Here is a 114,810-nt window from a genome sequence, read left to right on the forward strand (position 1 = left end):
CCAGAGGATCCGCCGTTTATGGAGGAGCTTCTGCATTACGAATGGGTGGAACTGGCGTTGCAGATCGCGTCCAACCCGGAACCTCGCACCGATCTTGTCAAGGATCCCATGGCGGGCCATCCGGTGCTCTCGCCGTTGGCGTTGTCATTGGAGTATCGTTTTCCGGTGCATCGCATTGGCCCTGACTACCAGCCTCAGGAAGCTCCGGAGCATCCCACCTGGTTGCTGGTGTATCGCAGTCGTGATCGCCGGGTTTCTTTTATGGCCTTGAATGCGTTCACTGCCCGGCTGCTGGCGCTGATCGAGCAGTGTCCGGATTGCAGTTCACGAGAACTGCTGGAGCAGATTGGTGAAGAGTCCCCCTCCGTAGACCCGGAGGCGCTGATGACCGGCGGCGAACTCATGCTCCAGGAGTTTTATGACCTCGGTATTCTTCGAGGCGCCAAGCCGCTCACCCAAGCCACCTAACGGCTCAGTGAGGGCGGCGAGGAGTGAGGCTTTTCAGCCAGCGGCGCACTTTTTGCGCGCGGGCCAGTAGCAGGCCGAGAGCCAGGGCGAGATAAATGGCCGGTTCTATCCAGCCGCTTTTAACAGACCACCAAAAATGCAGACAGCCGAGCAGCACGGCGGGGTAAATTAAACCGTGGAGTTGCTTCCAGCGTTTGCCCATCGCCCGCATCAGCGCCGGTAGGGAAGTGACGGCCAGCGCGGCCAGAATCAGCCACACCAGCATACCCACCAGGATATAAGTGCGCTTGACGATTTCCTCACCAATCAACGTCCAGGTCAGGCCCAGATCCAGTGTCGCCCAGACTGTCAGGTGCAAGGTAGCCCAGGCGAAGCACCACAGCCCCAATGGGCGTCGTAACAGATTGAGTTGCGGAAATGACAGATAACGCGTCAGTGGTGCGATCAGTAGAGTGAGCAGAAGCAATCGCAAGGTGCCAATGCCCAGGTAATGAATCAATTCTTTGACGGGATCGCCACCCAACCCGCCCTGAGGAATCAGCACGAACAGCCAGAGCAGGGGTAATAGCGCCCCGATATGCACACCCACATGCAGGCTTCTTCCCAGCCAGCGTCGTGCGATGTGAGATGGCCCGGAGCGCGGAGCTCGGTTGGGTGGCGTTTGGTCGGCAGCGTCAGTCATCAGTAGTACTTGCGCAGGTCCATGTTCCGATACAGCGAAGCCACCTCGTCGCCGTAACCGTTAAACGGCAGTGTCGGCTGCCGGGTCACATCAAAAAAGCCGCCGGGCCCAATAAACCGCTCGGAGGCCTGGGACCACCGGGGGTGGTCTACCTCGGGATTGACGTTGGCGTAAAAGCCGTACTCCTGAGCGGCGAGCCGGTTCCAACTGGTCGGGGGCATTTCCTCTACCAGCCGGATGCGCACAATGGATTTGATCCCCTTGAACCCGTACTTCCAGGGCACTACCAGCCGAATCGGTGCCCCGTTTTGCGGTGGTAGCGTCTTGCCGTAGATACCCACTGAAAGCAGCGTCAACGGATGCATGGCCTCGTCCATGCGCAATCCCTCCACGTAAGGATAATCGATGCCGCCGCCCACGAAGCGGTTGCGCTGCCCCGGCATTTGATCCGGGTCGTACAGCGTCTCGAAGGCCACGTACCTGGCCCGGCTGGTTGGCGCAAAACGCTTGAGGAAGCTGCCCAGCTCCAGGCCAACCCAGGGGATCACCATCGACCATGCTTCTACGCAACGCATGCGGTAGATCCGTTCCTCCAACTGGGCGCTGTTCATCAACTCCCATACGTCGACCTTGCCTGGCTTCTCCACTTCCCCCTCAACGCTCAGCGTCCAGGGTTCGATGTCCAGCTGCTGGCTGTTGTTCATGGGATCCGTTTTATCGGTGCCGAACTCATAAAAGTTGTTGTAACTGGTCGCCTTGCTTTCCGGGGTAAGCGTCAGGCCCTCCGGCGTTTGGGTGGACCGGAAGTCGAGTGGCTTGCGCTCGGAGGGTTTTGCGGCTGGTTCATCGCTGTCCCCTGAAAGGAAGTCAAACAGGCCGGCGTGGGCAGAACTTGCCGCCAGCCCGGTGCCCAGAGCTGATATCTGCAAAAAGCGACGACGGTTCAGGTAGACATCTTCCGGGGTGACTCGGGCTTCGGAGGGCTCGCTGGCGAACCGCTTCTTGATCAGCATGGCATTAATACCTCTTGATTCACGTTACCACTGGATACGTTGCCGGGCCGTTGGTGGACGTTGCGTGATAGTAGAGCGGTATTCTTCACTATAGGAGGCTGTAGTCATTACGACGAGTTTTGGCATCAAAAGTTTCGGAAACAGGCCAGGAAGTCACGAATGCTGATTGGCCGGGGCGCTTGTTGTCTCGAAGCGTTGTAATGCTTGGGGTAAACTGAGCCACACGTTGGTTGAATTAGAGACTGTGATGACCGTAACTCCCTCCTCCACAACCTCTTCCCGGTCAGTTCGACTGAATTGCGACATGGGCGAGAGCCTGGGGCCTTGGCGCATGGGGTGTGATGAAGACGTGATGCCACTGGTGGATATGGCCAATATCGCCTGTGGTTTTCACGCTTCAGACCCGGTGACCATGGATCGCACCCTGAGGCTGGCAAGGCGGCACTCGGTGGTGATCGGGGCGCACCCGGCCTATCCCGACTTGACCGGTTTTGGGCGCCGCAGTATGCGCTGTAGCCGGGAAGAAATCGTGGCGATGATTCGCTACCAGGTGGGAGCGCTGTCCGGTCTGGCCGAAGCGCAGAGCCTGAGTGTGAACTATGTGAAACCGCACGGGGCACTGTATAACGATATGATGCGCGACCCCGATATATTGCGGGCCGTATTGGATGCGGTGGCGGGTTGTAAGCCCTCGTTGGCGCTGATGGTGCTGGCGACGCCCGATCAGGAGCCCATTCGTCGGCTCGCGGAGGCGGTCAATGTGCCGCTGTTATTTGAAGCCTTCGCTGATCGGGCCTATGACGAACGAGGGTTTCTGGTATCGCGCCAGGAGCCGAACGCGGTCTATCAGGACCCGCAGCGCATTCTGGAGCAGGCGCTGCGTTTGGCGGAAGACGGTGTCGTGGTGACCCGCTCTGGTGATCCGTTGCGGCTCTCGCCAGACACACTGTGTGTGCATGGCGATAACGCGGAATCGGTCAACGCGGTACGGGCTATCCGCGAAGCGTTGGGCTCCCGGCAGAGCGTGGCGCCGCCGCCAGCATGAACGTGATGGCGGTGGACCTGATTGCCGTGGACACGTTGCTGGTACGGTTTGGTGACACGGTGGATGAGAGTCTGGTGCCCCGAATCCGGGCCGCCTGTGATCGGCTGGCTGAGGCACTGGCTGGACAGGTGCGGGACTTGGTGCCTGCCTATGCCACGCTGATGATTGTGGTGGATACCCGACGTGCCGATCCGCTGGCTCTGATCGAGGAGGTTCGGGGGCTGCTGGCGGATTTGCCGCCTTCTGTCGAGTCCGCTCAGCGCATTGTGGAAATTCCCGTTTGGTACGATCCGTCCGTCGGGCCCGATCTGGAGCGAGTGGCCCGCTATCATGACGCCACAGTGGAGGACATTGTTCGCCGGCATGCCGGCGACACCTACCGGGTGTTCGCTTTCGGGTTCGCACCGGGTTTTGCTTACCTTGGGCCGGTATCCGATGCTTTGGTGACACCGCGACTCGATACTCCGCGCGCCCATGTACCCCTTGGCTCTGTGGCGTTGGCGGAGCGGCAGACGGCGGTCTACCCAGTGGCGACACCGGGCGGCTGGAACCTGCTCGGGCGCACGCCCCTACGAATGTTTGATCGTCAAACTCCCAATCTCTGTCCGGTCAAGACCGGTGACCGGGTACGTTTCGTGTCGATTGACCGGGCGGAGTTTCACCGCCTGGGAGGAGAAAGGGCATGACGGGCTTGCGCGTTGTGAAGCCAGGCGCTTTAACACTGATTCAGGATCTCGGCCGCTTCGGTTACCAACACCTCGGCGTGTCCCCCGGCGGGGCGATGGATGAGCACGCGTATCTGTGGGCCAACCGGTTACTGGGTAACCGTTCCGACAGCCCCGCGCTGGAGATCAGTTTGGGTGGCCTGCAGCTTGAGGTGCATACGGACATTGTGATCGCCATCACGGGTGCCGATCTGCAGGCCCGGTGCAACGGCGAACCGCTGGCCTGCTGGCAAACCCATACGGTGCGACGGGGAGATGCCCTCACGTTTGGTTTTCCCGTTCGTGGTGTGCGCAGTTATCTGGCCGTGGCGGGAGGATTTCTGGTTGAGCCTGTGTTTGGCTCGGTGTCCACCGTCGTTCGCGAGGGGATTGGCGGACTTGACGGCATGGGGCAGCCATTGCGTGCGGGAGACTGGCTGCCGGTGGCGGAGGAAAGCGCCTCCAACTCTCTTGAGGGGTATCTTCAAGGCCATTGTCATCGGCGTGTACCGCCCCGCTTTATTCCGGATTACGGGCAGGCTGTGATGTTGCGGGTGCTGGAAGGACAGCAGTGCAGCGAGTTTGCTCGCGCCGAAGTGCAGCGCTTCTATGAACACCCCTACACTGTCTCAAGACGGGGGGATCGCATGGGGGTGACACTGGACGGTCTTGCGTTGCGTGGCCCTGCGCAGGGGATGACTTCCGAGGGCATTCCCTTTGGTGCCATTCAGGTGCCACCCGATGGCCAGCCGATTGTGCTGTTGAAGGATCGCCAGACGATGGGGGGTTACCCGAAAATTGGTACCGTACATCCCCTGGATGCGTTTTCCCTCGCTCAGTGCCCACCGGGTACAGCCGTTCAGTTTACGCCTGTGGATGCTCAGGCGTATTTTCAGGCATGGCGGGTGTTTTCCCGTTTTTTTAATGTGAACGGTTGAACGTGGCGGGCCAGCTGTCCGGTACCACGAAGTGGCGGCTTTCTTCCTCCCACAGCGCGCGTTCGGAATTGTAATGCAGTTGCGCAAATAACTGCGCGAAGCCTTGTGAACAAACGCGGGTTAATGCCTGTTCGGTGATCGTCCAATCCGGCGCTTGGGGTTGGCTCCACGGCCCCAGCCAATGGGGTTTTTGCAGCGGTGCCCAGGTGGCGATCCCGGGGTGGTTCTTTGCGGCGCTGTGGAAATGCCACTGGCCGCGCAAGTGCGTCGGGGGAGCTCCGCTGTCGGGAAGCGGGGTGCGCGTGACAGAGTGCCGGTTCAGGTGCTGCTCGGTGGCGGCCCCCGGATAAAACAGATAGCCCGGCATGATCAACCGCCGTTTCAACGAGTGGGTGACTCCCAGTGCGGACAGGGCGGCTTTCGCTATTGGATGTTCACTTAAAGGCAATTGGTGTGTTTCGAGGCGATGTATTTTCAGATCCAGTCGGTCGTTCGCGTTGGGGCCATACCAGCCCGGTGCCCGATCGGCTGTGCCGGGCACGCCCAGATAAAATTTCACCGCCAGTTCATGATGCTCTGCTTGCCGGGTGTCGGGGTGACGAACCAGCAGGTCCAGTTCTCCCAGGGTTCGACCTTCGTGGCGCAACGGAAGGTTGTGAGCGATCAGTTCCCAGCCGAGCAGATCGGTCAACAGGCAACGGTACAGTTGCTCGAAATAAAGTCCCAGTTTGCGCGGCGGTGTCTTGGTAAGAAACGCGGGGCCACTCTCTGGTGCTCGATCCCAGCGCGTGAGTGTCGCCAGAGCCCGTTGATCCAGTGCGGTCGTGACGGGTTCTGACCGTGTGGTCAGGGGCGGGGCCTCGCTTAACCAGGCAAGGTGACGTGTGGCGAAGTGCTGCAAGCGAAGCGGCTGAGTGGGCGTTATCATCATGGAAGTGTACGTCATAGTACACATTTCGTCGTCATAAGCGGCATCTTCGCCGATAGAGTTGACACCGCCATCGCGGACGTTAAAGTGAGGGGGCGGAATCCGTTCCATGCGTGTTTAAGCACGCAGACCCATGAGGCTCCATCATGCCACGCGTTGCTAAATATAATCGTAATGAGGCCTTGGCGAAAGCCGTGTCTTTGTTCTGGGCAAACGGTTATCACGGCACGTCACTCAAGCAGCTTGAGCAGGCGCTCGATATGCGACCCGGCAGTCTCTACGCGGCATTTGGTAATAAACAGTCGCTGTTTCTCGAAGCGTTGAATGCGTATGCCGATGAACTGGTATCCCAACTGGAGGGTTGCCTTGCGGATGAACCGTCGTCGTTGTCGGCGCTTAAAGCGTTTATTCGGCAGCTGATTCTGTGTAATGCCGACAGCATGGAACCTCCTGCACGCGCCTGCATGATTGTTAAAACCCTGCTGGAAGTGCGCGATGAAGATGAGCCGCTTGGCAGCCGCGTGAATGAATTGCTCGCCGATGTGGAAGAGTTGTTTGAAGATTTGTTGCGCCGTGCCCAGCGCGAAGGTGAATTGCGCGCAGATGTCCAGTGTGATCGGCTGGCTCGCTTACTGCAGGTGCAAGTCATGGGTGCTCGCACGTTCGCGCAACGCCGGGTTTCCAATCAGTCCGTCGAGTCAGTCGTGGAAGACATTGAGGCGATGATCGACAGCTATCGCGTGCGGCATTGATCCTGCACTGCCGCACGCTTTAACCGCTTCGGAAAGCGACCCGGATTTAGAGTTCTCCGTCGGCCGCCATTTGCGTAAAGTGATTGTTGAAGCGCATTTTCACGTTGTTTTTGTTTCCCCAGATTTCTCCATCGGGCAGTTCAATGCCGATGGCATCCGGTGCCGGGGCGCCTTCACCGAGTAACCCGTGGCGGAAAGAGAACTCGGTGACGAACGACATGGTTTTCTCCGCTTGCTCGCTGGTGAGGAAATCCAGTTTCTGTTGCGGGGTGTAAAACAGCTCTGTGGCATCAAGCTGAACCTGATAACCGTCCAGGTCAGTACCCGCCGCAGCGGCCATCATTTGCTTGGCGGCTTTCGCCTCGGCGTCGTCGGCATTCATGATGGACATGGCTTCAAACCACGCGCCAGTGAGCGCTTTACCCAGTTCCGGGTTTGCTTCCAGCGTCTCTGTTTTCACCGCCAGGATGTCCAGAATTTCGCCGGGAATTTCGGTGGAGTCGAAGACTTTGACGGCATCCGGATGTTTCAAGACCTCTTCCAGTTGTGGATTCCACAAGGTGCTGGCCTGTACAGCCGGGTCGTTAAAGGCGCTGGCAATGTCCGCATCCGATGTGTTGACCACCGTGATATCACGCTCGGTCATTCCGGCGGACTCCAGAGCGCGCGCGAGCGTGTAGTGTGAAACGGATAACTCCAGCAGGTACACATCCCGGCCTTTGATGTCTTCCATGGAGTCGCCGTTTTTCAGCACCACGGCGTCGTTGCCGTTGGAGTAATCGCCAGTGATGAGGGCCGTGGTGTCAACGCCGGAGGCAGCGGGAATAGTCAGCAGATCCATGTTGGTCATAGTGGCGGCGTCGAAACGACCGGCGGTGTACATATTGATGGCTTCAATGTAATCGTTGATCTGCACCAGCTCCACGTCAATACCGTACTTCTTGGCCCACTTATCCATCAGGCCGGTTTCCTCAATGTAATACCAGGGCATCCAGCCGACATAGATGGACCAGGCGACTGTGAACTTTTTCGGTTCTTCCTGAGCGTGTGCGAACACGGCGGACAAACTTAAGGCGGCAGCGAGAGTGAGTGATTGCAGTAGGCGAAAAATCATAGTGTGTCTCCAAAAGTTATAGAAACCAGCGACGGGATTGGTGATTCAAAACAAGTGTCGGGTATAACGGGTGAGTGTTGCGGCTTCCTGCTCGAACCAGCGGTTCGACTCAGGGGTGGAAGGCGTGCTCAGCTTAAAGGGGTAGTGAGGCTCCAGACTATCGACTTCGAAGCGGCGCTCGTAATGGTGGTCGCCTTGGTGCCAGCGTTGCCGGACCTGTTGCTGGTCGGGCAGCCACTCGAAATCACTCTCTGGCCACAGCGGGTTACCACACCGCTCGGGCCGGGTGCTGTGCTGCACAGTAAAACCTTGAGTTAGCGAGCCTTCGGCGATTGAGGTTTCAAAATCGAACAGCGGCGCTGGCGAGGCCGATTTATCCAGCTGCACGTTTACCTGTTCGGTCAGTGTCGAATGTGAGTCGGGCAAAGGCTGAGTTCGTCCCAGTACGAGGCCGGCGTAGCGACCGGCAATAATCAGTGCGCCGTCGCGGGGGATTCGTTCTCCGGTATCGAGCCGGGTTTCCTCGCGCAGTCGCAACCCAATCAACGGGCCCGGCTCGCTGGGCTGGAGACGCCAGTCTTCCACGTAAGCACCGCTCGGTGCGAACTCAATCATGCAGTTGCCAACGCGTCGCAAACAAGCGGGCTCGGGCCAGCGGTTGTGGTTTTGCAAAGCGGTGGTCTCGCTCCAGCTCAACTGCTGGCCATCCCAGTGAGCGAGTGCTGACCAGCCTTCATATTGCGAGAGAGCTTTCCAGTCCGATGTCGAGCGATCCAGCAATGTGGAAGTGACGCGCTGGTCAAAGCGCGGCAAACGCAGGTCGACCGTGAGGTGACGACTTTGCAGCCAGTACACGGTGGTTTGATGATCGGATTCCCCATTGGCGAAACTGATGCATTGGCGGCGGAAGCAGCCCAGCATCCATTCGGGGACGCCGGAGGTGCTATGCCTGGGGTATCGCTCCAGAATGGTCTGCAAACTCATACGTTTGAACCCCCATGGCCAAACGACGATAGCTCGCGGGCGCCGTCAGGCAGTTGTATGTCGCCCTCGGCAATGCGCTTTTTGAGATACTCGAAGGTTTGCAGGGTTTGCGCGTACAGGTGTTCGCCGGCGATCAGTGGCGGGTAGCGCGGCGGGTTCTTATCGTTGGTCAATGCCGCCAGCGGTTCAATGCGGGTGTCGTAATCCAGGCTGCAAAATAACGGGAAAGAGTAGCGCTCCTGAGCGACCTTGCGCACTCGGTGCGAGGTGGCCACGTAGTAACCATTGCTCAACGCCTCCATCATATCGCCGATGTTGATCACAAACGTGTCGTCGATCAAAGGAACGTCAATCCACTCCCCGGCGCCATTCATTACTTCCAGGCCGGGCGCAGTGGGCAACAGAATGGTGAAGCATTCGTAGTCGGTATGGGCACCAATGCCTGGCCGGTCCGGCGGCATGTCCTGGTTGAAGGGGTAGTGTATCAACCGCAACTGGCTCGGCGGGCGGGTCAGGTGTTGGGTAAAGGTGTCTTCTTCGAGCCCCAGCGCAAGGGCGAACCCTTGAAACAGGTGACGGCCCAGGTCGAGTGCGGCCCGGTAATAGGCTTCAATGTCCTCGCGAAACCCCGGCATTTCCGGCCACTGGTTTGGGCCGAGCATGGGGCGACGCCACTGGTGGTCCGGCATATCGAAGCCCAGGTCGTAGGTTTCTTTTTTGTCCACCGTGGCACTGCCGTAAAACTGCTCTTCGCCTTCGGGCACATAGCCACTGTGGTTCACTGAATGGCCGATGTAATTGCGCATTTTTTCCGCAAATGGCAGCGAGAAATAAGCGTGGGTGCGCTGGAGCAGTGTGTCGATGAGTCCGGGGTCGATACCGTGTCCGGTGATATAAAGAAACCCCGCATCCCGGGCTGCCCGGCCCAAAGCGTCGGCGGTGGTTTTGCGCGTGTCGGGATCACTCGAGCGCAGGCCTGAAATATCCACCAGCGGGAGTTGCTGGAAGGCGGTATGGGGTGTGTCGGGGACCGCTGATGTCATGCCGATTACCTCTCTGGTTGCGTTGCTTCTAGATTATCCGGGCCCACGGTTTGTCCGGGCCAAAGATTATCTGGTCGTCCAGATGGTAAAGCGGTCTCCTAGACCGTCCGGGTCGTCCCGGAGGTCGGTGCCTCAGTCATTGACGCACCTTGCGGTGGGCGATGTTTGGGTGTCGCGCTGTAGGAATAAGGCAGTTTTCATGCCATTTGATTAAAAAACCGCCGATTACCCGATAGAGCAAGGTGGTTGGCCGGGAGGAGTGGGTAAGGGCGACAAGGCGCTGTGCACTGCAATGGCTCAATGTGGAGGGCGGGTGTGCTATTTCGGGGCGCTTCCCGCCGCGAGGGTGCGGAGCGGGAAGCATTGCGCGTTACTGCTGCTCAATTGGCTCCAGGTGTTCCGTGGTATCCAGTGTCGGCGTCGAGAGCGGGTCACTGGGAGTCAGCAGGTCGGCCAGCACGGGTAGCGACGATGGCCACTCAGTGCCAGCGGTGTCATTAGCCGCGGTGAGGGCATTGTTGATGGGTTGCCAGGCTTGCTGCCAGGCATCTTGGTCGGCTGGCGATAAGAGCTGGCTCAGCAGTGTCGGGTTGCCGGTGCTCAGTAATTGGTCGGTGCCGCTTAGCGCGGCGAGCACGGGCTGCTCGTTGCGGCCGGCAAAGCGGTTGTGGGCCTGCTCCGACGTCTCTTGCTGGGCCAGGGCGTCGGGCAAACGGTTTCCCAGAAGCATAATCAATGCCTCACGCAATAGCGGCAGGCGGCTCGCTGGATGCAAGTGGTGATAGGTGGCAGTGGGGCGCAGGTTGGTGGCCTGCCAGCGCTGCTCCAGAGCGTTTAAGTCATCCTGTAGCAACTGGCTGATCAGCCGGGTTAGTTCGCGGCGGCGATTGCGGGGAAGTTGGGCCTCGGACAACTCGGCCTCGCGTTGCTCATCCTGAACCTCTCGCTGATAGATAAAGTCGTCGGCTGTCCGGGTGCCGGTTTCCCCCCACAGCAAGAACTCCAGGGCATGCAGCCCCAGTACGACGTCGGCGTCATCAGTCAGACCATGTTGCTCCCTGAGCGTGGCGGCGTTGATAGGCAAAGTAATGTCGTTGACGATGCCGCTGTAGGGGTATTGCTCGAGGCCATCGAGGTAGCCGGGTTGTAACGGATGAGCGTCGATCAGGAAGCGTATCTGATTGAGGTCAGCAAACAAACCGGGGTTGCTTTCTCCCAGTGTCAGCAGAGGCGTCAGTCGGTGCCAGCGGTTGTGGCATTGATGCCAGTGGGAGCGAGCATCGGTCAGGCGCTGTTCGTCGGGCGCTTCCAGCAGTGTTTGCAGCACGGAGTGAAAGGCATCGCATAAAGTGTTCGTATCACGGAGCCATGTCTCTCCGAGCGCCCAGGCGGCTGTGGTGGCCTGTTCCAATGCGGGATCGGGTGGCCCCAGCGTCGTCTTTGGTTCGGGGGAGGCAAGTTCGGGTGGGGGTGGGGCGGAGGATTCTCCGCCTCGATCACAACCGACAAGAATCAGGCTCAGCAGCACAGGCCAGCAACGATGGACAAGCGGGGGCACGAATCAGTCCCTCAGTGAGAGTATGGGCCACTGCCGTTCCCGCGCGATGCGCTCCAGACGGGCATCGGGGTCTACGGCCGTGGGGTGGCCAACGGCTTCCAGCAGCGGCAGATCATTGGCGGAGTCGCTGTAAAAGTAAGCGTCCTCCAGCGGGTGAGGATTCTTTTCGAGCCACTGTTCCAGGCGAATAACTTTGCCGTGCTGAAAGGTCGGGGTTCCGGTGGGGCGCCCGGTAAAGCCATTCGGGCCCCGTTCGGCCTCGCTGGCAAGAAGGGCGGGAATGCCCAGCCGCTCGGCAATAGGGGCGGTAACGACATTGTTGGTGGCGGTGATAATGAGTAACTGGTGATTCTGGCGGCGGTGTTGATCGATTAGCTCGCCCGCTTTTTTGAGCATCAGTGGCTCCACCCAATCGAGCATGAATTCGCGTTGCAATTCGAGAATGTCTGCATCACTCAGGGTGCCGAAAGGGGCCAGTGAGAAGTGGAGGTACTCGTCAATGTCCAGAGTGCCGTCTTGATAGGCGCGGTAAAAAGCGTCGTTTTTCTCCCGGTAGAGGTCGGCGTCCACCAGCGCTTTGTGAATCATGAATTCGCCCCAGCGGTGGTCGCTGTCACCGGCAATCAGCGTGTTGTCGAGGTCAAAAATCGCGAGGGTCACGGGTCGGCGGTCCTGGTTGGTTGGCGGCCGCCTAGCATAGCGGCTCGGCATCGGGGGCTCAACCGTGATAATTGCTGAGCGCGTTCGGTTTGTGGAACAATAGGCTGATCTGCGCGCTGTTCGCGCCCTCTTTCAATAATGACCGATAAGGATCGCAAGCCCCCGTGATTGATGCCGAAGGTTTTCGCCCCAACGTGGGTATCGTTCTTACCAGTGATCAGGGCCAATTGCTCTGGGCACGGCGCGTGGGGGGGCAGGATGCGTGGCAGTTTCCGCAGGGTGGCATCCACGAGGGTGAATCACCGGAGCAGGCGTTGTATCGCGAGCTTCAGGAAGAAATCGGATTGACGGAGAAAGATGTGTCGGTTGTGGCCTGTACCCGGGGATGGCTGCGTTATCGCTTGCCGAACCGCCTGGTTCGTCACAATTCTCAGCCGCTGTGCCTGGGCCAAAAGCAAAAGTGGTTTTTGTTGCGTCTGGTCTCGTCGGACAGTGAGATTACGTTGAATAATGGCGGGCGAGCGGAATTTGATGACTGGCGCTGGGTCAGTTACTGGTATCCGCTGGGTAAAGTGGTTGCTTTCAAGCGCGAAGTTTATCGCCGCGCCCTTAAAGAATTGGCACCCTGGCACAGTCAACTCGAAGCCGCGGTGCCTGCTTCGGTAAAAACAACATGCTGAATTCGCTGCGCTCCATCGTTCAGGAGGTCAATGCCGCGCGGGACTTGAAGACCGCGCTGGCGATTATTGTCTCCCGCGTCAAAACCGCGATGCACACTGAGGTGTGCTCAGTATACCTGCGCGGTCTCGATGGCGATTATGTGTTAATGGCCACCGATGGCCTCAATGCCGACTCGGTGGGGCGTGTGCGTTTGAAAGCTGACGAAGGGCTGGTCGGCCGGGTCGTGACCCGGGAGGAGCCGATTAACCTGGAACATGCCGAGACGCACCCCAGCTACCAATACTTTCCCGAGACGGGTGAGGAACGTTACAGCTCGTTTCTGGGTGTGCCGATCATTCACCACCGTAAAGTCCTGGGTGTGCTGGTTGTCCAGCAAGTAGAGCGGCGCCGCTTCGACGAGGGCGATGAAGCGTTTCTGGTTACCATGTCCGCACAGTTGGCGGGAGTGATTGCTCACGCCGAAGCTACGGGCGTGATGGTGGCCATTGGCGAAAAGGCGGCGCAGGCGCGGTTTGTCGGTGTCTCCGGAGCGACAGGTATCGCGATGGGGGAGGCCGTCGTCATCACCCCGCCCGCCGATCTGCACTCCGTTCCCCACAAGCACTGCGACAATGTGGAGACGGAATTGGCGTTCTTCCAGGAATGCCTGGAAGCCGTGCGGGAAGATATCAAAGGGCTGGGGGAGCAGCTCAAATCCCGGTTGAACCGGGAGGAGCAGGCGTTGTTCGATGCCTACCTGGCCATGCTCAATGACGCTTCGTTGGGCAAAGAGGTGACAGAGCGCATTCGCCAGGGTACGGCGGCACCTTCGGCCTGGGCCGAAGTGATTCTGGAGCATGAACGCACCTTCAACAGCATGAACGACGCCTATCTGCGCGAGCGGGCCACGGATCTTCGGGATCTGGGTCGGCGAGTACTCGCTTACCTGCAGGAGTCGAATCAGAAGTGCCGGATTTATCCCGATCAGACCATTTTGGTCGGCGAAGAACTGACGGCGTCCATGCTCGGCGAGATTCCCAAAGAAAAGCTGGCGGGCCTGGTGTCCGTTCAGGGGTCCAGTAACTCCCACGTAGCCATTTTGGCGCGGGCGATGGATATCCCGACGGTCATGGCGGCGGTTGATCTTCCCTACACTCGCCTCGATGGTCGCCCGGTCATCGTGGATGGTTATAAAGGAACGGTGTACACCGATCCCGGCCCGGAGCTGCGCAAGCATTACAAGGCGATTTATCTGGAAGAGCAGGAACTGGTCAAGGGCCTGGAGGCCCTGAAAGACCTGCCCTGCGAAACGACCGACCACTACCGCCTGCCGTTGTGGGTGAACACCGGCCTGATGACTGACGTGGTGCGCTCGTTGGAGCGTGGCGCTGAGGGCGTGGGCCTGTACCGGACGGAAGTGCCTTTTCTGTTGCGTGATCGTTTCCCCAGTGAAGAGGAGCAGCGGGCCATCTATCAGGAGCAACTGGCCGCCTTTGCCCCTCATACCGTGACCATGCGGACGCTCGATATCGGGGGCGATAAGGCGCTGCCCTATTTCCCGATAGAGGAGGCCAACCCGTTTCTGGGGTGGCGCGGCATTCGAGTGACGCTGGATCACCCCGAGATCTTTTTGGCGCAGATACGCGCCATGATCAAGGCCAGCGAAGGGTTGGATAATCTGCGCATCCTGCTACCGATGATTACCAGTGTGCCCGAGCTGGAAGCGGCTAAAGTGCTGATTTATCGCGCCTTCAACGAGCTGTTGGAGGAAGGGCACTCAGTCAAGCTGCCGCCCATCGGCGTTATGATCGAGGTGCCTTCGGCGGTCTATCAGGCCAGAGAACTGTCGGCCCGGGTGGACTTTCTGTCGGTGGGTAGCAACGACTTAACCCAGTACCTGTTAGCGGTGGATCGCAATAACGCCCGGGTGGCTGATGTCTACCAGGCGTATCACCCCGCCGTCCTTCATGCGCTGCGCAGTGTGGTGGATGACGGCCACGCGGAGGGCGTCAGTGTGGGTATTTGCGGTGAGCTGGCGGGTGACCCCGGGGCGGCTATTCTGCTGATGGCGATGGGCTACGATGTGTTGTCGATGAACGCGACCAACCTCCCGAAGGTGAAATCCGTTATTCGCAGCATCAGCCTCGAACAGTCCCGGGCATTGCTATCGGAAGTGATGACGTTGCCGGACGCTGAACAAATACGGGTGCGTGTCGACGAAAACCTGCGTGCACTGGGTGCGACTCGTCTGATTCGGCCGGCCAGTTCGGACGATTGATACTGTTTTCGGGGCAGCTCTGAATGCCGAAGCTGTGCCGGTCCTGCAACAATGGTAGTATGCCCGGGCGCCGTAAGGCCGCCTCCGTCCATTGATCATGAATAAGGCCTATGAAGTATCCTGAACTCGATCCGATCGCCCTGAGCATTGGCCCTTTTGAATTTGGCGGCCAGTCCTACGGCCCTCTGGATATCCACTGGTACGGCCTCATGTACCTGTTCGGCATTGCCGGCGCCTGGCTGTTGGCACTGCGCCGGGCCGGCTTTCCCTATACGGTGGTCCAGCGCTCCCAGGTGGAGAATCTGGTGACGTATGTGGCCTTCGGGGTCATCCTCGGTGGGCGTGTGGGGTATGTCTTTTTCTACCACATCGATTACTGGTTGAGTGATCCGCTGTGGCTGTTCCGTGTGTGGGAGGGGGGAATGTCCTTCCACGGAGGGCTGCTCGGTGTGATTTTGGCCATGGCATTGTTTTCCTGGCGCAATAAGCTGTCGTTTATCGCTCTGTCGGATTTCGTAGCGCCTCTGGTGCCGATTGGGTTGGGTTTCGGCCGCCTGGGCAATTTTATCGGCCAGGAGTTGTGGGGACGGTCCTCGGATGTGCCTTGGGCCATGGTGTTTCCCAACGATCCGGAGGGGCTTGCCAGACATCCTTCACAGCTCTATCAGGCGACTCTGGAAGGGCTTGTGTTATTTGCAGTGCTCTACTGGTATTCCGCCAAACCGCGGCCTCGCGGGTCCGTGGCCGGGTTGTTCCTGGTGTTGTACTCTTGCTTCCGGATTTTCGCCGAATTCTTCCGCCAGCCGGACGAGCACATCAATTTTGACCTGTTCGGCTGGGTTACTCGGGGGCAGTTGCTGTCGCTGCCGATGTTGCTGGTGGGTATCGGTCTTCTCATCTGGAGCTGGCGGCGCCAGCAGCGACGGGCGCGGGCCCTCTAAACAATCATTGCCGTCGGGTTCGAGGGGTAGCTTGAGTTATGCAGCAATATTTGGCGTTGATGCGCGATGTGGTAGACAACGGTGTGGATCGAGGCGATCGCACGGGGACGGGCACGCGCTCGGTGTTTGGTCGCCAGCTGCGATTTGATCTGTCACAGGGGTTTCCCCTGGTGACCACCAAAACGGTGCACCTGAAAAGCGTAATTGTGGAGCTGTTGTGGTTTTTGCAAGGACGCACAGATGTGACCTGGCTGCAGGAGCGTGGCTGTCGTATCTGGAATGAGTGGGCCACCGCAAACGGTGATCTTGGGCCGGTGTACGGTAAACAGTGGCGTAGCTGGGCCTGTCCCGATGGCAGCACGATTGATCAGATCAGTGACGTTGTGGAACAAATCCGCCGCAAGCCCTCATCGAGACGATTGATCGTCAGTGCCTGGAACCCGGCGGATTTGCCGGATGAGTCGGTCAGTCCGCAACAGAACGCTGAGCAGGGCCGTATGGCGTTGGCCGCCTGCCACACGCTGTTCCAGTTTTATGTCGCCGAAGGCAAATTGTCGTGCCAGCTCTACCAACGCAGTGCGGACCTGTTCCTGGGCGTCCCTTTTAATATTGCCAGCTACGCGTTGCTGACGCATATGATCGCCCAGCAGTGTGATTTGCAGGTGGGTGACTTTGTGCACACCTTTGGGGACTGCCACCTCTACCACAATCACCTGACCGAGGACATTGTCTTCGAGCAACTGCGTCGGGAGCCACGAGCGCTGCCGAGCCTGGTGATTGATCGCTGCCCATCCAGCCTGTTCGACTATGAAGTAGAAGATTTTCGGTTCGAGGGATACAGCCCTCATCCGCGAATTCGCGCACCGATAGCCGTCTAGAGTTGTCGGGGGCGGATGAGCTCGGGAACCTAACCAAAAATTTATGGCCTTATCATGAACGTAGCGTTGATAGTGGCGGCCGCCAGTAACGGAGTGATTGGCCGCAATAACCAGCTTCCCTGGCGCCTTCCGGGGGATATGAAGTATTTTAAAGAAGTCACCATGGGTAAGCCGGTCATCATGGGGCGCAAGACCCATGAATCCATCGGAAAGCCGTTGCCGGGGAGGCTGAACATTGTTGTCAGCCGCTCGCTTCATCGCTCTCAGGACTCCAATCTGCGTTGGGTGACCAGTGTGGAAGAGGCGCTGGCACTGGCGCGACGCGAGGAGCCGCTGGCGATCGAAATCATGGTGATGGGCGGTGAACAGATCTACCGCCAAAGTTTGCCTCTGGCTGATCGGGTGTACCTCACCCGCATCAACCTGGAGGTGGAGGGAGACGCCTGGTTTCCGGAGCTTGATCCGGACCAGTGGCGCCTTGAGAGTGAGCACCCCGGGGAAGCTTCCGCGGCAGTCGCACACACTTTTCAGCGCTTTGAGCGCATTACAACTTGATGACACTGCGAGAGACTGGTTGTTTTTTGAGCGGGTGTTACTTGAATCAGACAGTCTTTGGGACAATTTGTTACCTGAGTGATACCAATCTACTCACTTGAGAAACGCTTTACCCAAAGCATTGAATGTGAAGTAAGCCTCTTATTACAATGCGGCGTTCTTAGCTGCCTCCTTGAGGCGATGTGGATAACGTGTTGTGTGGCAGCTGCCTGTCGCAACTCATCTGATGCAAGCACCCGACGTTGGGGGAAATATGAAAAAGCAGCGATTGAAAGCCGTGGCTCTGACCACCGCGCTTTCTGCCGGCGCGCTAATGGGTAGTGTTGCCGTGGCAGATGAAACCCTGGACCAGATTATCCAGGTCGGTGAAGCCAAAACCGCAATGGCCCAGGAATCCCAGAAGCGGATTGACCGCCTGGCTCAGGAAACCGACGATCTGCTGCAGCAGTTCAAGGTGGTCAACAAGGAGATCGAAGGTCTGCGGACCTACAATCGCCAGTTGGAGCGTCAGATTGAAGCCCAGCAGCGTGTGCTGAGCGACTTGGATCAATCCATCGAGCAGGTCACTGTTATCGAGCGTCAAATTCAGCCGCTGGTGATGAGCATGCTGGATGCGCTGGATCAATTCGTCGAGCTGGATATGCCCTTCCATCTGGAAGAGCGTCGCGCTCGCGTCCAGATGCTGCGTGACAACCAGGACCGTGCGGATATTTCCGTTGCTGAAAAATTCCGTCAGGTGCTGGAAGCCTACCGCATTGAGTCAGAATACGGTCGTTTCCTCGATACCTACCGCGACACTCTGGAAGTGGATGGTCAGGAGCGCGAAGTGAACGTTTTGCGCGTTGGTCGCATCTCGTTGATGTATCAAACCACCGATACCGAACAACAAGGCGCCTGGGACAAAGAGCAGCAGGCGTGGGTCCCACTGGATGATTCCTACCGGAACCCGATTCTCAAGGGCCTGCGCATTGCCCGTGACCAGGCAAGCCAGGACATCATGATGTTACCCGTTCAGGCTCCGGAGGCAGCACAATGAAGATGAAGTTTTTGAAGGGCTCTCTGGTCGCCCTGACCGCTGGCCTGCTGACCGCCAACGTTTCTCTGGCGCAAGACGCGGACAGAGCTGGTTCAATGGAAGAGTTGCTGGAGATGGTGCGCGAGTCCCGCGTCAATGAATCCCAGGAGCACCGTGAGCGTGAAGCCCGTTTCCGTCAGGAGCGTGGTCAGCAGCAGCAGCTGTTGGGCGAAGCTCGCAACACTCGTACTCAGGAAGAAGAGCGTTCCACGACGCTGGAAGCTAGCTACGATGAGCAAGAGCTGGAAGTCGATGCCAAGCGTAACCAGCTGAACGAGCGTCTGGGTTCACTGCGTGAATTGTTTGGTCATCTGACCTCTACGGCGGGTGACCTGCGCTCCAACATCCGCACGTCCATCATCAGTGCTCAGTACCCCGATCGCGGCGAGTTCTTGAGCGGCCTGATCGACAAAATGAACAGTAATACCCGTCTGCCCAGCATCGACGAAATCGAGCGCCTGTGGTACGAAGTTCAGCGCCAGATGGTGGAAAGTGGCAAGGTCGTCAAGTTTAACGCCGAAGTCATCAAGCCCAACGGCGATAAGGCTGAGCAGGAAGTAGTCCGCATCGGTGCCTACAACCTGGTTTCCGAAGGCAAATACCTGGCCTTTATTCCTGACGGTGCAAAAATGGAAGAGCTGGCTCGTCAGCCCGCTGGCAACATCCAGAGCTCTGCTTCTGACCTGCAAGGTGCTGACTCCGGTCTGGTGCGCGTAGGTATCGACCCCACTGGTCCTACCGGTGGCTCTCTGCTGACCGCTCTGATTGACAGCCCAACCTGGGCAGAGCGTTGGCACCAGGGCGGTGGCGTTGGTTATGTGATCACCGCTGTCGGTATCTTCGGCTTCCTGCTGGGCCTGTGGCGCATTATTGTGCTGTCCCTGATGAGCGCCAAAGTTAGCTCTCAGTTGAAATCCAGCACTCCGAGCAACAACAACCCGCTGGGTCGTGTGCTGCAAGTGGCTGAGGACAACAAAGGTGTTGATCCTGAGACTCTGGAACTGAAACTGGAAGAAGCGGTGCTCAAAGAGCGTCCGAGAATCGAATCCGGCCTGTCCTTGCTGAAGATCATCGCCGCTGTTGCGCCGCTGATGGGTCTGCTGGGTACCGTAGTCGGTATGATTCTGACCTTCCAGGCCATCACCATCTTTGGTGCGGGCGATCCGAAAAACATGGCCGGTGGTATCTCCTCTGCCTTGATCACCACGGTATTGGGCCTGGTAGTGGCAATCCCGACGGTTCTGCTGCATACCATCGTCAACGGCCGCGCGAAGCGTATCATCCACATCCTGGATGAGCAGACCACCGGCATTGTCGCCGAGAACGCTGAGCGTAAGTAGGAGATAGACCATGACGGCAATAATGGAAGCAATCGCAGCCATTAAAGCCTTTTTGGATCAAGGGGGCGGTGTGCTTGTGCTCATCGCCATCCTCACCTTCTTGATGTGGACCCTCATCTTCGAGCGGTTCTGGTACTTCAAGGGGGGTCTGAAAAGTGATGTCCAGTCGGCTCTGGACCAGTGGGAAAGTCGCAGTGAGCGCAAATCGTGGAACGCTCGCCAGATTCGTGAGGCGATGGTTTCCCGCATCTCCGAGAAGATCAACACCAACATGGACATGATTGCCACAATGGTAAGTCTCTGTCCTCTGCTGGGTTTGCTGGGAACGGTCACCGGTATGATCGAGGTGTTTAACGTTCTGGCGATGACTGGCGGTGGTGATGCCAAGCAGATGGCCGGTGGTGTATCGCGTGCGACCATCCCGACCATGGCCGGTATGGTGGCCGCTCTTTCCGGGCTGTTTGCACATACCTATCTTGAGCGGATCGCGGAGCGGGAAAATCACCTGTTTGCTGACCACCTGACGGCGGATCACTGAGGCGAACTCCAAGTTAAACACCGGTATTAAGAGATATCCCATGAGCAGGAACAATCAGAAAGCCGAAGAAGAAGCTCAGGCCATTGACTTGACGCCCATGCTCGATGTGGTGTTCATCATGCTGATCTTCTTCATCGTGACTGCTACATTTATTAAAGAGACGGGGATTGAGGTCAATCGTCCTGAGGCCACGACTGCTGATTCGAAAGATGACGCTGCGATTCTGATTGCCGTGAGTGAAAATAACGAAATCTGGATCGACAAGAATCAGGTAGACAAACGTGGTGTTCGGGCTCAGATTGAGCGGTTGCACGCCGAAAACCCGAATGGGACAGTCGTTATCCAGGCGGATCAGGGCGCGGATATGGAGTTTGTCATTTCCATTACCGAGTCGGCTCGTGAACTGGGGATTACCAACGTCGCTGTCTCCACTGAAGAGAACTAGGCTGCTATGAATTTTGCAAGAGTAGGTATTGCAGGGGCGTTGTCAGTCGTCGTTACGGTTGCCCTGCTGTTTTTGATGCAATCGCTGATCAACTCTGACATGCAGAACGACGAGCGTCCAGAAGACCGGAAGATCGCCGATATTCGCATGCCGGATACAGAGATCGAAACCCAGTACGAAGCGGCGAAGCCCGCCAAGCCTGATGATCCGGCGGAGCCTCCGCCGGATATTCCGGAGCCCGAATTCGATTCTCCGGACGTCGATGCTGGCGCCCTCAACATGGCCGCGCCGAGCATGGGGCTGGAGATTGGTATGGGTACGGGTTCCAACTTCTCTGGTGACGGCGAGTACATGCCCATTGTTGCTGTCGCGCCAGAATATCCGCGTCGAGCGGCTCAACGTGGTACTGAAGGCTTTGTGACGGTGCAGTTTACCGTGACCACCAATGGATCTACCCGCGATGTTGTCGTGGTAGATGCCGTGGACACTGAAGGTCGCGAAACCAGTATCTTCAACCGGGCTGCCATTCGCGCTGCCGAGCGCTTCAAGTTTCGTCCGCGTGTCGTAGACGGTGAGCCGGTGGAAGTGGCCGGCGTGAGCTATCGTTTTGTCTTCGAGCTGCAGGACGATTAAGGGTTGGGGGTGATGACAGTGACTAAATTTCAATCATTGATGGTCGGCACATTGGGCCGTGGCCTCTTGGTCGCCTCGTTGGCAGCGGCCCCGGCTGTGTCAACAGTATTGGTGAAAGAGGTATTTCCACAAGCGACCTTTGCAATGGGAAGCGTGCAGGCGCAGGAACTGATACAGCCGGCCAGTCAGCCGCCTGAACCTCGTCGGGTTCCGGGGATCAGCCAGCGACTGAACGAAGAGCTTTCGGAAGTTCAGCAGTTTATTGATCCTGAGGAAGATTCCGGACAAGAGCCTGATCTGAACGAAGCGTTGCGCCTGTTGCAGCGAATGGAAAATAAGATCAGTGAGTACAATGCGTACGAACAAGCACAGATCTATAACTTCCTGGCCAATGTGCATTTCCAAATGGACAATATGAGCGAGACGCTCAGCGCCTTTGGAAATGTGGTTGAGCGTTCGCCGCAAATCCCAACCGGGCTGGAAACCTCTACGTGGCAGGTGCTGGGTAAGCTGCACATGCAAGAGGAAAACTTCGACGAAGCACTCGAGGCGTTTGAGAACTGGACGAATCTGGTAACCAGCATTAACGCAGAGCAGTACTATGTGTTTTCATTGTTGTTCTACCAGATGAATCAGCCTGAGCGTGCGTTGGTGCATGTTAACCAGGCGGTCAGTATGACTGAGGCTGAAGGGAAGGTGCCTGATGAAAACTGGTTCGCTATGCAGCGCTTGCTGTACTTCGAGCAAGAAGACTACCAGAGCACGGCCGATGTTCTGGTGAAGATGGTTCGCCACTATCCGAAGGTATCGACCTGGCGTCAGCTGTCCGACATGTACAGCCTGTTGGAGAACTTCGATGACCGTCTGCACACGCTGGAAGTGGTTTATTTGCTAGGTGGTCTGGATCGGGAAAATATTCTCGTTTCCATGGCCTCTATGTATCTCGACCGCGAAGTGCCTTACAAAGCCGCTAAAGTGCTGGAAAAAGGCATCTACGAAGACGAAATCATCGAACCGACCGCTCGCAACCTGGAGCTGCTCGCCAACTCCTGGAGTCTGGCTCAGGAAACTGAGAAGTCGATGGTGGAGATGGAGAAGGCGGCAGAAAAGTCTGACGAAGGCGATCTGTTTGCCCGCTTGTCTGCCATCTACATGCTGAATGACCGTTACGAAGCTTCGATTGAAGCGGGGCGGGAAGCGCTGGATAAAGGCGTTGAGCGCGCGGATCAGGTTTATCTCCGTATCGGCACCGCCTACGTGAATCTTGAGCAGTATGACGACGCGATTGACGTGTTGGAAGAAGCGGCCAAAGATAAGCGTAGTGAAGAAGCGGCCCAGCAGTGGATCAAGTTCGCCAAAGGCGAGAAAGAGCGTGAAGAAAAAACACGCCGTGAAGAAGAGCGTTATCAGGAGCAAAAACGCAGATGGGAAGAGGAAGATGGGCTGGTGTTGCCTGGAGCCTGATCCCCTTCGTTGATTGCTCGAAAAAAACCGGCGGTTACTCGCCGGTTTTTTTATGTCTGTCTGTTTTGAAAGCTGAGCTGTGCTGCTCCTGATTCAGACACGCAGACCTCTCTTGTGGGAGACGCCTGCCCCGACACCTCCGTCGGGGTGTAGCGGTCGCCTCAATCCAGTTGCTCGAGGTCTCTTACCGCTCCTTTATCGGCACTGGTGGCGAGTTTTGCATAGGCCTTCAATGCTGTGCTGACCCGGCGTTTGCGCGGCTCGCTTGGTTTCCAGGCGGTATCGCCTTGGGTTTCCATTCCGTGCCGTCGTTGTTGCAATTCGTCTTCACTGAGCAACACATCAATGGAGCGGTTGGGGATATCGATGCGGATAGCATCCCCATTTTGCACCAGACCGATAGCCCCTCCCGCTGCCGCTTCCGGGGACACATGCCCGATGGACAAGCCGGAAGTGCCACCTGAGAAACGACCATCGGTCAGGAGCGCACAGGACTTGCCTAGCCCCTTGGACTTCAGATAACTGGTTGGATACAGCATTTCCTGCATGCCGGGGCCGCCGCGTGGGCCTTCGTAACGTACGACAATGACCTCGCCTGCCTTGACAATACCGCCTAAAATGGCGTCGACAGCCTCGTCCTGACTTTCCACGACTCGAGCGGGTCCTTCGAATACCCAGCAGCTTTCATCAACGCCCGAGGTTTTCACAACACAACCGTCTTCTGCAATATTGCCCCTTAGTACAGCCAGTCCGCCTTCACGGGTAAAGGCGTTCTCGAGGGAACGAATGCAACCATTGGCACGATCAACATCCAGAGTGGGCCAGCGAGTAGCCTGACTGAAAGCCTCCTGCGTCGGAATGCCCGCCGGGCCCGCCTTATAGAATGTCTGTACGCTGACATCGTCATTGCCAACCAGGTCCCATTTGTCCAGTGCGGCCTGCACGGTTTCGCTGTGTACTGTGGGCAAGTCGCTGTGTAGCAGTCCGGCGCGATTCAGCTCGGCCAGAATGGACATCACGCCACCGGCGCGGTGGACATCTTCAATATGGTATTGCTGTGTGTTGGGGGCGACTTTACACAGTTGGGGTACTTTCCTCGACAAACGGTCGATGTCGAACATGGTGAAGTCGATTTCACCTTCTTGCGCCGCCGCGAGCAAATGGAGAATCGTATTGGTAGAACCCCCCATCGCGATATCGAGCGCCATGGCGTTTTCAAACGCTTTGAAGTTGGCAATGGAGCGCGGCAACATGCGGTCGTCGTCCTGCTCATAATAGCGTTTGGTGATATCCACGATTCGACGTGCCGCTTCCAGAAACAGTTCTTTCCGGTCGGCATGAGTCGCCAGCAGCGTACCATTGCCCGGCAGGGAAAGGCCCAGTGCTTCGGTCAGACAGTTCATGGAATTGGCGGTGAACATACCGGAGCAGGAACCGCAGGTGGGACAGGCTGAGCGCTCATACTCCGCCACAGTCTCGTCATCCACCGAGTCATCGGCGGCAATCACCATGGCATCAATCAGATCCAGGTTGTGCTTGGCGAGCTTGGTTTTCCCGGCCTCCATCGGGCCGCCGGAGACAAAAATGACGGGGATGTTCAGGCGCATGGCCGCCATCAACATCCCGGGAGTGATTTTGTCACAGTTGGAAATGCACACCAGAGCGTCGGCGCAGTGAGCGTTCACCATGTATTCGACAGAGTCGGCGATAATATCCCGGGAAGGCAGACTGTAGAGCATGCCGTCGTGTCCCATGGCAATGCCATCATCGACGGCGATGGTGTTGAATTCCTTGGCGACGCCACCGACTTTTTCAATCTCCCTGGCCACCAACTGGCCCATGTCTTTCAGGTGTACGTGGCCGGGAACGAACTGGGTAAAGGAGTTGGCCACAGCAATGATGGGCTTGTGGAAGTCCTCGTCTTTCATCCCGGTGGCGCGCCACAGCGCGCGAGCCCCGGCCATGTTCCGGCCGGCGGTGGTGGTTTTGGAGCGATAAACAGGCATGGTCTTTCTCTATTTGGCGGCGTTCGAAAAGCCGCCAATAATAGCAGAAAACCTTCTGGGGAGCGTCTTGGCTGACCTAGTGGTTGAATGACGCTCGGCCCTTGGCGGTGTCTGTCCTTTCAAGACACGCCGTAAATACGTCCCTGTAGGCTCGCATCGCGGGTCCCCCGCTCCACGGTCTTGAAAGGACAGACACCGCCAAGGGCCTTAGTGCCACAACTATGCTTATGATGGTTGGTGTGTGCTCAGCTTACCTCTATGGTTGCGAGGTTTTAAAAAGGTTGCTTTAGCACATAGGTCTGCGGAGGGGGTGCCTTGTTCCCGGACCGTGGAGCCGGGGACCGGCGATGCGAGCCTACAGGGATGTATTCACGGCGTGTCCGGGAACAAGGCACCCCCTTCGCAGACCGGAGGTGACGCAACGCATACCCAAGAACCTAAAGGTTCTTAATAAAGATCTTAGAGTTGCGCTGGTAGTTATACAGCCGTTGCTTCGATACCGGTAAATCGCTGATCTGCGCCTGCACAAAGCCCTGCTCAATGAACCAGTGAGCCGTTTGTGTGGTGAGCAGAAACAAGCGCTTAACACCCTGCCGGCGTGCGATTTTCTCCATCTGATCCAGCAGCGCAGCCGCACGGCCGCTTTTGCGGTACTCTGGATGAGTCACCACGCAGGCCAGCTCCGCGCTGTCCTCAAACGAATAAAGCGCCGCGCAGGCGATGATGGTACCGTCCTTTTCCAATACGTGAAAACGGTCGATCTCCGTTTCCAGCAGCTCGCGAGAGCGGCGCACCAGAATGCCCTCGTTTTCCATAGGCGATATCAGTTCAAGAATGCCCCCCACATCATCAATGGTGGCACGGCGCAGTTGTTCGTAGCTGTCCGAGTGCACCATCGTGCCCAGGCCGTCCCGGGTAAACAGCTCGCCCACCAGGGCGCCATCGGTGGCGTAGCTGATCAGCTGTGCGCGTGGCACGCCCTGCATACAGGACAGATAGCAGGCGTTGAGTGCCTGGCTCAGATCACTGCCCATGCGCTCTCCGTCGCTGTGCAGAAAGTCGCGGCATTCCTGAAGCGCCAGTTGACGAACCAGCTCTCCCTGGCTGTCACGCACGCCGTCGGCTTCGATAAAGGCCAGCAGCTTGTCTGCCTTCAGCGCCGTGGCTACATGAGTGGCAACGTCACTGTAGGAGAGATTGAAAGCCTCCCCGGTGGTGGAGTAGCCGAGCGGTGAAAGCAGGGCAATGGCGCCCGAATCCAGAGCGGTATTCAGTGAGCGGGCATTTACTCGGCGGACTTTGCCGGTGTGTTGCAGGTCCACTCCGTCGAGTACGCCATAAGGCATTGCGACCACGAAATTGCCGCTGATGACCTGCATGCGGGCACCGTGCATGGGGGAGTTTGGCACCCCGGTGGACAACGCCGCTTCCATCTGAATGCGTGCCTGGCCAATGGCCTGCGTGACGCGCTCCAGACTCTGCGCGTCGGTGATACGCAAGTGGCGGTGAAACTGGCTCTGGGTGCCCGCTTCGCTCAGGCGTGCGTCAATATGTGGGCGCGCGCCATGTACCAGCACCAAGCGTACCCCCAGGCTGCTCAGCAGCGCAATGTCGTAGATGATATTGCTGAAATTGTCATGCACCAGCGCCTCGCCGGGCAACATGAGCACGAAGGTTTTCCCCCGGTGCGCATTGATGTAGGGCGAGGAGTGCCGGAACCACTTAACGTAGTCTTGGGTGGGGCCTGTGGTCAAAGTCTTATCCTTTCGGGGGTGCGTCTACACAGAAACGTTGAATCAAACCTGTGAGTATATCCACTGATGGGGCCAGTTGCCCAATGTCGATGAATTCATCTGGCTGGTGAGCTTGATTGATGGAGCCGGGGCCGAGCACCAGCGTCTCCATGCCAAGGGATTTCAGGAAGGGTGCTTCGGTGGCAAACGCCACGGCCTCGGCGGTGTGCCCTGTCAGTTGCTCGCAGGCGCGCACCAGTTCGCTGTTGGCGGGCTGCTCAAAGGGTTCGACGCCCTCGAACAGCTCAGATAGTACGATGTCGGTGCCGCTGCGCTCCGCCAGGGGGGAGAGACGCTGCCGCAAATGGTGTCGCAACGCCTCGTTATCCATGCCGGGTAGGGCGCGCAGGTCAAAATGCAGTTCGCATTCGGCGCAAATACGGTTGGGATTGTCCCCCCCGTGGATACAGCCCAGGTTCAGCGTGGGGACATCCACCGAAAACCCCGGGTTCCGGTAACGGGTTTGCAGTTCCTCGCGAAATGCCAGCAGCTCATTCAGTACCGTGTGCATGGTTTCCAGCGCGTTTTTTCCCAGTGCCGGATTAGAGGAGTGGCCGCTGGCGCCTCGCACGCGCAAGGATTCCATCATAATCCCCTTGTGCATACGTACCGGACGAAGCTCGGTGGGTTCCCCGATCACGGCGTAGCGTGCCTTCGGGCGTCCCATATCCGCCAGAGCCCTCGCACCGCTCATGCTGCTTTCCTCGTCAGCGGTGGCCAGTACGATCAGGGGCTGGTTCAGCGCTTGTGTTCCCAGTCGGTCGATGGCGGCCAGCACGGCGGGAAAGAAACCTTTCATGTCCGTGGCACCGAGGCCATACAGTTTGCCGTCCCGTTCGGTGAGCGTGAAGGGGTCACTCTGCCAGCGGTTGTCGTCGTAGGGCACTGTGTCGCTGTGGCCGGACAGCACCAGGCCGCCCGAGCCAGTGCCGCGCGTGGCGATCAGGTTGTACTTGCCGGACCGATGGGTCGTGTCGTCGCGTCCGGGAACGGGCAGGAGTTCGACGGAAAAGCCCCGGGCTTCCAGCCAGGTGGCCAGCAGGTCCAGCACCGCTTTGTTGCCCATGTCCCACTGCGGATCCGAGCAGCTGACCGATGGTTGGGCCACCAGTTGGCCAAGTTGATCAATGTAGCGTTTGAGGTCGAAAGTCATACACGGCCGATACCAGAGAAGTGTACCGGCAGTGTAATACAGGAGGGTCAGGCGGGCCTAGCGGGAAAGCCAGGCCCGGAAAGGCCGATCAGCCGAACAGCCCTTTGAAGAAGAAGAAAAACAGAATGGCGAGGCCGGCACCGGCGGGCAGCGTGATGATCCACGACATGAAAATGGTACCAATCACTCGGAGGTTCAGAGCGCCAATGCCGCGCGCCAGTCCGACGCCCAAAACCGCGCCCACCAGGGTTTGTGTGGTGGAGACCGGAAGCCCGGTGCCGGAGGCCAAAACGACAGTACCTGCAGCACCCAACTCGGCGGCGAAGCCGCGGCTTGGCGTCAGCTCGGTAATCTTCCGGCCGATGGTCGCGATCACTTTCCAGCCATAGGTGGCCAAACCGACCACGATCCCCGCCGCGCCGATTAACAATACCCAGGCTGGCACGGAAGCGCTTGAGGTGACGGACTGTGTCTGGATGACGCTCACAATGGCCGCGAGTGGCCCTACGGCGTTGGCCACGTCATTCGAGCCGTGGGCGAATGCCATGGCGCAGGCGGTGAAGATCATCAGAATACCAAACACGCGCTCCACACTGGTAAAGCGGTGCAGGGAGTCGGCTTCGTTGTCTTTTTTGACACGGCGCATCATCCAGATACCCAGCAGGGCCACCAGTACACCGATGACGACGGATATTAAAGCGCTTTGCAGAAAGTCCGGGTGAAAGGTGGCGTCTTTCAATACGTGTTTCAGTCCCTTGAGCAGGGTAACCATGGAAATCAGAAAGCCCACGGCAAACATGTAGAGGGGGATATAGCGCTTGGCGTTGGAGAAGGGGTCTTCGGTGTTGAGAATAAGGTGCTGGACGGAGCGGAACAGCCAGAAGGAGATGGCCCCTGCCAGCAGTGGTGAAACCACCCAACTGGCCACGATAGTGCCCACCTTATCCCAAGACACCGCGTCCACGGAGATGCCCACGGCCGCAAAGCCGATGATGGCGCCGACAATGGAATGTGTCGTGGAGACTGGCCAGCCGAGGATACTGGCAATCAACAGCCAGGTGCCTGCGGCCAGGAGGGCGGAGAGCATCCCGAAGACCAATAGCTCCGGCTCTTCACTCATCAGGGCCGGGTCGACAATGCCGCTGCGTACAGTGGCGGTGACGGACCCCCCGGCCAGGTAAGCGCCCAGGAACTCGAACACCATGGCGACGAGGATCGCCTGCTTGATGGTCAGGGCGCGGGACCCCACCGATGTGCCCATGGCATTGGCCACATCGTTGGCGCCAACGCCCCAGGCCATGAAAACGCCAAACACACAGGCGAGAATCAGAAGGATATGGCCGTATTCGGCGATCACGGTCATGCAGTTTCCCCAATCGTTATCAGTTTTAGCGCGCGAGCAGCAGTTCCAGACGGCCGCCGACATCCTGAGCGCGGTTGGCGAGGTCACCGATCCAATCGATCACCTTGTACAGAAACATCACATCCACGGGTGGCAGATCCGCTTCCAGGCTGAACAGTGTGGCGCGCATGGTCACTTCCAGTCGATCCGTCTTGCGCTCAAGGGCATCCAGCTCCTGAATCATGGTTTCCACAATGCCTAGCTCACGGCCACTGAAACCGGTCTCCAGAAGCTCATCCAGCTCATTGATCGCTTTGAGTGCCTGTTCGGCCGCTTTCACCGCCGCGTCCACGTATTCAAGGGTCATTTGCTGCATGCTGGTCGGAATGGTCATTTTGCGACCGAGCATGATGCCGGCAATGTCCTTGGCGCGGTTGGCGATCCGGTCCTGCATGGCGAGCAGCTCAAGCAGATCGGTGCGCGGAACCGGCAGGAAAAGGCTTTTGGGAAGATGCAGGCGAAGTTGCTTTTTAAGTGCGTCCGCCTCGTTTTCCAGGTCGGTGATTCGCCGCTGCACGGCTTCCACCTGCTCCCAGTCATCGGCGATCACGCACTCGAAGAAGCGCTGAAGCTCGCCAGTGGCGCGAATCGCGACCGCCATATGCTCTTGCATCGGCTTGATTGGCGAGCGGCCGAAGAGGTTCGAGAAAGGGTTGTTGATGGGCATGTGGTAATGTCCCCCTTGCGAAAGTGCGGGCAGTATAAAAACTTATACCGGACAGGTCACCCTTGATTTTGACATTTTTACACCTCGTTTGCCCGGCGAGACCCCCGAGGGGGCTCGAAGCATCGGGGTGAATCTGCCCGGGCCGTGCGCCCGGCGGTGTTGTTGGTCTTCCGGACAGGCTACAATCGGGGGCAAAATTTGCGTCTGACTGACAGGAAGCCCTTCATGGCCGTAACCGCCACTGCTGAGTATCGACTTGACTTGCGCCGTCTCGTGGACGACCTGGTGGCCGATTCCCGACTGGATCGCGAGGATGCCAACCGGCTGTTGGGGGCGGTGCGCACCCGGGAGCAGGCCATGATGCACCCGTTGGCTTACGTGGGGGGGCAAGGGCTCGAGGATCGCGCCTCACCGGGCAGGCCGCTCGATACCGAAGCGTTGACGGCCTGGATGGCGGAGCGCGCCGAACTGCCCGTTTTTCATATTGATCCGCTGAAAATCGACGTGCCTCGGGTGACGGACATCATGTCCTATGCCTTCGCCAAACGGCATGGGATTCTCTGCGTTGAAGTGACCCCGGATGAGGTGGTGGTCGCCTGCACACAGCCGTTTGTGACCGGCTGGGAGCCGCAACTGGAGCATGTGGCCCGCCGCCGTGTACGCCGGGTGGTGGCCAATCCGGCGGAAATCGACCGCCATCTGGTGGAGTTCTACACACTCGCCCGCTCTGTCAATCGCGCGAGTGGCGGACCGGGTGCCAGTGGTGTGGGTAATTTCGAACAACTGGTCGACCTGGGAAGCTTCAGCGAAGACCCGGAAGCCAATGACCAGCATGTGGTCAAAATTGTCGACTGGCTCCTGCAATACGCCTACGACCAGCGCGCCAGCGATATCCATATTGAGCCTCGCCGTCAGGTGGGGCGTATCCGTTTTCGCATTGACGGGGTACTTCACCCGGTCTACGAATTGCCATCCAACGTTACCAATGCCGTGACCAGTCGGTTCAAAGTGCTCGCACGGATGAATATTGCCGAGAAACGCAAACCCCAGGATGGCCGAATCAAGACGCGCCGCAATGATGACAGCGAGGTGGAGCTGCGGTTGTCCACCTTGCCCACCGCGTTTGGCGAGAAGCTGGTATTGCGCATCTTTGACCCCGATGTCCTGCTGCGCAGCTTCGCGGATCTCGGGCTGGTGGGGGATGACTTCGACCGCTGGAATGCCATGCTCAAGCGCCCCAACGGTATTGTATTAGTCACGGGCCCGACCGGGTCCGGTAAAACCACGACCTTGTATTCCTCGCTTCGTCAACTGGCGACAGAGGAAGTCAATGTGAGCACGATTGAAGACCCGATCGAGATGGTCGAAGAGCACTTCAACCAGACCCAGGTGCACCATAAAATCGGGCTGGATTTTGCGGCGGGCATCCGCACGCTGATGCGGCAGGACCCGGACATCATTATGGTGGGGGAGATCCGCGATCTGGAAACCGCGCAGATGGCGGTGCAGGCGGCCCTGACAGGCCATCTGGTCCTGTCGACGGTACACACCAACGATGCGCCGGCTACCGTGGCGCGGCTGTTGGATCTGGGCATTCCCTCCTACCTGATCAATGCCACCTTGCTGGGAGTGATGGCGCAGCGACTGGTTCGCACCTTGTGTCCTCACTGCAAGGAAGAGGGGACGATTAGCCCGGAGGACTGGCAGCAGCTGGTGACGCCCTGGAAAGTGGCCGTGCCGAAAACGGTGTACCGTCCGGTGGGTTGTCTGGAATGCCGCAACACGGGTTATCTCGGGCGGCAGGGGCTGTATGAAATTCTTATGCTGTCGGAATCGGTGAAAGCTCAGATTGGCCCGGAAGCGGGTATGCAGGCGTTGCGCAAGCAGGCGATGCGCGAGGGGATGCGCACGCTGCGTTTATCCGGGGCCCAGAAGGTTGCTGCGGGGCTTACGACGGTGGAGGAAGTGATGAGGGTGGCGCCGCCGCCTGAGAAAGAGCATTAGTGTCCGGCCTGTTGAGTGTGTAATTTACCGCCAGGGCTGGGAAGGGCTCACCGTTTGGAAACCCGCCGTGAACCCATGACGTGAAGGGATTCACTAATGCCGCGGTGGCATGGATGCCAAAGAGCGGTCCGTGGGGGCTTCTCTTCGGCATCCATGCCTCAGAGAGTTTCCAAACGGTGAGCCCTCCCCAGCCCTTCCGTGCCATCGTTAACTTTACAACGCATTCACTGAAAGAGAGTCTTAATGTTCGAGCAAACGCGAATTCCCGCCCCGCTTCAGGAAGCGACCCGCAAGCGCTTTGAAGACTTTGAGCAGAGTCTGGAGCAGCGCCAGTTGGATTCCCCTGAATCTGTGCTGCCGGGCGCTGTGTCCAAAGAGGATTTTCTGCAGCAGATTCACCGCGCTTTCGCCGCGAGTGAATTTGTGGCGAAAACCTGCACGACCCGCCCCGAAATGTTGCTGGACTGGGTGCGCTCCGGCGAATTGTTTGAACCGTTGGGTGAGTCGGGAATGAGCGGTTTTGCCGAAGCGCTGTCGGACTGTGAGGATGATGAGACCTTTGACCGAGTGTTACGACAACAGCGCAACCGGGCCATGGTGCGGATTATCTGGCGCGACCTGAACCGGTTGGCTTCAATGCGGGAGATTACCGATGAGCTGTCGCGCTTTGCCGAAGCCGCGATTCAGTGCGCGATGGATTTCCATTTCGAGCGCATGAAACCCCGCTGGGGCGTGCCGATGGGCAAGCACAGCGGTGAAGCGCAGCCGCTTGTGGTGTTGGGTATGGGCAAGCTGGGCGCGCGCGAACTGAACGTCTCCTCCGATATCGATTTGATTTTCGCTTTTCCTGAGGCCGGTAAAACCGAGGGTGGCGAGCGCTCGCTGGACAACCAGGAGTTTTTCACTCGCCTGGGGCAGAAATTGATAAAAAGCCTGGATGCGCTCAGCGCCGAAGGCTTTGTATTCCGGGTGGATATGCGGTTACGCCCCTACGGCCAGAGCGGCGCGCTGGTGTCTAACTACGATGCGATGGAGGAGTACTACCAAAGCCAGGGCCGTGACTGGGAGCGCTATGCCATGATCAAGGCACGCCCGGTGGCGGCCAGTGGCCACAAGGCGCAACAAGCGGCGGATGAGCTGATGGCGCTGTTGCAGCCATTCACCTATCGCCAATATATCGATTTCAGTGTGATTGAATCCCTGCGTGACATGAAAGGGCTGATCAGCCGTCAGGTGCAGCGCCGCGGTATGAGCGAGGATGTCAAACTCGGTGAAGGCGGCATTCGTGAAATCGAATTTGTGGTGCAGGTCTTTCAACTGATTCGCGGCGGGCGCGATCCGCGTTTGCGTGAGCGGCAGGTGTGTGAGTTGTTGCCGCTGCTGGAAACCGAAGGTTACTTGCCCGAAGGCAAAGGCAAGGTGCTGCTCGATGCCTACGAATTCCTGCGCAATACCGAACACGCCATTCAAGGCTATCAGGATCGCCAAACCCAGGCGTTGCCCGACACGGAGGACGGGCGAGTGCGCCTGGCCTGGGTGATGGGCTATGACGACTGGCCGGCCTTCGATCAAGCGTTGTCCGCCGTGCGTGAAGCGGTGAATCGCGAGTTTCAGGAGGTGATTGCCGATCCGGACGCGGAGCGGGGCGACGACCGTCAAACCCTGCAACCCTGGGTGGCCCTCTGGGAGGGAAGTCTCGAGGGCGAGGAAGCCGAGGAATGGCTGGCCGGGCAGGGTGTGGATCAACCGCATCGGATACTGGCAGTGTTGAAGGATCTGCGTGAACATCGTCAGGTGATGGCCATGCAGGCCAGCAGTCGCGACCGCCTCGACGCCTTCGTGCCGCGCTTGCTGGCGATGCTGGCCGAGGGCGAGGCCGCTGATGAGACGCTGCACCGCATTCAGCCTCTGATTGTATCGGTGGTGCGCCGCAGCGCTTATCTAGTGTTGCTGGTGGAAAACCCGGTGGCGTTGCAGCAGTTGGTGAAACTGTGTGCCGCCAGCCCCTGGATCGCCAATGAACTGTCTCGATTCCCCGCCCTGTTGGACGAACTGCTCACCCCGGAAAGCCTCTATTCGCCGCCGGGAAAGGAGGAGTTAAGGGATGAGTTGCGCCGGGAGTCTCTGCGCTTGTCGTGGGACGACCTGGAAGGCCACATGGACACGCTTCGCTATTTTCGCTCGGCCCATGCACTGCGGGTGGCCGCCAGTGAAGTGACCGGTGCCCTGCCGCTGATGAAAGTCAGCGATTACCTCACCGATCTGGCAGAGGTGATTCTCGAGCACGTCTTGCAGCTCGCCTGGGAGCAATTGTTACCGCGCTACGGTCGCCCCGCCGGTCGCGATGGTGAACCGGAGCAGGCACCAAACTTCGTGATCGTGGGTTACGGAAAACTCGGGGGAATTGAACTGTCTCATGGGTCAGATCTGGATCTGGTGTTCATTCACGACAGTGACCCGGATGGCCAGAGCGATGGTGAGAAACCTCTGGACAATAACCTGTTCTACACCCGGCTGGGGCAGCGTGTTATCCACATTTTGAACACCCGCATGCCCTCGGGCACGTTGTACGAAGTCGATATGCGGTTGCGCCCCAATGGGGATGCCGGAATGTTGGTGACCACGTTGCGGGCCTTTGAGAAATACCAGCACAACGAGGCCTGGACCTGGGAGCATCAGGCGCTGGTTCGCGCTCGGGTGGTGGCCGGTCACGAAGCGCTCGCCACCGACTTTGCCCGCGTGCGGCAAGAGGTGCTGTGCGCCCACCGTGACTTGAATGTGCTGCGCGAGGATGTTCTCAAAATGCGCGAGAAGATGCGCGATCACCTGGGCAGTCGACCTTCCGCCGATGGCGATGCCAGGCCATTCCATCTCAAACAGGATGCCGGAGGTATCGTCGATATTGAATTTATGGTTCAATATGCGGTTTTAGCCTGGGCCGAGAATGAGCCCGCGCTCACCGAGTATACAGACAACATCCGCATTCTCGGTGCTCTGGAACAGTCCGACCGGTTGGGCGCAGAAGCCGTCGCCCAGTTGATCGAAGCCTACAAGGCCTATCGGTCCACCGGTCACCGCCTCGCGTTACAGCGCCAGGAGGCAGTCTTGGAAGACGGCGAGCCCTTTGCTGAGGAGCGACGCCAAGTAACTGGCCTGTGGCGGCAACTGCTGGAATCCCATCACTGATCGGACCCCTCACGCTGGCCGCGGCCTTTTTGATGTCAGTTTTTTAGGAGTTGGTTATGTCATTTGCCGATCGCGACGGCGTTATTTGGCTGGATGGCGAACTGGTGCCCTGGCGGGATGCCCGGGTCCACGTACTGACCCACACCCTGCATTACGGCATGGGTGTGTTTGAAGGCGTTCGCGCCTACGAGAGCAGTGACCGCGGCACCTGTATTTTTCGCCTGAAAGAACACACCGACCGGCTGTTCCGGTCCGCCCACATCATGCGTATGGATATGCCGTTCAGCAAAGATGAGCTGAACGCCGCCCAGAAACGGGTGGTGCGGGAAAATGGCCTGCAAGAGAGCTACCTGCGCCCCATGGCCTTCCTCGGTTCCGAGGGCATGGGACTGCGTGCCGATAATCTGAAGGTCCACGTCATGGTGGCCGCCTGGCATTGGCCGTCCTACATGTCGCCTGAAGCGCGTGACCTTGGAATCAAGGTGCGCACCTCCAGCTACACGCGCCACCATGTAAACATTTCCATGTGCAAGGCCAAGGCCAACGGCCATTACATCAACTCCATGCTGGCGTTGCGTGAAGCGCTGGACAGTGGCTGTGAAGAAGCCTTGCTGCTGGATAACGAAGGCTATGTGGCCGAGGGCAGTGGCGAGAACGTGTTTATCGTCCGCGATGGTGTCATTCTGACGCCGGAGCTGACTTCCTGCCTGGACGGCATCACCCGCAATACGATTTTTCAGTTGGCGGATGAGTGCGGCTATACGGTACGTGAGAAACGCATTACTCGCGACGAAGTCTATATTGCCGACGAAGCGTTCTTCACGGGTACCGCCGCTGAAGTGTTGCCGATTCGTGAGCTGGATGGCCGGGTGATTGGCGAAGGTCGGCGCGGTCCGGTGACCACCCGCTTGCAGTCCCTGTACTTTGATGCTGTTAAGGGCAAGCTGCCCAACCATGGCGAGTGGCTGGCCCCGGTGGTCGATTGATCGTCCCGTTTGACCCACAGGGCACCGCCGGATGGCGGTGCCACTTGGAGGATTGCGTATACCATGAGCGATAGAGGCACGCCGCCCGTCACCAGTGAAACCTTGCGGCAGACCGATACCGCTTCTCTGAAGGTCTACCTGCGTCTGCTCGCCTATATCAAACCCTACTGGGCACTGTTTGCCCTGAGTGTATTCGGGTTTGTGATTTATTCAGCCTCCCAGCCGGCCATGGCGCAGTTCATGGAATACCTCCTGGATTTTATCGGCGATGAAAACCGGGGCGCAGCGCTGACGCCCGCGCTCATTATTATGCTTATTGTGCTGGTGCGAAGTATCGGCGCTTTCCTGGGCAACTACTTTATTTCCCTTGTGTCGTTTCGCATCGTGCACGCCTTGCGGCTGGACTTGTTCAACCACATGGTGCACTTGCCCGGAGAGTATTTTGATCGGCACAGTTCCGGTCACCTGATGTCGGTGATTACCTATAACGTCAACGGTGTCACCACGGCCGCCACCGACGCGTTGAAAACGCTGATTCGGGAGGGGGCGACGGTGGTGGCCCTGCTCGGCTACCTGTTTTACAAAGACTGGCTGCTCACCTTGTTACTTATGGGGGTAGCCCCGATCATTGCCGCACTGGTGGGTTATGTCGGCAAGCGCCTGCGTCGCCTGAGTGCCCAGGTGCAGCACAGTATGGGGGACATCACGCAAGTGTCCTCCGAAATGATCCACGGCTATCGTGTAATGCGCAGCTTCGGCGGGGAAGAATACGAAAAGCGCCGCTTCAATCAGGCGAGCTGGCGCAACTACCTGCAGAACATGAAAATTGTGCTCACCGCCTCACTCAATACGCCCATTCTGCAAATGTTGATCGCCCTGGCCATGGGGTTATTGCTGTTTGTCGCGCTGTCAGTGATGGAGCTGAGCGACCCGGGTGCCTTTGTAGCCTACTTCATCGCTGCCGGCATGGTATTGAAGCCCCTGCGTCAGTTGAGTGAAGTGGTGCCCACCATTCAGAAAGGCGTCGCGGCCGCTGACAGTATTTTCCAGTTGATCGATGAGCCGGCGGAAACCGACGCGGGGACACATCAAGTCCCTCGTGCGGAAGGGGCGGTGCGTCTGGAGGACGTTTGCTTTAGCTACGATCAGAACGACAGCTGGGTGCTGGACCATATCAACCTCGATGTTCGCCCCGGCGAAGTCATCGCTCTGGTGGGCCGCTCCGGGAGTGGGAAGTCCACGCTGGTCAGCCTGCTTACCCGTTTCTATGATCCCGGTCAGGGTCGAATTTTGCTGGATGGTCGGCCCCTGTCCGACTACCGGCTGGATAATTTGCGCGAGCAAGTGGCGCTGGTCAATCAGAATGTGGTGCTGTTCAATGATTCTGTGGCGGGCAACATCGCCTACGGCGCTCTGGCGACCACCGACATTGAACGGGTGCGTGAGGCGGCGGAAGCGGCTCATGCCCATGAGTTTATCGAGCAGCTGCCGCAGGGGTATGAAACGCTGATTGGCGAGAGTGGTACACGTCTCTCGGGAGGCCAGCGCCAGCGCCTGGCGATTGCCCGGGCCATTCTGAAAAATGCTCCGATCCTGATCCTGGACGAAGCCACCTCGGCGCTGGACACCGAGTCAGAGCGTCATATTCAGGCGGCGCTTGAACAGGTGATGAAAGGGCGTACCACGTTTGTGGTGGCCCACCGTCTCTCCACCATTGAGCGGGCTGACCGGATTGTCGTGATGGGTGAAGGGAAAATCCTGGAAGTGGGCACTCATCGTGAATTGCTGGACGCCGGTGGCCAGTATTCGCGCCTGCATTCCATGCAATTCCGGGATGAAGTTTAATCAGGGCGTCGGTTGACGCCCCTCGGCAAGTACGGGGACTTACTCTGGGGGATATTGCGCCAACAACTTCGCCACCAGATTTTTGAGCTGGTCCTCCCGGGACAGTTCAAACTGCTTTAGATCAATGCCCGCCGCGCTGCCGCGCCACACCAGCTCATCGGTTTGGGCATCGATAAAGTCCATTACAATCACACCTTCCTGATTCGTGTTGTCCAGGCTTTTGCTGCCGCCGAGGCCGACGCCAGCGTTGCCGCCAATGGGTAGCCCAATAGAAAGCCCCAGAGTTTTGCCGCCCCCGCGCGCCGCCCGTGTTGCCCCGTTGAGGCTGACATAAAACTGCGGGTTATCGCTGTCGAGCCGGTATCCCTTTTCAGTCATGGCTTCCTGAGCCACCCGTTTCAATCGGCTGTGTTCCACGCCCGGGATCTGGGATTGCCCGCCGCGCCACTCGTAACGGCCCCACCCACGGTCAAACTGAGTGCCGGGATTATAATCCTGTTCAAACTTCGGCCCGGCACAAGCGGTGACGAGCACCGCCAGTGCGAGGGCAATCAGAACTTTGATAGACGTTTTCATGGCATCGCCTCGTGTCATTTACGGTTTCGGGTGCGAGTAACAGTGACTCTAGAGGGTTCGCGGTGATGTGGTTGACGGGTCGGAGACCCGCCGTAAACCCATCCATGGGGGCTTCATGTCGGCATCCATGCCTCCAAGAGTCTCCGACCCGTCAACCACATCACCTTTCCTTATCTCTGAGTGCGCGGTTTGCCACCGAAAGTTCAGTATGGGTTACAGTAATCGCACAATCTGGGTGTCTGGCTCGCGGGCTTTTCCAGACTGGTGCAGCGCTTCCAGATAGGCCTGCCAGTGTGTCTCTTCGTTGACGCACAAATCGTGCAGATACTCCCAAGTGTAGATGCCCGAATCGTGCCCGTCATCAAAGATGACTTTCAGGGCGTAGTTTCCGGCGGCTTCGATGTGCTCTATGGCGACATCGCGCTTTCCGAAGGGGAGGGTGCCGCCACTGGCTCCGTGGCCGCGCACTTCGGCGCTGGGGGAGTGGACGCGCAGGTATTCGGCGTCAAGGCGGTAGGTGTGGTCGCTAAAGGCCAGTTCCAGTTGGCGGGATTTTTTGTGCAGCAGGATTTTGTCGGGAGTCATTGATCGTCTCCAGCGGGTGCCTCTAGCGCCGCCCCGGCAAGGGGTCCGCTGCCGCAAGACACGCGGTAAATACGTCCCTGTACGCTCGAAAGCGCGAGTCCCTCGGCTTACGGTCTTGCGGCAGCGGACCCCTTACCGGGGCTGTTCAGGTGTCAGCTTCCAGTTTGCAGGGCGCCCTTAGGGGGTCCTGTGGGCGTCGAGCCTAGTATTAGCTTACAAAATATATCGGCTCAAATCCTCATCTTTGGCCAGTTCCCCCAGGTGCTTCTGCACGTAAGTCGCGTCGATTTCGACGGCGGTGCTCTGGTTGCCGGCGTCGAAGGAGACGTCTTCCAGCAAACGTTCCAGTAGGGTGTGCAGGCGGCGTGCACCGATGTTTTCGGTGTTTTCGTTGACCTCGAAGGCGGTTTCAGCCAGGCGGCGGATTCCGTCGGGTTTGAAGGTGAGTTCCACGCCTTCGGTTTTTAGCAGGGCTTGATGTTGTTCGGTCAATGAGGCACTCGGTTCGGTGAGAATGCGCTCGAAGTCGTCCGGGGTCAGCGCACTCAGCTCTACGCGGATAGGAAGTCGGCCCTGCAACTCGGGAATCAGGTCCGAGGGTTTGCTCAAATGGAAGGCGCCGGAGGAGATGAACAGGATGTGATCGGTTTTGATCATCCCGTGCTTGGTACTCACCGTGCAGCCTTCAATCAGCGGCAGCAGGTCGCGTTGAACCCCTTCGCGGGACACGTCAGCGCCGCTGGTCTCGCCACGCTTGGCCACTTTGTCGATTTCGTCGATGAAGACAATGCCGTTTTGTTCGGCGGCTTTAATCGCATCGGCTTTGACTTCCTCTTCGTTGATCATGCGGGCGGCCTCTTCGTCCTGAAGTTGCTTGAAGGCCTGCTTGACGGTCATCTTGGCGGTTTTCTTCTTGTCTTTGGACAGTGAGGAAAACATATTCTGCAACTGGCTGGTCATATCTTCCATGCCCGGGGGCGCCATGATTTCCACGCCCATGGGGGTGTTGGCCACTTCGATTTCGATTTCCTTGTCGTCGAGATCGCCTTCACGCAGTTTTTTGCGGAAGATTTGCCGAGTCCCGGATTCGTTGGTGTTCTCGGTGTCTCCGCCTCGGGCGGGAGGTAAAAGCACGTCCAGAATGCGTTCTTCTGCCGCTTCGGCGGCGCGGTGCTGCACGGTTTTCATGGCTTGTTCGCGATGCATTTTGATGGAAATATCCACCAGGTCGCGAATAATGGATTCCACGTCGCGGCCCACGTAGCCCACTTCGGTAAACTTGGTGGCCTCCACTTTGATAAACGGCGCTCGGGCCAGCTTGGCCAGGCGGCGGGCGATTTCGGTTTTACCGACGCCGGTGGGGCCGATCATTAGAATGTTCTTGGGGGTGATTTCCGGGCGCAGGTTTTCGTCGACCTGCATACGCCGCCAGCGGTTGCGCAGCGCAATGGCAACGGCCCGTTTGGCATTGGCCTGGCCGATGATGTATTTGTCCAGTTCGTGGACAATTTCCCGGGGGGTCATGTCAGACATAGCAAACTCGTCGTTTCGTCAGACTTGAGGGGCGACTTTAGTAGTCGAGCGTCTCAATGGTCTGATGGTGGTTGGTATAGATACAAATATCACCGGCGATGGTGAGTCCTTTTTCTACGATGGACTTGGCATCGAGCTCAGTGTTGTCGAGCAGGGCACGCGCCGCCGATTGAGCGAAGGCGCCACCGGAGCCGATGGCAATCAGGTCGTCTTCGGGCTGGATAACGTCACCGTTGCCGGTGATGATCAGCGAGGCTTCGGCGTTGGCCACGGCCAGCAGGGCTTCCAGGCGGCGCAACGCACGGTCGGTGCGCCAGTCTTTGGCCAACTCTACCGCAGCGCGGGTAAGTTGCCCGTTGTGGGCTTCCAGTTTCGCCTCGAAGCGTTCAAACAGCGTGAAGGCATCAGCGGTGCCTCCGGCAAAGCCGGCGATGACCTGGTCTTTGTAAAGGCGGCGGACCTTGCGGGCGTTGCCTTTCATGATGGTGTTGCCCAGTGACACTTGGCCGTCGCCGCCAATGGCGACCTGCCCATTGCGGCGCACGGAGAGAATGGTGGTACCTCGATACTGTTCCACAAGCCGTCCTTTCGTTCAGTTCAGTCGTTCGATTCAGTCTTGATCGGCGAACTGGAAAGGTTGGGGCTTGCCCGAGTGATTTCAAGCAAGAACGCTTTTCGGGCAAGGATGGTCAGGTTTAGTCTTTTTTGCGCTTGAGCACCAGCGCGTGGTACTCATTGGAGACCAGTGTGGAGCGAGCGCTGGCCAGACGGGACTGGTTGTTGAACGGGCCGACCAGGACTCGGTGCCACACCTCATTGCTGTTGAGTGTTACCTGCTCGGTATAAGCGTCGAGGTTTAGCAGCAACAACTGGGCACGCAGACTGTCGGCCTCGGAGGCTTTGCGGAAGGAGCCGACCTGAAGAATAAACTCATCCTTGCTGGCCGGGGGTGTCTGACTTCCGCCCTGTGCCTGTTGTTCGCTTGGCTCCGTGGCGGGCACGATTTCCTCGCTTTCGCGCAGCAGTTTATAGAAATCGAAGCGGGGCTTGGGATTGCTGGCCTCCGGCGCCTCCGGCTCGACGTTCTGGGTGGCGACGGGTTTGCTCGGCGCCGGTTGGCTGCGCTCGGGCAGTTCAACATTGGTCAGTCGGGTGAGAAACACGATAAAGCCTCCGAGTACCACACCGGTAAACAGCCATACCCAGCCGGGCACCTGGCTTTTCGGGCGCTGGCGACGGCGTTGGGGAGGACGGTTTTTCTTGGCGTAGTCTCGGGTCATAGGGTTCTGGTCGAGGTTGGAAGCTAAAGCGGAAATTTCCCGGCAGATGCCGCGCGCCAATTGTACCCGTGACCGCCCCCTCCGGCCAGTGGTGAACGCCGCTGTAGAGATGAGGCTCGCCGTGGGGTGGATCGGGTGTAGACTCTTGGAGGCATGGATGCCGACATGAAGCCCCCAGGGACGGGTTTACGGCGCGTCTACACCCGATCCACCCCAGGGCGAGCCGAACGTGACGTCTTATGTCGAACCCGTTGTTTAGCTCATATCCTGCGGATCTACATCAATCGACCAGCGCGTGCGCTTCGCCAGTGGGTGCTGCTCCAGCTCCGGAGCGAGGCGACTGAGCAAGCCGTGCAGGGTTTTGCGTTGCGCCGCATTCACCTGAAGCTGATAGCGAAACCGGTCCCCGCGTTTTTCCAGCATGGCCGGCAGCGGCCCGAGGTAGCCCAGTTCATGATTCGCGGGATGATACTGCTCCGCCAACTGCCGCACGTGGCGCAAAAAGGCCACCGCATTTTCCGGACGCTTGGACTCCGCCCGGATTAACGCCATTTGTCGAAAGGGCGGCAACTGCGTAAGGCGGCGTTCACTCAGAATCATCTCGGCAAAGGGGTGATAACCTCGCTCCATCAGCGTGCGCACCAATGGGTGATCCCGATGGTGGGTTTGCAGAATCACCTCTCCCGGTTTCTCCGCCCGGCCCGCCCGGCCCGCTACCTGCAACAGCAGCTGCCCCATTTTTTCTGGACCCCGGAAATCGGTGCTGAATAATCCGGCGTCCGCATCCAGAATCACCACGAGAGTGACATCCGGGAAATGATGCCCCTTGGCCAACATCTGTGTGCCCACCAGAATGCACGGCTCGCCGCTGTGGATTTCCGTCAGCAGTTCATGAAAGGCGTGCTTTTGGCGGGTGGAGTCGCGATCAACCCGTAACACACGGGTGCCCGGGAAGTGACGGGTCAGCGCCTCTTCGCTGCGCTCTGTACCCTGACCCACTGGCTGTAGCCGGGTGCTGTGGCAGGACGGGCAGTAGCGCGGTACAGCTCGCTGGTGATCGCAGTGGTGACAATGCAAGTGCCTGGGGCTTTGATGCAGTGTCATACGGGTATCGCAGTGGTGGCACTCCGCCAGCCAACCGCACTCCGTACACTCCAGAGTGGGCGCGTAACCGCGCCGGTTCAAAAACACCAGCACCTGGTTGCCACGGTCCAGCGTGCGACGAATTCGACCAATAGTCTCCTCGCTGAACCCGCTGTCCAGTGGCTGTCGACGAATGTCCTGCAAGTGTACGGTCGGCGCCTGTGCCTGACCGGCGCGGTGAGCCAGCCGCAGGTACTGGTAACGACCAGTGCGTGCATTGTGCAGGCTCTCCAGTGCCGGTGTGGCACTGCCTAAAATCAGGGGAATATTCAGCCGTCTCGCCCTCAGGGCGGCAAGATCCCGGGCGGAGTAACGAAAGCCGTCTTGCTGCTTAAAAGAGCTGTCGTGCTCTTCGTCAACAATTAAGATCCCGGGGTTGGCCAGCGGGGTGAAAATGGCAGAGCGGGTGCCGATGATAATGCGAGCCCGGCCATCCCGGGCCTGTACCCAGGCGTCCAGCCGCTCCCGGTCATTCATGCCGGAGTGCAGCGCCACCACCGTGCAGCGGAAGCGGCGCTGAAAGCGGGAAAGCGTCTGGGGTGTAAGGCCAATTTCCGGCACCAGCACCAGGGCCTGCTGGCCTCGCGCCAATACGCGGGCAATGGCCTGTAAATAGACCTCGGTTTTGCCGCTGCCGGTGGCGCCGTCCAGCAGGCTGATATGGAAGCCGCCGATGGGAATCTGGTTCAGCGCAGTCTGCTGCTCCGCATTGAGTGGCAGCGGCGACTCACCCAGGATTTCAGGCGATTCCTCCGGAGTGAACACTTGCTCTGTGCTTTCGATCAGTTGTTTGTCGGCCAGCGCCTTGACGGCCGGACTGCCAATGCCCAGCAGTGTCAAATCGGCGCGGTTCAACTGGCCCCGCTGCTGTAAAGCTGCCAGCAGTTCCGCCTGGCGCGGAGCGCGTTTCAGTGCGCCCTCAGGAAGCCCCTTGCCCTCAGTGGTCAGCCGCCAGTATTTCTCGCCTTTCTCGCGCGCGGCCTCCCCCTGACGCAACAGCGCGGGCAGGGCGGTATGCAAGGCATCGCCGATGGGATGCTGGTAGTAATCGGCGGCCCAAAGGCACAGTTGCCAGACGTCTTCCGGCATCAGCGGCTCGGCGTCCAGTAGGGCCTCAGCCGCGCGCAGCTGCGAAAGAGGGATATCCGAGGTGGCTTTTACCCTCAGTATCAACCCGACCAGCCGTTGTGGGCCAAAGGGGACGCGCACGCGCTGCCCGGGCTGTAATTGTTCTGGCACCGTATCCGCCGGGGGCAGGTAATCGAACCGGCGTCGCAGAGGGGTGGGCAGGGCGATTTCCAGTACAGTAAGGGCTGTCATGAACTCCGAGGTCGGTGCCAGTGTCAAAAGGCACTCAGGATAGCGCATGAGTACGGCCCGGGGAATGCGCACACGCGTGTTTGATGCCCGCTTTGAGGCGGATGCCACTTGAGTTTGCTTTGTGTGTACTTTCTGGTAGTATTCGCGCCTTCCTGAAAGCCGTACCCATTAACCGTTGTGCGGTGCCCGGCAAAATCCTCTTTTGGTCCCTTTTGTTTATCGAAAGTGACCAGGGGTCGACCGGGTGGCGGCACAAAGATGAGGCGAACACCATGCAAGCTGATCTGCACCCCAAATACGAAGATGTCACTGCGACCTGTAGCTGTGGCAACACCATCAAGACTCGCTCTACGCTGGGCCAGGATTTTACCGTGGACGTGTGCTCTGAATGTCACCCGTTCTACACCGGTAAGCAGAAAATCGTTGACACCGGTGGCCGTATCGACCGCTTCAAGAAGCGTTTCGGCAGCCGCATCGCCTCCAAATAATCGGATGAACGTGGCCGTTTCGGCCCGTTGCGCGAATGCATCGAAAACGCCGGGGGCGAAGGCCTCCGGCGTTTTTGTTGCGGTTCTCATTTCCCTTTCTGCCCTTCTGTCATCCTTTATCCTTCTGGCCGCGCAGACTGCCGCCTGCCCCGTTCCCGACGCCTTGCCCTCAGAGCGGGTGCAGGTAGTGGCCGTCCATGACGGAGATAGCGTCCGGCTCGCCGATGGTCGCCGGGTGCGGCTGATTGGTATCAATGCCCCGGAGCTGGCCCGGGACGGAAGAGCCGCAGAAGCTCTGGCGCTCGACGCGGGCCATGCGCTGCGCCAGGCGGTGTCGGGTAAGGAGGTGCGCCTTTTCTATGACCGGGACCGAAAGGATCACTACGGACGAACGCTGGCGTATCTCTATTTGCCGGACGGCCAAAGTCTGGAGGCGGAACTGTTGCGTCAAGGGTTGGCCTTTCATATCGGTGTGGCACCCAATTTGGCGCTGGCGAACTGTCTGGCAGCGTCGGAATCCGAAGCCCGTCGCGCAGAGCGCGGAGTCTGGGGGCACAGTGGTTGGGCGCCAAAGCCCGCCTCGACCTTGGCGACGAATGATACAGGGTATCAGAGGGTTTCGGGACGCATCGTGGATGTAAGTCAGGCGGGAAGCGCCGTCTGGCTGGAACTCGATGGCCCGCTCGTAGTCCGCGTGCCGATCGCCGCCTGGAGCGCTTTAGAGAAAAGTGATCTGAAACCGGGCGCTGAGGTGGAGGTGCGTGGCTGGGTAGTCGATCGCTCTGGGACCCGTGCTGCCCGACGTGGTTTCAAGCCACTGGTGATCAACCTCCAGAGCCATATAGGACTGGAGCGCCGCGCCCCGCCGCTGTAGGCGACGAGGCGCTGGGCTACGTGTTTAGAACAGTTCTTCTGGCAGTTGGTGATCCCGGGTGTTGCCATTGCCGCCATTGTCATCGTAAGGCGGTACATCCTCCGCTCGGAAAATCTCGAACACCGCATCGGGGTCACCCGGACGAGCGCGACGGCCGTTCTCCGGGTCGATGCGCACGGTGACGATTCCCTCTGGCTGAGGCGCAGGGTGATCGGGACGGCCAGCCAGCGCGACGCGCATGTAATCGATCCAGATAGGCAGCGCCGCGGTGCCCCCGTATTCTCCGCGCCCCAGCGGAGTATTGTTGTCAAAGCCGAGCCAGGCGACCGTCACAACCTCTGGGTTGTAACCGGCGAACCAGGCATCTCTGGGGCCGTTGGTGGTGCCCGTTTTACCGGCGATGTCGGCGCGATCGAGTACGCGGGCGCGTCGGCCTGTGCCTCGGGCAATCACGTCTCTCAACATGGAATCAATGATAAAGGCCGTTTGCTCGTCCAGCACGCGTGGCGCAATGGGCGGCGGTTCCACCACGGCTTCCCGCCCCTCTTCGACATCCAGCAGGGACAGTTGAGCGGGCTGCTCTGGAGCCAGGCGGGCGGGCTCATTGGCCTCAGCGGGCTGTTCTGGCTCGTTGGCGTAAACATCCGCGATGAGGCTGACCGGTTCTTCCTCGTTCTCGTTGACGGGTTCACAATCCCGGCAAACGGTGGCGGGACGAGCCTGATGAACGAGGTTGCCCTCGTCATCTTCAATGCGCTGCACCATATAAGGGGCTACCCGGAAGCCGCCATTGGCAAGTACGGTGTATCCGCGGGCCAGATTCATAGGCGTCAGGGCGTGGCTGCCGAGGGCAAGAGACAGGTTGCGTGGCAGTTCGTCCCGGTCAAAACCGAACTGATCCAGCGTATCGAGCAGCGACGGCAGCCCGATGCTGCGGAGCACCCGAATGGAAACCAGGTTCCGGGACCGATACAGCGCTTCTCGTAGACGGGTGGGGCCGAGAAAAGTGCCGCCGTCGTTTTCGGGCCGCCAGGCACCTTCCAGGCTCGCGTCTTCAATAACGACAGGGGAGTCGTTAACGATGGTGGCGGGGGTGAAGCCGTTCTTGAGCGCTGCGGTGTACACAAAGGGCTTGAAGCTGGAGCCCGGTTGGCGTGCGGCCTGCAGCGCCCGGTTGAAATTGCTCATCCGAAAGTCGAAACCGCCGACCAGCGCTAGAACGCCGCCGTTCTCAGGGTCGAGGCTCACCAGGGTGGCTTGGGCCGCTGGTAACTGACGTAATTGCCACTGCTCTCCATTTCGTCGCAGGCGAATGACATCACCCACACTCAGCACGTCGCCGGCACTGTCTGGCGAACCCGTCCGGGCGTTTTCGTTCAGGTAGCGGCGGGCGCTGGACAGGCCTTGCTCCCACTCCAGGGTGGCCGTTTCCCCGCTGCCCAGCAAGACCTCGGCGGAGCGCTCCTCTAGCGACAGCACGACAGCGGGCTGGAGGTCACCCAATACGTTGATATCCTGTAGCGCGTCAATCCATTCATCCCGGTCTTCCGGCGGCTCACCCCACTGGGCTTCAGGACCCCGGTAACCGTGGCGCCAATCGTAAGTGATCAGACCGTCCACGACCGCTTTCTGGGCGGCTGCTTGATATTCACTGTTGATGGTGGTGTAGACCTTGTAGCCAGCGGTATAGGCCTCGGCCCCAAAGCGATCAATGGCTTCGCGGCGTGCCAGTTCGGCCACGTATGGCGCGTAGAGGTCAAGTGTAGCGCCATGGTAGCTGGCATTGTCCGGTGTGTTGACGGCCACTTCATAGGCGGCCTGATCGATATAGCCTAACTCGAGCATGCGGCCGAGAATCCAATTGCGGCGGATGGTGGCGCGTTCGATGTTGGCCAGCGGGTTATAGGCCGAGGGCGCCTTCAGTACGCCGACGATCATGGCCCACTGTTGAATCTCCAGTTCGTCAATGTCCTTGCCATAGTAGATCTGGGCGGCCGCGTGAATGCCGTAGGCACGGTTGCCAAAGAACATTTTATTGCTGAACAGCGCGAGAATCTCTTCTTTGGAAAGTTCATTCTCTATTTGCAATGCCAGCAGGATCTCGTTGAATTTACGGGAAAATACCTGATCGCGGGACAGGAAAAAATCCCGTGCTAACTGCATGGTGAGGGTGCTGCCCCCCGACTGAATCCCGCCTGTTTTCAATAATTGTGACGCGGCTCGCAAAAGTCCCTTAATAGATACGCCGGAGTGGTCGTAAAATTCAGCATCTTCGGCCGATAATAGAGCCTGGATGTAAAGCTTGGGGATATCATCGAATGAGACGGGTGTGCGACGCTGTTCGCCAAACTCGCCAATCAGCTTGCCATCACTGGAGTAGACCCGTAACGGTGTTTGCAGCTGTACCTGTCTGAGACTGTCGACTGGCGGCAGTTTGGGGCTCAGATAGAGGTATAACCCCGCCAAAGCGACCAGGCCAGAGCCCGCACCAGCGATGCACAGCCAAAAAAGCAGGCTCAAGTAAGACTTTTTAATAGGCATTTTTTCTATGAGAATTAATAAGTTAGCGAAAATGGCAGCGAATCGCCGCATTATACGGGCTTTTTGCCTGTTTACATAAGTGCGGTCTTGTTGCAGGCTTAACTTAAAGTCTTATAACATAAACTTCACATAAGTTACGGATATAGATAGAAAAATGGGCATTTTAAGCTTCCTTGAGAAAAGGGCGAAGCCGGTCTTGGGGTTGGACATCAGTTCAACATCGGTCAAGCTTCTAGAGCTCAGTCGCCACGGTGATAGCTACCGCGTTGAGACCTATGCGGTTCGCCCATTGCCGCCGGGCGCCGTAGTCGAAAAAAACATCAACGATCCCGAGGCTGTCGCCGAGGTGGTTCGTGCTGTCATCAAGCAGTCCCGTACCAAGCTCAAGCATGCCGCCGTGGCGGTGGCGGGCTCTGCTGTCATTACCAAAATGATTGATATGCCCTCCGGCCTCAATGACGACGCGATGGAAACTCAGATTTCTATAGAGGCCGATCAGTACATTCCGTTCCCTCTTGAAGAAGTGTCCATTGATTTTGAAATCCAGGGCGAGTCGCCCCGCAACCCCGAGCAGGTGGAAGTGTTGCTGGCGGCGTGTCGTCGCGAGAATATTGATTTGCGGGTCAACGTGCTGCAACTGGCCGAATTGCAGGAAGAGGTCGTGGATGTGGAGGCCTACTGCACTGAGCGCGCGTTTGGGCTGATCTCGGAACAGTTGGAGGATCAGGAAGGGCAGGTGGTGGCCATTGTGGATATTGGTGCCACCATGGCCACCTTAAGTGTCTTGGTTGATGGCCGCACGGTGTACACGCGGGAACAACTGTTTGGTGGCAAGCAGCTGACTGAGGAAATTCAGCGCCGTTATGGGCTATCCATGGAGGAGGCAGGGCTGGCCAAGAAGCAGGGCGGCCTGCCGGATGATTATGAATCTGAAGTGTTGGACCCGTTTAAGGAAGCCGTGGTTCAGCAGGTAACCCGCTCCCTCCAGTTCTTTTTCTCCGCCAGCCAATACAACGATGTCGACTACATCGTACTGGCCGGCGGGGTGGCATCCATGGAGGGGCTGGTTGGTCTTATTGAAGAGAAGCTGGGGACCCAGACGCTGGTTGCCAACCCGTTTGCCAATATGTCGGTCTCCTCGCGCGTGAATGCCGCGGCGCTGGCCAACGATGCGCCCTCATTGATGATCGCGGCCGGTCTGGCGCTGAGGAGTTTCGACTGATGGCAAAGATTAACTTACTTCCCTGGCGGGAAGCCTACCGGCAGGAAAAGAAAAAAGAGTTTATTGGCATCATCGTGGTTGTGGTGATCGTCGCGGGCTTATTGGCGTACCTGTGGAGTGCTGGCGTGCAGTCCTCCATCGCCGATCAAAACGCCCGTAACCGGGTGCTGAAAACCGAAATTGCCGCACTAGATGAGGCGGTGAAAGAAATTCGCGAATTGCGCGAAAAACGTGAAGAGTTACTGGCGCGGATGCGGGTGATTCAGGATCTTGAAGGCACTCGCCCGGTGATTGTGCGCTACTTCGACGATATGGTGAGAGCGATTCCCGATGGTGTTTTCCTCACCAGGATGCAGCGTCAGGGGCAGGTTATTCAATTGGAGGGCATCGCCGAGTCCAACAACCGGGTCTCCAGCTTTATGCGGAATCTGGATGAGTCCGACTGGTTCAAAGCGCCGAACCTCAGTTCGGTGACCGCATCCCCAGCGTACGGTGAGCAGGCCAACGCGTTCCGTATGTCCGTCAGGACCTCGGTACCGGAAGGTCATGTCAGTGAAGAACAGCAGGAGGAGAACTGATCATGGCGCTTTCGGATACGATGGAGCAAATCAGGAATTTCGACGTTAATGATATCGACTTTGACCGCATGGGCGTCTGGCCAGTGGCGGGAAAAGTGTTCGTTTGCGCTCTTCTGGCTACCGTTATTCTCGTCGGGTGGTACTTCTACAAGATCAAAGACCTCAATCATCAGTTGGATCGTGTGGTGGCGGAAGAATCCAGCCTGCGTCAGAACTTTGAGACGAAAAGCTTCCAGGCGGCCAATCTGCAGGAATATCGGGATCAGATGACGGAAATGGAAAAATCATTTGGGGCGCTGTTGGCTCGCTTGCCCAGCGATACCGAAGTGCCTGGCCTGCTGGAAGATATCGATGCCCGTGCGTCGGAGAGCGGTCTGGACATCAACAGCATTCGGCTGGAGTCTGAACAGCAATCGGAGTACTACGTTGAGTTGCCCATCAGTATCGATGTCGATGGCAGCTATCATGATATGGGAACCTTCGTCAGCGGTGTTGCTGGCATGCCGCGTATTGTGACCCTGCATGACTTTACCATCGCGCGAAAGGCCAATGGAGGCACGCTGGGTATGCAGATCGTTGCCAAAACCTATCGCTACAAGTCACAGGGTGAGCAGTGATGACGCGCTTTCTGATCACATCCGGTTTTCTATTGTCCGCTGTGTTGCTCGGTGCCTGTAGCGACTCGGCTAACCACGGCGATTTGCAGGCGTACATAGAGCGTACCAAGGCTCGTCCGTCCGGCCAGATAGAGCCGTTGCCAGCCTTCCAGCCTTACCAGCCCTATGCCTACAGCGCCATGACGCTGCGCAGTCCATTCGACCCGCCTGCCGATGAAGCCGAGAGGCGCGAGCGTGTCAGCGGCAAACAAGTTGAGCCGGACTTCAATCGCGAAAAGGAGTACCTGGAAGGCTTTAGTGTGGCCAATCTGTCCATGGTAGGAACCTTATTCAAACAGGGACAACTTTGGGTACTGATTGACGATGGGCAGGGAGGTGTTCACGCGGTCAAAGAGGGGAATTATCTCGGGAAGAATCACGGGCGTATTGTGTCCGCCTCGCGGAGCCAGCTTCAACTGCTGGAAATCGTCGCCGATGGCGCCAGCGGTTGGGTTGAACGCCCCAGAATTATTGAATTAAAAGAAAAGGAATAGGCCATCATGCGAGCACTGTGCTTATTGGGGTTAACCATGCGAAAACTAGCTTTTTGTCTGATGTGTCTGGCACCCTCGGTGGTGTGGGCCAAGTCACTCAACAACATTCAATTCTCCGAACTGCCCGGTGAGCGTTTTGAAGTGCGAATGACGTTCGACGGTACGCCGCCGCAACCCGAGGGCTATACCATCGAGCAGCCCGCGCGTATTGTGTTGGACTTCCCCGAAGCGACAAGCGCACTGGAACAGCGCCGTTATCCGCTGTCGTTCGAGAATGGCTCCAGTGCTTTGGTGTTGAGTTCGCAAGGGCGTACCCGCCTGATTCTCAATCTGTCGGAATTGACGACCTATCAGTCTCGCGTGGACGGCAACCATTACATTCTGGAAGTGGGTGCCGCCCAGGCCGGGTATGCCGCCGCCCCGACTCGCGCCCCCAGCGTGGTGGACAGTCAGCGTCAACGCGAACGTGAACCCGCTGCGCAGGGGCCTCGCGTCACCAATATCGATTTCCGTCGTGGTGAAGAGGGCGAGGGGCGAGTGATTATCAACCTGTCCGATGATCATTTAACCGCGGATGTGACAGAAACCGGTCGTGGCATTGAACTGGAGCTGGGCGGAGTTGCATTGCCCGACTCGCTACGCCGTCGTCTGGACGTTGTGGATTTCGCCACGCCAGTGACCATGGTGAGCGCCAAGGAAAGCCGTCGGGGCACGGTGCTTAGCATCGATGCCAAAGGCGAGTACGACTACATGGCCTATCAGGCGGACAATGAGTATGTGGTCAGTGTAAAACCGTTGACCCAGCGCGAAGTAGAAGCCCGCGATCAGGAGTTCAGTTATACCGGAGAGAAGCTCTCTCTGAACTTCCAGGACATTGAAGTGCGCAGTGTTCTGCAAATTATTGCCGATTTCACCGACCTGAACCTGGTGGCGAGTGATACGGTTCAGGGGCGCATCACCCTGCGACTGGACAGTGTGCCCTGGGATCAGGCGCTCGATTTGGTGCTAAAAACCAAAGGTTTGGACAAGCGCTTGAATGGCAATGTGTTGATGGTCGCTCCAGCGGCGGAAATTGCCGAGCGGGAGCGCCAGGAACTTGCGGCACGCAAGCAGCTTGAAGAACTGGCCCCGCTGCGTACCGAATACATTCGGGTGCGCTACGCCAATGCCCGGGAAATGTTCGAATTGTTCCGTGGTGAAGAAGGGTCGGGTGGCAGTCGCAGTGGTGGCAGTTCTGGTCAGGGCGGCAATCGCGCGACCGGCAGCGTTCTCTCGGAACGGGGTGATGCCATCGTGGATGAGCGTACCAACTCCATTATCATTACCGATACGGCCGAACGTATTGAGGCCTTCAAGCGTCTGGTGGATCAAATCGATATTCCGATTCGTCAGGTAATGATCGAGGCCCGCCTGGTGATTGCCAACACGGATTTTCGGCGCGAAATGGGTGTGCGATGGGGCGGGGTTGGCTTCAACGCTTCCTCGGATGCGCTGGTAGAGATAGGCGGCTCCACCGCTGGACTGGATTCCTCGCCCGCCTCCCCGGCTGAGTGGCTGTCAGGGTCGGGCACCCTCGATCTGGAAGAAAATATGATGGTCGACCTCGGTGTCGCCAACCCGGCGGGCAGCTTTGCGTTCAGTGTGCTAACCGATAGCGCGTTTATCGATCTTGAGTTGTCCGCATTGGAAAATACCGGACAGGCCGAAATCGTTTCCCAGCCGAAAGTGATTACTGGCGATAAACAGCAGGCGACCATTATGTCCGGTACGGAAATTCCGTATCAGGAAGCTTCCGCCAGCGGTGCGACCACGACTTCCTTCAAAGAAGCGGTGCTCAAGCTCGACGTGACTCCCCAGATTACGCCGGATAACCGCATTATCATGGACTTGGTTATCAATCAGGATTCCGTGGGCGCGCTCAATCAGATCTCCGGTATCCCGAGCATTGATGTGACTGAAGTCATGACCAAGGTATTGGTGCAAAACGGTCAGACCGTGGTTCTGGGGGGCATCTTCCAGGTAGAGCAGATTGAAGGGGTCGACAAAGTGCCTCTGTTAGGGGATATTCCGGTGCTTGGTCGGCTGTTCAAGCGCGAAGTCCGCTCTCAGGAGAAGCGCGAACTGCTGGTGTTTATTACCCCCAAAATTATGGCAGATGCCCTGACAGACTGAGTAATTGATGCCCAATAACGTATTTCTGGTCGGCCCCATGGGGGCCGGCAAGTCAACCATCGGCCGCCTTCTGGCGGCCGAGTTGAAAGTGCCCTTCTATGACAGTGATCGTGCGATTGAAGAGCGTACTGGCGCCGATATCCCCTGGATTTTCGATGTAGAAGGGGAGGCCGGGTTTCGCGATCGGGAATCCGCCGTCCTGGCGGAACTGGCCGAGGAGCCGGGAGCCGTGATCGCGACCGGCGGTGGCATTGTGTTACGCCCCGCTAATGGCGAAGTGATGAAGCAGGCTGGCCGGGTGTGTTACCTGACCGCCTCAGTGGAGCACTTGGTCGAGCGTACGGCCAAAGATAAGAAGCGCCCCCTGCTTCAGGTAGATAATCCACGTCAGAAAATCGTAGACCTGCTCAACGAGCGCGACCCTCTGTACCGTGAGCTGGCGGATTGGGTGGTCAACACGGATCGCCGGTCCCCCAAAACAGTGGCGCGGGAAATAGCAGACCGGGTGCGAGACTAAGCTGGTGGTTCGGAGGGTGTGCTAAGATGTGGCTCCCTTCGAACTCTGTGACGTTGTACCTGATATGCAAACTCTGAACGTTGATCTTGCTGATCGCAGCTACCCCATCTACATCGGTGAACGTTTACTGGATAACACCGGCTTATTGCGTCGCCACCTGCGTGCCAAGCAGGTTTATGTGGTGACCAATGAAACCCTGGCCCCACTGTATCTGCCGAAACTGATCGAGCAGCTCGATGGTCTGCAGGTCAACTCAACGGTACTGCCGGACGGCGAAGCGTTCAAAAATCTCGAAACGCTCAATCGTATTTTTGACGGCTTGTTGGAGTCTCGTCACAACCGCACGACCACGGTACTGGCTTTAGGCGGCGGCGTAGTCGGTGACATGGCGGGCTTCGCGGCGGCTTGTTACCAGCGAGGCGTCGACTTCATCCAGTTGCCCACCACTCTCCTGTCCATGGTGGACTCGTCTGTCGGCGGTAAAACCGGAGTGAACCACCGTCTCGGCAAAAACATGATTGGCGCTTTTTACCAGCCCCAGGCCGTGATCGCGGACATGAGTGTGCTGGAAACACTGCCCGACCGTGAGCTGTCGGCGGGTATTGCCGAAGTCATCAAGTACGGTTTGATCGCAGATGGGGAATTTTTCGAGTGGCTGGAGTCCAATGTGCCGGACCTGATGGCTCGCGATCCGAAGGCTCTGGCCTACGCCGTCAAACGTTCCTGTGAAAACAAGGCCAAGGTGGTGGCTCAGGACGAGCGAGAGGGCGGCCTGCGCGCGATTCTGAACCTCGGGCACACCTTTGGGCACGCCATTGAAACCGCGCAAGGTTACGGCGTCTGGCTGCATGGAGAGGCGGTGGCCGCAGGCATGGTAATGGCCGCGGACCTTTCCTGGCGCCGGGGCGCGATTTCCGAAGAAGAATTGCAGCGTATTGTGCGTTTGATTGAGCGGGCACACTTGCCCATTAAAGCGCCGGCCGACATGACGCCCGATGATTTCCTGAGCCTGATGGGAGTCGACAAAAAGGTGCTTGACGGTCGCCTGCGGCTGGTACTGCTGAGCCGCCTGGGAGAAGCGTTGATTACCAGTGAGATCGAGGATAACTTGCTGCAAGAGACATTTGCAGCGTGCCGTGGAGACGAATCGATGGCACCGCCCGGCGCCCGCTGAGCACGGCGCGCCGGTACGGGGCCAATAGCTGAGAGAATACCCTTATGCAGAGCGCGACGCCGGATGACCGGGATGCACCACTGGCGGATTACCGCCAGTATTATGGCCTGTCGGACGACCCTTTTCGGGATGATCCGGACTTCCCGTTTTTTGGCGGTGGTGGCCGTCGCGCTCTGCTGGAACAGCTTCAGCACCTGTGTCAGTTCAGCGCTAGCTTACTGGCGGTGCTTGGCAAACCGGAAGTCGGTAAAAGTCGTGTCGCGCTGGAGCTGGCCAACGGCTTTGGCGCCAGCGATGAAATTTGCCTGCTGAATGCCGAACCCGGGGCCGGAGCGGCCGACATTTTGTCGCACATGGCCCGGCATTTCGCGCTTCCAGTGGAAGATAACGCCTCGGTAGGGCGCTTGCTGGCTGCGTTGCGCCACTTTGCCCAAGTCACGGATGAAGAGGATTGCCTGGCGCTCACAATCATTGATGATGCCCATCACCTCGATGAGCAAACGCTGGGAGCCCTGATCAGTTTGCTGCAAGGCCAGGAGGCCAGCAGTCGTCGCCTGCACATTGTGCTGTTCGCCGAGCCCGATATGGTGACAAGGCTCGATCAGTTCAACATGCACGACGTGTTGATTCACGATTTTGACCTCCCCCCTTTTACCGTGGAAGAAGCGGCTGACTACCTGAATTTCCGTATGGAAATGTCGGACTACATGGGGCCGGAAGTGTTCAACGAAGCCAAGGTGGAGCCTTGGTGGCGCGAAGCCGGGGGGCGGCTCAGGACGCTGCATGAACGCGCGCGCCAGGCCCTGCTTGAATCCGTCACGCCCGATGCTCCCGAACGGGAATCCCGGGGCGGCTCGCCGCTGCCGCTGGTGCATATTGTGGTGGTGGCCGTTTTGCTCGGTGTGTTGCTAATGGTATTTCTCTACAGCGGAAGCGAGGACTCGGACGACGAAGAGGTAGCTCGTCTGACCGAAGACCGGGATACCCAGACTCTGACCTTGCCTTCCCGGAACAGTGAAGAGGCTTCCGGGACGTCTGGTGAGGCTCTGCCCCTGGCGGAGCAGGCCACCGATCCCGCTGACGACCGGGACACGCTCTCGCCTTCACCTTTGCAGTCTGATGCGGCTGAAGCTTCGGCTCCGGATACTGTGGAGGATTCGTCTCAGAATCGTACAACCCCGAACCGCGCAACCCCGGATCGCTCATCCCAGGAGAAAGCGGCTTCATCCCAGCCCGAACCCCAGGGGGAAGTTGAGTCTCAACCGGAGCCAGAACCAGAGCCGGAGCACGCCTCGGTGCCCAATATTCCCGAAGACGAGCAAGTGCTGCTCTCCTGGCGGGCGAGTGAGTACACACTGCAGCTGCTCGGCACTGGCACTCGAGCCTCCGTTGAGCGTTATGTCAGTGAACAGTCCAACCGCCAACAGCTACTCATCTTTGAGAGCCGCCGACAGGGCAAGCCGTGGTTTGTGGTGGTCACCGGTCGTTACAGCAGCACGTCACAAGCACGAGCGGCCATTAGCGGTCTGCCGGCCGGGCAGCGCGAAGGCGGCCCCTGGCCGCGCGCGGTGGGTGACATTCAGGACGAAATCGAGAGCCAGCGCGGGCTGTAAACGTTCACTATGCAGGATTCGCTGTTTTCCGACGAGTCATTGCCCCGCGCTTCGGCGGTGCGTCCTGTGCCGCCAGACCCGGCCCTGGCCTCTCTCGCCAAAAAACTGCCTGATACGCTCAGGCTCGGCACCTCATCCTGGCATTACCCTGGTTGGGCCGGTCTGGTATGGGACAAGATATATACCGAAACCCAATTGTCCCAGCACGGCCTGCCCTCCTACACCGAGCACCCGCTGTTTCGAACAGTGGGGGTGGACCGCGGTTTTTATCGCCCGCTGCCCGAGAGCGTTTGGGCCGAGTATGCGGCACAGACCCCCGCAGACTTTCGCTTCGTGATCAAGGCGCCAGCGCTGGTGGCGGATGCCATGGTGCGCGCTCCGGACGGCCAGGGGAAGGATGTTAACCCGAGGTTCCTCAGCCCCGGCGATGCGGTTGAGCAGTTCGCCGCACCGGCACTTCAGGGGCTGGGGCACAAGCTCGGTGCTCTGGTCTTTCAGCTCAGTCCGCTACCCACGGCCTGGCTGGAACACATGCCTCGCCTGATTAGCCAGCTTCACCGCATGCTCGCCGCATTGCCCGATATGAGCACACAGGCTCCAGACGCCGTAGTCGCCGTCGAGGTGCGCGACCCCCAGTGGCTGACCCCGGCCTTCGTGGCAGCGCTGCGTGATACCCGCGCCACATACTGCCTGGGCCTCCATGCCAAGATGCCCACCATCGCCGAACAGCTGCCGATTCTAAGAGCCCTGTGGCCCGGGCCGCTGGTCTGTCGCTGGAACCTGAACCCGCGCCACGGCGCCTACGGCTACGAAACCGCACGGGATCTCTACGCGCCTTTCGACAAACTCGTGGACGAAGATACAGAGACCCGGCAGACGCTGGCGAAAGTCATCGCCGGCACCGCCAGGGCGGGTTACCCCGCTTACGTCACGCTCAGCAACAAAGCCGAGGGATGCTCACCAAAGTCCGTCATCAAACTGGCCGAAGCGGTATTGGCGCAATGAAAAACGGGGCCGATTAGCCCCGTTTTTTCGACCAAAAGTGATTCGTTTGGAAGGCTTATGGCGATGTTATATCAATCGGTCCAAACGTCGATTCGCTACCTTCGTATATCAGGCTGAAAAAGAATGCTCCGCTGGCGGGTTCGGTGTCATCAGCTTTTAATTGGAGAGAAATTCTGGTGGGTTCTGTAGACGCGCCAATCGTGTCACTGCTTAGAGTGAAGGTGACGTTTTCCACCAAATCCTCATTGATTTCGATTTGTGTGCCTGCCGGCATCCCATTACCGTTTTCATCGGCAATTAACAGATTGTAAAGAGCGGTTTCTCCGAGGCTTAACTCAACAGAGGAGGGGAGGCCTGGAATGCTGTTGTAGCTGTAGGGGCTTGCCATAACCAGCATGGTACTTTTCCTAATAGTGATTGGATCCCGGCTGCAAACTCCGGCAGCATCATCTTCGGATCGACAGAGAATCCCGTTGTAAAGATTATTTCTTTCCTTGGGGTCTCTCACAATTTCGTCGTTGTCTTTAATTCCGTTAAAATTGGTGTCCAGGTATGTGGGGCCCAAATCGTCGCAGGCTTCGTCGATAGGTGCCGGGGGAATGTAAGATACCGGTACGCTGGGTGAGCAGTTGCCTTCTGTGGCAAAGAGGTCTGTGTCCGGATCGAATACCCCATTGCTATTAATGTCAATGAACGACTCATTTCCTTCTGTGGTAGCCAGTACGTACACCCTTCCTGCACGGCACTCGTTACCGTCCGGGCAGGTCACATAAGGAGTGTTTTCTTGGAGTGTCACGCCTCCCGCGCCAAGGGGTCGCTGCCCCTGGCTGGTCCAGGTGACGCTGCATGAGCTGTTTTCGGCAGTCAGACATTCCCCTTCGATAACGCCAGCGCTTGCCGTGAAATAGACTGCGGTGCCAGCCGGGATGTGGTTATTATTTTGATCCCCGAGCCTAATAGTCATCGTGGTTTCAATGCCGTCGGTTCTCCATGCTACGGGTTGGAAGTTTGTGGTAGACAGGCTTGAATGCCGCTGAGTCGGTATGGTCGTGGTTATAACGAGTTGTCGTGAAAGAGTGCTCACATTATTAGCGGTTGCCATAACATTGACTATGCCGGCACCGCTACCGGATCTGACTCTTGCAGTGACGTAGCCCTCCGCATTGCTAGTGGCTGAGTCACTCGCTAAAGAGGTACCTGCCGGAGCATTTTTGCTGAGCGCAAAAGTCACAGGAATCTCTCGCATGGGGCTGCCGTTTGCACCAACAACTCTGAAGCGAACTTCTGAACTTGTTACCTCTGCGCCCATGCCCCGAATTCCGATGGAGGTCGGTGTGGCGTCGACAAATTGAATTTGATCGAGTGTGTCTTGCGCTACATTCAGGGTGACTTCTGCGCTATTGATTTCAGCCCCCTCTTCGGTGCTGGCTTCGGCAACAACCTTGTCTTCTCCAACACAGCCGGTCGCTTGATAAGTCACTGATACGCTGCCGGTGGTGCTGAGTGCCTGATCCGAGTCCTCAGGGAGCCCGACTAAACGTGCCCCTCCCGTTGACAGACAGCTTGAGTTAAATGTAACGAAGACTGTTTGATTGACTAAGTCGCCGGAGTCGTCTACTAGAGTGAGGTAAAGATTTGTGCTGCCGCCAGCGGAGAGTGAAGCGCCTGATTGAACATCAGTGGCGATTTCTCCCGGAGTGAAGCTACTGCCACTGCCGCTCCCCATCTGGATTTGAGTATCGGTTTCCTCCCCATCTTCCTCTTCTCCGCTTGGAGTTTCTGTATCAATGGGTGGTTCAAAATTATCCAGTCGTGATTCTCCGTCGCTACCGCCGCAGGCGGCCAGGGTTAAGCTGAGGAAAAGCGCGTTGGCTCCGGTTTGCGGGCCTTCCAGCGGATTATAGGTATTTTGTGGGATTTGTGGTACGTTGTCAGCGAGGTCTGCATGAGAGCAAAAAGACCTGTTGGTTCGGGCGGTCGCCCGGCCAGTCTTGTTGATGCCCTGGATTCGGAAGCTTCGGTTTTTGTGTTTATGGGTGGAGATCCCGGCATTTGGCTGCCAATTCGCCGACAATAGCCCTATAGTTCGGTTTGTCGCCCCCCGTTTGTCTTGCCTTTAAGGTGACATGCGGGTAATATGCTGCGCCCATTTGCCCGGCCCCTTTTGAGTAGGGGCTTTTTTGTCTGGAGTGTGAGCTGTGTCACACTCCGGGTTCTATCGGTATCGAGAGAGACAGCGTATGACCACGGGCCTCTACAGGTTAGATGAGTTTAAAGACAACTGCGGTTTCGGTTTGGTTGCCCATATGAAGGGTAAGACCAGCCATCGTTTGTTGGAAACGGCCATCGAATCCCTGACCTGCATGACGCACCGCGGCGGGATTGCCGCCGATGGCAAGACGGGTGACGGATGCGGTTTGCTGCTGCAGAAGCCGGACAGCTTCCTGCGCGCTGTAGCCCAAGAAAGCTGTGGCACCGAGTTGACCGACGTGTACGGTGTCGGCTCCATCATGCTGAGCACCGATCCGGCTCAGGCGCAAAAAGCCCGCGAGGCGGTAGAAGCCGAGCTGCGTGCGCAGGAGCTGACGCCAGCCGGCTGGCGTGAAGTGCCCGTTGACAGCAGCTGCCTGGGCCCGATTGCCCTGGAGTCCCTGCCGGTTTTCAATCATCTGTTCATCAATAATGACGGTGATCTGAGCAAAGAGCAGTTCAATGCTCGCCTGTTTCTGGCCCGGCGTCAGGCGGAAATGCGCCTGGCGGAAGACAAGTCCTTTTACATCGCCAGCTTCAGCTCCAGCGTTATTTCCTATAAAGGTCTGATGATGCCGGTGGATTTGCCGCGCTTCTTTGCGGACCTGGCGGACGAGCGTCTGGAAACCGCGATCTGCGTTTTTCACCAGCGTTTTTCCACCAATACCTTGCCGCAGTGGCCGCTGGCTCAGCCGTTCCGGATGTTGGCGCACAACGGTGAAATCAACACCGTAATGGGTAACCGCAACTGGGCGCAGGCCCGGACCTCCAAGTTCAGCACCCCCTTGCTGCCCGAGTTGGAGCGCGTTGCGCCGCTGGTAAACCGCGAAGGTTCAGACTCTTCCAGTCTGGACAATATGCTGGATGTGTTGATTACCGGTGGTATGGAATTGCACCGTGCCGTCCGTATGCTGGTGCCACCGGCCTGGCAGAATGTTGAGCATATGGACCCGCAGTTGCGCGCCTTCTACGAGTACAACTCAATGCACGTGGAGCCGTGGGATGGTCCCGCTGGGCTGGTGATCACCGATGGCCGCTATGCCGTTTGTACGCTGGACCGCAACGGTTTGCGTCCTTCCCGCTGGGTGATTACTAAAGACGATGTGATCACCGTGGCCTCGGAAGTCGGTGTGTACACATATAAGCCCGAAGACGTGGTGGCCAAGGGCCGTTTGGGTCCGGGTCAGATGCTGTCGGTGGATACCGAGACTGGCAAGCTGTATCACACCAAGGATATCGATGAGCAACTGAAGTCCCGCCAGCCTTATCAGCAGTGGCTGAAGGACAAAGCGTTACGCATTGAGTCCACGCTGGAAGAAGACGTGGCAGAGAACGGCCTGAGCGAAGCCGAGCTCAAGGCGTTTATGAAAATGTACCAGGTCACCTTTGAAGAGCGGGACCAGGTGGTGCGCCCGCTGGCCGAAGGTGGTCAGGAAGCGGTGGGCTCCATGGGTGACGATACGCCGATGGCGGTACTGTCCACCAAGCAGCGCCCGCTGTACGACTATTTCCGCCAGCAGTTTGCCCAGGTAACCAACCCGGCCATTGACCCGCTGCGGGAAGCCATTGTGATGTCGCTGGAGACCTGCCTGGGGCGCGAACTGTCGGTGTATGAAGAAACCGCCGAACACGCCGACCGGGTTATTTTGCGCTCTCCAGTGCTGTCACCCGCGAAATTCCGGGCCCTGCAAGACATTTCCCGCCCCGGGTACGAGGCGGCTGTTCTGTCGCTGAACTACGATCCGGAGCAGATTGGGCTGCAGGACGCGCTGAAAAAGCTTTGTGACGAGGCGGCGCAGAGTGTCAAAAGCGGCAAGGTGTTGTTGATCCTAAGCGATAACCACCTGGAAAAAGGCCAGGTGCCGATCCATGCGCTGCTGGCGACCGGTGCCGTGCACCACTCGCTGACCCGCGCGGGTTTACGCTGTGATGCCAACCTGATTATTGAGACCGGCACTGCGCGTGATTCCCACCAGATTGCAGCCCTCATCGGTTACGGTGCTACGGCGGTGTACCCGTACCTGAGTTACTACATCCTCAACAACCTGATGGACACGGGCGAGCTGCAACTCGACACCGACAAGGCGTACAAAAACTACCGCAAGGGTGTCGACAAAGGCCTGTTAAAAATCCTCTCCAAAATGGGGATTTCCACGATCACGTCTTACCGGGGCGCCCAGTTGTTTGAAGCGGTTGGCCTGGCCGATGAGGTGGTGGATACCTGTTTTGTCGGGACGCCGTCCCGCATTCAGGGGGCGACCTTCGAGGATTTGGAAAACGATCAAAAAGCCCTGGGCAAAACCGCCTGGCTGGCGCGCAAACCTCTGGTACAGGGCGGTTTGCTGAAGTACGTACACGGGCAGGAGTATCACGCTTTTAATCCGGACGTGATCCAAACCTTGCAGCGTGCGGTTCAGACCGGTGAATACAGCCTGTGGCGCGATTACGCTACGCTGGTGAACGAGCGGCCTGTGGCAACCTTGCGTGACCTGTTGAAAGTCAAAGAAGATGGTGCCCAACCGATCGCGTTGGATGACGTTGAGCCGATTGGGGACATTATCAAGCGCTTTGATTCGGCGGGTATGTCTCTGGGGGCGCTGTCTCCCGAGGCACACGAGTGTCTGGCTGAAGCGATGAACCGTCTCGGTGGCCGCTCCAACAGCGGTGAAGGCGGTGAAGACCCGGCCCGCTATGGCACCAATCGTGTGTCCAAAATCAAACAGATTGCGTCCGGCCGTTTTGGTGTTACGCCTCACTACCTGGTAAATGCGGAAGTGCTGCAGATCAAGGTCGCGCAGGGTGCCAAGCCGGGTGAAGGCGGCCAGTTGCCGGGCGGCAAAGTCAATGAATTGATCGCGCGGTTGCGTTATTCCGTGCCGGGTGTGACGCTGATTTCTCCGCCGCCACACCATGATATTTACTCCATTGAGGACTTGGCGCAGCTGATCTTTGACCTCAAGCAAGTCAATCCGGATGCCCAGGTATCGGTCAAGCTGGTGTCTCGCCCAGGGGTTGGTACGATTGCCGCCGGTGTGGCGAAAGCGTACGCCGATCTGATTACGATTTCCGGTTACGATGGCGGCACAGCGGCCAGTCCGTTGACCTCCATTCGCTATGCGGGCTCCCCCTGGGAATTGGGGCTGTCGGAAACGCATCAGACGCTGCGGGCTAATGACCTGCGCGATAAGGTCCGGGTACAAACCGACGGCGGCCTGAAAACCGGTCTGGATGTGGTCAAGGCGGCCATGCTGGGAGCCGAGAGCTTTGGTTTTGGCACCGGCCCGATGGTGGCCATGGGCTGTAAGTACCTGCGTATCTGCCACCTGAACAACTGCGCGACCGGTGTGGCCACCCAGCGCGATGATCTGCGTCAGGACCACTACATTGGTACGGTGGACATGGCCATGAACTTCTTCAAGTTCGTTGCCGAGGAAACCCGTGAATGGCTGGCGCGCCTGGGTGTGCGCAGTCTGGCCGATCTGGTGGGCCGCGTGGATCTGCTGGAGGCCATTGAAGGAAAGACGGACAAACAGCAGCGTCTCGACCTGAGCCGGATTACCCATACGGACGACTTCCTGGAAACCAAGCCCCAGATGTGTGCGGTCAGCCGCAACGAGCCTTTCGATAAAGGCGAACTCGCTGAAGCCATGGTGAAGGAAGTGCTGCCGGCCATCGAGGGTAAAACGGGGGGCGAGTATCATTTCACCGTGACCAACTGTGATCGCTCCATCGGCGCGCGGATCAGTGGCGAAATCGCCAAGCGCCACGGCAATCAGGGCATGGCCGAAGCGCCGATTACCCTGCAATTGACCGGTGTGGCGGGTCAGAGCTTCGGTGTGTGGAACGCCGGTGGCCTGCATATGTATCTGGAAGGCGATGCCAATGATTACGTTGGCAAGGGCATGGCCGGAGGCAAGCTGGTATTGCGTCCACCGCGCAACTCCGGGTTCAAGTCTCAGGACACCAGCATTATGGGCAACACCTGCCTGTATGGCGCGACGGGCGGTAAGCTGTTCGCTGCCGGTCAGGCCGGTGAACGCTGCGGTGTGCGTAACTCCGGCGCCCACGTTGTGGTGGAAGGTGCGGGGGATCACTGCTGCGAGTACATGACCGGCGGTATGGTCGCAGTGCTGGGCCGCACGGGTGTCAACTTCGGTGCGGGTATGACCGGCGGGTTTGCCTACGTGCTGGATGAAGACAACAGCTTTGTTGATCGTTACAACCACGAGCTGGTGGATATTCATCGCGTGGATGGCGAATCCGTCGAAGCACACCGCAACCATTTACGCGGTGTGATTGCCGAGTTTACCCAGGAAACGCAGAGCGAGTGGGGACAGCACCTGCTCGATAACTTCGATGACTACGTGGGTAAATTCTGGTTGGTGAAACCCAAGGCTGCGAGCCTGTCCAGCTTGCTCAACGACATGAAAAAGCGCGGCGAGTAAGTGGAAAGTGCGCGCTTGCGCGCGCGGGAATAACAGAACGATAGCGAGCCCGCTGCCTTTGGCAAGGCGGGTTCCAACCGATTAGCTGAGGCAGTGACTATGGCCGGACGTTTAAACAACAATTTCCAGTTTATTGATGTGGGCCGCCAAGACCCGGCAAAAAAGGATATGGCGGTGCGCAAACACGAGTTCGTGGAAATCTACGAACCCTTCGATGAGAAGCAGGCAGCCAGCCAGTCTCATCGTTGCCTGGCGTGCGGCAACCCCTACTGCGAATGGAAATGTCCGGTACATAACTTTATTCCGAACTGGCTCAAGCTCATTTCCGAAGGGAATGTGTTTGAGGCGGCTGAGCTGAGCCATCAAACCAACTCACTGCCGGAAGTGTGTGGCCGCGTTTGTCCGCAGGACCGTCTGTGTGAAGGGGCTTGTACCTTGAACGACGGTTTTGGAGCGGTGACCATCGGCAACGCCGAGAAATACATTACCGATACCGCGTTTGCCATGGGCTGGAAACCGGATATGTCCAAAGTGACATGGACGGACAAGAAAGTGGCCGTCATTGGCGCTGGCCCGGCAGGTCTGGGCTGTGCGGATGTGCTCGTGCGCAATGGCGTGAAGCCGGTGGTTTTTGATCGCTATCCAGAAATTGGCGGGTTGCTGACGTTCGGCATTCCCGAGTTCAAACTGGAAAAAAGTGTTATGACCCGTCGCCGTGAAATCTTCACGGAAATGGGCATGGAGTTCCGGCTGAATACCGAGGTGGGCAAAGACATCACCATGGATGAACTGATGAATGAGTTCGATGCCGTATTCATGGGTATGGGGACTTACACCTATATGAAAGGGGGTTTCCCGGGCGAAGACCTGCCGGGTGTACACGATGCGCTGCCCTTCCTGGTGGCCAACGTGAACCGCAATCTCGGTTTCGAAAAAGACCCCAAAGACTTCGTCAGCGTGAAAGGCAAACGGGTCGTTGTACTCGGTGGTGGTGACACCGCGATGGACTGCAACCGCACCTCCATTCGCCAGGGCGCTGACCGTGTGGTCTGCGCCTATCGTCGCGATGAAGAAAACATGCCGGGCTCGCGCCGCGAAGTGGCCAACGCCAAAGAAGAGGGCGTGGAATTTCTGTTCAACCGTCAGCCAGTGGCCATTGTCGGTGAAGACAAAGTCGAAGGCGTGAAGGTGGTGACCACCAAACTGGGTGACCCCGATGAAAACGGGCGTCGTCGGCCAGAGCCAGTTCCCGGTAGTGAAGAAGTGCTGCCAGCGGACGTGGTGCTGATCGCCTTTGGCTTCCGCCCCAGCCCCGCTCCGTGGTTTGACGAGCACGGTATCAACGTCAGTGACTGGGGCGGTGTTGAAGCACCAGAGACGCAAGCGTTCAAATTTCAGACCTCCAACCCGAAAGTCTTTGCCGGTGGGGATATGGTGCGCGGCTCCGACCTGGTGGTGACCGCCATCTGGGAAGGTCGCGAAGCCGCCGAAGGCATCATGGATTATCTGGACGTGTAATCACCGGCATTTAACCGGACGCTATTATGACCGAACTGAAAAACGACCGTATTCTGCGCGCGTTGGCTCGTGAGCCCGTCGATGTCACCCCGGTATGGATGATGCGGCAGGCCGGGCGTTATCTGCCTGAATATCGGGCCAGCCGTGAACGGGCGGGTAACTTCATGGGCCTGTGCGGGAATCCGGACATGGCCTGTGAAGTGACACTCCAGCCACTCGAGCGCTATCCGCTGGATGCGGCTATTCTGTTTTCGGACATTCTTACGATCCCCGACGCGATGGGGCTTGGTCTGTATTTCGAACCGGGCGAAGGCCCGAAGTTTAAAAAGACCCTGCGCACCGAGAGTGATATCAATGCCTTGCAGGTGATTGATCCGGAGTCGGATTTGCCTTACGTGCTCAATGCGGTCAAAACCATACGGCGCGAACTGAATGGTCGCGTACCCCTGATTGGTTTTTCCGGAAGCCCATGGACGCTGGCCACCTACATGATTGAAGGCGGCTCCAGCCGGGATTTTCGACGCGCCAAACAAATGCTGTACAACCAGCCGGCATTGATGCATCAACTGCTGGATACGCTGGCGCAGTCTGTGGTGCATTATCTCAATGGTCAGATTCTTGCCGGTGCTCAAATCGTGCAGATTTTTGATACCTGGGGTGGTGCCCTGTCTCATAATGCCTATCAGGAATTTTCGCTGCGCTATCTCAAACAGATTGTGGACGGCCTGCTCCGCGAAAATGAAGGGCGCAAAGTGCCGGTGATTTTATTCACCAAAGGTGGCGGTCAGTGGCTGGAGTCCATGGCTGACACGGGCGCGGATGCGTTGGGGCTGGACTGGACCACCGATATTGGTGTGGCGCGTCAGCGAGTGGGCGACCAGGTAGCGCTGCAAGGTAATATGGACCCGACTATCCTGTACGCCAGCCCCGACAAAATTCGGGACGAAGTGTCTGAAATTCTCGGCCGCTTTGGCCATGGCAACGGCCATGTTTTTAATCTGGGCCACGGCATTACCCCGGAAGTGGACCCGGAGCATGCGGGAGCGTTCATTCGAGCGGTACACGAACTCTCAGCCGAGTATCACGCCGGCATCGACAAGCATAAGTAAGCCGGTTATTTATACGGTTTCAGCCGATTGAGCCGTTAAAACTGCATGATTTTCCGACATACGTCACAACCTCTGTCAGACTTCCCGACAGGGGGTTGACTCTCTTTTAATAACTGTTCCAATATCTCGCTGTTCGTCATACTTTTGTCCTTCCCTGCGCTGGCGTCCGTGGCTGTCTCTGGCGTCATCGCACCGTGGAGAGCGAGTCCAGTGGGCATTAAACAAGTTAAAGTCGATGTCAACGAGATTACCGTTGGCATGTTCGTCTCTGGGCTGGATCGCCCTTGGACGCAGACGCCTTTTCCACTTCAGGGCTTCTACGTTCGGGATCTTGATGAAATCAAACAACTTAAGTCGTTGTGCCGTCACGTATACATTGACTCGGTGAAGGGCAGGGCACCCGTTGCAACGGACTTGAAAACCCTGTCCAGGGAAAGTCCTCGAAGTCGGATTACCACCCGGGAAAAATCTGGCGCTGCCGCGGCGGTGAACGTCTCTCCTTTGCGCATTATGCGCAATCAGTACCCACCGGTTCAGCCATTGAAAAAAGAAATAAAAAAAGCCCGGCAGCTCCACCAGACGGTTTATCGGACCGTGGGCGAAGTGCTGGATTACCTGGGCAAAAACGAATTGCACCGTGTCCCCATGGCGGAAACCAAACGCCTGGCCGGGGATATGGTCGACAGCGTGCTGCGTAACCCGGATGCGTTTACCTGGCTGGCCCGTATGCAGCAAAAAGATGAGCACACATACAGCCACGCCATCCGGTGTTCTGTGTGGGCGATTCTGTTTGGTCGACATATTGGATTACCCAAACGTGACCTGGATGTGTTGGCGATGGGCGTCCTGCTCAAGGACGTGGGTAAGGTCCGGTTGAATCAGAGCCTGCTCGCCAATACCCGGCGAACGGAAGAGGAGGAGCGCGAGTACGAAACGTTTGTCGAGAAAGGGGTGGAAATACTGCGCAAAACGCCGGGTGTGGAACCCCGGGTGATCAGCGTGGTGAAAACGCACTGCGAACGTCTCAACGGGAGCGGCTTTCCCCTGCACCTACGTGGCGACAAGATTCCACTGCTTGGCAAAGTGGCCGGCATCGTTACCTTTTACGATAACACGACCAACCCGCGCGGCGCGCTGCAACCCATCGCGCCTTCCAAGGCGGTGAGTCGGTTGTATGAGCTGCGTAATATCCAGTTTCAGGAAGAGTTGGTCGTTGAGTTCATTCGCGCCATTGGCCTGTACCCGACGGGAACCCTGGTGGAGCTGAATTCCGGCGAGGTAGGCGTGGTGGTAGAGCAGAATTTTGAACGTCGGCTCAAACCCAAAGTGATGCTCGTGCTCGACTCAGTAAAAGCCACGCTGCCGTCGCCACGACTGGTGGATCTCGCCGAAGATGATCGACGCAAGCAGGCGTTGATCGATTCCGGGAAGAAGGCGGCCAATAAAGTGGAGAAGCTCGAAATCGCCCGGGATCTCGAGCCGGGTACCTTCAATGTCGATGTGGCGAAGGTTCGCGACAGTTACATTATGAAGAAAGAAAAAAGCGGGTTGATGTCGCTGCTAAAGCGTCTGCAATCCTAGCGGGACACCTCTCGGTGCGAGCCGAGACGCTCACCCATTTGCGTGGGTGAATTCGCGCTGAACTTTTCCTCCCAATTAACCTTGTTTTTGCCGAACAGAACAATCGCTGTGGAGCCCAGGCGGAAACGCCCCATTTCTTCACCTTTGGCCAGGTCGACTGGTGCCGTTGGGCGAAAATCCAGTGTCTGTACCTTGCGGCGAATAGGCGCGACCTCGCCTCCCCAGACGGTTTCGATACCCGCCACAATCATGGCGCCCACCAGAACGACGGCCATGGGACCGAGGTCCGTATCAAAAATAGCCACCAGACGTTCATTGCGCGCAAACAGGCGCGGTACTTCGCGAGCGGTGGCGTTATTGACCGAAAACAGGTCGCCCGGTATGGCCACGGTGGTGCGAAGACGACCGCTGTAGGGCATGTGGACCCGATGGTAGTCGCGGGGGGATAAGTAGATCGTGGCGAACTGCCCCTGCTCAAACTCATTCGCCAGAGCTTCGCTGCCGCCAAGCAGCTCACGCGTGGTGTACAGTTGGCCTTTGGCTTGAAAGATTCGTCCCTCTTCAATTTTTCCCAACTGGCTGATGGCTCCGTCGGCGGGGCAGACCACAGAGTCCGGTGCGGTATCAACGGGGCGGGCCTCCGCCTTGAGCGCCCGGGTGAAAAACTCATTGAACGAGGCATAGGCGAGGAGATCTTCCTCCAGAGCCTGGCTCATATCCACGTCATATCGTTTGGCGAACCACTGAATAAAACGGTCCTTGATCCAGGGGGTGCGCTGATTGGCCAGCCAGCCAGCGGCCCGCGATAGCGTGTGTTGGGGGGTGATATACTGGAGGGCAGCAAAGAGTTTGTCGTTCATGGTGTCTCGCGGTCGCGGATGTTGGCGGTCAGGGCGCCATGGTACCAAATTCTCATCGGGTCGCGGCATTGGCCGTGGTCTTTCAATGTTTCCCGGCCGAATCATGCCGACTCTTGCCGAGGCCCCTATGGCGTCTTCTTCCCAGTTTTCCCTGTCCTCTGTGCAACCCTCTGACTTGGAAGCGCTGGTGGCCTTGGAGAAACGTTGCTTCAAGAGTGATCGCCTCAGCCGACGGAGCTTTCGTCGCTGGCTGGATGGCGATCACTGTGTGTTTCTGGTGGCGCGAGAAGGCGAGCAGTTCGCGGGCTATATTCTGGTACTGTTCCACCGCGGGACCCGCCTGGCCCGTATGTACTCTCTGGCCGTTGATCCGGCGTACCGGGGGCGAGGCTTGGCACGCGAGTTGATCGCGGCGGCAGAAGAGGGCGCGAGGGAATCGGGGCGCTTCTACATGCGTCTGGAGGTGAGCAGCAAAAACCTCGGTGCCATTGCGTTGTACGAGACACTGGGCTATAAGCAGTTCGGCCTCTATCAGGATTACTACGAAGACCACACCGACGCGCTGCGTTACCAGAAGCGTATTCGATCGGTACCGGATACCGCTCGCCACCGTGCCACGCCGTGGCTGGCGCAAAGCACCCGCTTTACCTGTGGCCCGGCCTCGTTGATGATGGCGATGGCGGCATTGGACTCGGAATACCTGCCGTCCATCACTGAGGAACTGCGCCTGTGGCGGGAATCGACCACGATTTTCATGACCTCCGGCCACGGTGGTTGCCATCCGATGGGGCTGGCATTGGCGGCCCAGTCGCGGGGGTTCAAAACGGAAGTCTGGGTTAATCATGGCGGGGTTCTGTTTCTGGACGGCGTTCGAGATGAGAGCAAGAAGCCGGTCATGGCGTTGGTACATGAAGATTATCGCGCCGCGCTTGAGGCGCTTGATGTTCCTATTCATTACCGAGATGTGCGCCAGGATGATCTGATGGCGGCTTTTGATCAGGGCGACGTACCGCTGATACTGATCAGCACCTACCGTATGGATCGGAAAAAGGCCCCCCACTGGGTGGTCATGAGCGGGTACGATGAAGAGTGCATCTATGTGCATGACCCCGATCCGGACGGTCAGGGCCAAACCGCACTGGACTGCCAATACCTGCCCTTGGCGCGCGAGGAATTCGGACGCATGAGCAGTTTTGGGCGCAGTCGCCTGCGCACGGCCGTTATCGTCGGCAAATCGCCGTAAAACGCGATCTGGAGCCGGGTCGTGGTTCATACACCGAAATAAAGCAGCCAGTGATCATGTTGCAGTATAAAGTGAAACGCTCTGCCCGCCGCCGCACCGTGAGCCTGGAAATCCGGGATGCCAAGCTGGTGGTACGGGCGCCAGCCGGTGTGTCCGAGCGGGATCTGGCCAATCTCGTGGCTCGCAAACGTGCCTGGGTTGAGCGCAAAATCCTCGAGCAGACCGACGCATTGGCGCGTGTTCCGGAATATGTCTACGTCTCCGGCACCGTGCTCCCCTTTATGGGAACGACTCTGGAATTGAACGTGAGCCTTGCCTCGCGCGCCTCGGTCATCCGGCGCCAGGAGCGGTTACAGGTACGAGGCTCAACCCGAAGCCATAAACCATTGGAAGATCAGGCCAGGGCGCTGGTGCAGGGATGGTATCGCGATACAGCACTGACAGTGCTTTCGGCGAAAACCGAGGCATTGACGTCGGCCATGAAGCTTCGCTATCGCGACGTTCGTGTGCGGGCCACCCGCTCCAAGTGGGGGCACTGCACCGCTCGCGGAGAGATCCAGTATAACTGGCAAATTCTGCTGGCTCCCGAGCCGGTAGTAGACTATCTTGTCGCTCACGAGGTCTGCCATCTGCGTCATCACAACCACAGCCCGGCCTATTGGCAGTTAGTGGAGCAGGTGTGCCCGGATTACCGTCGGCTGCGCGATTGGCTCAAGGTGAATGGGCGCAGCCTCGTGTTGTAATTGTTTTTTATCCTACAGGGACACTGCCATGACGCCACTGAGCGACGACCCCCTCGAAAACTTTGACCGCTTTATTGTCGAAGCGCTGGAGAAAGGCTGCGTGTTCGGGCTGGAGGGGCCAGAAGGTTGGGCGCTGTGCCCCTCGGAAAAGTACGGTGAGAGCGATGTCATGCCGCTCTGGTCCGATGAAGCTCTGGCGCGGGTGCACTGCCGGGAAGAGTGGGCGGATTACCAACCGGTGGCCATCGAGCTGGAAGAACTGCTCGATGACTGGTTGCCCGGCATGCACGATGACGAGCTGTTGGTCGGTGTCAACTGGGATGACGAACTGGAAGGCGGAGAGTACGAGCCGATGGATTTGCTTGAGGAGTTCGAGCAGGAAATGGAATGACGCCCAAGGCCGACGTTTTCAGCCTTAGGGGCGGGGAAAACGGCGCATGATCTTGAGGTCCCGGCGCCGCTTCCAAGCCACCAGCCATCGGCTTCCCCATACCCATTGACCGTAGCGCGCAAGACCGTAATGATCCTGAGTGATAATGGTGGTTATCACCGGTTTGTTGGGGCGAAAGCGACGCAACCGCTCACCGGCCAGTCGGCGCGCCAGATTGGCGGAGAGCACTGGTGCCTGTCGCCACGCCAGCGTCGCCGCGGCGCTGCCTTGATGTCCCCCGGCAACGCTGGCAAGCGCGCCGGCCGCGAAAATGTCGGGGTGACCGGCCACCTGCAAATGGCGGTCGACCTGCAACAACCCGTTTTCAGTCAGGGGTAAACCCGCTTCCCGTACCCACCTGCCTGGTTTGCCCGAGACGCACCAGAGTACCTCGTCGGCGGGCAAGTGTTGGTGGTGTCGGGTCCGTACCTGAGACTCATTGACCTGCGAGACTTCAAACAGAGGGTGTACCCGAACCTCTCGCTCCTGCAGCAGTTGCGCCGCTCGCAACTGAGCGGCAAGGGGCATGTCGGGCAGCAGCTTGCCGCCAGAGTGAGCGAGGTGAACCGTTACCGGCGCTTTAATCGTGGTGTCCTGATTGAGAAAACGGCGAATGGCCAGAGCCATTTCAATGCCATCGACATTGCCACCGACCACAACCAGATCGGCCGGTGCGTTGCGAGGGCGATTCCGCAAGCGGTTCAGAGCACCTTGCCAGCGCGGTAAGAAGCGGCTGATGGAGCGCAGGCTCATGCCGTGGGTGTGTAGCCCTTCGATGTGTGTGGGTGCCTGGAGGCCTGTATTCAGGGAGAGCAGATCGAAGGCGATAACTTCACCGTTGTCCAGATGGGCCTGCTTCTGATCGGGATCGAGAGATTGCAGCCGCGCAAACGTCAACTCGGTGCCGGTGTGACGGCACAATGCACCCAGGTCAATATGGCAGTCGCGAAAACGATAGTGCCCCGCGATCAGCCCTGGCAACATGCCGGAATAAGGGACGAAGCGTTCTGGCGACAGGAGGACCACCCTGGTGTCATCGGGTAGTAAGTGGCGGGCATTCGCCAAGTAGAAAGCATGCGTCAGGCCTCCACCGGCCAGAAGCAGTGTTCGCATAACAACAGCGCTCGGGCAAAAGCCGAGAGCATAGCGGAGAGTGGCGGCAACGTCTACGCGTGAGACATTATTCCCGCGGGTTCCCGCCGCTGGCGATATCCTCTTCGACAAAACCGAACAGATAGTTGTGTAGAATATCGACCTGATGCAGATGAACGTACGCTTCGAGCTGGTCGAGCTGCGCAAAGGCCGGGCTGATGGCGGCGGTCGGGGTCAGGCGATAGTCCTGTGTGGCCAGAATGAAAGAGGTATTGGCGGTGGGCACGCCGGTACTGTGCAACAATTGCAGGACACAGAAGTCGAAATCAAGGCACAGCCGCATCAGGTTGGGATAGTTGGTTTCCTGGCGGTCGATAAACTGGATCTCCCGGCTGCCCAATAACTCGTCCGGGCTGAGCGGATGCGTAGGCATAGATTTCCTCTTTGGTGGTGCGGTAGGGCTGTTGCCGGGCCAGAGCGGGATTACACCACAGGGGTGGTGATATGCCTGTGACCGGCCTCACAAAAGCACCCGCAACCTTCCGTGATTCAGGTCAGGTTGGGTTAATCTGACGGGCCGTTTCCATTAAACAGGAGCAAACCCATTTATGACGCCTGTAACAAGTCAACCTGCTTTGAATCGTCGGGCAGACCTGCGCCCTGCCTTTGTCCACGCGGTGTTGCTGGCCTTGGCGGCCTTGCTCCTGTCCGCCTGTTCCAGCATCCCACTCGGTGTGGAGAAGCCGAATGTCAAAGTCACCGGTCTTGAGCTGTTGCCCGCCAGAGGCATGGAGCAGCGGTTGGCCGTGCATTTGGGCATTACCAATCCCAATGGACGCGATTTGTCCGTACGTGGCATCTCTTATAACATCGGCATCGAAAATATCGACGTTTTGAGTGGAGTCACCAGCCAGGTGCCTACGCTCAAAGCCTATGAAGAAACACCGGTGACCGTTGAAGTCAGTGCCAATCTGCTTTCCATCGCCCGTCTGGTGCAGCACTTCAGCCAGCGTGGCGTGACCGATCAGGTTAACTACAACTTCGACGCGAAGCTGGACTTTAGTCAGTGGCTGCCCGCTATGCGTGTGCAGGAAGAGGGTCAAATTCGCCTGCAGTACTAACGGTACGGCTGTGCTCTTGTCAGAATGGCCCCAAGCGTATCAATCGATCAGGAACTTGCATGAACGAAGTCGTAGTATCCCCGGACGCCGAAGAGCGCATCCCTCTTAAGGAATACACTGAAAAGGCGTACCTGGACTATTCCATGTACGTCATTCTCGACCGCGCCCTGCCCAATATTGGCGACGGCCTCAAACCGGTTCAGCGGCGTATTGTCTATGCGATGAGTGAGCTGGGGTTAAAAGCCACCGCCAAATACAAAAAGTCAGCTCGCACCGTCGGTGACGTGATTGGTAAATTTCATCCGCACGGCGATTCCGCCGCGTATGAATCCATGGTGCTCATGGCCCAGAGTTTCTCCTACCGTTATCCGTTGGTAGACGGGCAGGGTAACTGGGGCTCGCCGGACGATCCCAAGTCCTTCGCTGCCATGCGTTACACGGAATCCCGGTTGGCGCGGTATAGCGAGGTTTTGCTCGAAGAGTTGGGACAGGGCACTGTAGACTGGCAGCCCAACTTTGATGGCACCATGGACGAGCCGAAGGTGCTCCCGGCGCGGGTACCCAATGTGTTGCTCAACGGCACTACCGGTATCGCGGTGGGTATGGCTACCGACATCCCACCCCACAATTTGCGCGAAGTGGTCAATGCCTGCGTGCATCTTTTGGATCATCCCGGAGCGAACGTCGCGGACTTGTGTGAGTTTGTGCTCGGCCCGGATATGCCGACGGAAGCGGAGTTGATTACGCCCCGCGCCGACTTGCTCAAAATGTACGAAACCGGTCGCGGCAGTTTGCGGATGCGTGCCGTCTGGCACAAGGAAAAAGACACGGGCGATCTGATTATCACCGCGATTCCGCATCAGGTGAGCGGCTCGAAAGTGCTGGAACAGATTGCCGGCCAGATGCAGGCCAAAAAGTTACCCATGGTCACTGACCTGCGCGATGAATCCGACCACGAAAACCCTACCCGCCTGGTGATTACCCCGCGCTCGAGCCGTGTGGATACCGAGCCGTTAATGCAGCACCTGTTCGCCAGTACCGACCTGGAAAAAACCTACCGGGTCAACATGAACATGATCGGTATCGACGGACGACCCGGTGTGAAAAGCCTGCTGGATATCCTCTCCGAGTGGCTGAGTTTCCGTACCGTGACCACTCGTCGGCGTCTGCAGTTCCGCCTCGATAAGGTACAAAAGCGTTTGCATCTGTTGGAAGGGCTTTTGGTGGCTTACCTCAATATCGATGAGGTGATTCACATTATTCGCACGGAGGATGAACCCAAGCCCGTGTTGATGAAGCGCTTCGAGTTGAGTGAAGTGCAAGCCGACTACATTCTGGATACCAGGTTGCGCCAACTGGCGCGACTGGAAGAGGTGAAAATCCGTTCGGAGCAGGAGGCACTGGAAAAAGAACGTGACTCACTGGAGAAAACCCTGGGTTCCGCCACACGTCTGAAAAACCTGGTGCGTAAGGAACTGAAAGAAGTGGCCGAGACCTACGGCGATGATCGCCGCTCGCCCATCGTGGAGCGCGAAGAGGCCCAGGCCTTCAGCGAAACGGAGCTGATGGGCGTCGACCCGGTGACGGTTGTGGTGTCGGAAAAAGGCTGGATTCGCTCGGCCAAAGGACACGATATCGACCCGGCGGCGCTTAACTACAAAGCTGGCGACAAGTTTCAGTTTGCGGTGCGGGGCAAGACCAACCAGAGTGTGCTGCTTCTGGATTCCACGGGTCGGAGCTACGCCATTGCCGCGCATAACCTGCCCTCTGCTCGCGGCCAGGGCGAACCTCTTAGTGGCCGGTTGAATCCACCCAATGGCGCGACGTTCGAGGGGGCGTTGATGGGCGCTGACGAACAGCGAGTTCTGCTGGCCTCGGACGCCGGGTACGGCTTTGTGGCCAAACTGGGGGATTTGTACAGTAAAAATCGGGCGGGCAAAGCCATGCTCACCTTGCCCAAAGGGGGGCGGGTGTTGCCGCCGCAAGTGGTGGGTAACCCCGACAACACGATGTTGGCCGCCGTGAGCAATGAAGGGCGTTTGCTCGTCTTCCCGGTGTCGGAGTTGCCGGAGCTGGCACGCGGTAAGGGGAACAAGATCATGAATATTCCCTCGGCCCGGGTACAGAGTCGTGAAGAATACGTGATCGCTGTCTGTGTGATTGGTCCGGGAGAGGCGCTGACGCTGCACACCGGTAAGCGTCATTTAACCTTGAAGGCGGGGGATCTCGATCACTATCGGGGCGAGCGTGGCCGCCGTGGCAACAAGCTCCCGCGCGGTTTTCAAAAAGTGGATCGCGCAGACGTGGTGAAATAAACCGCTCCGGTCAAACGGGGCCGGGCAAGGAAACGGGCTCGGAAACAGGAATAGAAACGGGAATAGAAGCAGGAGAGATGCTGTGTCAATGCAATCGGTGAAACAGACGCTGGTACTGGTGGCGGTGGGCCTGATCGGGGTTTGCCTGGACGGTGTTGCCTCTCCAGCGCGTGCCTCGGTGGTGCTTCAATACCACCATGTGAGTGATACCACCCCCGCGGCCACCAGTGTGACGCCGGATCGTTTTCGTGAACACATGGATTACCTGGCGGAACACGACTTTGAGGTGGTGTCCCTGGAGGCGCTGGTGGAGGCGCGGCGTGACGGTAAATCGTTGCCGGATCGTACTATCGCTATCACGTTTGATGATGCCTACTCATCGGTTTACACCGAGGCGTTTCCCCTGCTCAAAAAACGGGACTGGCCTTTTACCGTGTTCGTGAATACGGTCCCGCTGGACCAGAACAAATCCGGGTTTGCTTCCTGGGCGCAGCTGAAGGAAATGGCGAACAATGGCGCGATCATTGCCAACCACACCACTCACCACAACCACTTACAGCGCCGTCGCGATGGCGAGGGCGAAAAGGCCTGGCGGCAACGGATTGAGCGTGAGGTAGTGGAAGCCGAGGCGCGCATTGAGGAGGAAACCGGACAGAGCCACAAGATTGTCGCGTACCCCTATGGTGAGTACAACAATGAGGTCAAGACGCTGCTGAAATCGTTGGGCTTTGTGGCGTTTGGCCAGCAGTCCGGACCGGTGGGAGAGCACAGCGACTTGCAGGCACTGCCCCGGTTTCCGTTTGGGGGCGCCTATGGTGACCTGGAGGATTTTGCGACCAAGGTAAATACCCGCCCCATGCCGATTGATTCCGTATCGCTCTACGCTGACATGGGACGGCAGTCACCATTGAAAGAGGTGGTGGTGCCCGCCGGGCAGCGCCCGGTTTTGGCGATCACACTGTCGGAGAAGGCGCTGGCCGAACGTATTAACTGCTTCGCATCCGGCCAGGGTGCCATAGAGACGCGGGTGGAAGGTGAGACCCTGATCACACGTGCCAATGACGCGTTGCGACCAGGGCGTGTCCGCTATAACTGCACTGCCTCAAGTGGAGAGCGCGGGCGGTTTTACTGGTTCTCCCAGCAATGGCTGGTGACGGATCAGGAGGGGCGCTGGGTCCACGAGCAATGAGCTCATTCTTCCTGGTCATCGGAGGCCACCTCGCTGATAGCCTCCGTGTCTTCCTCCTCGGAGGCAGCATTGCTGGCCAGCCAGACCTCGTGAACATTCTCCAGCTCGTTATAGCGGATCAGCTCTTTTAGCTCTTCAATGTAAGCCTGTCCGCGGCTGGAGTAGCGATGCAAACCTTCTACCATCGCTATCCCGGTTGGCTCCTCTTCTAGAGCGCGCTGTTCGGCGCGAATCTGACGCACTTCCCGGTACGCATGGTTGGTGTTGATGTTTCGGAAATAGGTGGCTACGGCTTCATTGACTGTACTGAACTTCTGAACCTCGTGACTGGCACCCTCTGGACGTGAGTTGGGCACCAAACCACAGCCCCGGCGATAGCACCACTGGCCAAACAGATTATTGCCTTCCTGGGCGAAACGGGAGGTGCCCCAACCAGATTCAGCGGCCGCCTGGGCCAGAACCATCTCCGGGGGAATAATATCGGAGCGGCGCATCAGCACATCAAGCGCTTCGCGGGTGTCGGGGTAGTTGTCTTCTGTCACCCGAAAGTGAATACGCAGTCGCTCCAGCTCAGCTTCCTGTCGGCCGCTCAACGTTTCCCCGGCATCCAGTTGGGTGATCATGGCTTCGATGTCGCCACGAAGGCGGGTGAGCTGATGATTGCGCCATTCCACCATGGGCATCAACGTGGCAAAGAAGCGCTGCTTGCGGTCCGGTACCGTTTCGATTTTGTCGAACTCCGGCAGCTTGGTCAGTTCTGCAGGACGAGGGACAACCGGCTCTTCCGGTTCAGTCACTTCTTCCAGTGGTTGCGGCAGGTGGTACGCCAGATACAGGGCCAGCACCAGGCAGCCAATGGGGAACGCGACCAGGCCAAGACCCAGCATCCACTGGGTAAAACCTTGCTTCATAACATCTCCTTGGGGTTGTTGCTCATCAAGTCGGTTAGATCAGGTGGGAATTTATGGGCTCAGAGATCCAGCTCGCGCCGCAGGGCGTCCAGGCGCCGATGGTTTTCCTCTGGTGAGAGTGGCGTCTCGGTGGTTTCCGGCAGTGCCGGAGCTTGTGGTTGCGACAGGGTCTCGCCATTCATGACCCGTTCGCACAGCTTGTTGTAATGCCGCTCGAACACCGGAAAGGCGTGGTGTTCCGGACTGCCGGAGAGGAAGAACCAGTCACTGGCGACGCCCGCGTGATACACCGCCGGATGGCTCCAGTGGTAAGCGGCTTTTGGGCTTGGCGCCCGACAGGCCTCAACGTAGGCGCTGTGTGCGTCCGGTAGGCCACACGCCTCGGGATCGCCCTGGCAGGCGCGGATCATACGGTTCAGGGTGGGCAGGAACTCGGAGGTTTCTATTACACGGCGGGCGCCGCGGCGCAACGTGTCCGGCTCGAAGGGCAGCAGGCTGTCGAGCCAGAGTTTCTTGATCTGGTTCAGGACCTGTGTGTCACTGTAGGCTTTGTAATACTGGTTGTGGTAATTAATACGGAACAGCGCAAATGCCTCGTTCAGCGCGTCAATATGCGCATCGCTGGCCACACGGCGCGGTGACTCACCGTGCCCAGCTTCGGTCTGTGAGGTCTTGGACGAGGCTGCGATCGCGTGTTGTGCCTGCTCGACTAAAGTCTTGCTGTCCTGCATCTTGGCCTGCCTGTGGGTTGTACGTGGTCAATGCGTGCTGGCGCGCCCAGTGGAACTTCACATGCTGCAGGAACTTGGTGTTCCAGGAATTGTGAAGCTGGTTGCTGTCCCGCCAGTAAAGCACGAACTCCGGAACCTGATGCCGGGCGAATTCCAGATCGATATTCGCCAGTTTCAGTACATCGTAGACGTCCCGGCTGGGTTGCCAGTCCGGGGCGATCCGGCGCGGCTCGGTATCGTGCTCCAATGCCGCATTATACCTCAGCCATTGACGTTTTACGTGCTGGATGAATTTACTGTTCCAGGTTCTTCCGACGTCGCCCCGTTCCTGCCAGTACAGCACAAACTCGGGGATGGCATCCTCGATGAAGGCCGAACTGATACCGGCGTGGCGCTCCAGCACCTCAATGGCGTCTTGGCTTGGCCGCCATTGAGCGCGCATGGCTGTTTCGCGATCGCGCCGGGCCTGGTGTTCCGCCTCCGTCTCGCGCCACTGGCGCACCAGGTGTTTGAGGAATTTGGCGCCCCACGCGTGGTGACTTTCCCCCCGCTCGCGCCAGTAGGCAATGAATTCCGGCAATTGCTCTCGGACGAAGTGTTCGGGGATATTGTGCTGGGCGACCCGGCGCATCAATTCGGCATCGGGCTGCCAGTGAGGAGAGATACGGTTGGCCCGACCTGTTGAGGTAGCCCGGTCTGTTAAGGTTGCCCGGTCCGTTAAGGTGGAGAGCTTCGTAGGCTCCGGGGATGGGGCGCTACGCTCGGTTTCGTTGAAGGCGAATAACAGGTGTCCACACTCAGTGTAAGGCGGCGACTCGATCAGGATAATGCCCTTATCGCGCAGGCTTTTGGCCACTCGTTGCAGGTCCTGTGGGGCCCAGAAAGGCAGCAGGGTCTCCATCCCGTGCGCGTCGAGCTTCCGCCATTGGTAGCCGTTGTGGTAAGTGCCGGAGCGATGCTGGGCCACTTCGTTGAGGGCGCTGAGCATTATGGCTTCCTCCAGACCGATCGTGGCGGCCAGAGAGGGCGAGAAAAGCAGAGGTTTTTCGGGAATCAGCGATGACGTCATGAAAGCCACTGTAGCACTGTTTGCAGACGGGGTGCATTGGGCTGTTATTATACAGCGCTTGGTTTTTTAAGATATCTCGCTTGCTGTAACCCAGTGTCGCAAAACTGACTCCGGAGGCTGTTTTGGCCAGGAAAAAGACCCAACCCCGCTTTACCGCAAAAAACGCCGATCGTCATGATCTCTATCAGCGCAGTGTGCAGGCACCAGAGTTCGAGGTCGCGTTTTTCGACAAGACCTTCAAAAAGTTGCGCAAACGTCGCCCGTTTTCCATGCGGGAGGATTTTTGCGGCACCGGGCTGCTGTGTGGCCACTGGGTGGCCAGCCACAAAAAGCGCACAGCGCTGGGGGTGGATATTGACCCCGATGTGTTGGAGTGGGGCATTGAACACAATCTGACCCCCATAGGGGAGCCAGGCAACCGAGTGGAGCTGGCACGGCGGGATGTGCGCAAAGTGAGCCGCCGGAAATTCGATTGTATCAACGCGATGAATTTCAGTTACTGGATTTTTCAGGAACGAAAAGAAATGATCCGGTACTTCCAGGCCGTACGAAAATCCCTGGTAGAAGATGGCATTTTCTTTCTCGATATGTACGGTGGCTGGGAGTCCCAGGAGGTCATGGAAGAACCGCGTAAAATCGAGGGTGGGTTTACTTACGTATGGGACCAGCACAGTTTTGATCCGCGCACTAATGAAGCGGTGAACTACATTCACTTTCGTTTCAAGGACGGCAGTGAAATGCCGCGCGCCTTCAAATATGTCTGGCGTGCCTGGTCAATGGTGGAAATTCGCGAGATGCTTGAGGAGGCCGGTTTCAGGAAACTGCACATCTACTGGGATGTGGCTGATGGCAGCTTCCGTGAACGCAAGAAAATGCAAAACCAGCCCGGCTGGCTGGCCTATATTGCCGCGCTCGTCTAGCGCAGGCTTCGATATTCGCTCAGGCTGTCCGGCTTACTGTACACAATTTGCCAGAGCTGACCCTCGCGGGAGCGGAAATAGGCGGCGCAGCTGAGCAAGTAATATTTCCACATGCGATAAAAGTGCCCCTGGTCGTATTCGGTTTTGAGCTCCGGCCAGGCGGCCTCGAAATTGTCCCACCAGGCCATCAGGGTGCGATCGTAGTCGGGTCCGAAATTGTGCCAGTCCTCCATTCGCAGTAACCCGAGGCTGTTGTCATTAATCAGTCGGCGGCAGGGGATTTCACCGTTGGGGAAAATGTATTTTTCAATGAAGGGATCGACGCCGTTCTGTTCCCGTTCGGTGCCAATGGTATGGAGCAGGAACAGGCCGTCGTCCGCGAGCAGTCGGCTGGCGGCTTCAAAATAGGTCCGGTAGTTCTTGTGCCCGACGTGCTCGAACATGCCGACGGAGACAATGCGGTCGAACTGCCCCTCCAGAGAGCGGTAATCCACTAGTTCAATAGACACCGGCAAGCCGGCGCAGTGCTCCTGCGCCAGCCGTTGCTGTTCCTTGGAAATGGTGATGCCGGTTACCCTGGCTCCGTAATGCCGGGCCGCAAATTCGGCCAGGCCGCCCCACCCGCAGCCAATATCCAGCAGTGTCATCCCCGGTTCCAGCTTGAGCTTTCGGCAGATGAGGTCGAGTTTCTGGTATTGGGCTTCCTCAAGATTGTCGGCGTTGGCCCAGTACCCGCAACTGTAGATCATGCGGGAATCGAGCATGCGTTCGTACAGGTCGTTACCAATGTCGTAGTGAACCTCGCCGACCTGAAAAGACCGGTTGGGGTCTTGTTTGTTGATGACGGCGGCGCTGATGTAGGCTTTGATGAGCTGAAAAGTGCCGAATTTGCGGACTTTGCGGTCGAGGTGAGCGTGAATCACCCGGGTGAGCATTTCGTCGATACGCTCACAATCCCAGTGTCCCTGCATGTAGGCTTCTGCGAACGCCAGGGGGGCACCGGATGACAAAGCGCGGGACAGGAACGACGGGTCGTACACCCGAATATCCCAGGGGCGGTCGCCATTGATACGGATGTCCGCTTCGGCGGCCAGTCGACGAAAGAACTCTTCGGCGGCGGTCAGTTTTCTGATCGATGGCGCCGAGTGGGTGGGAGCGTCGGTGGAGTTCGCCATAATCCATCATTCTCCTGTGTTTTGAACATAACAGGGTGGCGGCACTGCCCGGATTGCTGGACCGGTAAGTGCTTCCGGTGAGGTTAACCTAAAAGCCTTACTGCCTCTGTGCCAATAGTTATAAGTTATGGGAGCTATTGTCAAGTCCAATGCTTGCCGGGTGGCGGGCGGGGTGGAAGAAAGCGTGGCCGTTGATTGCGGAATACTATCAATACTTTAAAGGAAATTAATTTTTATAAAATATCGGGAATCGTTATCATTTCGGTAAAGGTTAAGGACGGTGAGAGTTACCGTCAGATCTGGAGGTAAGGGCGATGACTAAGACGATGACGTTTGCGGCCGTACACTTCACGGTGGCGTTCAGTGTGACCTACATCATAACCGGTAGCATAGTGCTAGGTGGGGCCGTGGCGTTGGTGGAGCCGGCCGTGAATACCGTGGCCTACCATTTCCACGAACTGGGCTGGAAGCGTTTTGGTCAGCGGCAGACGGTTGCGTCGAAAACCGTTTAAGTTAGCGGGGGGTTAAAGCGATTGCTCGTCTTCTTCCTCGCGTTGCCGGTCACGCCGATACACCATGCGTCCAAAAAAGACGCCCGCTTCGAAAAGCAGCCACATGGGCACTGCCAACAAGGTCTGGGAAATGATATCCGGCGGGGTCAGGATCATGCCCAACACAAAACAACCCACCACGACATAGGGACGCTTTTTGGAAATGCCGTCGGGCGTGATGATGCCGGCGTGAATCATCAGAATGGTGGCAATCGGGATTTCAAAGGCAACGCCGAAGGCAAAGAACAGTTTAAGGACGAAGTCCAGATATTTGCTGATATCCGTCATGACCGCCACGCCTTCCGGCCCCACGCTGGTGAAGAAGCCGAAAATGAGTGGGAAAACGACGAAGTAAGCGAACGCCATGCCGCCATAGAACAGCAGGATACTTGAGATTAAAAGCGGCACGGCGAGGCGCTTTTCATGTTTATACAAACCCGGCGCGATGAACGCCCAGATTTGATGCAGGATAAACGGTGCGGCCAGCAGAACAGAGACAAACAGTGTGAGTTTGAACGGAGTAAGAAACGGTGAAGCCACATCAGTGGCGATCATACCGGCGGATTCCGGCAAGAATTTCTGCAGCGGTGCGGCCGTCAGTGTGTAGATGTCATTCGCGAAATAGAACAGCGCCAGGAAAATCGCCAGCACGATCAGGATAATGCGCAACAGCCGGTTGCGCAGCTCGATCAGGTGTTGGACCAGCGGGAGTTCTTGATCGTTAGAAGACTGACTCATACGGGTGCTCAAGGCCTGGGTTGGGTTGGGGGCGTAGAAGAGTCGTCTTCGGAATGGGCGCTGGAAGCATCCGGTGCGTTTTCGGACGCGGCTGGCGGTTCCAGGCCGTTGTCTGCTTCCGAGCCTGTTGGCGCATTGTGGTTCGTCGGGGCAGCGGGCAGTTTGGTGCCGTCTTCCACGGCTTGCTGGACTTGTCGGCGTGTCGCTTCCAGGCTGCGCATCACTTCCTCGTTGTGCAGTTGACGGCGGATATCGTCGGCGCCGATCTGGCGTTCCAGTTCGCTGCGGGTTTCGCGAAGGCTGCGCTTGAGTCGGCCAATCCACAGACCGACAGCGCGCGCTGCCTCGGGCAGGCGCTCGGGGCCGATCACGATTAGGCCGACAATGGCGATCACCAACAGCTCAAAAAAACCGATATCGAACACTCAGGTGTCTCCGGACGCGTAACTCGGGTGCAAGCCTGGTTTTACTGGCCGGGCTTCTCGTCGGTTGAAGCTTTTTCCTTCTGGGCGTGATGCACATTGTCACTGTCAGTTTTGTCTTCGACGTTGCGCTCGGTCGCCTCATCCGGGTTCTTGTCGTCCCGGTCTTCGTCATCGTCCTTTACGGATTTTTTAAAACCTTTGATCGCTTTGCCCAGGTCGCTGCCGATGCTGCTCAGGCGCTTGGTGCCAAACAACAGAACCACAATGGCGAGAATGATAAGGAGCTGCCAAATGCCAATGCCACCGAATCCCATAACTCTATCCTCTTGAATACTGTGTTGGGGCGCTGCTCCGTATTTCCGGGCGTGCCCCGCGGGTATGTTCTTTCTCGACTAGCACCCTCGACTAGCGATTGTGCGGGCGGGCCGCTTTTTCCTCGTGGCCGGATAAATCGAACCGACCGGCCAGCTCGGCCAGGACCGCGTCGGCATTTTCGCCCAAATGCGACAGCATGACCAGTGTGTGGAACCACAGATCAGCGGTTTCGCTGATCAGCGCCCGGTGATCGCCGCTGTTTTCCGCGTCTTTGGCCGCCAGTAGGGTTTCGGTGCACTCTTCCCCGACTTTTTCAAGAATCTTGTTCAGGCCCTTGGCGTGCAGACTGGCCACATAGGAAGCCTCGGCATCCGCCGCCTGTTTACGGGCTTCGAGTACGCGGGTCAGCTCGGTCAACACATCGTGAGGTTGCATAATGGGTATCGCTCCGGGACTCTGTGCAGAGGCGTGTGCCTCAGTAAATCTCTTTGGGGTCTTTCAGTACGGGATCAATGGTTTCCCATTGCTCGCCCTTAAGCTCACGAAAAAAGCAGGATTCCCGCCCGGTGTGACAAGCGATACCGCCCAGCTGGCGAACTTTCAGCAGTATCACATCAGCGTCGCAATCCAGAAAAATGCCGGCCAGCTCCTGCACATGGCCGGAGGTTTCCCCTTTGCGCCATAACTGGTGGCGCGAACGCGACCAGTAGATGGCCCGGCCTTCCTGGGCGCTCAGCGCGAGGGCTTCGCGATTCATCCAGGCCATCATCAGCACACGCCCTGTGTCGGCATCCTGAGCGATGGCGGGTGCCAGGCCGTTGGCATCCCATTTTACCTGGTCCAGAAAACGGTTTGAGGAACGGGAGGTGCTCATGACGTGTGCGAATACCCTAGTGAAACAGCCGGCCCGAAAGTGTAGCAGGCCAGAGGTATCGTCGTCACGGTCAATCCACGGTTGTTGATGGTATGCTGTCGCTCCGCTGATTGTGTTCCAAACGCTCAACAAGAAGGTTCTCATGCGCTGGTTATATTCCCTGATGTGGTACGCATTACTGCCGCTGTTGCTGCTGCGACTGCGTTGGCTGGCGCGCGCCAACGCGGGTTGGGGACAACGCTGGAAGGAGCGGTTTGGTGCCGTGGAGCCGCCTGGTACTGAGGGGCGCACGCTGATCTGGCTGCACACCGCCTCGGTGGGGGAGGTGCTGGCCGCCGCGCCGCTGGTGCGGGCGTTGCGTCAGGATGAAAGTCTGATGTTGCTGTTGACCACCACGACGCCGACCGGCGCTGACCGGGTAGTGTCCCTGTTTGGCGATTCGGTGGCCCACTGCTATATGCCGTTTGATTTGCCCGGCAGTGTGGCCCGCTTTCTGGCACGGGTGCAGCCCCGGGTGTTGTTGTTGATGGAGACGGAGCTGTGGCCCAACGTTGTGGCGGCCTGCCACCGCCGGGAAATCCCGACGATCTTGATTAATGGCCGTCTCTCGGCTCGTTCGGCCCGGCGCTATCAGCGCTTCGCGGGGCTCAGCCGGGCGATGTTGCAGCGTTTGAGTGAAGCGGGTATTCAGAGCCGCGATGACGCCGAGCGCTTTCAACGGCTGGGGCTGCGCCCGGAAGCCACTCATATTACGGGCAATATCAAGTTTGATCTCACGCTGGATGACAGCGCCCGGCAACGAGCGGCGATGTTGCGCCGCACCTGGGTAGGCGAGTCAGAGCGCAAAGTGTGCATCGCTGCCAGCACGCACCGTGGTGAAGACGAGGTGATTCTGGAAGCTTGGGACAAGGTGCGTGAGCAAATGGCGGACCGTCCGTTGCTGGTGCTGGTGCCGCGTCACCCGGAACGGTTCGCCGCAGTGGGTGATTTGGTGAAAGTGCGCGGTCTGCGAATGGCTCGGCGCTCATCCCAGGAAACGGTCACCGGCGCCACGGATGTGGTGTTGGGGGATGTGATGGGCGAAATGTTGACGATGTATGGCGCCAGCGACCTGGCGTTTGTGGGCGGCTCCCTGGTGCCCAATGGAGGGCACAACCTGATTGAGCCTGCCGCGTGGGGCTTGCCACTGTTGAGCGGGCCGCACCTGTTCAATTTTTCAGAGGTGGCGGCACTGCTTGGTGAGGCGGGTGCGCTGAAAGTTGTGGAAGACTCCGGGAGTCTGGCTGAGGCGGTGCTGGAACTGCTCGGTATCGAAGCGTTGCGGGAGATTCGCGGTCAGGCGGCTCGCGAAGTGGCGGAAGCCAACCGCGGAGCCCTGGAGAAAACGCTGCATCTCATCCGCCGCTACTGTTGAACGGCGCATGGTATTGCCGGGCGCTAGTCTTCGCCCCAGCGTGGCATTAAATCCTGCTCGATGCCCAGTTGATCCAGCACACGCGCCACGACAAAGTCCACCAACTGCTCCACACGATCCGGTTGCATATAGAAACCGGGGCTGGCGGGTAAGATCAGAGCGCCCATTCGGGTCAGTTTGAGCATATTCTCCAGATGAATTTCCGAGTAGGGTGTTTCCCGGGGTACCAGAATCAGCTGGCGACGCTCTTTGAGCGCCACATCGGCCGCGCGCTCGATCAGGTTGTTGCTGGCACCGTGCGCGATGGACGACAGCGTTCCTCCGCTGGCCGGACAGATGACCATGGAATGCGGGGAGCTGGAGCCCGAGGCTACGGGTGAAAACCAGTCCTCGCGGCCGAAAATCTGGAGCTGGTCGTCTTCGGCGCTGAACGTCTGGCTCAGCATCAGTTGCTGTTCCTCAAGCGTATCGGGCAACTCAAGGTTGGTTTCCGTGCGAATCACCACCTCGGCGGCGCCGGAGAGCAGCAGATACACCCGGCATTCCGCCGCCAGCAGGCTTTGCAGCAGACGCAGTCCGTACTGAGCGCCAGAAGCGCCGGTCATCGCCAGAGTAATCGTGCGGTCAAAGTCCATGGAAGCTCCTCTGTGACGGTCTTATTAACGCAACGTTAAAGTACGTAATGTTATAGCGCGTGTCGATTCAACTGATCGACCAGCTGTTTGTGGATGCCGCCAAAGCCGCCGTTGCTCATAATGACCAGGTGACTGCCATTTTCGGCCAGCGTCAGCGCGGCGTGGATCATTTCCTCAATGCTGTGCTCGATTTGCGCGGGCACCGGGCTGTGGTTGACCAGCGCTTCAAGGTCCCAGCCGCTGTCTTCTGGCTGATACCACAGGACGGCATCGGCATCACTGAAGGCGTTTTGCAGTGCATCCCTGTGTACACCCATGCGCATCGTATTGGAGCGGGGTTCGATCAGCGCCACGATTTTTTCATCGCCGACCCGGGCGCGCAAACCGGCCAGTGTCGTTTTGATGGCCGTGGGGTGATGGGCGAAATCGTCGTAGACCCGAATGCCGTGGACATCCGCCAGGCACTCCATGCGCCGTTTAACGCCCCGGAAGCGTGCCAGTGCCTCGGCGCCCACTTCCGGCGTGACGCCAACATGCCGGGCCGCTGCCAGAGCGGCGAGGCCGTTCATCACGTTGTGTTGTCCGGTCAGGGGCCACTCGACCCGAGCGACGGTTTTGCCTTCGTGAATGACATCGAAGACGCTGCCGTCAGTCTGAAGCAGGTGCGCCTGCCATTCGCCACCATCACCGAGTGTTTGACGCGGTGTCCAACAGCCTTGTTCCAGGGTGTCCTCAATCGCTGGGACTCCAGCGGGACTGATAATCAGTCCTGAGGCGGGCACCGTGCGCACCAGGTGGTGGAACTGACGCTGGATGGCGGCAAGGTCCGGGAAAATATCGGCGTGGTCGAACTCCAGATTGTTGATGATCAGAGTACGAGGCCGGTAGTGAACAAACTTCGAGCGTTTGTCGAAAAATGCGCTGTCGTACTCATCGGCTTCCACCACAAAAAACGGCGTTTCCCCCAGGCGGGCCGAATGCGGAAAGTTCTGGGTGACCCCGCCAATCAGGAACCCCGGTGCCATATTGGCGTCTTCAAGAATCCAGGCGAGCATGCTGGCGGTGGTGGTTTTGCCGTGGGTGCCCGATACGGCCAGGACCCACTTGCCGGGCAGTACCTGCTCGCGCAACCACTCCGGCCCCGAGGTGTAGGCCAGCCCCCGGTCCAGCACGGCTTCCACTTCAGGATTGCCCCGGCTCATGGCATTGCCAATCACGACCAGATCCGGCGCGGGCTCCAAATGGTCCGAGTGGTAGCCCTCCATCAAGTCGATACCGGCATTGGCCAGTTGGGTGCTCATGGGCGGGTAGACATTGGTGTCGCTGCCGGTCACCTGATGACCGAGTTCTCGCGCCAGAAGCGCCAGGCTGCCCATGAACGTACCGCAAATGCCGAGGATGTGAATATGCATAGGTCGGGAAAACTCTGTCTCGTAAAACGCTCAGTGTACGCGTTCACGGGACCGGGGAGTAGATGAGGTGTTTACTGCAGGCGGCTTCTTTTTTGCAGCCAACGGTCAAGCTGGTTGCCGAAGGTCTGTTTTTCGGCGGCGGTTAAGGCGGAGGGGCCGCCGCTTTGGATGCCGCTGCTGCGCAGAGTATCCAGGAAATCCCTGATGTTCAGCCGGGACTTGATGTTCTCCTTGCTGAACAACTCGCCTCTCGGACTCAGCGCCAGGCATCCCTTGCTGATGACTTCGTCGGCCAGGGGAATGTCACTGGTGATGACCAGGTCACCGGGTTCACTGCGTTGGACAATTTCGTTGTCGGCGACATCAAACCCCTTCGGGACCTGAACCAGCGCAATATATTTGGACGGCGGTGTTTTCAGGTATTGATTGGCGACCAGGGTGACTTCGGTTTCGGTGCGCGTGGCGGCCCTGTACAAAATGTCTTTGATGGCAACGGGACAGGCGTCCGCATCTACCCAGATTTTCAAACCGTGCGCTCCTTTTAGTTTCAGTCGCCCCAGGCGGGTTACTTCAGCCGCCCCAGGCGGGGAACTCAGTGTCCGCCGGGGGAGGGCGGATCACTATAGCCCGTTGTGACGTGTTTGCAAATATCGCTTTCTCTTGGCGGGTTTCATGGCGTCCAGATCGGCCAAAAACAGGCCGTCCAGACATTCTCCGAAGTCGGAGTCGACACTGAACGCGAGCAAATGGTAGCCGTTGTCTTCAAACAGCGCCGGGTAGTGTTTGAACATGACCGGCAAATTCTGAGCGCTCTCGCGAAACCGGGCTTGTAACTGTGCGTAACCCGTGTCGCGATCGAGCGAGGCAAACACGCCATTCATGGCCATGCGCGTCTCCGGTTCGATCAGGTAAGGGTGGCGGGCCGCTGCAAGCGTTTCCGGTCGGGCGTAAAAACGCTGATGAAAAACCACCAGCCAGTCGCGCAATGGCCTGGGGTAGTCGGCGCTCAGGCTGACGGCTCCCATTAAGTAGCGAATGTCGGGGTGGTGATTCAGGTAAGCGCCGAGACCCTGCCACAGATAGTCCAGGCTGGCCTTGCCCCAGTAGTCGGGGTTAACGAAGCTCCGGCCCAGTTCCAGCGCACTGTCCAGATAGGGGCGCAGCGCGGGTTTGAGGTGGAACAGCTCGGCGGAGTACAACCCGTCCAGCCCCTGGCGGGCGACCAGTTCGCGAGTAACGCCGATGCGGTAGGCCCCGGCAATGGCGAGCCGCTTGGAATCCCAAAGAACGAGGTGCTGGTAGTGTTCGTCGTAGCGGTCCAGATCGCGCCGGCGCCCGGTGCCTTCGCCCACCTTGCGAAAGGCGGTTTCGCGCAGCCGTCCCAGTTCTCGCAGTACTGTCGGATGTTGCTCCCACTGGCACAGATAGATGGTTTGGCCGTCGCGGGTTTCTCCCAGCCGTTCGGCACTGGCCAGCTCCTGCTGGAGTCGATTGGGGTGCTCGGGGTGCGCGATGGTTTTTTCGGTGACGAACAGGGTTTTCTTGCCGCGTCCTAATTTATACACATGCTTTTTCAGGCGCTGGGTCAACGCCTTGTCTGCGAGGTTTTTGGCTTCCAGCGCCCGGGCGGGAATGGTTTCGCCTACGCGGAAGCGAATTTCTGCCGAGCGCTTGTTGAACATCTCGTGGGCGAGCAAGGCGGTCGCCAGCGGTTTGAATACCGCAGAGGCGCTGTAGAACAACCAGGAATTCTTGGCCTGGATGAAAACCGGCAGCAGCGGCGACTGGGTCTTGCGGGCAAAGTGCAAAAAGCCCGAGCGCCAGGTGCCGTCTTTGATGCCGGTGGGGCGTGCCCGGGAGACTTCGCCCGCCGGGAACACGATCACCGCTTGTTCATCGTGCAGTGCGTTGATAATGCGTTTGTAGCTTTGGCGATAGGCCCGCCCGGTCATATTATCCAGAGGAAGCAGTAGCTCGCGCAGTGGTGCGAACGCGTTGAGCAGATCGTTGGCGATGATTTTGACATCGGGGCGCACCTGACTGACCAGATGAATCAGTGCCAGACCATCGAGGGAGCCAATGGGGTGATTGGCCACAATCACCACGCGTCCTTCGGCGGGAATATTGTCGCGTTCGCGCTGGGCAACGCTGTAGTTAAAATTGAAGTGGTCGAAAATGCGCTCAATGAAATCAATGCCTTGAGCGGTCTGATGCTCGGAGAGAAACTGGTTGATGGTGTTTTCGTGAGCCAGCTTGCGCAGCAGACTCAGGGTCGGCCTGCGCAGTAGTGGGGCGCTGCGGGCAAAGCGTGGGAATTTGTGATTCAGGGATTGTTCGATATCGAGCATGGTGGTCACCTCGGCCTGTGCATGAGGCCGAGGCTAGAGTCGGGGCGTGACGATCTGGTGACAGACTTGTTAAGGATTGGTGACCGTCGGGTGCGCTCGTTCAGTCTCGAACGGGCGTTGTTAAAGCCTGCAACTGTTCCTGCTGCCGGTCCAGCAATTGGCGATAGGGCGCTTTGACGGCAATCAGCACGCCGCTCTTGGTGTCCATATCCAGATGGTCTTGCAGCGCCTCGTCAATCAACTGAGGATCAATTTCAATGCCCTGTGCCGGGGGTTGCAGCTCGCGGTGCTGATAGTAAAAGTCGGAGCAGAGCGCTGGCGCCGACGAAGGCGCGCGCGCGTAAATTCTGGTGCGCAGTTTCAGCCGTGGCCCGGGGTTCAGGTGGGAGAGTTCGCTCAGCAGTTGGGCACTGCACAGGGCCCGGAACGCACAATCGCTATGGCTTTCCCCTTGGAAATCCACCAACAGGGTCTGGTCCACCATGGCGATCCATTGGCCTCCATAGAGCGACAAAATATTGCGTAGCTGGTGCTGGAACTGCTCCAACTGTTGCTCGAAGCTTCGCTGGTTGATTCGCTCTCCGAGTTCGTGCAGGTTGGTCAGGTCTAGCTGTAAGCGCAGCGCCACGGGGTCAAAGGCGGGCTCCTCCGGCGCGGCCGAATCGGTGTCGGATTCGCCCGTCTTTTCCGTCGGTGGCGAAAGCGGGGGGCGGACCTGCCCTTCACTTTCACGCAGGCGTGGCCACCATGGAATCAGCGCGGCTATGACCGTCACCAGCCAAAGCAGTGCAAGCAGTTGGTAGTCGCTGGCTCCCAGGCGGGGCGGAGCAAGTATGACCTGAAGGTGGCCGGCAATATTATCGGCCAGGGCCACCGGAGCCGAGTAGTGATGGTAATCCCGGTCCCGTTCGCTGGGAGAAAAGCCGCTTTGCACCAGCAGCCGGTTTTCCACGTCGTGCACGGTCGCACCCAGCACCTGTGGGTGACGGGTCAGTTCCTGAAGAACCACTTGCAGACTGATCATGTCCTGGCTGATGGTTGCGTCCACGGCGCGCTGGGCGGCGCTGTCGGCCAGCGTCTGACCAAATTGATCAAGCTGAGTGTAGCGGGTGTCCAGGCTGCTCCATAAATGCAGGGCCGAGGCGCACAGCGCGACGATCAGGATCAGGGTGCTGGCACAGAGCGGTTGCCGGTGGGGTGTCAGTCGGGTGAGCAGCGTCATTCATTGGCCTGTGGTAAGGGGTGTCAAAGCGGTGGCCGAAGAGCGGTAATGCCCGGCTCAGCGATTGGCGCAATTGATGAGGTGCGCAACGCCACGTATTTTACGTTGGCTTGTGGTAGAGATTCCACCACGCAGCGCACATGGCCAGCGATTGGGTGGAAACGGTATAATTCCCGCCGCACCGCGCAGCGCCGTGCGCAACCTTTCCACTATTTGCGGTTATTGGCCGATCTGGCCATACACAGGAGCCACGTGAAAGACATTCTGCTGATCAATGTGTTTGGGGATGACAAGCCCGGTGTCACCTCCTCCCTGACGTCTGAGCTGGCTCGCCACGGGGCCGTCATCCTGGATATTGGCCAGGCGGTGATTCACGATGACCTGGCGTTGGGCATGCTGGTGGCACTCGATGTAGAGCGAGTCTCGCGCGAGCAGCTGGAGGATGCCCTGGGTGCGGTGGCCGATGAGCTGGCCGTGCGAGTGCGGTTTGAGCCGGTGGCTCGTGAACGCTACCGGGAGTGGGTGGAGCAACAGGGGAAGCCCCGTCATATTGTCACCTTGCTTTCGCGCCAGGTGACGGCGGAACAGATTTCCGAAGTGACGGCGGTGACGGTTCGTCACGGCTTGAATATCGATCACATCAATCGTCTGTCCGGCCGGGTGCCTCTGGAGGCGCTGGATCGGCACAGTAGTGCCTGTGTGGAGTTCTCGGTGCGCGGCGCACCCGCCAACGCTCAGGATTTGCGGGCGGATTTGATGGAGTTGTCCACGCGGCTGGAGATTGATATCGCGTTCCAGAAGGACACCCCCTATCGTCGCAACCGGCGTCTGGTGTGTTTCGATATGGATTCCACGCTGATTGAGGCGGAGGTGATTGATGAGCTGGCCAAGGCCGCTGGCGTGGGAGATGAAGTGGTGGCGATTACGGAAGCCGCCATGCGCGGAGAGCTGGATTTCAAACAGAGTTTTGCGCAACGTCTCGCCCTATTGAAAGGGCTGGATGAGTCCGTGCTGGAGGGCATCGCGGCTAACCTGCGCCTGACCGAAGGGGCCGAAAAGTTGATCGCCACGCTGAAAAAGCTCGGCTACAAGACCGCCATTCTCTCGGGTGGCTTTGAGTATTTTGGCCGTTATTTGCAGCAGCGGTTGGGCATTGATTACGTGTACGCTAACCAACTGCAGGTCGAAGACGGTCTGGTCACTGGCCAGGTGGCGGGCGAGGTGGTGGATGGCGCGCGCAAGGCGGAATTACTCCAACAACTGGCCCGGCAAGAAGGCATTACGACGGAGCAAGTGATTGCCGTGGGCGATGGCGCGAATGATTTGCCGATGCTCAATGCCGCTGGTCTGGGGATTGCCTTTCGTGCCAAGCCACTGGTGAAAGCGTCAGCCGAGCATGCGATTTCCACTCTGGGTCTGGATGCGATTTTGTATTTGCTGGGTTTCCGTGATCGTGAGCACGGGGATCTGTCGTAACCGAATGGCGAAATGCCCGCTTCGTGGACAGCGGGCAGTCGCACTCACCTTTTGTGACCGTTTAGCTTTTTGTGACCGCTTAGCTTTCCATGTTGAAATCATAGTCCATTGAACGGCTCGGCTCCTGCAAATAATAACCCTGAATGTAGTGAACGCCGGCCTGCCACAGCGTGGCCAGGACGCTGGCGTTTTCCACAAAGGGCACAATGGTGGTCACGTTCTCTTCGTGCAACTGTTTGATCAGCTCCACCAGGGCGTCCGGCTTTTCGTTGTTCTTCTGAATGTCCTGCGTAAAAGATCCGTCCACTTTCACAAAGCTCAATGGTACGTGCTTGAACACATTGAACGGGTTGAGCGAGCAGCCAAAGCCAGTGACGCTCAGCCCGCTTTTGAGTTTCTGCAGGTTCTGCGCGAAGGCCTTGGCGGCGTTCAAGTGGTTGGTGATATCGGCTTCATTGGCCTGGAAGACGATGGCATCGCTCGGTAGCTTGGCCGCTTTGAACGCGACACCGAGCCAGGGGGGCAGGCTTTCATCGCACAGCGAGTGGTTGCTCAGGTTAATGATCAGGCGGGTGTTCTGGTTGCCTTTTGCGCGGTGCTCGGCCAGCATTTTAATCGATTCAAGAATGACCCAGCGATCAATTTTGTGACTGACTTTCATCTTCGCGGCTGTGGCCAGAAACTCTTTCGGCGAGACCTCCTGATCGTCCTCGTTCAGCAGGCGCAGTAATACTTCGTAGTATTCGTTGTCCGATCCGCGCAAATTGATAATGGGTTGGAACAGCAGGCGGAAGCGGTCGTTGTCGAGGGCGTTCTGAACCTCGGCTTTAATATCGCGCTCGCGCCGCTCATCGGCGGTCATATCGGGCTCATACAAGTGGACGGCGTTGCCGGAATGTTCGCGGCGCGCCTGCTCCGCCGCGCTGATACCCTGTTCGATCACCGCGTTAGGAGAGGAACTGGTGTCGTTAATCAACGCCACACCGACGCTGGCGGTGAGCTGGGTGGTGGTGTCGTCAATGTCGATGATATGTTCTTCCAAGGCGCGTCGGATCGATTCGGCACGTTGCAGGGCCACACCGGGTTTGCAGGCGGGAATCAGCAGGGCGAAGGCATTGTCGCCAAAACGTGCCAGCACTTCATCGTCGTTGCTGTGCGTGCGCAACAGCGCGGCCAGGTCACTCAGAGCCAGGTCCGCATTGGCCACGCCAAAAGCGGATTGCACTTGCTCGCTGTAGTTGTCGAAATCGATATGGATCAGGCTGCCTTCAGTGGCATTGTTGCCCTTGCTTAACAGTGCTTCGAGATGGTTCATCAAATACTGACGATTGTAGAGACCGGTGGCCAGATCCTGCCATTTCACTTGAGCGATCTGAGCTTCGAGCTCGGCGCTGGTTTCGGTAACGCCAGCCCGGGCCAGAAACTGAATGCAGGCTTCTTCGTCGTACGTCGCTCGGGAGACCTCAAGGTTGATCCGAGCCACTTCACCGTTTTGTTTGAGTCCGTCGAACTCCAGTTTGGTGGTTTCTACCTCGTCGCCTTTTAGCGTGAATTCCTTCAAAAACTGTTTGAGGGAATCCTGGCTTTTATTGGCCACCATATCCATGATTGGCAGACAGTCAATGTCGTCGCGATCACTGTAGCCGAATAGCTCGGCAAACGATTCGTTGGCGTAAAGGTAAAGCCCGTCCTGTACATAGGCGATGGCATCCCTGGAGCTGTCGAGCAGCGCCTGGCTGCGGCGTTCGGCTTCGCGAAAGCGCCGGTCAGCCAGGCGGCGCAGTTGGCGGTGCTCGCGGTTTTCCATCTCCCGTTGAATAACCAGGAGCAGATGCTGATCTTCATCCAGCGGTACGACATCGGCTGCGCCAAGTTTCAAGCCTTCGACCACCGAGGTTCCGGTTTCATCGTCCGTGAGCAGTATGACGGGCACATCGCGGTTAAGCCGTCGAATCCGGCGAATCGCCGCTTCCGGAGCAATGGATGTGGTGGCCTCATGGCCAATCAGCAAATCCCAGGTTTGCTCCTGAAGCAATTTGTCGAGGCGGTCCTCACCGTCCACATGCTGGGCTCGATTGGGGAGGCCGGCATTGCGTAACATGCTGATAAGACGTTCGGCCTCCTGTTCGGAGTCGTTCAGGATCAGCAAACGAATAGTATTATCGGGGTCCATAGAAATTCATTAGCTTTGGCTGATGAGGGGCCGGTTGGGGGATCCTCACAGGCCGATGTATTTCCCCAAATAGTGGGAGGGGGTGTTCAGGCTCCTTGTTACTGCTGTTGGCTATAGTAACCGATAACCGGGCTTCCTCAATCGCTATAATGAAAATTGCGCCATTAACTCAAGGCTTGCCCCTGAATTGTGATCTATCCCTCGCCGAAGCGCTTGGGTCAGCTCTCCGATCCGGGATGCACCAGTTCTCGGTATTCGAACTGACTGATGGCCCCCGTGGCAAATCGCCGTCGGGTCAGTTGTACCAGCGTTTGGGTTTTGGTGTTTTCTTCGCGTTGTCCGCTGTTGCGACGATACAGTCGCACTTTGCAGTATTCATGGAAAGTGACCGCGTTGGTAATCAGTGTGGGGGGCTGGTTCACGGCTTTCAGGCCCGGTAACTCCAGCGCCCTCAGAAATTCCGATGTTTCTCCGGCTTTATAGGTGACCGCCGCTGCCAGAGGCGTAGCGCGTGGGGACAGGGTTTGAAGGCCAATGGCGGTGCTGGTACGGCCCTGCTGCACCCAGCGGATCACTCCGATATTCCAGGTGTGGCGTCCCTCCTCTTTCATGCCCAGAATTTCTCCGGCTTTCAGCTGGGGAGGCAGGGGATGGGGCCATTCCACGCAGTAGCCGCCAGGGCTGGTGTCGACGATGGGAACCTCATGGGTCGGGTGATCCCCCCGGTAGTCTTGCTGCTGTCGGTGGCGGATGTTCTGTTCAATATTGAAGGTGGCTAATTTTTCGCCCGCGAGTCGGCTGCCTCCGGCATCAAAAGCTAACCCCCAGGGGTCGGGAGCCTCCGGGGCCTCGGTTGGCGCCTGTCCTTTGAACAGTGCGCCCATGGGGCTTTCTTCGACTTGATCGGTCTGGTTCAAAAACAGTTTAAATGGCTGGCCTCCGGCGAGATGAAAGTGCAGGTTGAGCAGGCCGATGGTGACTGTCATGTTGCCTTTGCCGGGGCGTCGCTCGAAGCTGCGTTGGGCTAAGAGAAGCCAGGCACGACTGAGATGCTCGTTAAGGGCGACGCTTAAACCAAATCGGTCCCGGGTGCTCGCTGTGCGGGTTCCCAGTGCGGCGCGAGCCTCATCGAGCGCCGCTACCACCGGCCCGGTATCCAACTCCCGAAGTGTGCCGCCGGGCGTTTCCGGCATGCGGGATTTGTACAGCGGTGCACTGTCGTTATCGAGCATCACCGCGAACAGATTGTCCAGTTGATGGCTTTGGTAGGCCACCATCCGGGCCAGAGGAGCCAGTTCGCCCAGCGCTTCATACATCTGGCTGACTTCGGTTTGACGCAATTGGTTAGGCCGACCGCACGCGAGTAACAGCAGGCGCTGGTAAACCTCTTGAATCGTCGTCAGTGGCGGTTCGGCGGGCTCGGGCGGTTGATGACATACCTGCCATTGCTCGGCCAGCCGGTACAGGGTATGCAGCTCCAGCCAGAGACGGCTGGGCACTGGCGTATATAGCTGGTAGCTGCGCAACAGCAGTAAACCCAGGCCGTTCATTGCCCGGTACAGCGCGAGGGCGCGGTGTGCCTGAATTGCTTCCGAAGAGGTCGTTTGCTGTTCGAGGTCGAACAGGGCGCCGAGATAAGCGTTGGTAAGGTGCTTTTGCAGCGCTTGCGCCACCGTGGCCGCTTTGCGGGCGGTGTCCGGCAGAATCATGGGCTGATTGAGGAACTGTGGGGAGAGCCCGGCGATGGTTTGCTGCACGGCGGGATAGAGGGCTTCCAGAATGTTCAGTCGGGTAGAAGCACCGAGATCTTTCAGGCGACCAACCTCTGGCAATGCTTTGTAAAGCAGACTGCTCACGTAGCTGATGCGAGTCATGGGCAGCGAGCCTACCCACTGCGCTACGGCGGCGGACTTGGTCGCGCAAAAGGACAAACCGTCGAGATCCTGGAGCGGCACTTTCAGACGGCTAAGCAATGCGCGCGTTGTGTCGTCAGTCATTCCGGGTCCTGAGTGGTAACGGGCCGTCCGAGAGCGGGTTGCCCTGACTTTTGCCCTGACTATAGCAGATTGATGCTCAGCTCACCGGGGTCTTGCTGGGCTCGCCGGCAATCTCGCGTACCAGCTTGGGCACCAGATACCCGGGTAAGGTTTCCCGAAGTTTCTGGTGCAGTAAAACGGCCTCTTGTTCGGGCACGTTGAAATGATGGGCACCGGTCACCGGGTCGAGCAAATGTAAATAATAAGGGAGTGCTCCCAGTTCAAACAGGCGCTCGCTGAGCGCGGTGAGTGCCTGCTGGCTGTCGTTAACGCCGCGCAGCAGTACCGCCTGATTCAGCAGGGTGATGCCCGCGTTGCGCAAGCGTGCCAGCGCCTCGCCGACCGTATAGTCCAGCTCCTGGGCGTGGTTGCTGTGAATCACCAGGCTAGTCTGCAAGCGGTGATCGCATAACCAGCGCAGGCAGTCGGTATCAATGCGGTTGGGGAGCACAACCGGCAGACGTGTGTGGATGCGAAGTCGTCGGATATGAGGGATGGCGGCCACCCGCTCGGTCAGCCAGTGCAACTGGCGATCCGGTGCGTTCAGGGGATCGCCGCCGCTGTAGATTACCTCCGTAATGGAGTCGTCAGCGGCGATGTAATCCAGGGCCGTCTGCCACCGGGCGCGTCCCGGGTTGTTCTCGCCATAGGGAAAGTGTCGGCGAAAACAGTAGCGGCAGTTAATGGCGCAGCCACCGGAGACGATTAACAGGACGCGACCGTGGTACTTGTGAACCAGTCCCGGATGCGGGTTGGCCTCGGCCTCGCCCAGCGGATCGTGACTATAGCCGGGTACGGCCTGCAGTTCGTCGCCAATGGGCAAAACCTGCCGTAACAACGGATCGTCGGGGTCGCCTTTGCGAATGCGCGACGCATAGGCTCGCGGCACCCTCAGGGAAAAATCGTCGCTGGCAGCCAGAGCGGCGGGCAGCAGACCCTTATCCAGTTCCAGCAGAGCAAACAGCTCTTCCGGGGAGCGGATGATGTCGGCCAGCTCGGTTTGCCAGCGGGGGGCCTGCCAAGTGACCGCAGTTCGATGTATCATGGGCGCCTTTTATCATCTACACAAAAGAAACGAGAGGGCGTAATGGCCACCTATTCTATCAATGATTTCCGCGTCGGTCTGAAAGTCATGCTCGATGGCGACCCTTGTAACATCGTGGAAAATGAGCTGGTAAAGCCGGGCAAGGGGCAAGCCTTTAATCGCGTTAAGCTCCGCAACCTCAAAACGGGGCGAGTCTGGGAGCGAACCTTCCGCGGCAGCGAAAACCTGGAAGGGGCGGATGTGAGCGAGTCGGAAATGGAGTACCTCTATACCGACGGCGAATTCTGGCACTTTATGGAACCCAGCACCTTTGAGCAACACCAGGCGGATCAAAAAGCCGTGGGTGATGCGGCCAAATGGCTTAAAGAACAGGACAAATGTGTCATTACGCTGTTTAACGGCGCTCCTTTGGCCGTCACTCCCCCGAACCACGTCGAGCTGGAAGTGGTGGAAACCGACCCCGGCCTTAAAGGGGATACCGCTCAAGGGGGCACCAAGCCCGCCACCCTGAGCACGGGCGCCGTGGTTAAAGTCCCGCTGTTTATGAACGTGGGCGACGTGGTGCGTGTGGACACGCGTAACGGCGAGTATCTCGGGCGCGCGAAAGACTAATTCACGCGCTGTCATCGCCCGGTTCCCGCCGGGCGATTTACTTTTCATCGACCCCTCAATCTGCTTCCTTTTCATTTCTTCGGGTACTGTCATGATCGACTGGCAACCGTCCGCTTCCCTGGAAGCCCTGCGTGCGCGCGCTCGGCTGTATACGCAGATCCGGATGTTCTTTGCCGGGCGGGAAGTCTTGGAGATCGAGGCTCCGGTGATGGGGGCGGCGGCTGTGACCGATCCGTTTATCGATTCTGTCTCGGCTCAGTGTGGCGGCCGCACGTTTTATCTGCAAACCTCGCCGGAGTTTGCGATGAAACGGTTGCTGGCCGCTGGCGCAGGAGCCATCTATTCGCTGGGCAAAGTCTTTCGCAATGGCGAGTGTGGGCGCAAACACAACCCCGAATTTACCTTGTTGGAGTGGTATCGCCCCGGCTGGAATGATCGGCAGTTAATGTCGGAGGTGGCTGACTTGTTGACCGGGCTGATGCCGGGGTTGTCGGTCTCTTATCTGAGTTACCGACAGTGGTTTCAGAACAGCCTGGGAATTGATCCGCATACGGCCAGTGTGAAGACGCTGGCCGCCCTGGCCCGGGAGCGAATTACGATTGAGGCGGAGGATGAAGACCGGGACTTTTGGCTGGACTTGCTGGTAACCCATGTCCTGGAAACCTCGCTCGGCGACGGGCTGACGTTTGTCTACGACTATCCTCGCAGTCAGGCAGCGCTGGCCCGCCTGGGGGTGGACGATCAAGGGGAGACTGTGGCCCGCCGTTTTGAAGCGTTTATCGGTGGTATGGAATTGGCCAATGGCTACTGGGAGTTGACGGATGCGCAAGAGCAGCGCCGTCGCTTCGCGGCAGATCAGACGCGGCGCCGCGCGCTGGAGCTGCCGATTTATCCGTGCGATGAAAAACTGGTCGCGGCGCTGGCGCACGGCCTGCCGGACAGCGCCGGAGTGGCGTTGGGCGTCGATCGCTTATTAATGTGTCTGACCGGCGCACCCCACATCCGGGACGTATTGGCGTTCGATGCGGGTCAGTTGTAAAGCCCGTTGTCCTCCATGGTTCAGCGGGAACGGCGGCGTCGGGTGCCGCCCCTATGGCTATCGGCGCCTTCCTCCCGAGCTTCCTCCTCGTCCGTGGCTTCTTCAGCCTCGGCGACCTGGACCCCGAGTCGTTTGGCCTGGCGCCGCCAGCGGCGTCTCGCCAGTTCCTGCATGTCGCGGGTTTTATCCTTTTCGTCGACGATTTCCAGGCCTAGCAGCGTTTCCAATACGTCTTCCAGAGTAATGATGCCTACGACCGAACCGTACTCGGTGACCACCAGGATGATATGCGTCTGCTCTCTTAAGAACTCCTCCAAAGCCTGGGCCAGTGGCATGTTATCCAGCAGGGCGGGGATATTCCGTCGAAAGTGCTTCAGCGGTGCGTCCAGCTCCCCTCGAGCCTGGGCGATCAGTAGCTCATTGAGCAGCACCACCCCTGTGACGTTGTCCTGATCTTCGCAGTAAACCGGGATTCTTGAAAAAGGAACAGAGCGGTGGCTCTCGAAAAACTCGGCGATGGTGCTGTCCTCGGGGGCGGTAAACAGCACGGTGCGTGGCGTCATGGCTTCCTTAATGGGTGTATGGCGCAGCAGCAGAACGTTTTTCATCATGCGGCTCTCCTGCTCATCCAGGTGTCCCTCCTCGGAGCTGAGATCGGCCATAACCGTCAGCTCGTCGCGGTCGAAGCCCGCGGGTTGGGTCCGTCCACGGGTGATCAGGCGAGTGATGAACTCAGACATTTTGATAAAGGGATAGAGCACCTTGATCAAGTAATGCAAGGCATAGGCCGTTACGGGTGCCAGAGAACGCCAGTAAAACGCCCCGATGGTTTTGGGGACGATTTCGGAGAGTATAAGGATTAATAAGGTCAGTACGGCGGAGAATACGCCGAGGTAGGCACTGCCAAACACGGCGGTGGCCTGCGCGCCAGCACCGGCCGCGCCAGCGGTGTGAGCGATGGTATTCAATGTCAGAATGGCGGCCAGCGGTCGGTCGATATTCTCCTTGAGTTCGCTCAACAGTTGTCCGGAACGCTTTCCCTCACGGTTGAGACGGCTGGTATAGGCGGGAGAGCTGCTTAACAGGACCGCTTCGGCCACTGAACAAAGAAAAGAGATGGCCAGCGCGACCAAAACGTAAATCAGTAAAAGTGTCATAAACAGGGCTGTCGTCACTAGGAAGCGCTTATCATAACAGTATTCTCGGAGGCGGAACGACCTTGTCGTCGAGACGTTTTTCCGAGCTGTGCAGAAACTGAACGCCTGTCCGCCAGCCCGCTCTGGCCGGGCCTTCGAGCACTTACTCAGGTATCATGCACACCCTTTTGCACATATTTTGTGGATACCCGCCAGCCTGTGGATAACACTGGAAATTCGGTGGGGAATGTGTCGACTGCGTCACTTTGCGATAGAATGTCCGGCTCACTGACGATTCTGGAGGTAGCTTTATGGAAGCTTTACCCGAAACGCTGCGGGAAAATGTCCGCTTGCTGGGCGAACTACTGGGTGACACCGTTCGCGATCACGAAGGTCAAGCCCTGTTCGACAAAATCGAAGACATTCGCCAACTGGGCAAAGCGATTCAGCAGAGTGACGATGAAGATGCGTCGCCGCTGGTAGAGCGCCTGGGAGAGTTGAACGACCAGGATGTATTGCCGATTGTGCGGGCGTTTAACCAATTCCTGAATCTGGCCAATATTGCCGATCAGGAGTACTCCTCCAGCGCCGAGGCCGAGCCTGAGGACGGTCTGAAAAAACTGTTGCTCGAATTGGCCGATACCCATGGGCGCGAACGCCTGGGGGAAGTGATTGGTGACCTGAACATTCAGCTGGTTCTGACCGCTCACCCCACTGAGGTGACCCGCCGAACTCTGATTCGGAAGTACGATCAAATTGTCCACACGCTCAATGAGCGCCAAAGTGGCAGCCTGCTGACCTATGAGCAGGATAAACATCGTGGTCGCCTGCATCGTTTGGTGGAGGAAATCTGGAGTACCGACGAGATTCGCAGTGAGCGTCCGTCGGCGGTGGACGAAGCCAAATGGGGCTTCGCGGTGATTGAGAACAGCCTCTGGCAGGCCGTGCCAGACTTTATTCGCCACCTGGACCGCCTGTGCGCCCGCCATTTTGATTTGAATCTGCCCATTGAGTTGAAGCCCTTCAGCTTTTACTCGTGGATGGGCGGTGATCGGGATGGTAATCCGAATGTCACCCACGATGTGACGCGCGAAGTGCTGTTGCTGGGCCGCTGGATGGCGGCGGACCTCTATCTGAGAGATATCCAGAGTCTGGGTAATGACCTGAGCATGCACGAAGCCACTGAGGCGTTGCAGGCCCGTTTCCCGGAAAGTCGTACGCCCTACCGCGATCTTTTGGCTGAACTGCGCCAGCGCCTTCAGGCAACCCTTGACTGGACGGAGGCTCGCCTCAAGGGTCGCAATCCAGAGCGGGACAGCCGTGTGATTACCGAACGGCAGGATCTGCTGGACCCCCTGATGATGTGTTACCACTCACTGCGTGAAGTGGGTCTGCCGCATATTGCCAACGGTCCGGTACTGGACAGCATTCGCCGGGTACAGAGTTTTGGTGTCAATCTCGTTCCGCTGGATGTCCGGCAGGACGGCGAGCGTCATGTCAAGGCGATGGACGAACTGACCCGTTATCTGGGCCTGGGCAGCTACGAGGAATGGGACGAAGACGCCCGGCAGTCTTTCCTTCTGGAGCAGTTGGAAAACAAGCGGCCGCTGCTGCCGTCCCGCTGGCCGATGAGCGAGGAAACGGAGGAGGTGCTTGCCACCTGCCGTGTTATCGCCGATGAGCCGCCGGAAACGCTCTCCAACTACGTGATTTCCATGGCACAACAACCCTCCGATGTACTGGTGGTGGCGTTGTTCCTGCGTGAATGCGGCATGACCTGGAATATGCCTGTGGTCCCGCTGTTTGAAACGCTCGACGACCTGGACCGCGCGCCGAAGGTCATGGACCGGTTGTGGCAAATCCCCTGGTATCGTGAGCATACCTCCGATAAGCAAACCGTCATGATCGGTTATTCCGACTCGGCGAAAGATGCCGGCAAATTCGCCGCCACCTGGGCGCAGTACAAAGCGCAGGAAAAACTGGTGGAACTGTCCGAGCAATACGGCATTAACCTGGTCTTGTTCCACGGTCGGGGCGGTACCGTGGGTCGCGGTGGCGGCCCGGTAGAGAAGGCCATGGCGTCCCAGCCTCCCGGCTCGGTGAAAGGCCATATCCGCGTCACCGAACAGGGCGAGATGATTCGCTACAAGTTCGGCCAGCCGCGCGTGGCATTCAGCAGCTTCTCGACCTATGTCTCGGCCACGTTGCGTGCGACCCTGATGCCGCACGATGCCCCGCAGCCAGAGTGGCGGGAACTGATTGAGCGCATGGCGCAAAGCAGCCTGGAAGCCTATCGTGCCGTGGTGCGCGGTCATCCGCAATTTGTTCCTTATTTCCGCAGTCTGACGCCAGAGCAGGAATTGAATCTGCTTGCGCTGGGCAGTCGCCCGGCCAAGCGTAAGGCGACCGGCGGGGTGGACAGTTTGCGGGCAATTCCCTGGGTCTTTGCGTGGATGCAGGTACGCTTGAACCTGCCTTCCTGGCTCGGCGCCCGCCAGGCACTGGAGTATGCGCTGGAAAACGCTCCCGCTACCCTCACCGATATGCTGGAAAACTGGCCATTCTTCTCCAGCTTCCTGGATTTGCTGGAAATGGTGGTGGGCAAGGCGGATCTGCCGATTTGCAGCTATTACGAGCGGGAGCTGGTGCCGCAGGAACTGCATGGCCTGGGACAGCAGTTACGGGCGGACCTGGGCGCTCTGGAAGTGCTGATCAACCGGATTAAGCGTCAGGACGAACTGCTCAACGATGAGCCGATGCTGCAGCGCGCCCTGAGTGTGCGTAAACCTTACATTGATCCGTTGAACTACCTGCAGGCCGAGTTACTCAAGCGTTATCGCAACAGTCAGGAAATCAGTCCCGATCTGGAGCGAGCGCTCAAGGTAACGATGGCGGGCATCTCAGCCGGCATGCGCAATACCGGCTAATTCGGTGCTTAGCGCTTGCTTGTGGTTGGCGGACGACACACTGCGCTGCGTAATGTGTCGTCCGCGATGCAGGTTCCTGGAGCGATCATGATGAGTGATAAACACGATGATTGGGCGCTATTTGAGCGTGAAATGCACGATGTAAAGCCCATCAAGCATGAACACCGAGTCCCTCTGGGGGCGTCTCAGCCTTCGCAGGACACCCTGGCGCAACGGCGTGAAGCAGCGGCGGCCTCTGCGGTTTCCTCAGAAAAGAACTTCCTGTCGGGCGACTATGTGCCGCCGCTGGACCCACACGATGTGCTGGCGTTTAAACAGGATGGGGTGCAAAACGGGGTTTATCGCAATTTAAGGCTGGGTAAATACGCCGTGGATGCCCGTTTGGACTTGCATAGAATGACGGTGGAAGAGGCTCGCCGGGCTGTGTTCCAGTTTGTCCGGGACTGCATGGAGCAGGACATTCGATGCGGGCTGATTACCCATGGTAAAGGGGTCGGTCGCGAGCGTCCCGCCCTGCTCAAGAGTTGTGTGGCGCACTGGCTGCCACAGTTTCATGAAGTGCTCGCCTTTCACTCGGCAACGCCGAAGCACGGCAGTAGCGGTGCCACCTATGTCCTGTTGCGCAAGAGTGAGCGTAAGCGTCAGGAGAACTGGGAACAGCAGCACAAGAGAAAAAACTGAAGCGCTCTTTTCACTGGCTAGCGCTTGCTATCCTAAAGGGCGTTCTGCACCAGCACATAGGGCCGGATGACCAGAGCCCATACCTCGCTATTGGCCGCAAACCAGGCTTGTGCCTGTTCATCACTGACGGCGTCGACGTGTCCCTGCTCCATCCATTGTTGAAGCTGCCCGCTGTTGTCGCGGGCCAGCTCGGCCCCCACCTTGATTAAATCCAGCTCCGGCGCAACGGCAATGGCTCGCCCGGCGGCAAAAAAGCGTTGCAGTTCATGCCAGGGAATGCGAGCGGTCTCCAGGTTGAGGCTGGTTTCCAGGGGCGGTTCGACGGTCGACATGATGAAAGAGTGGTTTACTCCACGTCGTAATCGCTGCGGCGGAGCATGCGCTCCTGGGCCAGTGCGGCATCGACTTCCTGAACGTCAGCCGGCGTCAGCATGCCAGCTACCTGTTGCAGAGCAAAGGTGTCGATAATGTAATCGTACAGCGCGTTCTGATAGTCGCGCTGGGCTTGATACAGGGCCTGCTGAGCCAACAGCACCTCCACCAGATTGCGGGTTCCCACCTCATAACCGGATTGAGTGGCTTCCAGCGCACTCTCTGCGGAGACGATGGCCTGGGCACGGGCTCTTACCTGGGAAACACCGGTTTCTACGGACAGGTGCAGGGCACGTGCAGACTGAATGGTACCGCGCTCGGCGCGATTGAATTCCGCTCGGGATTGCAGGTATTGGGCCTGCGCCTGACGACGTTCGGCGGATACGCCACCGCCGGAAAACAGCGGCACATTGAGGCTCAATGTGATGGAGCGCCCCTCTACCTGGGTGTTGGTTGGAATGGGCTGACCGAAGAACTGAGTGCCTTCGTTATCAACATCGCTGTAGCTGGCTGATGCGCTCAGCGTAGGCAGGTGCTGGGACTTGCTGGCCCGGGCCGACTGTTCGGCCGCCACACTGTTGAGGCGCGCGACTTTCAAGTCGTAGTTGTTTTTCAGAGCAAACTCCACCCAGGCGTGGCGATCAGACGGGGTAGGGCGCACCACCGGGAAGTCCTCGGCAAGTGGGGCAATACGGTCGTGAGGTTGGCCGGTCAGCACTTCAAGTGCCTCGTAGGCGATGCCCAGATCCCCGCGGGCCTGCAAGGCGGCTGCCGCCGCGTTATCGTATACCGATTGGGCTTCATGCACTTCGGTGATGGCTGTTAATCCCACCTCGTAGCGCTGTCGAGTTTGTTCAAGCTGTTGGTTGAGGGCTTTTTCCTCAGCGAGGGCGGTCTCCAGGTTATCCGCTGCGCGTAGCACATTGAAGTAAGCTTCCGCCACGCGCACGATCAGAGACTGCTGGTCCGCGCCGAACTGCATTTCCGCGAGTTCACTTAACGTGGTGCCGCGCTGGTATTGGTACCAGCGGGACATATCAAACAGGGGTTGGGTTAGAGAGATTTCCCAGCCGGAGTTTTCGCGCTCGAACGTGCCAGACTCATTGTTAATGTTGTCTGTCGTGTCTTCTTCGGTATCGGTATAAAACGCCCGGGCATTGATCTGGGGGAGCAAACCTGCCCGACCAAGGGCGCGATTTTCCAACCCACCCTCGTAGGCGGCACGATCCGCCTGTAACTGGGCGTCGTGTTCAAGTGCCAACTCATAGATATCCAGGAGGGAGTTGGCGCTGGCGCCGAAAGAAGTCAGTGTCATCAGACCGAGAAAACAGAGTTTCTGGGTTGTTTTCATGTGAGTTCCTGTCTGTAACCGTCCAAACTGTTGCTGCCCAACGTCGGGATCAGGGAGGGAGACTCGGGAGTTTACTCACTCGTTCGCAGCAGGTCGAGTCCGGTTTGCGTCGAAGTTGTAAAAAAGGGTAAAACGCGCTGAAGACCGGCGCGAGGAGCTGCCACTTTACACTGTACCGGGACTTCCTTAGACTGATACGACTTCGTCGGGGTGCCCTGCCATGAGGTGGGCTGAGATTTTACCCGTTGAACCTGATCCGGCTAATACCGGCGTAGGGAACGAAAGCGAACCAGCCCCCTCGGTGTTTTCCGCCGACCTTGTCGATCTTTTCCGGCTTGTTGCTGACGTTTCCCGCGCCACTGTCTTTGGGAGTGGAGCGCGTGAACGATTGTGTCACCCGATCAGAGTCGGCCAGCCCTCGCGTCGCCTTAACCATCGCTGGTAGCGATAGCGGTGGCGGCGCCGGCATTCAGGCCGATCTTAAAACCTTTGAGGCCTTCGGTGTCTTCGGCTGTTCGGCGCTGACAGCACTGACTGCCCAGAATAGTCTGGGGGTCCATGCTGTTCACCTCGTACCGCCAGAGTTTGTCAGGCACCAACTGCATGCGGTGCTTTCTGACCTGCCTGTCGCCGCTGCCAAGGTAGGCATGTTGGCCAATGGCGCGGTGGTGCAGGCGGTCGTGGCGGCGCTGGAGAACTGGCCGGCGTTACCCGTGGTGGTCGATCCGGTGATGGTGGCTACCAGCGGCGACCGCCTGCTGGATACCGATGCCGAAGTCATGCTCAAGCAACGGTTGCTGCCGCGCACCACACTGCTGACGCCTAATAGGCCCGAAGCGGCGGCGCTGCTGGGAGAGACCCCGGCCAGCGATCGGCGTGCGCTCTGGCGCCAGGCCGAGGGTTTGCTGGCGCTTGGCCCAACGGCGATTCTGCTGAAGGGTGGGCATGGCACCGGGCCCGATTCGGCTGACTTGCTGCTGACCCCCGAACACTCCGAAGTGTTTTCCTTTCCCAGACTCAATACCCGCAATACCCATGGGTCCGGTTGCACGCTGTCCGCAGCCGTCGCGGCCGCGCTTGCCCAAGGCTATTCGCTGCGCGACGCCATTGCGGTGGCTCGGGATTATGTTCAGCGCGCGTTGTCCGGTTCTGCCCGATGGGTGCTGGGGCAGGGGCCGGGATCGTTGAATCACCGTGCGCACTCACCTCTGTTTGCAGTACCTGACATCCTCAATGCCGGGATTTCGGGCAAAGGTTCATAAATGTCCTTTCTCATTGCATTTCGTTGGTTACACATTTAATGGTTGGTCGCTATTTTAAGGAGCCTGTTATGTCTTCCGAGTTGTCTGTTCCTCCCCTGCGTGAATCTGCCCAAGTGGATTCCGCTTCCGTTGCGTCGCTGCCCGGATCGCAGAAAGTCTATGTGCAAGGCTCCCGACCCGATATTCGGGTCCCTATGCGGGAAATTCATCTCAGTCCGACGCCCACCGAGTTCGGTGGCGAAGAGAACCCCAGTTTACGGGTGTACGACACATCCGGCCCCTATACCGATCCGGCGGCGGCGATCGACGTGCGCCGTGGGCTTGCTGCGTTGCGTGGGGCCTGGATTGATGAGCGGGGTGATACCGAACAGCTTTCCGGTGCGAGTGCCCACTATACCCGTCAGCGGATGGAAGACAGCGAGCTGGCGTCGTTGCGCTTTGAGTTGACGCGCACACCGCGTCGGGCAAGAAGTGGCCGTAATGTGACGCAGATGCATTACGCGCGTCAGGGCATTATTACCCCCGAGATGGAATACATCGCGATTCGGGAAAATATGGCGCTGGCCGAGGCACGCGAACGCGGGGACACCCAGCATCCGGGGCAATCGTACGGTGCGGCAATCCCCGACGAGATTACGCCGGAATTCGTGCGTTCGGAGGTGGCTCGCGGGCGGGCCATTATCCCGGCCAATATTAATCATCCCGAATCCGAACCCATGATTATCGGGCGCAACTTCCTGGTAAAGATCAACGGCAATATCGGAAACTCCGCGCTGGGTTCTTCCATCGAAGAAGAGGTGGCGAAACTCACCTGGGGCACTCGCTGGGGAGCCGACACAGTGATGGACTTATCCACCGGTAAACACATTCACGAAACCCGTGAATGGATTCTGCGCAACGCTCCGGTGCCGATTGGTACTGTGCCCATTTATCAGGCGCTGGAGAAGGTCAACGGTGTGGCCGAGGACCTGACCTGGGAGATTTTCCGGGACACATTGATTGAGCAGGCCGAGCAGGGTGTGGACTACTTTACCATTCATGCCGGAGTGCTGTTGCGCTATGTTCCGCTCACGGCGGAGCGCGTTACCGGCATTGTGTCGCGGGGTGGTTCCATTATGGCCAAGTGGTGTCTGGCTCACCACCGGGAGAACTTTTTGTATACGCACTTCGATGACATTTGCGACATCATGAAAGCCTACGATGTGGCGTTTTCCCTGGGCGATGGTCTGCGGCCAGGATCCATTGCCGATGCTAACGACGCCGCCCAGTTCGGTGAGCTGGAAACGCTGGGTGAGTTGACCCATCGGGCGTGGGCGCACGATGTGCAAGTGATGGTGGAAGGCCCGGGACATGTGCCCATGCAAATGATCAAGGAAAACATGGACAAGCAGATCGAGGTGTGTGGAGAGGCGCCTTTCTATACGCTGGGGCCTCTGACCACGGATATTGCACCGGGTTACGATCACATCACCTCGGGGATCGGTGCGGCGATGATTGGCTGGTACGGCTGTGCCATGCTGTGCTATGTGACGCCCAAGGAGCATTTGGGACTGCCCAATAAAGACGATGTAAAAACCGGCATTATTACCTACAAGATTGCCGCCCATGCGGCGGATTTGGCGAAAGGACATCCAGGGGCCCAGTTGCGCGATAATGCGCTGTCCAAGGCGCGCTTTGAATTCCGCTGGGAAGATCAGTTTAATCTCGGACTGGACCCGGATACCGCACGGGCGTTTCACGACGAAACGTTACCCAAAGAGTCGGCCAAAGTGGCTCACTTCTGCTCCATGTGCGGTCCCAAGTTTTGTTCGATGAAGATTTCGCAGGAAGTGCGGGAATACGCCGCTGAACACGGTACGGAGGTGGTAGAGGAAGCGGTCCGGATGGTGGACGTGGAAGCTGAAATGCAGGAAGCGGAAGCCGGAATGCAGCAAAAGGCTCGTGAATTTCGGGAGCGGGGAGCGGAGCTGTATCGGAAAGTGTAACCGTGGGGTGTGCGCGCCACTCGGGAGGAAGGCTGACTGTCTACTGCTGGGGCGGCTTAGTACAGTAATAGTACAGTGATAGTATAGTGATGGGTGGTTGCCGCTCGTGGCGAGCAACCCGTCCGCCATGCAAACCGACCGCCATGCAAACTGAACGAAAGGCCCGATACGTATGCCCGATTGGAAAAAACCGCTTTTTGACCGCGACGATGTGGAGATTACCCGCCGCCTCACGCTGTATAAAGATTTCTTCCGTGTCGACAAGATATCGCTTAAACACCGTATGTTCGAAGGCGGCTGGACCGAGGATATCTCACGGGAGCTGTTCCTGAGAGGGCCTGCCGTGGGAGTGCTGCTTTATGACCCCGAGCGGGATACGGTGGCGTTGGTGGAGCAGTTCCGGGCCGGCGCACTGACCGGCCCAGGCAGCCCCTGGTGCCTCGAAGTCGTAGCGGGCATGATCGAGGATAACGAAACTCCCGAAGCCGTGGCGCTGCGCGAGTCCGTCGAGGAGGCGGGCGTGGAACCCTATCGGCTGGAATATATTGCCCGTTATTTGCCCAGCCCGGGCGGCAGCGACGAGGTCATGCATATTCTGTGCGGTCTGGCTGACCTGGAAAACGCGGGAGGTGTTCACGGGCTGGACGAAGAGAATGAAGATATCAAGGTGCATGTCATTCCCGTCTCAGAAGTGTTCGACAATTTGTACAGTGGCCGCTTTAATAATGCCTCGGTGCTGCTGTGTCTCCAGTGGTTGCAACTGAACCACAGTCGCTTGCGTGGCTCGCAAACATGTTAGACTGACAGTCTGTTTAAAGTGTGCGCTGTGCGCCTCAAAGCGTGTGCAGTGCGTATTATTCCACGGCCGTAGTGTTGTCGTTTGTCGTTGCGGAGACTAAACCTCCATGGTGAATAACCGTTACAAGGTGAACCTGTCGCGCCAGTTGGCTGAGTGCGAGGCCAATTACTGGCGTTTGAGCAAGCTGTTGCCGAATGCACCGGTAACGGTCGGCGATGAATGGCAGTTTGCGATCAGCAGCGGTGATCGTCATTGGCGGACTCGCCTCCTTGTAACAGAGTCTTCCCGGTACACCGTTACGGTGCAGCTGAGCCAGTTGGACAATATGGCGAGAGACAGTCAGCCATGGAAAGCACCCCAGCTCACTGTCCGGCTTTATGTGGATGCGCAACTGGCGGAGGTATTGGCCTGGGAGCATCACCGCCGTCTGCAGCCCCGATACGCTTATCCCAACCGGGCGATGTATCAGCAAGACGAGAAAGCCCAGCTTAACCGCTTTCTCGGCGAGTGGCTGGGTTTATGCCTGGAGAAGGGCCATTCGCTGGAGCCGGTCTGGTAAAGCTTCACATTTTTATACAAAAAACCGAATCCCGGCCCCGTGGCGCCTTGCGCCGCTTATCACGAGTGGTTATTCTCGATAAAAGTCTTGCGCCCTACAAAAGTGCTTCCCCGGAAACACTGGGTCGCGGGGAATAGAAATTACTGGACTCTATTACTGGACTAGCGAGACGCTCGTGCGCCTTATTCAGATTACCGACTGCCACTTGGGCCCGTTATCTGACCCGTCTCTCTTGGGATTGAATACCGATCAAAGCCTGACGGATGTGTTACAGCTGGTTGCTGAGGAGCAACCGGGCTTTGATGCTATTGTCTGTACCGGTGATATTGCCAGTGATGCCCATGAAGAATGTTACGGTCGTTTTGTGGACGCTGTGCGAGAGCAGTTCACAGCGCCGTTGGGCTGGCTTCCTGGTAACCACGACTCCGCTGTGGTGATGGCTGGCCTGGAGCATGAGTTCGTGCCCGAGTCTCGCGTTATGATCCTGGGGGAGTGGCTGCTGATACTGCTGGATTCGGCTGTGCCGGGCGAAGTGTACGGTCATCTTGCAGAAAGTGAACTCGAATTTTTGGAACACACCCTCGCCAGCCACGGCTCGCGCCCAACGTTGATTCTGCTCCACCATCAGGCCGTGCCGGTTGGCAGTCACTGGATTGATCAGTACACCCTCAGGAATGCGGCAGAATTCTTTGCGCTCATTGATCGTCACCCGCATGTGAAGGCTGTTTCCTGGGGGCATGTGCATCAGGCGTATCAGGGAGAGCGTAACGGGGTCCAACTGTATGCCACCCCGGCCACTTGTATTCAATTCAAACCGGGCAGCGAAGCGTTTGCGGTGGATACCGCCATGCCGGGTTATCGCTGGTTCGAACTGGCGGATGACGGTTCGCTGCAAACGGGTGTCTCGCGGGTGCGGGACCGGGAGTACCCGATAGACTACCAGTCTTCAGGTTATTGATGGCAACATGTGCTCGCCTGCTCTATCTGCACGGCTTTCTCAGCTCTCCCCAGTCGTTCAAGGCCCGTCAAGTCGCGCAGTGGCTGGCGGCCAACCGCCCTGACATTGAGTATCATTGCCCCCACCTGACCCCTTATCCTGATGAGACGGCGGAGCATCTGTTGGCTCTGGCCCACTATGGAAAGCCGCTGTACCTGATGGGAAGTTCGCTCGGAGGCTTCTGGGCCACCTGGCTCGCTGAGCAGACCGGAGCCCCGGCGGTATTGATCAACCCGGCGGTATCTCCCTGGCAATTTATGCCCGATTATCTGGAGGTTGACCTTCAGGGCTATCACACCGATGATACCTACCGGTTGGACGCCACCCACGTGGCGGCGATTCAGCGATATGATGTGAATCCCATAACGTGCCTCAGGCGGCTGTGGCTGCTGGTCCAGCAAGGGGATGAAACGCTGGATTTCCGCCAGGCCGTCAGTAAATACCAGGGGGCGAAACAGACGGTGGAACCTGGGGGCGATCACAGTTTTCAGGGATTCGAGCGCTACATCCCGGATGCCCTGGCGTTTTTCGAAAAGCGGTAATACCGGGAGTGCTCCTCGACCTTATCCGCAGGCAGGCAAGGTCGGTCAAACTACGCATTCAACCAGTTACGAATTCAATCAGAAGATCGACGACAGAGTTAGTACCCTTTTATGGCAAATTACTCCTCAGAAGATATTGAAGTCCTCACGGGGCTTGATCCGGTCAAGAAACGGCCGGGTATGTACACCGACACCACCCGCCCGAACCATCTGGCACAGGAAGTGATCGATAACAGCGTGGATGAGGCGCTGGCGGGGCACGCCAGGAATATACAAGTGGTTCTCCACAAGGACCATTCCGTGACCATCTCTGATGATGGCCGTGGCATGCCGGTGGATATTCACCCTGAGCAAGGCAAGCCGGGTGTTGAAGTGATCCTCTCCACTTTGCATGCCGGGGGAAAGTTTTCCAATAAGAACTACCAGTTTTCCGGCGGCCTGCACGGCGTCGGTGTGTCGGTGGTCAACGCGCTGTCCAAAATGCTGGAGATTACCATCAAGCGCGATGGGCAGGTGCACCGCATGGGCTTTATGGATGGCGATAAGGCGTCCGACCTGGAAGTCATTGATACCTGCGGTAAACGCAATACCGGCACCAGCATTCGCTTTTTACCCAACCCGACGTATTTTGATTCCCACAAATTCAGCGTCAGCCGTCTGCGCCATGTGTTGCGCGCCAAGGCCGTACTGTGCCCGGGCCTCACGGTGACCTTTAAAGATGAGCAGTCCGGGGAAACCGACGAATGGTTTTACGAAGATGGGCTGAAAGATTATTTGCGCGGCTCCACCCAGGGCTGGGAGACGCTGCCGGAGGAACCGTTCGTTGGTGAATTCAATGGCAAAACCGAAGCGGTAAGCTGGGCGGTGCAGTGGCTGCCGGAAGGCGGCGAGTTGGTGCAGGAAAGCTACGTTAACCTTATTCCCACCGCTCAAGGTGGAACCCACGTAAACGGCCTGCGCACCGGCTTGTTGGATGCCCTGAGAGACTACTGTGAGTTTCGCAACCTGCTGCCACGCGGGGTGAAACTGGCCCCGGAAGATGTCTGGGCCAACTGCAGTTACGTGTTGTCCTCCAAACTGGCGGATCCGCAATTCTCTGGACAGACTAAAGAGCGTTTATCGTCCCGTGAAGCGGCGGCGTTTGTGTCCGGTATCGCCAAAGATGCGTTTGCATTGTGGTTGAACCAACACACGGAGGATGGCGATAAACTCGCCGAGTTGTGTATCAATAACGCGCAGCGCCGCGTGCGCTCCAGCAAAAAAGTGGCGCGTAAAAAGGTGACACAGGGCCCGGCGCTGCCCGGCAAGCTGGCGGACTGCTCCAGCTCTGATCCGTTGCGCAGCGAATTGTTTTTGGTGGAAGGTGACTCCGCCGGTGGCTCGGCCAAGCAGGCACGGGACCGTGAATACCAGGCGATTATGCCGTTGCGCGGCAAGATCCTGAATACCTGGGAAGTGGATGCAGGGGATATTTTCTCCAATCAGGAGGTGCATGATATTTCCGTTGCCCTGGGCGTGGACCCGGGGGCGGCGGACCTGAGTCAGTTGCGGTATCACAAGATCTGTATTCTGGCCGATGCCGATTCCGATGGTTTGCACATTGCCACGCTATTGTGCGCTCTGTTCGTGCGGCACTTCCGTCCGCTGGTGGAAAATGGCCATGTGTTTGTCGC

100 protein-coding genes and 1 riboswitch (2 of these 101 only partly in view) are annotated in these 114,810 nt (G+C 58.2%); of the genes, 56 read left to right on the top strand and 44 right to left on the bottom strand.

The window, feature by feature from the left end; genetic code table 11:
- Positions 1–468: the 3' portion of a DNA-binding domain-containing protein gene (locus ACQCLF_RS08005; protein WP_426986036.1), read on the top strand. It extends 309 nt beyond the left edge of the window; 468 of the gene's 777 nt are visible here — the last part of the coding sequence; its start codon lies off the left edge, out of view; its stop codon occupies positions 466–468.
- 4 nt (positions 469–472) lie between these two features.
- On the opposite strand, the gene ACQCLF_RS08010 is transcribed toward ACQCLF_RS08005, so the two are convergent.
- Positions 473–1,150, bottom strand: a complete 678-nt coding sequence (locus ACQCLF_RS08010; protein ID WP_426986038.1) for a protein-methionine-sulfoxide reductase heme-binding subunit MsrQ — start codon at positions 1,148–1,150, stop codon at positions 473–475.
- Positions 1,150–2,163 carry a protein-methionine-sulfoxide reductase catalytic subunit MsrP gene (gene msrP / locus ACQCLF_RS08015; RefSeq protein WP_426986040.1) on the bottom strand — a complete coding sequence of 338 codons (1,014 nt, stop codon included), beginning with the start codon at positions 2,161–2,163 and terminating at the stop codon, positions 1,150–1,152. The genes ACQCLF_RS08010 and msrP overlap by 1 nt, the downstream gene beginning before the upstream one ends.
- A 247-nt stretch (positions 2,164–2,410) precedes the next feature.
- Between msrP and ACQCLF_RS08020 the strand changes: the two genes are divergently transcribed.
- The 3 genes from ACQCLF_RS08020 to ACQCLF_RS08030 are packed head-to-tail and all read left to right on the top strand — an operon-like array spanning position 2,411 to position 4,850.
- Entirely contained in the window at positions 2,411–3,208 is a 798-nt protein-coding gene (locus tag ACQCLF_RS08020) for a 5-oxoprolinase subunit PxpA (RefSeq protein WP_426986041.1), read from the top strand.
- The gene (gene pxpB / locus ACQCLF_RS08025; RefSeq protein ID WP_426986043.1) at positions 3,205–3,894 is read left to right on the top strand and encodes a 5-oxoprolinase subunit PxpB; all 690 of its coding nucleotides are present in this window, start codon (positions 3,205–3,207) and stop codon (positions 3,892–3,894) included. The genes ACQCLF_RS08020 and pxpB overlap by 4 nt, the downstream gene beginning before the upstream one ends.
- Positions 3,891–4,850: a biotin-dependent carboxyltransferase family protein gene (locus ACQCLF_RS08030; RefSeq protein WP_426986045.1), complete on the top strand. Its 960-nt coding sequence runs from the start codon at positions 3,891–3,893 to the stop codon at positions 4,848–4,850. The genes pxpB and ACQCLF_RS08030 overlap by 4 nt, the downstream gene beginning before the upstream one ends.
- On the opposite strand, the gene ACQCLF_RS08035 is transcribed toward ACQCLF_RS08030, so the two are convergent.
- Positions 4,834–5,796 carry a DUF1853 family protein gene (locus ACQCLF_RS08035; protein WP_426986047.1) on the bottom strand — a complete coding sequence of 321 codons (963 nt, stop codon included), beginning with the start codon at positions 5,794–5,796 and terminating at the stop codon, positions 4,834–4,836. The genes ACQCLF_RS08030 and ACQCLF_RS08035 overlap by 17 nt on opposite strands.
- A 128-nt stretch (positions 5,797–5,924) precedes the next feature.
- Here ACQCLF_RS08035 and ACQCLF_RS08040 point away from each other — a divergent pair, with 128 nt between their 5' ends.
- Positions 5,925–6,530: a TetR/AcrR family transcriptional regulator gene (locus ACQCLF_RS08040; protein WP_426986049.1), complete on the top strand. Its 606-nt coding sequence runs from the start codon at positions 5,925–5,927 to the stop codon at positions 6,528–6,530.
- A gap of 46 nt (positions 6,531–6,576) precedes the next feature.
- On the opposite strand, the gene ACQCLF_RS08045 is transcribed toward ACQCLF_RS08040, so the two are convergent.
- From ACQCLF_RS08045 to ACQCLF_RS08065, 5 genes are all read right to left on the bottom strand, one after another.
- Positions 6,577–7,644: a putative urea ABC transporter substrate-binding protein gene (locus ACQCLF_RS08045; protein ID WP_426986051.1), complete on the bottom strand. Its 1,068-nt coding sequence runs from the start codon at positions 7,642–7,644 to the stop codon at positions 6,577–6,579.
- Between the two features lie 45 nt (positions 7,645–7,689).
- On the bottom strand, positions 7,690–8,628 hold the full coding sequence (locus ACQCLF_RS08050; protein WP_426986053.1) for a hypothetical protein: 939 nt from the start codon (positions 8,626–8,628) through the stop codon (positions 7,690–7,692).
- The gene (locus tag ACQCLF_RS08055; RefSeq protein ID WP_426986055.1) at positions 8,625–9,671 is read right to left on the bottom strand and encodes an isopenicillin N synthase family dioxygenase; all 1,047 of its coding nucleotides are present in this window, start codon (positions 9,669–9,671) and stop codon (positions 8,625–8,627) included. Before ACQCLF_RS08055 ends, ACQCLF_RS08050 begins: the two co-directional genes overlap by 4 nt.
- Positions 9,672–10,041: 370 nt before the next feature.
- A complete protein-coding gene (locus ACQCLF_RS08060; protein WP_426986057.1) occupies positions 10,042–11,229 on the bottom strand; it encodes an imelysin family protein in 1,188 nt (395 codons plus the stop codon).
- A gap of 3 nt (positions 11,230–11,232) precedes the next feature.
- Positions 11,233–11,889, bottom strand: a complete 657-nt coding sequence (locus tag ACQCLF_RS08065) for an HAD family hydrolase (protein ID WP_426986059.1) — start codon at positions 11,887–11,889, stop codon at positions 11,233–11,235.
- A 164-nt stretch (positions 11,890–12,053) separates the two neighbouring features.
- On the opposite strand from ACQCLF_RS08065, the gene ACQCLF_RS08070 reads away from it, so the two are divergent.
- The 11 genes from ACQCLF_RS08070 (at position 12,054) to ACQCLF_RS08120 (ending at position 22,696) form a co-directional block, all read left to right on the top strand.
- Positions 12,054–12,569, top strand: a complete 516-nt coding sequence (locus ACQCLF_RS08070; protein WP_426986061.1) for an RNA pyrophosphohydrolase — start codon at positions 12,054–12,056, stop codon at positions 12,567–12,569.
- Complete coding sequence (gene ptsP, locus ACQCLF_RS08075) at positions 12,563–14,827, top strand: phosphoenolpyruvate--protein phosphotransferase (protein ID WP_426986063.1); 2,265 nt, start codon at positions 12,563–12,565, stop codon at positions 14,825–14,827. The genes ACQCLF_RS08070 and ptsP overlap by 7 nt, the downstream gene beginning before the upstream one ends.
- Before the next feature lie 110 nt (positions 14,828–14,937).
- A complete protein-coding gene (gene lgt / locus ACQCLF_RS08080; protein ID WP_426986065.1) occupies positions 14,938–15,768 on the top strand; it encodes a prolipoprotein diacylglyceryl transferase in 831 nt (276 codons plus the stop codon).
- Positions 15,769–15,806: 38 nt separating this feature from the next.
- Positions 15,807–16,646, top strand: coding sequence for a thymidylate synthase (locus ACQCLF_RS08085; RefSeq protein ID WP_426986067.1), 840 nt, complete (start codon positions 15,807–15,809; stop codon positions 16,644–16,646).
- 54 nt (positions 16,647–16,700) lie between these two features.
- Positions 16,701–17,201 carry a dihydrofolate reductase gene (locus tag ACQCLF_RS08090; protein ID WP_426986069.1) on the top strand — a complete coding sequence of 167 codons (501 nt, stop codon included), beginning with the start codon at positions 16,701–16,703 and terminating at the stop codon, positions 17,199–17,201.
- 253 nt (positions 17,202–17,454) lie between these two features.
- A complete protein-coding gene (locus ACQCLF_RS08095) occupies positions 17,455–18,237 on the top strand; it encodes a DUF3450 domain-containing protein (RefSeq protein WP_426986071.1) in 783 nt (260 codons plus the stop codon).
- Positions 18,234–19,616 carry a MotA/TolQ/ExbB proton channel family protein gene (locus ACQCLF_RS08100; protein ID WP_426986073.1) on the top strand — a complete coding sequence of 461 codons (1,383 nt, stop codon included), beginning with the start codon at positions 18,234–18,236 and terminating at the stop codon, positions 19,614–19,616. Before ACQCLF_RS08095 ends, ACQCLF_RS08100 begins: the two co-directional genes overlap by 4 nt.
- Positions 19,617–19,626: 10 nt before the next feature.
- Complete coding sequence (locus ACQCLF_RS08105; protein WP_426986075.1) at positions 19,627–20,154, top strand: MotA/TolQ/ExbB proton channel family protein; 528 nt, start codon at positions 19,627–19,629, stop codon at positions 20,152–20,154.
- A 40-nt stretch (positions 20,155–20,194) separates the two neighbouring features.
- Complete coding sequence (locus tag ACQCLF_RS08110; RefSeq protein WP_426986077.1) at positions 20,195–20,599, top strand: ExbD/TolR family protein; 405 nt, start codon at positions 20,195–20,197, stop codon at positions 20,597–20,599.
- Between the two features lie 6 nt (positions 20,600–20,605).
- Positions 20,606–21,232, top strand: a complete 627-nt coding sequence (locus tag ACQCLF_RS08115; protein ID WP_426986079.1) for an energy transducer TonB — start codon at positions 20,606–20,608, stop codon at positions 21,230–21,232.
- An 18-nt stretch (positions 21,233–21,250) separates the two neighbouring features.
- Positions 21,251–22,696 (top strand): tetratricopeptide repeat protein, encoded by a 1,446-nt coding sequence (locus ACQCLF_RS08120; protein WP_426986081.1) that lies wholly within the window; start codon positions 21,251–21,253, stop codon positions 22,694–22,696.
- 161 nt (positions 22,697–22,857) lie between these two features.
- Here the strand turns inward: ACQCLF_RS08120 and ilvD are convergent, their stop codons facing one another.
- From ilvD to ACQCLF_RS08145, 5 genes are all read right to left on the bottom strand, one after another.
- A complete protein-coding gene (gene ilvD, locus ACQCLF_RS08125; protein ID WP_426986083.1) occupies positions 22,858–24,702 on the bottom strand; it encodes a dihydroxy-acid dehydratase in 1,845 nt (614 codons plus the stop codon).
- Between the two features lie 437 nt (positions 24,703–25,139).
- Positions 25,140–26,456 (bottom strand): amino-acid N-acetyltransferase, encoded by a 1,317-nt coding sequence (argA, locus tag ACQCLF_RS08130; RefSeq protein WP_426986085.1) that lies wholly within the window; start codon positions 26,454–26,456, stop codon positions 25,140–25,142.
- Between the two features lie 4 nt (positions 26,457–26,460).
- Positions 26,461–27,648, bottom strand: coding sequence for an acetylornithine deacetylase (gene argE / locus ACQCLF_RS08135; RefSeq protein ID WP_426986087.1), 1,188 nt, complete (start codon positions 27,646–27,648; stop codon positions 26,461–26,463).
- An 88-nt stretch (positions 27,649–27,736) separates the two neighbouring features.
- A complete protein-coding gene (locus tag ACQCLF_RS08140) occupies positions 27,737–29,011 on the bottom strand; it encodes an inorganic phosphate transporter (protein ID WP_426986089.1) in 1,275 nt (424 codons plus the stop codon).
- Positions 29,012–29,036: 25 nt separating this feature from the next.
- Positions 29,037–29,717: a TIGR00153 family protein gene (locus tag ACQCLF_RS08145; protein ID WP_426986091.1), complete on the bottom strand. Its 681-nt coding sequence runs from the start codon at positions 29,715–29,717 to the stop codon at positions 29,037–29,039.
- A 225-nt stretch (positions 29,718–29,942) separates the two neighbouring features.
- Here ACQCLF_RS08145 and ACQCLF_RS08150 point away from each other — a divergent pair, with 225 nt between their 5' ends.
- The 4 genes from ACQCLF_RS08150 (at position 29,943) to msbA (ending at position 37,738) form a co-directional block, all read left to right on the top strand.
- On the top strand, positions 29,943–31,721 hold the full coding sequence (locus ACQCLF_RS08150; protein WP_426986093.1) for a GspE/PulE family protein: 1,779 nt from the start codon (positions 29,943–29,945) through the stop codon (positions 31,719–31,721).
- A gap of 243 nt (positions 31,722–31,964) precedes the next feature.
- A complete protein-coding gene (gene glnE, locus ACQCLF_RS08155; RefSeq protein ID WP_426986095.1) occupies positions 31,965–34,907 on the top strand; it encodes a bifunctional [glutamate--ammonia ligase]-adenylyl-L-tyrosine phosphorylase/[glutamate--ammonia-ligase] adenylyltransferase in 2,943 nt (980 codons plus the stop codon).
- A 56-nt stretch (positions 34,908–34,963) separates the two neighbouring features.
- Positions 34,964–35,893 carry a branched-chain amino acid transaminase gene (locus ACQCLF_RS08160; RefSeq protein ID WP_426986097.1) on the top strand — a complete coding sequence of 310 codons (930 nt, stop codon included), beginning with the start codon at positions 34,964–34,966 and terminating at the stop codon, positions 35,891–35,893.
- A 63-nt stretch (positions 35,894–35,956) separates the two neighbouring features.
- Complete coding sequence (gene msbA, locus ACQCLF_RS08165) at positions 35,957–37,738, top strand: lipid A export permease/ATP-binding protein MsbA (protein ID WP_426986099.1); 1,782 nt, start codon at positions 35,957–35,959, stop codon at positions 37,736–37,738.
- Positions 37,739–37,777: 39 nt separating this feature from the next.
- On the opposite strand, the gene ACQCLF_RS08170 is transcribed toward msbA, so the two are convergent.
- From ACQCLF_RS08170 to ACQCLF_RS08195, 6 genes are all read right to left on the bottom strand, one after another.
- Positions 37,778–38,314 (bottom strand): DUF4136 domain-containing protein, encoded by a 537-nt coding sequence (locus ACQCLF_RS08170; protein ID WP_426986101.1) that lies wholly within the window; start codon positions 38,312–38,314, stop codon positions 37,778–37,780.
- 213 nt (positions 38,315–38,527) lie between these two features.
- Complete coding sequence (locus ACQCLF_RS08175; protein ID WP_426986103.1) at positions 38,528–38,899, bottom strand: gamma-butyrobetaine hydroxylase-like domain-containing protein; 372 nt, start codon at positions 38,897–38,899, stop codon at positions 38,528–38,530.
- A 213-nt stretch (positions 38,900–39,112) separates the two neighbouring features.
- Positions 39,113–40,432, bottom strand: coding sequence for an ATP-dependent protease ATPase subunit HslU (gene hslU / locus ACQCLF_RS08180; RefSeq protein ID WP_426986105.1), 1,320 nt, complete (start codon positions 40,430–40,432; stop codon positions 39,113–39,115).
- A 37-nt stretch (positions 40,433–40,469) separates the two neighbouring features.
- Positions 40,470–41,009 carry an ATP-dependent protease subunit HslV gene (gene hslV, locus ACQCLF_RS08185; RefSeq protein WP_426986107.1) on the bottom strand — a complete coding sequence of 180 codons (540 nt, stop codon included), beginning with the start codon at positions 41,007–41,009 and terminating at the stop codon, positions 40,470–40,472.
- A 118-nt stretch (positions 41,010–41,127) separates the two neighbouring features.
- Positions 41,128–41,712, bottom strand: coding sequence for an SPOR domain-containing protein (locus tag ACQCLF_RS08190; protein WP_426986109.1), 585 nt, complete (start codon positions 41,710–41,712; stop codon positions 41,128–41,130).
- Between the two features lie 255 nt (positions 41,713–41,967).
- A complete protein-coding gene (locus ACQCLF_RS08195) occupies positions 41,968–44,175 on the bottom strand; it encodes a primosomal protein N' (protein WP_426986111.1) in 2,208 nt (735 codons plus the stop codon).
- Between the two features lie 272 nt (positions 44,176–44,447).
- On the opposite strand from ACQCLF_RS08195, the gene rpmE reads away from it, so the two are divergent.
- Both rpmE and ACQCLF_RS08205 read left to right on the top strand, forming a co-directional pair.
- Positions 44,448–44,663: a 50S ribosomal protein L31 gene (rpmE, locus tag ACQCLF_RS08200; RefSeq protein ID WP_426986113.1), complete on the top strand. Its 216-nt coding sequence runs from the start codon at positions 44,448–44,450 to the stop codon at positions 44,661–44,663.
- A gap of 4 nt (positions 44,664–44,667) precedes the next feature.
- Positions 44,668–45,537: a thermonuclease family protein gene (locus tag ACQCLF_RS08205; protein WP_426986115.1), complete on the top strand. Its 870-nt coding sequence runs from the start codon at positions 44,668–44,670 to the stop codon at positions 45,535–45,537.
- A 24-nt stretch (positions 45,538–45,561) separates the two neighbouring features.
- Here the strand turns inward: ACQCLF_RS08205 and ACQCLF_RS08210 are convergent, their stop codons facing one another.
- Positions 45,562–48,078: a penicillin-binding protein 1A gene (locus ACQCLF_RS08210; RefSeq protein WP_426986117.1), complete on the bottom strand. Its 2,517-nt coding sequence runs from the start codon at positions 48,076–48,078 to the stop codon at positions 45,562–45,564.
- Positions 48,079–48,232: 154 nt separating this feature from the next.
- Here ACQCLF_RS08210 and ACQCLF_RS08215 point away from each other — a divergent pair, with 154 nt between their 5' ends.
- The 9 genes from ACQCLF_RS08215 (at position 48,233) to ACQCLF_RS08255 (ending at position 57,509) form a co-directional block, all read left to right on the top strand.
- Positions 48,233–49,300, top strand: a complete 1,068-nt coding sequence (locus ACQCLF_RS08215; protein ID WP_426986119.1) for a pilus assembly protein PilM — start codon at positions 48,233–48,235, stop codon at positions 49,298–49,300.
- Positions 49,300–49,878, top strand: a complete 579-nt coding sequence (locus tag ACQCLF_RS08220; protein WP_426986121.1) for a PilN domain-containing protein — start codon at positions 49,300–49,302, stop codon at positions 49,876–49,878. Before ACQCLF_RS08215 ends, ACQCLF_RS08220 begins: the two co-directional genes overlap by 1 nt.
- 2 nt (positions 49,879–49,880) lie before the next feature.
- On the top strand, positions 49,881–50,495 hold the full coding sequence (locus tag ACQCLF_RS08225; RefSeq protein ID WP_426986123.1) for a type 4a pilus biogenesis protein PilO: 615 nt from the start codon (positions 49,881–49,883) through the stop codon (positions 50,493–50,495).
- Positions 50,495–51,028, top strand: a complete 534-nt coding sequence (locus ACQCLF_RS08230; RefSeq protein ID WP_426986125.1) for a pilus assembly protein PilP — start codon at positions 50,495–50,497, stop codon at positions 51,026–51,028. The genes ACQCLF_RS08225 and ACQCLF_RS08230 overlap by 1 nt, the downstream gene beginning before the upstream one ends.
- Positions 51,029–51,064: 36 nt before the next feature.
- Positions 51,065–53,200 (top strand): type IV pilus secretin PilQ, encoded by a 2,136-nt coding sequence (gene pilQ, locus ACQCLF_RS08235; protein WP_426986127.1) that lies wholly within the window; start codon positions 51,065–51,067, stop codon positions 53,198–53,200.
- A 7-nt stretch (positions 53,201–53,207) separates the two neighbouring features.
- Positions 53,208–53,717: a shikimate kinase AroK gene (aroK, locus tag ACQCLF_RS08240; RefSeq protein WP_426986129.1), complete on the top strand. Its 510-nt coding sequence runs from the start codon at positions 53,208–53,210 to the stop codon at positions 53,715–53,717.
- Between the two features lie 64 nt (positions 53,718–53,781).
- Complete coding sequence (gene aroB, locus ACQCLF_RS08245) at positions 53,782–54,891, top strand: 3-dehydroquinate synthase (RefSeq protein ID WP_426986131.1); 1,110 nt, start codon at positions 53,782–53,784, stop codon at positions 54,889–54,891.
- A gap of 44 nt (positions 54,892–54,935) precedes the next feature.
- The gene (locus tag ACQCLF_RS08250; RefSeq protein ID WP_426986133.1) at positions 54,936–56,504 is read left to right on the top strand and encodes an SPOR domain-containing protein; all 1,569 of its coding nucleotides are present in this window, start codon (positions 54,936–54,938) and stop codon (positions 56,502–56,504) included.
- 9 nt (positions 56,505–56,513) lie between these two features.
- Positions 56,514–57,509 (top strand): DUF72 domain-containing protein, encoded by a 996-nt coding sequence (locus tag ACQCLF_RS08255; protein ID WP_426986135.1) that lies wholly within the window; start codon positions 56,514–56,516, stop codon positions 57,507–57,509.
- A gap of 55 nt (positions 57,510–57,564) precedes the next feature.
- Here ACQCLF_RS08255 and ACQCLF_RS08260 read toward each other — a convergent pair whose 3' ends face one another.
- On the bottom strand, positions 57,565–59,583 hold the full coding sequence (locus tag ACQCLF_RS08260) for an Ig-like domain-containing protein (RefSeq protein ID WP_426986137.1): 2,019 nt from the start codon (positions 59,581–59,583) through the stop codon (positions 57,565–57,567).
- Positions 59,584–59,749: 166 nt separating this feature from the next.
- Here ACQCLF_RS08260 and gltB point away from each other — a divergent pair, with 166 nt between their 5' ends.
- The 4 genes from gltB to ACQCLF_RS08280 all read left to right on the top strand — a co-directional run bounded on the left by gltB (position 59,750) and on the right by ACQCLF_RS08280 (position 68,412).
- Positions 59,750–64,204, top strand: coding sequence for a glutamate synthase large subunit (gene gltB / locus ACQCLF_RS08265; protein WP_426986139.1), 4,455 nt, complete (start codon positions 59,750–59,752; stop codon positions 64,202–64,204).
- Positions 64,205–64,303: 99 nt separating this feature from the next.
- Entirely contained in the window at positions 64,304–65,722 is a 1,419-nt protein-coding gene (locus ACQCLF_RS08270; RefSeq protein ID WP_426986141.1) for an FAD-dependent oxidoreductase, read from the top strand.
- Positions 65,723–65,748: 26 nt separating this feature from the next.
- On the top strand, positions 65,749–66,831 hold the full coding sequence (hemE, locus tag ACQCLF_RS08275) for a uroporphyrinogen decarboxylase (RefSeq protein WP_426986143.1): 1,083 nt from the start codon (positions 65,749–65,751) through the stop codon (positions 66,829–66,831).
- Between the two features lie 210 nt (positions 66,832–67,041).
- Positions 67,042–68,412: an HD-GYP domain-containing protein gene (locus ACQCLF_RS08280; RefSeq protein ID WP_426986145.1), complete on the top strand. Its 1,371-nt coding sequence runs from the start codon at positions 67,042–67,044 to the stop codon at positions 68,410–68,412.
- Here the strand turns inward: ACQCLF_RS08280 and asd are convergent.
- Positions 68,409–69,272 carry an archaetidylserine decarboxylase gene (gene asd, locus ACQCLF_RS08285; protein WP_426986147.1) on the bottom strand — a complete coding sequence of 288 codons (864 nt, stop codon included), beginning with the start codon at positions 69,270–69,272 and terminating at the stop codon, positions 68,409–68,411. The two genes, ACQCLF_RS08280 and asd, sit on opposite strands and share 4 nt — an antisense overlap.
- A gap of 127 nt (positions 69,273–69,399) precedes the next feature.
- Here asd and ACQCLF_RS08290 point away from each other — a divergent pair, with 127 nt between their 5' ends.
- From ACQCLF_RS08290 to ACQCLF_RS08300, 3 genes are read left to right on the top strand one after another with little or no spacing between them, the layout of a single operon-like run.
- A complete protein-coding gene (locus tag ACQCLF_RS08290; RefSeq protein WP_426986149.1) occupies positions 69,400–70,515 on the top strand; it encodes a peptidase C39 family protein in 1,116 nt (371 codons plus the stop codon).
- Between the two features lie 56 nt (positions 70,516–70,571).
- On the top strand, positions 70,572–71,258 hold the full coding sequence (locus ACQCLF_RS08295) for a M48 family metallopeptidase (protein ID WP_426986151.1): 687 nt from the start codon (positions 70,572–70,574) through the stop codon (positions 71,256–71,258).
- A gap of 28 nt (positions 71,259–71,286) precedes the next feature.
- A complete protein-coding gene (locus ACQCLF_RS08300; protein ID WP_426986153.1) occupies positions 71,287–71,649 on the top strand; it encodes a DUF2750 domain-containing protein in 363 nt (120 codons plus the stop codon).
- A gap of 24 nt (positions 71,650–71,673) precedes the next feature.
- Here ACQCLF_RS08300 and ACQCLF_RS08305 read toward each other — a convergent pair whose 3' ends face one another.
- Both ACQCLF_RS08305 and ACQCLF_RS08310 read right to left on the bottom strand, forming a co-directional pair.
- On the bottom strand, positions 71,674–72,801 hold the full coding sequence (locus ACQCLF_RS08305; protein WP_426986155.1) for an FAD-dependent oxidoreductase: 1,128 nt from the start codon (positions 72,799–72,801) through the stop codon (positions 71,674–71,676).
- 67 nt (positions 72,802–72,868) lie between these two features.
- Entirely contained in the window at positions 72,869–73,213 is a 345-nt protein-coding gene (locus ACQCLF_RS08310; protein ID WP_426986157.1) for a hypothetical protein, read from the bottom strand.
- Positions 73,214–73,388: 175 nt separating this feature from the next.
- Here ACQCLF_RS08310 and ACQCLF_RS08315 point away from each other — a divergent pair, with 175 nt between their 5' ends.
- The 3 genes from ACQCLF_RS08315 to ACQCLF_RS08325 all read left to right on the top strand — a co-directional run bounded on the left by ACQCLF_RS08315 (position 73,389) and on the right by ACQCLF_RS08325 (position 77,405).
- The gene (locus ACQCLF_RS08315) at positions 73,389–73,901 is read left to right on the top strand and encodes an LEA type 2 family protein (protein WP_426986159.1); all 513 of its coding nucleotides are present in this window, start codon (positions 73,389–73,391) and stop codon (positions 73,899–73,901) included.
- Between the two features lie 59 nt (positions 73,902–73,960).
- Positions 73,961–76,216, top strand: coding sequence for a DNA topoisomerase IV subunit A (parC, locus tag ACQCLF_RS08320; protein WP_426986161.1), 2,256 nt, complete (start codon positions 73,961–73,963; stop codon positions 76,214–76,216).
- 88 nt (positions 76,217–76,304) lie between these two features.
- A complete protein-coding gene (locus ACQCLF_RS08325) occupies positions 76,305–77,405 on the top strand; it encodes a polysaccharide deacetylase family protein (RefSeq protein WP_426986479.1) in 1,101 nt (366 codons plus the stop codon).
- A 2-nt stretch (positions 77,406–77,407) separates the two neighbouring features.
- On the opposite strand, the gene ACQCLF_RS08330 is transcribed toward ACQCLF_RS08325, so the two are convergent.
- Genes ACQCLF_RS08330 through ACQCLF_RS08340 form a run of 3 tightly spaced genes read right to left on the bottom strand, consistent with a single transcriptional unit; the run spans position 77,408 to position 80,116 of the window.
- Positions 77,408–78,316 carry a glucosaminidase domain-containing protein gene (locus ACQCLF_RS08330; protein WP_426986163.1) on the bottom strand — a complete coding sequence of 303 codons (909 nt, stop codon included), beginning with the start codon at positions 78,314–78,316 and terminating at the stop codon, positions 77,408–77,410.
- A gap of 59 nt (positions 78,317–78,375) precedes the next feature.
- Entirely contained in the window at positions 78,376–79,047 is a 672-nt protein-coding gene (locus tag ACQCLF_RS08335; RefSeq protein WP_426986165.1) for a replication protein P, read from the bottom strand.
- On the bottom strand, positions 78,959–80,116 hold the full coding sequence (locus ACQCLF_RS08340; protein WP_426986167.1) for a DnaT-like ssDNA-binding domain-containing protein: 1,158 nt from the start codon (positions 80,114–80,116) through the stop codon (positions 78,959–78,961). Before ACQCLF_RS08340 ends, ACQCLF_RS08335 begins: the two co-directional genes overlap by 89 nt.
- 122 nt (positions 80,117–80,238) lie before the next feature.
- On the opposite strand from ACQCLF_RS08340, the gene ACQCLF_RS08345 reads away from it, so the two are divergent.
- Positions 80,239–81,036, top strand: a complete 798-nt coding sequence (locus ACQCLF_RS08345; protein WP_426986169.1) for a class I SAM-dependent methyltransferase — start codon at positions 80,239–80,241, stop codon at positions 81,034–81,036.
- On the opposite strand, the gene cfa is transcribed toward ACQCLF_RS08345, so the two are convergent.
- Complete coding sequence (cfa, locus tag ACQCLF_RS08350) at positions 81,033–82,211, bottom strand: cyclopropane fatty acyl phospholipid synthase (protein ID WP_426986171.1); 1,179 nt, start codon at positions 82,209–82,211, stop codon at positions 81,033–81,035. The two genes, ACQCLF_RS08345 and cfa, sit on opposite strands and share 4 nt — an antisense overlap.
- A gap of 314 nt (positions 82,212–82,525) precedes the next feature.
- Here cfa and ACQCLF_RS08355 point away from each other — a divergent pair, with 314 nt between their 5' ends.
- A complete protein-coding gene (locus ACQCLF_RS08355) occupies positions 82,526–82,723 on the top strand; it encodes a DUF2061 domain-containing protein (protein ID WP_426986173.1) in 198 nt (65 codons plus the stop codon).
- A gap of 12 nt (positions 82,724–82,735) precedes the next feature.
- Here ACQCLF_RS08355 and tatC read toward each other — a convergent pair whose 3' ends face one another.
- From tatC to hisI, 5 genes are all read right to left on the bottom strand, one after another.
- A complete protein-coding gene (gene tatC / locus ACQCLF_RS08360; RefSeq protein ID WP_426986175.1) occupies positions 82,736–83,500 on the bottom strand; it encodes a twin-arginine translocase subunit TatC in 765 nt (254 codons plus the stop codon).
- Positions 83,501–83,508: 8 nt separating this feature from the next.
- On the bottom strand, positions 83,509–83,925 hold the full coding sequence (tatB, locus tag ACQCLF_RS08365) for a Sec-independent protein translocase protein TatB (RefSeq protein WP_426986177.1): 417 nt from the start codon (positions 83,923–83,925) through the stop codon (positions 83,509–83,511).
- 41 nt (positions 83,926–83,966) lie between these two features.
- The gene (gene tatA, locus ACQCLF_RS08370) at positions 83,967–84,239 is read right to left on the bottom strand and encodes a twin-arginine translocase TatA/TatE family subunit (RefSeq protein ID WP_426986179.1); all 273 of its coding nucleotides are present in this window, start codon (positions 84,237–84,239) and stop codon (positions 83,967–83,969) included.
- Positions 84,240–84,330: 91 nt separating this feature from the next.
- Positions 84,331–84,675 carry a phosphoribosyl-ATP diphosphatase gene (locus ACQCLF_RS08375; RefSeq protein WP_426986181.1) on the bottom strand — a complete coding sequence of 115 codons (345 nt, stop codon included), beginning with the start codon at positions 84,673–84,675 and terminating at the stop codon, positions 84,331–84,333.
- 40 nt (positions 84,676–84,715) lie between these two features.
- A complete protein-coding gene (gene hisI, locus ACQCLF_RS08380; protein WP_426986183.1) occupies positions 84,716–85,114 on the bottom strand; it encodes a phosphoribosyl-AMP cyclohydrolase in 399 nt (132 codons plus the stop codon).
- Positions 85,115–85,256: 142 nt separating this feature from the next.
- Between hisI and waaA the strand changes: the two genes are divergently transcribed.
- Positions 85,257–86,528, top strand: a complete 1,272-nt coding sequence (gene waaA, locus ACQCLF_RS08385) for a lipid IV(A) 3-deoxy-D-manno-octulosonic acid transferase (protein WP_426986185.1) — start codon at positions 85,257–85,259, stop codon at positions 86,526–86,528.
- 23 nt (positions 86,529–86,551) lie between these two features.
- Here the strand turns inward: waaA and ACQCLF_RS08390 are convergent, their stop codons facing one another.
- The 5 genes from ACQCLF_RS08390 to ACQCLF_RS08410 all read right to left on the bottom strand — a co-directional run bounded on the left by ACQCLF_RS08390 (position 86,552) and on the right by ACQCLF_RS08410 (position 92,145).
- Positions 86,552–87,163, bottom strand: a complete 612-nt coding sequence (locus tag ACQCLF_RS08390) for a flavin prenyltransferase UbiX (protein ID WP_426986187.1) — start codon at positions 87,161–87,163, stop codon at positions 86,552–86,554.
- 50 nt (positions 87,164–87,213) lie between these two features.
- Positions 87,214–88,575 (bottom strand): UDP-N-acetylmuramate:L-alanyl-gamma-D-glutamyl-meso-diaminopimelate ligase, encoded by a 1,362-nt coding sequence (gene mpl / locus ACQCLF_RS08395; RefSeq protein ID WP_426986189.1) that lies wholly within the window; start codon positions 88,573–88,575, stop codon positions 87,214–87,216.
- A gap of 71 nt (positions 88,576–88,646) precedes the next feature.
- A complete protein-coding gene (locus ACQCLF_RS08400) occupies positions 88,647–89,102 on the bottom strand; it encodes a YaiI/YqxD family protein (protein ID WP_426986191.1) in 456 nt (151 codons plus the stop codon).
- A gap of 93 nt (positions 89,103–89,195) precedes the next feature.
- Positions 89,196–90,923, bottom strand: a complete 1,728-nt coding sequence (locus ACQCLF_RS08405; protein WP_426986193.1) for a GNAT family N-acyltransferase — start codon at positions 90,921–90,923, stop codon at positions 89,196–89,198.
- A gap of 100 nt (positions 90,924–91,023) precedes the next feature.
- The gene (locus ACQCLF_RS08410; RefSeq protein ID WP_426986195.1) at positions 91,024–92,145 is read right to left on the bottom strand and encodes a hypothetical protein; all 1,122 of its coding nucleotides are present in this window, start codon (positions 92,143–92,145) and stop codon (positions 91,024–91,026) included.
- Positions 92,146–92,397: 252 nt separating this feature from the next.
- On the opposite strand from ACQCLF_RS08410, the gene serB reads away from it, so the two are divergent.
- Positions 92,398–93,621, top strand: coding sequence for a phosphoserine phosphatase SerB (gene serB / locus ACQCLF_RS08415; RefSeq protein ID WP_426986481.1), 1,224 nt, complete (start codon positions 92,398–92,400; stop codon positions 93,619–93,621).
- A gap of 79 nt (positions 93,622–93,700) precedes the next feature.
- Here serB and ACQCLF_RS08420 read toward each other — a convergent pair whose 3' ends face one another.
- The 3 genes from ACQCLF_RS08420 to epmB form a co-directional block, all read right to left on the bottom strand.
- Positions 93,701–95,794: an EAL domain-containing protein gene (locus ACQCLF_RS08420; RefSeq protein ID WP_426986197.1), complete on the bottom strand. Its 2,094-nt coding sequence runs from the start codon at positions 95,792–95,794 to the stop codon at positions 93,701–93,703.
- Between the two features lie 218 nt (positions 95,795–96,012).
- Positions 96,013–97,791, bottom strand: coding sequence for a hypothetical protein (locus ACQCLF_RS08425; protein ID WP_426986199.1), 1,779 nt, complete (start codon positions 97,789–97,791; stop codon positions 96,013–96,015).
- A 76-nt stretch (positions 97,792–97,867) separates the two neighbouring features.
- Positions 97,868–98,875, bottom strand: coding sequence for an EF-P beta-lysylation protein EpmB (gene epmB, locus ACQCLF_RS08430; protein ID WP_426986201.1), 1,008 nt, complete (start codon positions 98,873–98,875; stop codon positions 97,868–97,870).
- A gap of 42 nt (positions 98,876–98,917) precedes the next feature.
- On the opposite strand from epmB, the gene efp reads away from it, so the two are divergent.
- Together efp and epmA are read left to right on the top strand one after the other, a co-directional pair.
- Positions 98,918–99,487 carry an elongation factor P gene (gene efp, locus ACQCLF_RS08435; protein ID WP_426986203.1) on the top strand — a complete coding sequence of 190 codons (570 nt, stop codon included), beginning with the start codon at positions 98,918–98,920 and terminating at the stop codon, positions 99,485–99,487.
- Between the two features lie 91 nt (positions 99,488–99,578).
- The gene (gene epmA / locus ACQCLF_RS08440) at positions 99,579–100,526 is read left to right on the top strand and encodes an EF-P lysine aminoacylase EpmA (RefSeq protein ID WP_426986205.1); all 948 of its coding nucleotides are present in this window, start codon (positions 99,579–99,581) and stop codon (positions 100,524–100,526) included.
- A gap of 20 nt (positions 100,527–100,546) precedes the next feature.
- On the opposite strand, the gene ACQCLF_RS08445 is transcribed toward epmA, so the two are convergent.
- The gene (locus ACQCLF_RS08445) at positions 100,547–101,683 is read right to left on the bottom strand and encodes a CNNM domain-containing protein (RefSeq protein ID WP_426986207.1); all 1,137 of its coding nucleotides are present in this window, start codon (positions 101,681–101,683) and stop codon (positions 100,547–100,549) included.
- A 290-nt stretch (positions 101,684–101,973) separates the two neighbouring features.
- Between ACQCLF_RS08445 and ppc the strand changes: the two genes are divergently transcribed.
- Together ppc and smrA are read left to right on the top strand one after the other, a co-directional pair.
- Positions 101,974–104,589: a phosphoenolpyruvate carboxylase gene (gene ppc / locus ACQCLF_RS08450; protein WP_426986209.1), complete on the top strand. Its 2,616-nt coding sequence runs from the start codon at positions 101,974–101,976 to the stop codon at positions 104,587–104,589.
- Positions 104,590–104,679: 90 nt separating this feature from the next.
- Positions 104,680–105,270: a DNA endonuclease SmrA gene (gene smrA / locus ACQCLF_RS08455; RefSeq protein ID WP_426986483.1), complete on the top strand. Its 591-nt coding sequence runs from the start codon at positions 104,680–104,682 to the stop codon at positions 105,268–105,270.
- A 32-nt stretch (positions 105,271–105,302) separates the two neighbouring features.
- On the opposite strand, the gene ACQCLF_RS08460 is transcribed toward smrA, so the two are convergent.
- Positions 105,303–105,602: a DUF2288 domain-containing protein gene (locus ACQCLF_RS08460; RefSeq protein WP_426986211.1), complete on the bottom strand. Its 300-nt coding sequence runs from the start codon at positions 105,600–105,602 to the stop codon at positions 105,303–105,305.
- Positions 105,603–105,616: 14 nt separating this feature from the next.
- Positions 105,617–106,993, bottom strand: a complete 1,377-nt coding sequence (locus ACQCLF_RS08465) for a TolC family outer membrane protein (RefSeq protein ID WP_426986213.1) — start codon at positions 106,991–106,993, stop codon at positions 105,617–105,619.
- Positions 106,994–107,189: 196 nt separating this feature from the next.
- A riboswitch (TPP riboswitch) is annotated at positions 107,190–107,288 on the top strand.
- Positions 107,289–107,373: 85 nt separating this feature from the next.
- Here ACQCLF_RS08465 and thiD point away from each other — a divergent pair.
- The 7 genes from thiD to parE form a co-directional block, all read left to right on the top strand.
- Positions 107,374–108,255, top strand: a complete 882-nt coding sequence (gene thiD, locus ACQCLF_RS08470) for a bifunctional hydroxymethylpyrimidine kinase/phosphomethylpyrimidine kinase (RefSeq protein WP_426986215.1) — start codon at positions 107,374–107,376, stop codon at positions 108,253–108,255.
- A gap of 68 nt (positions 108,256–108,323) precedes the next feature.
- Entirely contained in the window at positions 108,324–110,240 is a 1,917-nt protein-coding gene (gene thiC, locus ACQCLF_RS08475) for a phosphomethylpyrimidine synthase ThiC (RefSeq protein WP_426986217.1), read from the top strand.
- A 172-nt stretch (positions 110,241–110,412) separates the two neighbouring features.
- Positions 110,413–111,039: an NUDIX domain-containing protein gene (locus ACQCLF_RS08480; protein ID WP_426986219.1), complete on the top strand. Its 627-nt coding sequence runs from the start codon at positions 110,413–110,415 to the stop codon at positions 111,037–111,039.
- A gap of 106 nt (positions 111,040–111,145) precedes the next feature.
- Entirely contained in the window at positions 111,146–111,598 is a 453-nt protein-coding gene (locus ACQCLF_RS08485; protein WP_426986221.1) for a DUF1249 domain-containing protein, read from the top strand.
- A 139-nt stretch (positions 111,599–111,737) separates the two neighbouring features.
- Entirely contained in the window at positions 111,738–112,556 is an 819-nt protein-coding gene (cpdA, locus tag ACQCLF_RS08490; protein ID WP_426986485.1) for a 3',5'-cyclic-AMP phosphodiesterase, read from the top strand.
- The gene (locus ACQCLF_RS08495; protein ID WP_426986223.1) at positions 112,556–113,137 is read left to right on the top strand and encodes a YqiA/YcfP family alpha/beta fold hydrolase; all 582 of its coding nucleotides are present in this window, start codon (positions 112,556–112,558) and stop codon (positions 113,135–113,137) included. The genes cpdA and ACQCLF_RS08495 overlap by 1 nt, the downstream gene beginning before the upstream one ends.
- A gap of 111 nt (positions 113,138–113,248) precedes the next feature.
- Positions 113,249–114,810 carry the 5' portion of a DNA topoisomerase IV subunit B gene (parE, locus tag ACQCLF_RS08500; RefSeq protein ID WP_426986225.1) on the top strand. Its footprint extends 328 nt past the window's final position, so 1,562 of the gene's 1,890 nt are visible here — the first part of the coding sequence; the start codon lies at positions 113,249–113,251; its stop codon lies beyond the right edge, outside the window.

It is taken from the genome of Marinimicrobium sp. ARAG 43.8, from assembly GCF_050113635.1.
Classification (GTDB): domain Bacteria; phylum Pseudomonadota; class Gammaproteobacteria; order Pseudomonadales; family Cellvibrionaceae; genus Marinimicrobium.

What these genes read in the sequence shown, in the direction of transcription:
- ACQCLF_RS08405 (WP_426986193.1), bottom strand. Translation starts at nt 90,923, where the DNA reads ATGCTCGATATCGAACAATCCCTGAATCACAAATTCCCACGCTTTGCC.
- ACQCLF_RS08410 (WP_426986195.1), bottom strand. Translation starts at nt 92,145, where the DNA reads ATGACGCTGCTCACCCGACTGACACCCCACCGGCAACCGCTCTGTGCC.
- cfa (WP_426986171.1), bottom strand. Translation starts at nt 82,211, where the DNA reads ATGGCGAACTCCACCGACGCTCCCACCCACTCGGCGCCATCGATCAGA.
- gltB (WP_426986139.1), top strand. Translation starts at nt 59,750, where the DNA reads ATGACCACGGGCCTCTACAGGTTAGATGAGTTTAAAGACAACTGCGGT.
- ACQCLF_RS08375 (WP_426986181.1), bottom strand. Translation starts at nt 84,675, where the DNA reads ATGCAACCTCACGATGTGTTGACCGAGCTGACCCGCGTACTCGAAGCC.
- ACQCLF_RS08085 (WP_426986067.1), top strand. Translation starts at nt 15,807, where the DNA reads ATGCAGCAATATTTGGCGTTGATGCGCGATGTGGTAGACAACGGTGTG.
- ACQCLF_RS08105 (WP_426986075.1), top strand. Translation starts at nt 19,627, where the DNA reads ATGACGGCAATAATGGAAGCAATCGCAGCCATTAAAGCCTTTTTGGAT.
- ACQCLF_RS08160 (WP_426986097.1), top strand. Translation starts at nt 34,964, where the DNA reads ATGTCATTTGCCGATCGCGACGGCGTTATTTGGCTGGATGGCGAACTG.
- ACQCLF_RS08420 (WP_426986197.1), bottom strand. Translation starts at nt 95,794, where the DNA reads ATGGACCCCGATAATACTATTCGTTTGCTGATCCTGAACGACTCCGAA.
- ACQCLF_RS08050 (WP_426986053.1), bottom strand. Translation starts at nt 8,628, where the DNA reads ATGAGTTTGCAGACCATTCTGGAGCGATACCCCAGGCATAGCACCTCC.
- ACQCLF_RS08145 (WP_426986091.1), bottom strand. Translation starts at nt 29,717, where the DNA reads ATGCCCATCAACAACCCTTTCTCGAACCTCTTCGGCCGCTCGCCAATC.
- ACQCLF_RS08010 (WP_426986038.1), bottom strand. Translation starts at nt 1,150, where the DNA reads ATGACTGACGCTGCCGACCAAACGCCACCCAACCGAGCTCCGCGCTCC.
- ACQCLF_RS08055 (WP_426986055.1), bottom strand. Translation starts at nt 9,671, where the DNA reads ATGACATCAGCGGTCCCCGACACACCCCATACCGCCTTCCAGCAACTC.
- aroK (WP_426986129.1), top strand. Translation starts at nt 53,208, where the DNA reads ATGCCCAATAACGTATTTCTGGTCGGCCCCATGGGGGCCGGCAAGTCA.
- ACQCLF_RS08040 (WP_426986049.1), top strand. Translation starts at nt 5,925, where the DNA reads ATGCCACGCGTTGCTAAATATAATCGTAATGAGGCCTTGGCGAAAGCC.
- ACQCLF_RS08020 (WP_426986041.1), top strand. Translation starts at nt 2,411, where the DNA reads ATGACCGTAACTCCCTCCTCCACAACCTCTTCCCGGTCAGTTCGACTG.
- parC (WP_426986161.1), top strand. Translation starts at nt 73,961, where the DNA reads ATGAACGAAGTCGTAGTATCCCCGGACGCCGAAGAGCGCATCCCTCTT.
- pilQ (WP_426986127.1), top strand. Translation starts at nt 51,065, where the DNA reads ATGCGAAAACTAGCTTTTTGTCTGATGTGTCTGGCACCCTCGGTGGTG.
- ACQCLF_RS08355 (WP_426986173.1), top strand. Translation starts at nt 82,526, where the DNA reads ATGACTAAGACGATGACGTTTGCGGCCGTACACTTCACGGTGGCGTTC.
- epmA (WP_426986205.1), top strand. Translation starts at nt 99,579, where the DNA reads ATGATCGACTGGCAACCGTCCGCTTCCCTGGAAGCCCTGCGTGCGCGC.
- ACQCLF_RS08090 (WP_426986069.1), top strand. Translation starts at nt 16,701, where the DNA reads ATGAACGTAGCGTTGATAGTGGCGGCCGCCAGTAACGGAGTGATTGGC.
- ACQCLF_RS08115 (WP_426986079.1), top strand. Translation starts at nt 20,606, where the DNA reads ATGAATTTTGCAAGAGTAGGTATTGCAGGGGCGTTGTCAGTCGTCGTT.
- ACQCLF_RS08175 (WP_426986103.1), bottom strand. Translation starts at nt 38,899, where the DNA reads ATGACTCCCGACAAAATCCTGCTGCACAAAAAATCCCGCCAACTGGAA.
- ACQCLF_RS08205 (WP_426986115.1), top strand. Translation starts at nt 44,668, where the DNA reads ATGAACGTGGCCGTTTCGGCCCGTTGCGCGAATGCATCGAAAACGCCG.
- ACQCLF_RS08030 (WP_426986045.1), top strand. Translation starts at nt 3,891, where the DNA reads ATGACGGGCTTGCGCGTTGTGAAGCCAGGCGCTTTAACACTGATTCAG.
- glnE (WP_426986095.1), top strand. Translation starts at nt 31,965, where the DNA reads ATGTTCGAGCAAACGCGAATTCCCGCCCCGCTTCAGGAAGCGACCCGC.
- ACQCLF_RS08140 (WP_426986089.1), bottom strand. Translation starts at nt 29,011, where the DNA reads ATGACCGTGATCGCCGAATACGGCCATATCCTTCTGATTCTCGCCTGT.
- msrP (WP_426986040.1), bottom strand. Translation starts at nt 2,163, where the DNA reads ATGCTGATCAAGAAGCGGTTCGCCAGCGAGCCCTCCGAAGCCCGAGTC.
- tatC (WP_426986175.1), bottom strand. Translation starts at nt 83,500, where the DNA reads ATGAGTCAGTCTTCTAACGATCAAGAACTCCCGCTGGTCCAACACCTG.
- ACQCLF_RS08485 (WP_426986221.1), top strand. Translation starts at nt 111,146, where the DNA reads ATGGTGAATAACCGTTACAAGGTGAACCTGTCGCGCCAGTTGGCTGAG.
- waaA (WP_426986185.1), top strand. Translation starts at nt 85,257, where the DNA reads ATGCGCTGGTTATATTCCCTGATGTGGTACGCATTACTGCCGCTGTTG.
- ACQCLF_RS08335 (WP_426986165.1), bottom strand. Translation starts at nt 79,047, where the DNA reads ATGCAGGACAGCAAGACTTTAGTCGAGCAGGCACAACACGCGATCGCA.
- ACQCLF_RS08230 (WP_426986125.1), top strand. Translation starts at nt 50,495, where the DNA reads ATGACGCGCTTTCTGATCACATCCGGTTTTCTATTGTCCGCTGTGTTG.
- ACQCLF_RS08150 (WP_426986093.1), top strand. Translation starts at nt 29,943, where the DNA reads ATGGCCGTAACCGCCACTGCTGAGTATCGACTTGACTTGCGCCGTCTC.
- tatA (WP_426986179.1), bottom strand. Translation starts at nt 84,239, where the DNA reads ATGGGATTCGGTGGCATTGGCATTTGGCAGCTCCTTATCATTCTCGCC.
- hslU (WP_426986105.1), bottom strand. Translation starts at nt 40,432, where the DNA reads ATGTCTGACATGACCCCCCGGGAAATTGTCCACGAACTGGACAAATAC.
- ilvD (WP_426986083.1), bottom strand. Translation starts at nt 24,702, where the DNA reads ATGCCTGTTTATCGCTCCAAAACCACCACCGCCGGCCGGAACATGGCC.
- ACQCLF_RS08225 (WP_426986123.1), top strand. Translation starts at nt 49,881, where the DNA reads ATGGCGCTTTCGGATACGATGGAGCAAATCAGGAATTTCGACGTTAAT.
- ACQCLF_RS08290 (WP_426986149.1), top strand. Translation starts at nt 69,400, where the DNA reads ATGGCGTCTTCTTCCCAGTTTTCCCTGTCCTCTGTGCAACCCTCTGAC.
- ACQCLF_RS08170 (WP_426986101.1), bottom strand. Translation starts at nt 38,314, where the DNA reads ATGAAAACGTCTATCAAAGTTCTGATTGCCCTCGCACTGGCGGTGCTC.
- asd (WP_426986147.1), bottom strand. Translation starts at nt 69,272, where the DNA reads ATGAACGACAAACTCTTTGCTGCCCTCCAGTATATCACCCCCCAACAC.
- ACQCLF_RS08495 (WP_426986223.1), top strand. Translation starts at nt 112,556, where the DNA reads ATGGCAACATGTGCTCGCCTGCTCTATCTGCACGGCTTTCTCAGCTCT.
- argE (WP_426986087.1), bottom strand. Translation starts at nt 27,648, where the DNA reads ATGACTTTCGACCTCAAACGCTACATTGATCAACTTGGCCAACTGGTG.
- ACQCLF_RS08315 (WP_426986159.1), top strand. Translation starts at nt 73,389, where the DNA reads ATGACGCCTGTAACAAGTCAACCTGCTTTGAATCGTCGGGCAGACCTG.
- ACQCLF_RS08195 (WP_426986111.1), bottom strand. Translation starts at nt 44,175, where the DNA reads ATGACAGCCCTTACTGTACTGGAAATCGCCCTGCCCACCCCTCTGCGA.
- ACQCLF_RS08250 (WP_426986133.1), top strand. Translation starts at nt 54,936, where the DNA reads ATGCAGAGCGCGACGCCGGATGACCGGGATGCACCACTGGCGGATTAC.
- ACQCLF_RS08220 (WP_426986121.1), top strand. Translation starts at nt 49,300, where the DNA reads ATGGCAAAGATTAACTTACTTCCCTGGCGGGAAGCCTACCGGCAGGAA.
- ACQCLF_RS08305 (WP_426986155.1), bottom strand. Translation starts at nt 72,801, where the DNA reads ATGCGAACACTGCTTCTGGCCGGTGGAGGCCTGACGCATGCTTTCTAC.
- ACQCLF_RS08300 (WP_426986153.1), top strand. Translation starts at nt 71,287, where the DNA reads ATGACGCCACTGAGCGACGACCCCCTCGAAAACTTTGACCGCTTTATT.
- efp (WP_426986203.1), top strand. Translation starts at nt 98,918, where the DNA reads ATGGCCACCTATTCTATCAATGATTTCCGCGTCGGTCTGAAAGTCATG.
- lgt (WP_426986065.1), top strand. Translation starts at nt 14,938, where the DNA reads ATGAAGTATCCTGAACTCGATCCGATCGCCCTGAGCATTGGCCCTTTT.
- ptsP (WP_426986063.1), top strand. Translation starts at nt 12,563, where the DNA reads ATGCTGAATTCGCTGCGCTCCATCGTTCAGGAGGTCAATGCCGCGCGG.
- ACQCLF_RS08390 (WP_426986187.1), bottom strand. Translation starts at nt 87,163, where the DNA reads ATGGACTTTGACCGCACGATTACTCTGGCGATGACCGGCGCTTCTGGC.
- mpl (WP_426986189.1), bottom strand. Translation starts at nt 88,575, where the DNA reads ATGCATATTCACATCCTCGGCATTTGCGGTACGTTCATGGGCAGCCTG.
- ACQCLF_RS08270 (WP_426986141.1), top strand. Translation starts at nt 64,304, where the DNA reads ATGGCCGGACGTTTAAACAACAATTTCCAGTTTATTGATGTGGGCCGC.
- ACQCLF_RS08255 (WP_426986135.1), top strand. Translation starts at nt 56,514, where the DNA reads ATGCAGGATTCGCTGTTTTCCGACGAGTCATTGCCCCGCGCTTCGGCG.
- ACQCLF_RS08460 (WP_426986211.1), bottom strand. Translation starts at nt 105,602, where the DNA reads ATGTCGACCGTCGAACCGCCCCTGGAAACCAGCCTCAACCTGGAGACC.
- hemE (WP_426986143.1), top strand. Translation starts at nt 65,749, where the DNA reads ATGACCGAACTGAAAAACGACCGTATTCTGCGCGCGTTGGCTCGTGAG.
- ppc (WP_426986209.1), top strand. Translation starts at nt 101,974, where the DNA reads ATGGAAGCTTTACCCGAAACGCTGCGGGAAAATGTCCGCTTGCTGGGC.
- ACQCLF_RS08215 (WP_426986119.1), top strand. Translation starts at nt 48,233, where the DNA reads ATGGGCATTTTAAGCTTCCTTGAGAAAAGGGCGAAGCCGGTCTTGGGG.
- ACQCLF_RS08045 (WP_426986051.1), bottom strand. Translation starts at nt 7,644, where the DNA reads ATGATTTTTCGCCTACTGCAATCACTCACTCTCGCTGCCGCCTTAAGT.
- epmB (WP_426986201.1), bottom strand. Translation starts at nt 98,875, where the DNA reads ATGATACATCGAACTGCGGTCACTTGGCAGGCCCCCCGCTGGCAAACC.
- thiC (WP_426986217.1), top strand. Translation starts at nt 108,324, where the DNA reads ATGTCTTCCGAGTTGTCTGTTCCTCCCCTGCGTGAATCTGCCCAAGTG.
- ACQCLF_RS08465 (WP_426986213.1), bottom strand. Translation starts at nt 106,993, where the DNA reads ATGAAAACAACCCAGAAACTCTGTTTTCTCGGTCTGATGACACTGACT.
- ACQCLF_RS08325 (WP_426986479.1), top strand. Translation starts at nt 76,305, where the DNA reads ATGCAATCGGTGAAACAGACGCTGGTACTGGTGGCGGTGGGCCTGATC.
- ACQCLF_RS08110 (WP_426986077.1), top strand. Translation starts at nt 20,195, where the DNA reads ATGAGCAGGAACAATCAGAAAGCCGAAGAAGAAGCTCAGGCCATTGAC.
- ACQCLF_RS08100 (WP_426986073.1), top strand. Translation starts at nt 18,234, where the DNA reads ATGAAGATGAAGTTTTTGAAGGGCTCTCTGGTCGCCCTGACCGCTGGC.
- ACQCLF_RS08035 (WP_426986047.1), bottom strand. Translation starts at nt 5,796, where the DNA reads ATGACGTACACTTCCATGATGATAACGCCCACTCAGCCGCTTCGCTTG.
- rpmE (WP_426986113.1), top strand. Translation starts at nt 44,448, where the DNA reads ATGCAAGCTGATCTGCACCCCAAATACGAAGATGTCACTGCGACCTGT.
- smrA (WP_426986483.1), top strand. Translation starts at nt 104,680, where the DNA reads ATGAGTGATAAACACGATGATTGGGCGCTATTTGAGCGTGAAATGCAC.
- ACQCLF_RS08340 (WP_426986167.1), bottom strand. Translation starts at nt 80,116, where the DNA reads ATGACGTCATCGCTGATTCCCGAAAAACCTCTGCTTTTCTCGCCCTCT.
- ACQCLF_RS08310 (WP_426986157.1), bottom strand. Translation starts at nt 73,213, where the DNA reads ATGCCTACGCATCCGCTCAGCCCGGACGAGTTATTGGGCAGCCGGGAG.
- ACQCLF_RS08190 (WP_426986109.1), bottom strand. Translation starts at nt 41,712, where the DNA reads ATGACCCGAGACTACGCCAAGAAAAACCGTCCTCCCCAACGCCGTCGC.
- ACQCLF_RS08480 (WP_426986219.1), top strand. Translation starts at nt 110,413, where the DNA reads ATGCCCGATTGGAAAAAACCGCTTTTTGACCGCGACGATGTGGAGATT.
- ACQCLF_RS08445 (WP_426986207.1), bottom strand. Translation starts at nt 101,683, where the DNA reads ATGACACTTTTACTGATTTACGTTTTGGTCGCGCTGGCCATCTCTTTT.
- aroB (WP_426986131.1), top strand. Translation starts at nt 53,782, where the DNA reads ATGCAAACTCTGAACGTTGATCTTGCTGATCGCAGCTACCCCATCTAC.
- ACQCLF_RS08210 (WP_426986117.1), bottom strand. Translation starts at nt 48,078, where the DNA reads ATGCCTATTAAAAAGTCTTACTTGAGCCTGCTTTTTTGGCTGTGCATC.
- hisI (WP_426986183.1), bottom strand. Translation starts at nt 85,114, where the DNA reads ATGAGCACCTCCCGTTCCTCAAACCGTTTTCTGGACCAGGTAAAATGG.
- ACQCLF_RS08425 (WP_426986199.1), bottom strand. Translation starts at nt 97,791, where the DNA reads ATGACTGACGACACAACGCGCGCATTGCTTAGCCGTCTGAAAGTGCCG.
- pxpB (WP_426986043.1), top strand. Translation starts at nt 3,205, where the DNA reads ATGAACGTGATGGCGGTGGACCTGATTGCCGTGGACACGTTGCTGGTA.
- ACQCLF_RS08330 (WP_426986163.1), bottom strand. Translation starts at nt 78,316, where the DNA reads ATGAAGCAAGGTTTTACCCAGTGGATGCTGGGTCTTGGCCTGGTCGCG.
- ACQCLF_RS08295 (WP_426986151.1), top strand. Translation starts at nt 70,572, where the DNA reads ATGTTGCAGTATAAAGTGAAACGCTCTGCCCGCCGCCGCACCGTGAGC.
- ACQCLF_RS08095 (WP_426986071.1), top strand. Translation starts at nt 17,455, where the DNA reads ATGAAAAAGCAGCGATTGAAAGCCGTGGCTCTGACCACCGCGCTTTCT.
- msbA (WP_426986099.1), top strand. Translation starts at nt 35,957, where the DNA reads ATGAGCGATAGAGGCACGCCGCCCGTCACCAGTGAAACCTTGCGGCAG.